This is a genomic window from Bernardetia sp. MNP-M8 (assembly GCF_037126285.1).
Taxonomy (GTDB): domain Bacteria; phylum Bacteroidota; class Bacteroidia; order Cytophagales; family Bernardetiaceae; genus Bernardetia.
On the sequence record NZ_CP147012.1, the window covers coordinates 2,879,727 to 2,995,069 of the forward strand.

The window sequence follows — 115,343 nt, forward strand, 5'->3', positions numbered from 1 at the left end:
TTGCTGGTTATGAAGGTGCTGGAATTATTCAACAATCAAATTCCAAGAAGTATAAAATAGGTCAGTGTGTAGCTTTTACAGATGTTCCTTTTGCCAATGCTGAATTTGTATCTGTTCCCGAAACTCATATTATTCCTCTTGATGAAGACATAGATTTTGAACTCGCTTCTTCTGTTTTATTGCAAGGACTAACTGCTCATTATTTAGCAATAGATAGTCATGAAGTGATGAAAAATGAAATTGTGCTTGTTCATGCAGCTTCTGGAGGAGTAGGACAAATTCTTACTCAAATTTGTAAAAATAAAGGAGCAATAGTTATTGGTCTAACAAGAAGCAAAGCTAAATTAGAAACTATTTTAGAACAAAAATCAGATTATGCTCTACTTCTTGATGATAATTGGAAAGAGTATGTTTTAGAAATTTGTAACAAAGTTAAAAATCAAAAAGGAGTAGATGTGGTTTATGATAGTGTTGGAAGTACATTAGAGGATAGTTTTGAAGTGACTAAAGAATGTGGACACGTAGTTTTTTATGGAATGAGTGGAGGCGACCCAAAACTTGTCGACCCTAGAATGTTGATGGACACAAGTAAAACCCTTACAGGAGGAGACCTTTGGAGTTATCTCAATTCGGAAGAACAAAGGCACAAAAGAGCAAAAGAATTGTTTGATTGGATTAAAGAAGATAAAATTAATATAAAACCTCCTGTAACCTTCAAACTCTCAGAAGGAAAACAAGCACATGATTTCTTAGAAAAGGGAAAAAGTGCAAGTAAAGTTTTATTAATTCCATAATAGTTTTTAGGAGAAATCTAGTTCAAGCAGTACTGCTTGAACTAGAAAATAATAGTTCTTAAAACAAATCTTTTCCAATATCCTTACGATAATATTTTCCTTCAAAAGTTACCAATTCGGCAGCGTGATTTGATGCTGCTAGAGCTTCCTTTGCTGTATCTGCAAGTGCTGTAAGAGCAATTACTCGTCCTCCATTAGTCATGGTTCGGCTATCGTCTTCTTTTGTTCCTGCATGGAAAGCAATTACATTTTTAGGAAGATTTCCATGTCCTTTAATTGTTTTTCCTGTTTGATAGTCTTCTGGGTAGCCACCCGAAACGAGCATAATTGTAGTGGCTGCTTTTTTAGAAATTTTGAGTGAATGATTAGCTAATTCTTTTTTGGCTGTGGCATCTAACAAAGCTAAAAAGTCGGATTCTATACGTGGAAGCACAACCTCTGTTTCTGGGTCGCCCATTCTGACGTTGTATTCCAAAACATACGATTTATTATCTACAACCATCAAACCAATAAAAATAAAACCACAATAGTCTATATTTTCATTTTGAAGACCTTGTAAAGTTGGTTTTATGATAGTTTCCTCAGCATTTTTGATAAACTCTTCTGTTACAAAAGGAACTGGCGATACTGCTCCCATTCCTCCCGTATTAAGTCCTGTATTTCCTTCTCCGATTTGTTTGTAATCTTTAGCTTCAGGAAGTAAAACATAATCTTTTCCGTCTGTCAAGACAAATAAAGAAACTTCTATTCCATCCAAAAACTCTTCAATTACTACTTTACTACTTGCTTCTCCAAATTTTTCATCTAAAAGCATTTCATCAAGTGTTTTTGTAGCTTCTTGATTTGTGTGAGCAATCACAACGCCTTTTCCTGCTGCCAGACCATCAGCTTTCAAAACTACAGGAAGAGATAATGTTTTTAAATATTCTTTTGCTTCTTGAATAGATTCTTTAGTAAAAGTTTCCGACTTAGCAGTTGGAATATTATTTTTATTCATAAAGTTTTTTGCAAAATCTTTACTTCCTTCTAGCTGTGCGCCCTGTTTGTTTGCTCCAATAATGCGAACATTACGAACTAGGTCACTATTTTTAAAGTAATCTACAATTCCTTTTACAAGTGGCTCTTCATTTCCTACTAGCACTAAATCAATATTACTTTCTTTACAAAAATTAGCCAAACGCTCAAAATCAGTAGGTTTAATGGCTACATTTGTTCCTACTCGTGCCGTCCCTGCATTTCCTGTAGCGATATAAAGATTATCACAAAGTGAGCTTTGGGCAATTTTCCAAGCAAAGGCGTGTTCTCTTCCTCCTGAACCAATAATTAAGATGTTCATAAAAAATGGATTTTGTAGTGTTTTCTTTTTATTTATTTGATTAAACAAAACTACAAAAAATAGCACTTATAACCTGCTAGAATGTGATTATAATTTCACTCCCATAATTGTAATATCATCACGCTGTTTTTGTTTGCCTTGATGGTGGTCTAAAATCTCTTCTAACTTTGTTTTCTGTTCTGAAAGAGGAAGAGTATGAAATTCTTCAAGCGAACTTTTGAGCTTTAAAGAACCTATTTTTTGTTGATTCCGTCCATTTTGATCTGCAAAACCATCAGTAGTAAGATAGATTTTATCCCCTTTTGTAAGAATGAATTTTTCTTCTTGAAATTCTACATCCACTCTTTCTTTTTTCTTTGTAATTCCTCCTACCGACATTTTATTGCCTTTTAGTTCTTCAAAAATATCATCTTTTATATAATACAAAGGACGCTTTGCACCTGAAAAAGTAATTTCAAATTGTTTCTTTCCAGTAGAATGATGAATAGAATCTACTTTTTTAATACTACACAGAGCGACATCCATTCCATCCATGTTATTGCTTTGTTTTTGCCTTAGAGCTTCTTGCAAACGCTCATCTAAACGTGCAATTATTTGTGCAGGTTTGGTAATAAGTTCTTTAGATACAATTTCATTCAGAAGCGCAAAACCAATAAGGGAAATAAAAGCCCCTGGAACGCCATGTCCTGTACAATCCAAAACAGCAATCAAAATAATCTCTTCTTTAGTAATTGGGTCATTGGTTTCATACACCCAATAAAAATCTCCACTTACAATATCACGAGGACGAAAAAGAACGAAAGATTCTTCAAAGTGTGTCTGAACACGCTGCTTCATTGGCAGAATCGCTTTCTGAATTGTTTTGGCATAACGAACACTATCTGTAAACTGCGTATTGGCTGATTTGAGTTGTGTGTTTTGCTTTTCTATATAATCTCGCTGTGAAATAATTTCTTCTTGTTGTTGGTGTAACTCTTCGTTTTGAACCAAAATCTCTTCTTGTTTCATCGAAATCTCTTTTGTTCTTTCTGTTACTTTCTGTTCTAATAGCTTATTCTGGTTTTCTAATATTCTAGCATTTTCTTTTTCTAAATTCTTCATTCTATATCCTAATCCTAGAGAAAAAGTCAGAATTTCTAAAATAACACCTACTTGTGCAACCAAATATACATCACCCAAGGTGTCACCAAATAGAGCTTTCAATACATTGGATAGAAAAGCTCCTCCCATAGCACATGCAGAGCCTAGTAAAAAATAGCGTACTAGTGTATCAGACCAATAATTTTTAGCCAAATAACCTATGAAAATCAAATTACAAAGCAGAATAATTCCATGGGCTGCTTTAGAGGTTTTGTCATAGAGATAACTATTTCCTAATCCATAATTGAGTATAATATAAGGAAGCAGCATTCCGATAGAAAAAATAATTCCAATAGAAAAAAAGCGTTTCCAAAATTTATTAAATACTTTTTTGGGAAGGAAAGTCAGAATAAAAGAGAAAAAGCCAACTGCTGTAATGGCAAGCCCAAACATTCTGAAAAGTAATGAAAAGTAAGGATTTTGAGCAGAAAAATAATCAACAAATAGTCCTGCATTTTGTGAGGTGAAAAGAGAAAACCCAAAGATATAGATAGCATAAGCTAAATAGACCTTTTCTCTACTAGATAAAAACAAAAAGAAGTTATAGAGCAAAATAATCCATAACATTCCTTGAAAAAAGAGTTGAAAATCAACTGTATTTCGTCGTTCTTTTACATAAATACGATTAAAGTTTTTTTCATTTAATACTTCTAATTGAGTAGAAATAGGATATTTCTGACTACTTATAATTTCTATATAAAAAGGCTGATTATAAACTGGAATCTTGATTGCGCTAATAGCTATACTTAAAGGAAGTTGTTTTTCAGATTGTGCAACTAAACTTCCTGTCAGAAATAGGTCTTGATTGTGATAGACTTTTATGGAATCTATATTTTTGTTGAAATCAATAAATTCTTTATTTGCATCTTTAATCGTAATTTTTAGCCAAATTCTGTCTTTATATTCTTTTTTATTTAGTTCTGATAATACAATTTCTTTAAAGCAATTTTGGTCTAATTGATTACTACTAAAAATAGAGTTATCTTCACAAACCTCAATAGAAAAACCTGTATCCAAATTTACAGTCTCATTTTGTGCAAAAATAGAGAGTAAAAATAAACTATTATAAAGAAAACAGGTAAACAAAACACTCAAAAATTGTTTTGTAGAAATTAGCGTAGGCAAAATAGAATAAATGGTTTGTTGTGATTGTGTTTTAGCGAACTGAATATACACATAATTTAAGAAAATACAATATGTAATTTATTGAAAGTTAAAGTTTTAAACCCAAAATTGTAATATCATCTCGTTGTTTTTGTTTTCCCTGATGTGTATCTAAAATTTGCTCAAACTTTTTTCTTTGTTCTGCAAAAGGAAGATTATGAAATTCTTTAAAACATGCTTTTAGTTTTGAAGATCCTATTTTTCTATTATTTTTGCCATTTTGGTCTATAAAACCATCAGAAGTGAGATAAATTTTATCATTTTTGGATAAAATGATAGTTTGTTCTTCAAAACTATATTTGTCTGTAATTTTCTTTTTGGTTACTCCTCCAATAGAAAGTTTGCTTCCCCGTATTTCATGTAATTCATTATTTTTGATAAAATGTATAGGACGTTTTGCACCAGCAAATTTGATTTCAAAATCAGCTAGTTTGTAAGAATTTGTTTTTTTAATGGCACATAAAGCGACATCCATTCCGTCTGAATTTTGCTTTTGTTTTTGTCGCAATGATTCTTGAATACGCTCATCTAATCGTTGCAAAATTTGAGCAGGAGAAGTAATATTTTCTTTGGCTACAATTTCATTTAATAAGGCAAAACCAATCAGAGAAATAAATGCTCCTGGAACGCCATGACCAGTACAATCCAACACAGCAATCAGAGTAGTTTCCTCACCAGTTTGTGTGTCTATAGTTTCATAAATCCAATAAAAATCTCCACTCACAATATCACGAGGACGAAAAAGAACAAACGAATCTTCAAAGTGATTTTGAAAGCGTTGTTTCATTGGCAAAATAGCCTTTTGGATTGTTTTGGCATAACGAATACTGTCTGTAAACTGCGTGTTGGTTGTTTTGAGTTGTTTATTTTGTGTATCTATATAATCTCGTTGTGAAATTATTTCTTCTTGCTGCTGGTGTAATTCTTCGTTTTGCACCAAAATTTCTTCTTTTTGTTTGCTTATTTCCATCGTTCGCTGATTTACTTTTTGCTCTAGCGTTCGATTTTGTTCTTCCAATATTCTAGCGTTTTCTTTTTCTAATTTTTTCATTCTATGTCCTAATCCCAATGAAAAAATCAAAATTTCCAAAATACCACCTACCTGTACAATTATGCTTACATTTTTTATTCCCAATGCTTGTAAAATATTAAATACAAATGCACTTACTACAAGAACTAGAGAAGCTAATAAATAATATTTTGTCATCGTATCTGACCATCTTTTGATAGCTAAATAAATGAAAAAACTAATTAGTCCTATCATCATTAAAGCATGGGCAATTTTGGAAAGTAGTGTATAGATTTTAAGGTTATTTGCTCCATACATCACACCAATATAAACGAAAGTCATTACAGAAACAAAAATAATAAAACCTTTAAAAAACTGTCTCCAAAAGCGACCAAAGACTTCTTTGGGTAAAAATTCTAATGTAAAATACGCATGTCCTAAGAAAGCACCAGCCAAGCCAAAAATGCGAGCTAGATTAGAAAAATAAGGATGATTTGGAATAATAAAATCAGAGAAAAAACCTGTGTTTTGAGCATTAAAAACCGAAAAACCAAAAATATAAATTGCATAAGCGATATACACTTTTTCTATAGTTGCTGCAAAAATAAACAGATTATAAAGCAAAATTATCCATAACATTCCCTGAAAAACAGCTTGAATAATAATATCTTTTTGTCTTGGATAAAATTGAGTTTTTTCAAATTCTTGTTTTGTCAATACATCAAATCCAGCAGTAAGAGGAAGTTGGCGACTGCTTATAAGTTCTATATAAAAATGTTGGTCATATTTGTAATAGTCAGGAATCTGAATAGTATTTATTTCGACACTTGTAAAAACCTGTTTTTCAGATTGTGCTACTAAGTTTCCAGAAAGAAAAACTGTATTTAATGATTTGAATTCAAATGTGTTTGGAAAGTAGGCTTTTATAGAATCAATTTTTTTATCAAAAACAATAAACTCTTTGTCTGTATTGGTCAGTTTAATTTTGAGTAAAATGCGTCTTTGATACTCTTCTTGATTGAGTGTATAGAGAGAAATAGGTTTAAAACAAGAATTATCTAAATTTGGGGAATAGCTCTTATCTTGACAAATTTCTAAAGAAAAGCCATTACTTAAATCCTGACTGTTTTGTGCAAGAGAAAAGTTGAAAAACAAACTATTAAGTAAAAAAAAGCTACACAGAACACTTAAAAAGTATTTTGGAAAAGTAGAAATTGACAAAATAAAAGAGTGATTTTTTGTATTTGTGTTTTCTTGTGATAGAAATATACAAAAAATGACAAACAAAAAAAGATTTATTTACCTAAAAAAGTAAATAAATCTTTTGTTAATTCTTAAAAATTCAAAATTTTGTTTCTTGTTTTCTGATTATAATGGTTGATAATAAGGACTTATCATGAAATAAACAATCACACCCGTAATGGCTACATACGTCCAGACAGGGAATGTCCATTTTACCATTTTTTTATGCTTTTCAATTTGTCCTGTCCAAGCAAAATAAATTGCCCACAAAACTAAAGGAACAACTACAATAGAAAGTAAAATATGAGTAATGAGTAAGAATAAATAAACGCCTCTTATTAGACCTTCTCCACCAAATTTTGTAGAAGGAACAGATGCATGATATAATACATACGAAACCAAAAATAAAGATGATAAAGTAAAAGCTGTCATCATAAGTCCTCTATGAACTTTGATATTTTTATTTTTGATAGCAAAAAAACCAGCAATCAAACAAAGAGAAGTAATAGAATTAAAGACAGCATTGATATGAGGTAAAATACGAGTATTAAAACCAAAATCAATTTTACTTTCATTATTCAGAGAAAGTAAAACAGCTACCAATAAAGGAACAACAACAGACAATATTCCAATTGTCCATTTCATTGTTGGGTTTGTAGTAGGTGGGTTATTTGAAGAAATAGTTGTATTCATTTTTTATAGTTAAATTAATTAATATCCGATTATTTCATCTCTACGAAACAGGACTATATTACTTCCCTGTTCAAAAGAAATAATTACTTCATTAAAATAGTTATCAAAAAGTTGGAGTAAGTCTTTATTACTTATATTGCCAAACTCTAAAACTAAAACTTTTGGAGGTGCACCATGAATTACATAATTATCTAAAAAATCAGAATCTTTTGTAATTATTGTTCTGTTTTCTTCTTTAGCAATTATTACAATAGTGTTATCATCTAATAAATGACCCTCTTCATAAAAAGTAGTGTGTGTTGTTTGATAGCCAATAGAAGTTATATAATGAGCTAATCTAGCAGGAAGTTGAGTATCAACAATAAATTTTATCATATAATTAATTTTTTTATAGTTTTACTACTTGCTAACATAGCTGCATAAAATAAACACGCTTGTATGTCTTCTTTTTCTATGAAAGAATAGTCTTCTAAAATTTCATCAAAAGACATTCCTCCTGCAAGTAATTCTAACATATTGGCTACTGTAAAACGCATATTTCTTATAGTAGGTCTTCCTTTGTGAACATTTGGATTTAGGGTAATTCGTTCTGATAAATTCATAGTATTTTAGTTTATTGTTTATCTTCTAATTGTAGCACTTGTATTTCGTGTATAAGTCTATCTACATCGACAAGTTCAGTTCCTTTATAGTAGCCTCTAATTTGCCCTTTTCTATCTACCAAAACAAAACGCTCTGAATGGTCAATATTGACATACGTATCTTTCTTTTCAGCAGGAAGAAAATAACTACATTTTGCTTGCTCAAAAATCTGCTCTTCTGTGCCTGTCAAGAAATACCATTTTGAATTATCTGCGTTATATTTCTCTGCATATTCTTTCAAAATTTCGGGTGTGTCATACGTTGGGTCAATGCTGTACGATACTATTTTTACGTCTTTATCATCTTTGAATGCTTCCTGTACACGTATCATTTCGGAAGCCATTTTCGGACAAATATTTTGAGTACAACGAGTAAGAATAAAATTAGCCACATAAATATTTCCTCTTAAATTTTCTTGAGTAATTGTTTCTCCAAGCTGATTGGTAAGAGAAAAAGGAATAGTTCGGTGTGTAGAATCTTCGAAGTTAGGCTGACAACCAGAAGACTCTATAAAAGTGGGATCAAATTCTGGTAAACGCAAACTATACATAATAGGAAGCGTTTTGTGCTTCGTTTCACCTGTCCAAAGAAAAGCAATGAATAAAGCAGGAAGAACTAAAATGACAAGTAAAATACCTAAGTTTTTATAATTTTTTTGTTCTGACATAACTGGTGGTTTTTGTATCACTCACGACTACATGAGTAATGATAGAGTTTTAGTTAAAATGATTTTTGTAATAACTAAATGAAGATTGTAAAAAAAGAAACTTAAATTATGTAGCTCTTGCTTGTATACAATCAAAATACTAATCTTTTGCAAAACAAAAATGTTTCTTATAGTTCTGCAAAAGACAGACGCTACAAGAAACATTTTTAATAATAGAACGTGATTATTTTGAATTACATAACTAAATCTGGAAAACGAATTCCAAAGATAGTTGTTCCTTCGATAAGCATTGCCAAAATGAGCCAACAAACAAAAATAGTAGGAGCTATAATAGCAAAAATAAGATATTTAGCTTCGTGCTTAAGGTGCATAAACTCAGCTACAATATAGCCAGCTTTTACGAGTGTAAGCAAAATAAAGACGACATTTCTATAAATACTTGGTTCGATAGTAAAAGCAATGACATATTCTATTGCTGTAACGATAGCCAAAATACCTGCTACCATCCAAATTTTCTTGATATTCTTAGCTCTTTGTTCTTTTGGGCTAAGTGATGAATCTACGTGAGCCATAATTTTATGTTTTTATAATTGATATAATGTAGAGCAGACTTTAGTCTGCTTATTACTGTAGAATAGATTTTAGTCTGTTCAGTATTTTTGTTTATACAAGATAGAAAAATGTAAATACAAATACCCAAACTAAATCTACAAAGTGCCAGTACAAACCTACTTTTTCTACCATTTCGTAGTGTCCTGTACGACGATAAACGCCCATTACTACATTATAAAAAATAAGAATATTAAGTATTACTCCAATAAGAACGTGAGTACCATGGAATCCTGTAATGAAGAAGAAGAAGTCTGCAAAAAGAGGTGGTCCATATTGGTTTTGAGTCAAACTAGCACCAAAATAAGTTCCTTCTACCAATTTATCTCCCATAAACATAACTGATCCGTGGATAAAGTGACTCCATTCCCAAGCCTGACAGCTAAGGAAAGCTACACCACCCAAAATAGTCCAAAGCATCCATTTCTCTACTTCTGCTTGTCTTTCATCTTCATTAAGGGCAGGACTATGACCAGCCTCAACAGCCAAAACCATAGTAACACTACTCATAATCAAAATAAATGTCATGATACCAACAAAAACAAGAGGAGCATCTACACCATGAAAAAGAGGCATTGAATTAAATACCTTCTCTGGAATAGGCCAATATTCTTGAGAGAAAACAAAATCACTTGCTTCTCCTTGAAAAGAAGGAAATGCAAAACGAGCTACTCCATACGAGATAAGAAAAGCTCCAAATGTAAAGACATCGGAAAGAAGGAAAAACCACATCATTAGTTTTCCGTAACTTGCCTTTAATGGTTCGTTTCCACCATCCCACATGCTGCGTACAGGCGCATTTATTTGGGGTTTAGTAGATTCTGCAATAACTTCTGCTGCCATTGTATAAGTTGTATATAGATTTTTGTAATAAGATTTTTTAATAAAATAAAAGCAAGACTATTTTTGTTTCAAAAAATGGATTAGATTTATATATTTTTCTAACTGTTGTCTTAGCTCTAATTTGATTTATTGTGTAAAATTAGCTAGAAAACTGCAAATTTCCTTATGTTAGAGAACTAAAATATAGATTTTTTTCTAATTTAGAAATGTTAAACGGTTTAAATTGCTGAAAGTCAGCTTGTTTTGATATTTTCCACTCTTCTTTTTATCAAAAAAAATCCTAGAAAAATATGCCTACTTCACAGATAAAGAAAATATATGCAAAAAATATTGCTCTTATTCGCTTTTTGTTTAGCCTTCTTGTAAATGCTTTTACTTTCTTCGGCATTATTGTTTGGAAGTGGAATTTTTTTACCATTATTTATCTCTACTGGTTTGAAGAAGTAATTCGTATTATTTTCAGGCTCATAGAAAATAGAATCAATTATACTAAAAACATAATTTCTAAAGCAGAATTAAAGGTCATAAATGGGATTACTAGAGCAATGCTTTTTCCTATGTTCGTTTATCTTGTTTTTATTATTGTAATTGTCGGAATTATTGCCTCCCCAAATAGCGATGCTACAATAGATAATCTATTTACAGTGTTTTTTAGAAACATAGAATTTAATCTCAACTTACTTTTAGCAGTAATTAGCGAAATAATAATCTTGTTTATTGTTTTTAGAAAATTAAATAAAAATAATTTTGAAAGACAAAGTCAAGAGGAGTTAGAAAAAGAATTTTTAAGAATGCAACAAGAAGAAGAATCTAAAGAGTATAAAAATCTATATCAAAAAGATATGCAACAGAATAAAAATCAACTCTTTTCTACTCAAATGATTGTTCTGCATTTGTCTATTATACTAGGCACATTTCTTTATTTTGCAGCTAATACAGACAAATTGCCTATTCAGATTAATCTAGGAGCAGCAGGAGAATTTGCCTTTGTTATTGTTTTTGCTGCTGTGCAGACAATAGCTGAGGTTTTGGCTTTTGCGAAGGGGAGAAAAAAATAAGTTTTAATTTGAGTTGGTATAGAAAAAGGTATGCTTTTTTCTAAGAAATCATTCAGTTATCGTAACTTTACCATTATTTTATCTAGGTTCAATAAATTAAGATTTAGAAAGAATAAAAAATCTATGTTTTTGTTAATTTTCAATTTATTTTAGTGGTAGTTTTTTATATTTGGATCAACCTATTATTTTTAAGTAAAAAAAAAGTCATTATGGTAATAGTTTGAAACAACCATAAACGGATTAACTCTCAATTTTTCTTATATGTTCGATATTTTATCAATACTGGTTCAAAAATAGCGTATATGCTTTCAACTTGTTATCTTAATTATAGCGTTTAAAGTTTCAAATCCTCAAACTATCTTATATTATGAAATATTCATTGCAGACTATTCAATTAAAAAAATATTTACTATTAGTATTTCTAACTCTAATAGTATCAATAAGCACAAATGCACAAACAAATACGATAGATTCACTAAAAAGTGTTTCACAGAAAGAACATAAAAAAATCTTGTTGTATTTCTCAGGATCTGATTGGTGTGGACCTTGCATAAAATTCAAAAAAAAATTTATTGAGCAACCCAAATTTATAGAGTTTTCAACTGAAAATTTATTGCTATTAAATGCTGATTTTCCTCGTAAAAAAGCAAATCAACTTAGCAAAGAAAAAATAAAAGAAAACGAAATGTTAGCTGAAAAATATAATCCAAAAGGACTATTTCCTTATGTTTTATTATTAGATGAGGAAGGAAGTGTAATTAAAAAGTGGGAGTCGCTTCCCAATGAATCATTAACTGAATTTATAGAAAATCTTAAAGACTGATGTTATATCGTCGTGCTACAAAATTAATGGGAAATGGTTTTGAAATCGCACTACAAAGCCAAGATAAAATATGGGCAAATACACAAATAGATGTCGCCATTGATGAAATTAAGCGAATAGAAAGGTTGCTTACAACATTTGCCGAAGATAGTATTACTAACCAAATCAATAATAACGCTGGTATAAAACCTATTCAAATACCTGATGAGGTGTTTCAATTAATAGCTCGTTGTCAAAGAATTTCTGATTTAACACAGGGTGCTTTTGATATTAGTTATGGTGGTTTTGACAAACGATTTTGGAATTTTGATCTTTCTATGAAAGAATTGCCATCGGTAGAAAATGCCAAACAAGCTGTTCGATTAATCAATTATCAGAATATCATTTTGGATAAAGAAAATCAAAGTGTTTTTCTTAAAAATAAAGGAATGCGAATTGGTTTTGGAGGTATAGGCAAAGGATATGCAGCCGAAAAAGCAAAACAGATTTTAAAAGCCAATGGTGTAGAAAGTGGATTTGTAAATGCTGCTGGCGACCTTACTACTTGGGGTTTTCAAGAAAATGGAAAACCATGGACAATTGGAATTGCTGACCCCAATCAAGGCAAAAAACTCTTTTCTTCATTGAATATAACCAATACTTCTGTGGCTACTTCTGGGAATTATGAAAAGTTTGTGATGATTAAAGGCAAACGTTACTCCCATACCATAGACCCCAAAACTGGTTTTCCCGTATCAGGAATCAAGAGTGTAACCATAATAACAGCAAATGCAGAATTAGCAGATGCTTTAGCAACGCCTATTACTGTAATGGGAATAAAAACAGGATTACATTTAATCAATCAAATGAAAGGTGTAGGTTGCCTTATTATTGACGATAACAACAAACTTTTTTTATCAAAAAACATAACTATTGACCCATGAAAAAAATGAGGAAAATGAAGAGATTTATGATTTTAGCAGTAGGTTTATTCTGCCTAGCAAGCTGTACGAGCGTAAAAGAATACCAAAAATCTAAAATTAATGATGCTGAAATGTCTTTGACAGCCAGACCATCAGAAAAAAACGAACAAAATTTTCAATTATATCGTGAAGGCGCATCAGGAGCTAATGGTGGAAAAACCAGTGGTGGTTGTGGATGCAATTAAACACACTTACTAACACACTTACTTATGTTAAAAAAGACATTATCAGTAGCTGCTTTATGCTTTATGTTAGCTTCTGAATCGCTCGTTGCTCAAAATACAGAAACAGACACTACAACGTATCAGTCTCGTAAATTGAAGCTTGAAGAAATAAATTTTGTTACAGGTTATTATCAACAAGATGGAAATAATGCTGCTGTAACAGGTGGAGTTGGCAATGAGCATCTAACAGATGTAGCTAATACATTCAATATTAGCTTATCCAAATATGATAAAAAACAACTCAAACATGCAGTAAATCTTGATTTTGGAATAGATGTATATACTTCTGCATCATCTGATCAAATAGACCCTAGCACCATTTCATCTGCTTCAAGTGGAGATGTTAGATTTTATCCTTCAATTAATTACACTATTTTGAATGAGAAAAAAAGGTATTCCTTTGGAGGTGGCTTATCCTATTCTGGAGAGTATGATTATACATCGTATGGTACAAATGTGCATTTTTCAAAATGGAGTAAAGACAATAATAAGGAATTATCATTAAAAGCCTCTGTATTTTTAGATCAATGGAAGGTTATTTTGCCTATTGAACTAAGATATTTAGGATATAATGAGGGAACAAGCCGTAATTCGTATAATTTTGGATTGATTTATTATAGGGTTATCAATAAAAATTTTCAAATGGCATTTTTAGCTGATTTTGCTTATCAAGAAGGATTATTGGGTACAAAATTTCATAGAGTATATTTTGATGATAACAGCGTAAAAACTGAAACTCTGCCAACTACTAGAACAAAAATTCCTTTAGGAATTAGAGCAAATTATTATTTAGGTGATAATATAGTTCTACGAGGTTTTTACAGATATTATTGGGATAACTGGGATATTAAATCCAATACAATGAGTTTAGAGTTAAGCTATAAAATCACACCTTTTATTTCTTTAGCTCCTTCTTATAGATTTTATAATCAGACAGAAACTAAATATTTTGCTCCTTATCAAAGTCATAATCCAACAGAAACATTTTATACAAGTGATTATGATTTATCTAAATTCAATAGTAATATGTACGGATTGAATTTAAGATTTTCTAATCTGCACGACAAAACATTTTTGAAAAGATTAAATGTCATAGAACTAAGGTATAGTTATTATGATCGCAACACGGCTTTAAAAGCCCATAGTATAACCTTATCTATAAATTATAAATAATTTATGATTCAAATGGGAAAATAAGGTTGTTTGATGATTTTTGTGGTAAGTTTAGTCTATAAATAGTAAAATACAAATACACGGCAGGGAAATACATATAAGTCACTCGCAAAATGCGTGTGATGGCTTGTGTTCAAACACAAATACAAAATATCTATACTCGCAAATCTTTTTCTTTTTGGAACATGATGACGAACAGTAGGCATAAACATAAAAAAACTGATGAAAACATATCCATCAGTCTTTTTCACTTTGAGTATTTGAAATATATAGACACACAATACCTATAAATTCAAAATCTCCCCCTTATTTATTTTTAATGTGTAACCTCTACTTTTAGATTAGGATAAAATTCGCCTAATTTTTCGAAGAAATATTCAGAAGTAATTTTTGCTTTTGCCATATCAACAGCATATCCTCCCTTAAACATTTGAGAAATGTCTGTATCTGTAAAACTACTGTTTACAATGCGATCAATAGCTTGTAGAATACTTTTGCCTTTATCTGATTCTATTACAATGTCATATACTTTTGGATGGTCTTGTCCAGAAAGGGCTGACATATTCAATCCCATTTCCTTTTTTGCTCCTGCAAATTTTATTTCTGCAGTTTGAAGTTTTTCTACATCAAATACAATATGTTCAGATAAATCACTATGTTTATCTGTATTGATAAAATGAAGTTCCTTACCACTCAATATGAAAAAAGCAGGTGTTTCTACTGTATTTGTGTTATTATAGGTAAGAGATTGTCTTATTGTATCTTTGATGGCAGTTTTGACAAAATCTCCCATATTTGATGGTAAGGTAGCAGAAGTACAAGCGTCGATGGGGTTTCCTTTCATCCATTCTTTTAGATAAGGAACTTGTCTATCAAGAAATTCTTGTGATACTTGCTTCTTGTCGTTTCGGAGTGCATCCATATCTATGTTTTTAGTTGCTTTTTTCTGTTGTTGGCTAAAGACATAGGCTATTACTCCTCCAATCAATAAGACTGGAATCATGTATAAAAGAGTACTAAACATAAGTTTTTTTACTGAGTTAGAAATGTGAGTTTATTTTTCTTCTTTTTCTTCGGATTTTGATAAAGCACTAAAAATGCCTATTCCAATAAGGACTACTAAAATAATTTTTCCTCCCAATTTTTTCCAAATACCTAAAGGATTTTCACCTAGTTCTAAGTTGTAAGTATTTTTGAGTCCCTCAAGATCCTCTTCAGAAACTTCATAATATACTGTTTCATCTTTATCACAGAGAACATATTTTCCATTTGTATTCCAAAAAGAAATAAATAAAAACCCATATTCTTCGTATAAATAACCTACTTCTAGGTAATAACCATCTTGTTTTAGAGCATCTTCATCAGGTAACTCCTCTACTACATCTATTGTCTCACATGGAAAACAAACAGGGATTGGTATTCTAGCTTTTGCTTGAGCATTAAGACTGGCAAAGAATATAAAAAACAAAATGAATAATAACTTTTTCATGAGCGTCAATTTTTAGTGTAGGTAATTTGGTAATGATTGCATGCTTGCTAAAGTAGTTAACTACTTAGTAGAGGCATTTTTTTTCATATAGGTTTTATATTCTTTTTCTGCTAACTCAATCATCGCATCAAACAAAATAGACTTTTGATCTAAAGTAGATAATTCTTCTTTTAAAGTTGTGTTTTGATTTCTAAGATTACGAATCTCTTGTTCTTGTTCTTGTAAGCGTTGTTCTACTGTTTTCATAGGATGTTTTAATTTGTAATTGTGAATAAAATTCTAACTTTTTTAGTATAGATAATTTGAAGATTATCGTACAAAACCTAACTACTAAGTAGGTCTGTACCACAATCAACATTACAAATGTAAATACATATAATCAATGGAAGAAGCTGTATTTAGTAGCTGTGTAATTATAGGAGGAAAATGTAAAGAACGAATTAGTATTCGTATTTTATAATTTTTCAGTAGGATATATAAATAGGAAAATACAAATCAATTTTGCTGAAAACCATCAATAATAGGGAGTTTCAGGCAGACCGTAGTTCCTTTTCCTTGCTCTGAAAAGATTTGATAATCTGTTGGTATCTTGTATTTTTTAGATAATATTTCTAAACGTTCTTTTGCAATCTCACCAGAAAGTGATTTATGTTTCTTTTTTGGATTTGTATGTATTCCTACTCCATTGTCAATAATTTCTATCTGTAACTGTTTGGTTGCTGTCAGTTCAGTTATTTTTATTTCTATATTCCATTCTTTTTCTCCATCAAAACCATGTAAAATACTATTTTCCACAAAAGGTTGAATAAGCATAGGAGGAATAAATAAAGCATCTATTTCAAGTTCATGAGGCACTTGAATTTGATATGTAAAGTAGTCTTCAAATCTGGCTTGTTGTAGGCTAAGGTAATTGTCCATTGTTTCAATTTCATCTTCTAAAGAAATCATTTCTTGTCGGCTCAACTCTAAATTACTTCGCAATAATCTACTAAAACGATTTAAGTAATCGATAGCTTTTTTAGGTTCTTGGAAACGAATCAGACTTTGCAGAGTAGAAAGAGTATTAAAAATAAAGTGAGGCTCCATTTGAGTACGCAAAAGTTTTTGCTCTAATATTACTTTTTCATATTCTTGTTGTAGTTTCCGACTCTTTTGACGATAATAAAGAATAGCTAAAATTGCCAGTATTATTAAAATCACTAAAATGGTGATAGCGAGAAAATATTTTGTTTTTTGTAATTCACTTTCTGTTATTTCTACACTTTGATTTAGATTTTTTATAGCTCTCTTGTTTTCTTCAAGTTGATACATTGTATGCATTTCCTCTTTTGCTTGTAGTTCAGCTTTTTGCTGTTTTTCTTCTGTCAGTTTTTGGAATTTTTTAGTAGCTTCATGGTATTTCTCCAAATTCTTTGTTTTGTAGTAATAATTCATCATTATTTCTTCGAACATCAAATAATGTGAAACATCTAAGTAAGTGGGAAACTCTTTTTCTATTTCGCTGAGTTTACTCATTATACTGTCAGTTTCGACCATTTTTTCTATATGTATTCTGTTTTGTAAGAGAGCACAATAAGATGTATACATATTGGGAGGAGTATTATACTTATCTTTTAATTCGTTTTGCAAAAGCTCTATGGATTTTTGACGATAGACTATAGCAGAATCAAATTGTTCATTTTGTTCGAAAAAGAGAGCCTTATTTGCATAATAAATTGCGTCGTATTCAGCCGAGGTTGAGTATTGCGCTATTTTTTCTAAATAATAGAAAATTGAATCATTATTTATTTTCTGAAAAATGCTAGTAGAAGAAAGTTCTATGTAAATCATAACTTTCAACCTATCATCTTCAGATAGAGAATCTATATAAACTGCTGCCTTTTTGGCTAGCTCATAAGAGCTTTCTTTAAGACCTATATGATGGTGGTTTTGTGCAGCATACAAATAGACACGAACTTTTCGTCTAACTGGAATACCAGAGGGACTAGCATCTACTATAGAAACAGCTTTATTAGAATAAAAAGATGACAGAAAATAATTACCTCTATGACCAGCATTAACAGCTAATCCATTATAAACTTGTGCTTTTACTTTTGCAAACCCTTCTACATTTTCTACTAAAATGAGAGCCTTTGTCATGTAAACATCTGAGCTGTCTAAATTTGAAGGATAGAAACTTAGTCCTATGCGAAAATTTATGATTGATTTGGCTACTGTATTAGAAGCATATCTATCCTTATTTAGCATGTTTTTCCAAAATAGTGTTTGATCATCTTGTTTAGATGCTTGTGGTACAACTTCATCTATTTCGTTGATGAGTTGTTGTGTAGAAGGTTCTTCTTGAGTTTCCGTACAAGAAGATAGTATAGCAAAAAGGCTGAATAAAGCGATAGTGAGATAGTTTTTCATAATCCATTCAAATGATTTAGTATGTATTCTTTTTAATTAGTTTTGCTGAAAACCATCAATGATTGGCAGTTTCAGACAGACAGTAGTTCCTTTTCCTTGCTCTGAAAAAATTTGATAGTCTGTAGGTATTTTATATTTTTTAGATAGAATTTCTAAACGTTCTTTTGCAATCTCACCAGAAAGTGATTTATGTTTCTTTTTTGGAGTTGTATGAATTCCTACTCCATTATCAATAATCTCTATCTGTAATTGTTTGGTTGCTACTAATTCCGTTATTTTTATTTCTATGTTCCATTCTCTTTCTCCATCAAAACCATGCAAAATACTGTTTTCCACAAAAGGCTGAATAAGCATAGGAGGAATAAACAAAGCATCTACTTCAAGTTCATGAGGCACTTGTATTTGATAAGTAAAGTAATCTTTGAATCTAGCTTGTTGTAGGCTAAGATAATTATGTATTGTTTCTACTTCATCTTCTAAAGAAATCATTTCTTTTCTGCTCAACTCTAAATTACTTCTTAACAATCTACTAAATAGGTTTAAATAATCGATAGCTTTTTGGGGTTCTTGGAATCGAATCAGACTTTGCAGCGTAGAAAGCGTATTAAAAATAAAGTGAGGTTCCATTTGTGTACGAAGCAGTTTTTGTTCTAATATTACTTTCTCATACCCTTGTTGGAGTTCACTTTTTTGAGCTTCTTCTTTTTCTTTTCGATATTGATTAATACGCATAGCCAAAGCAATAGAAAATAAAATAACTTCAGCCGCCGAACCAATGAAAATAAAGTTTTGAGTTATAAAATTAGAAGGTACGACACCATTAATTTGTAGCATCAATAATGCAATACCAGTTAAGTACCCTATCCAAGCAATACCATAAATTAATGCTTGTTTTTGTTTTTTAAAAATGAGTAAATAAAATCCTACCACAATTAGATAAAGACTAATTACTAAACTCACTACTTGAGATAAAGCAATTAAGATAACACTATCTATAAATAAGTCAAAAATTGCCATTATTAAAGATAATGAAGCAATAATTTTAAGAACCCAATAGTTTTTTATACTATTTTCTTTTAACTTCAAATATTGAGAAGAAAACTTTATAATAAAAAAAACAGCTAAACCCAATATAAATACCAAATAAGAGTTCAAACTAGGTTTATTAGGATACAAAAATATCTGTGCAAAACCTGTCAGCATTGCATACAATAATCCTACACAAATAATATAGCCTAAATAATATATATAGGCTTTATCTTTTACATTAAAGGCTAAAAAAAAGTTATACATAAAAAGAGCAAACAAAATCCCAAAGTAGAGTCCAAAGAAAAAATTAGAACTCGTTTGTTTTTTATCAATTTGTTTTTGGTCAGTCAAATAAATGGGAATCTCTAAAGGAAATTTACTACTAAGTCGTATATAAATTAACTCGCTTTCATTAATATCAAATAAAAACATTCGATTGTTATAAGCACGTTGGTCAAAAGGTAGATGTGAACCATAGCGTTTTTTGACAAATGTATTCTCTCTGCTATGATATATATCAAGTGTATCAATTAAGGGATTAGCAATTTCTAAAATTTTATTTTTAGCAGATATAGGTACTTTTATACGAACCCAAATAGCACTACTTGTATTAGAAAAATTTAGAACATTGTTTTGGGATTCTATAAATTTTACTTTATTTATTTCTTCAATCGTATGGTGGTGTAGAGAATCAACAAAATAAGAAATCTCTAACTTCTGTGCTTGGGAAGTAAATATAAAACCTATAAAAAAGAAAAGAAAAAATAATATATTTTTTAACATGTTTTTAAAAAAAAATAAAGCGAATAGTATCTTGTTCTATTTCGCTGAGTTTACGAACCAAGTAAAATAATAGCCAGATAATTTTTCATAATCCATTCAAATGATTTAGTATGTATTCTTTTTAATTAGTTTTGCTGAAAACCATCAATGATTGGCAGTTTCAGACAGACAGTAGTTCCTTTTCCTTGCTCTGAAAAAATTTGATAGTCTGTAGGTATTTTATATTTTTTAGATAGAATTTCTAAACGTTCTTTTGCAATATCACCAGAAAGTGATTTGTGTTTCTTTTTTGGAGTTGTATGAATTCCTACTCCATTATCAATAATCTCTATCTGTAATTGTTTGGTTGCTACTAATTCCGTTATTTTTATTTCTATGTTCCATTCTCTTTCTCCATCAAAACCATGCAAAATACTGTTTTCCACAAAAGGCTGAATAAGCATAGGAGGAATAAACAAAGCATCTACTTCAAGTTCATGAGGCACTTGTATTTGATAAGTAAAGTAATCTTTGAATCTAGCTTGTTGTAGGCTAAGGTAATTGTCTATTGTTTCTATTTCATCTTCTAACGAAATCATTTCTTTTCGACTCAACTCTAAATTACTTCTTAACAATCTACTAAATAGGTTTAAGTAATCGATAGCTTTTTGGGGTTCTTGGAATCGAATCAGACTTTGTAGTGTAGAAAGCGTATTAAAAATAAAGTGAGGTTCCATTTGTGTACGTAACAGTTTTTGTTCTAATATTACCTTCTCATACCCTTGTTGGAGTTCACTTTTTTGAGCTTCTTCTTTTTCTTTTCGATATTGATTAATACGCATAGCCAAAGCAATAGAAAACAAAATAACTTCAGCAGCCGAACCAATGAAAATAAAGTTTTGAGTTATAAAATTAGAAGGTACGACACCATTAATTTGTAGTATCAGTAATACAATTCCAGTTAAGTAACCTACCCAAGCAATACTATAAATCACTGCTTGTTTTTGTTTTTTGAAAATAAGTAAATAAAATCCTACTAAAATCAGATAAAGACTAATTACTAAACTCATTACTTGAGATAAAGTATTTAAGATAACACTATCTATAAATAAGTCAAAAATTGCCATTACTATACATACCATTCCAAGTACTTTAAGAACCCAGTAGTTTTTTATACTATTTTCTTTCAACTTCAAATAGTGAGAACAAAACTCAACCATAAAAAAAAGTGCTACACTTACTGCAAATACCAAATAAGAATTCAAATTAGGTTTATTAGGATACAAAAATACTTGTGCAAAACCTGTAAACATTGCATAAAAAAGTCCTATAAAAACAACATAACCTAAATAATAAATATATACTTTATCTCTTACATTAAACGCTAAAAAAAAGTTATACATAAAAAGAGCAAACAAAATCCCAAAGTAGAGTCCAAAGAAAAAATTAGAATTCGTTTGTTTTTTATCAATTTGTTTTTGGTCAGTCAATGAAATGGGAATCTCTAAAGGAAATTGACTACTAAATCGTATATAAATCAACTCACTTTCATCAACATCAAATAAAAACATTCGATTGTTATAAGCACGTTGGTCAAAAGGTAGATGTGAACCATAGCGTTTTTTGACAAATGTATTCTCTCTGCTATGATATATATCAAGTGTATCAATTAAGGGATTAGCAATTTCTATAATTTTATTTTTAGCAGATATAGGTAGTTTTATACGAACCCAAATAGCACTACTTGTATTAGCAAAATTTAAAAAATGAGTTGGAGATTCTATAAATTTTACTTTATTTATTTCTTCAATGGAATAATGATTTAGAGAATCAACAAAATAAGAAATCTCTAACTTCTGTGCTTTGGAAGGCACTATAAAACCTATAAAAAAGAAAAGAAAAAATAATATATTCTTTAGCATATTTTTTAAAAAATAAAATGAATAGTGTCTTGTTCCATTTCGCTGAGTTTACGAACCAAGTAAAATAATAGCCAGATAATTTTTCATAATCCATTCAAATGAGTTAGTGTTTTTTTTAACTATAAAATTAGTTTTGTTGAAAACCATCAATGATTGGCAGTTTCAGACAGACAGTAGTTCCTTTTCCTTGCTCTGAAAAAATTTGATAGTCTGTAGGTATTTTATATTTTTTAGATAGAATTTCTAAACGTTCTTTTGCAATCTCACCAGAAAGTGATTTGTGTTTCTTTTTTGGAGTTGTATGTATTCCTACTCCATTGTCAATAATTTCTATTTGTAACTGTTTGGTGGCTGTCAATTCAGTTATTTTTATATCTATATGCCATTCTTTTTCTCCATCAAACCCATGTAAAATACTATTTTCTACAAAAGGTTGAATAAGCATAGGAGGAATAAATAAAGCATCTATTTCAAGTTCATTTGGTACTTTAATTTGATACGTAAAATAATCTTCGAATCTAGCTTGTTGCAGATTAAGGTAGTTGTCTATTGTTTCAATTTCATCTTCTAAAGAAATCATTTCTTGTCGGCTCAACTCTAAATTACTTCTTAATAATCTACTAAATCGGTTTAAATAATTAATAGCTTTTTTGGGTTCTTGAAAGCGAATCAGACTTTGCAGAGTAGAAAGCGTATTAAAAATAAAGTGAGGCTCCATCTGTGTACGAAGTAGTTTTTGTTCTAATATGACTTTTTCATATTCTTGTTGTAGTTTCCGACTCTTTTGGCGATAATAAAGAATAGCTAAAATTGCCAGTATTATTAAAATCACTAAAATGGTGATAGCGAGAAAATATTTTGTTTTTTGTAATTGATTTTCTGTTGATTCTACACTTTGGTTTAGCTTCTTTATAGATCTCTTGTTTTCTTCAAGTTGATACATGGTTTGCATTTCTTCTTTTGCTTGTAGCTCAGCTTTTTTCTGTTTTTCCTCTGTCATTTCTAAAACTTTTTCAGCGAGTTCATAGTATTTATCAAAATCTTTAAATCGGTAATAATAACTCATCATGGATTTACTAAAAGTTATATGGTTTGAGTAAGATAAGTTAATAGAAGTATTTTGTTTCATTTCGCTGAGTATGCTAATTATACTATCAGCTTCATTTTTTTTCCCTCTTTTTATACTGTTCTCTAAGAAGAAACAATAAAACAGATACCTATTTGCAGGTATCATTACTTGATTTTTTAATTCTTTTTTTAAGTCATCCTGATTCATTTCTAAACCTGTCTGATAATAAATTTTAGCAGAATCCAGTTCTTCTTGTTGTGAAAAAAAATGTCCTTTATATATGTAGTAGAATTGCTTACTTTCTGACGATTGTGCAGACTGTGCTATTTTATTTAAATAATAGCGAAGTGAATCGCTATTTATTCTTTTTTGAAGCCCACTAACAAAAATCTGTGAATAAATTCTAAATCTCAAATCATTATTCCCTTCAGGAAGAGAATCAAGGTAGCTTTCAGCTTTTTTTGTTAAGTCATAAGTCCTTTCATAAAGACCTACCTTTATAGTGGACTGAGCATTATGTAAATAAATTTTAATTTTATCTTTAGCTGAAATAGTTGATATGGAGGGATTAGCATTTAGGATAGCCTCAGCTTTATGATAATAGTTAGAAGCAAGAAAAATTTGTCCCCTATTATCGGCTATAAGTCCCAAACCAGTATAAATATCTGTTTTCCTCTTTTCAAACCCTTCTACATCCTCAATAAGAACAAGAGCTTTTGTTGCATACATTTCTGTACTGTCAATATTTGAGCGACCAAAGCTCTCTGCTATGTAAGAGTATATATATGCTTTAACTACTTTATCAGAAGTATATTTATCTTTATTTAGCATGTCTTTCCAAAATAGTATCTTGTCTTCTTGTTCAGTAGGTTCTGTGCTTTCTATTTCTTTGACTAGTTGTTCTGTAGAAATATCTTCTTGAGTTTCTGAACAAGAAGATAGTATAGCAAAAAGACTGAGTAAAACGATAGTGAGATAGTTTTTCATAATCCATTCAAATGATTTAGTATGTGTTTTTTAAGTTAGTTTTGCTGAAAACCATCAATAATAGGGAGTTTCAGGCAGACAGTAGTTCCTTTTCCTTGCTCTGAAAAAATTTGATAGTCTGTAGGTATTTTATATTTTTTAGATAGAATTTCTAAACGCTCTTTGGCAATCTCACCAGAAAGTGATTTGTGATTTTTCTTTGAAACTGTATTTATTCCTACTCCATTGTCAATAATTTCTATCTGTAACTGTTTGGCTTCTGTTAATTCAGTTATTTTTATGTCTATGTGCCATTTTTGTTCTCCATCAAACCCATGTAAAATACTATTTTCAACAAACGGCTGAATCAGCATAGGAGGAATAAATAAAGCATCTACTTCCAGTCCATCAGGTACTTGAATTTGATACGTAAAGTAGTCTTCGAATCTCGCTTGTTGTAGACCAAGGTAGTTATCCATTGTTTCTATTTCATCCTCTAAAGAAATCATTTCTTGTCTACTTAATTCTAAATTACTTCGCAATAATCTGCTAAATCGGTTTAAGTAATCAATAGCTTTTTTAGGTTCTTGGAAACGAATCAGACTTTGCAGGGTGGAAAGAGTATTAAAAATAAAGTGAGGTTCCATCTGTGTACGAAGTAATTTTTGTTCTAATATTACCTTTTCATACTCCTGTTGTAGTTTCCGACTCTTTTGACGATAATAAAGAATAGCTAAAATGGCTAGTATTATCAAAATAGTCAATATTGTGATGGCGAGAAAATATTTTGTTTTTTGTAATTCATTTTCTGTTGCTTCTACACTTTGGTTTAGATTTTTTATAGATTTTTTGTTTTCTTCAAGTTGATACATCGTGTGCATTTCTTCTTTTGCCTGTATCTCAGCCTCTTTTTGCATTTGGTCTTTTAAATCTAGTACCTTTTCAGTAGCTTCATGATATTTATCAAAATTCCTAACTTGATAATAATAATTCATCATGGCTTCTGCAAAAAGCTGACGACTTGGAAGAGATAAGTAAAGAGAAGTATCTTTTTCCATTTCGCTAAGTTTACTGATTATACTATCAGCCTCACTTATTTTTCCTATTTTTATATTTATTTGCAAAAGATTACAATAGTTTATATATCGATTTTCAAATGTATCATATTCATTTTTTAATTTAAGCTTTAAGACTTTTTGAAAATAAATTCTAGCCGAATCAAACTGATTGTTGTGGACAAAAAAACGAGCTTTATTTCCATAATAAAATATATTGTGTTCATCCAAATTTGAGTTCTGTTCTATTTTTTCTAAATAATAACGAAGTGAATCTATATCTACTTTTTTTTTATAGCCATTAAAGGAAAGTTGGGCATATAATCTGAATATTAAATAATCATCTTTAGGAATAGAGTCCATATAGTTTGCAGCTTTTTTATTTAGTTCAAAAGCACTTTCCTGAAGCCCTATCTGTGTATTAGACTGTGCACTATGTAAATAAAATCGCATTTTATTCTTAGCTGAAATAGTTGAGATAGAAGGATTAGCATCTAGTATAGAAACAATTTTATGGTAGTAGAAAGAAGAGAGAAAAGTTTTACTTCTACGCTGAGCAATATTTCCTAAGCCATTATAAATAGCTGTTTTTTCTTTCTCAAAACCTTCTATATCCTCAATTAGAATAAGAGCTTTTGTTGTGTATATTTCTGCGCTATCTATGTTTATAGGAGCAAAACTCTTTCCTATTTGGTAATTTATGCTTGCTTTAGCTACATCATCAGAAGCATATCTATCTTGATTTAGCATATTTTTCCAAAATAGTGTTTGGTCATCTTGTTTAGCTGCTTGTGGTATAGCTGCATCTATTTCGTTGATGAGTTGTTGCGTAGAAGGTTCTTCTTGAGCTTCCGTACAAGCAGACAATACAGCAAAAAGACAAAGGAAAGCAATAGCAAAGTATTTTATCATAATCCATTCAAATTATTTAGTATGTATTCTTTTTAATTAGTTTTGCTGAAAACCATCAATAATAGGGAGTTTCAGGCAGACAGTAGTTCCTTTTCCTTGCTCTGAAAAAATTTGATAGTCTGTTGGTATCTTATATTTTTTAGATAGAATTTCTAAACGCTCTTTGGCAATCTCACCAGAAAGTGATTTGTGATTTTTCTTTGAAACTGTATTTATTCCTACTCCATTGTCAATAATTTCTATCTGTAACTGTTTGGCTTCTGTTAATTCAGTTATTTTTATTTCTATATGCCATTCTTTTTCTCCATCAAACCCATGTAAAATACTATTTTCAACAAACGGCTGAATCAGCATAGGAGGAATAAATAAAGCATCTACTTCCAGTCCATCAGGTAATTGAATTTGATACGTAAAGTAGTCTTCGAATCTCGCTTGTTGTAGACCAAGGTAGTTATCCATTGTTTCTATTTCATCCTCTAAAGAAATCATTTCTTGTCGGCTCAATTCTAAATTACTTCGTAATAATCTGCTAAATCGGTTTAAGTAATCAATAGCTTTTTTAGGTTCTTGGAAACGAATCAGACTTTGCAGGGTGGAAAGAGTATTAAAAATAAAGTGAGGTTCCATCTGTGTACGAAGTAATTTTTGTTCTAATATTACCTTTTCATATTCCTGTTGGAGTTTCCGACTCTTTTGACGATAATAAAGAATAGCTAAAATTGCTAGTATTATTAAAATAGCCAAGATGGTAATAGCGAGAAAATATTTTGTTTTTTGTAATTCGTTGTCTTTTATTTCTACACTTTGGTTTAGATTTTTTATAGATCTCTTGTTTTCTTCAAGTTGATACATGGTGTGCATTTCTTCTTTTGCTTGTAATTCTGCTTTTTGCTGTTTTTCTTCTGTCAGTTCTTTGAATTTTTTAGTAGCTTCATGGTATTTCTCCAAATTCTTTGCCTTGTAGTAATAATTCATCATTACTTCTTCGAAAAGTAAATGATCGGAGATATCTAAGTGAGTAGAAAACTCTTTTTCTATTTCGCTGAGTTTACTCATTATACTGTCAGTTTTATCCATTTTTCCTATATGTAGGGTGTTTTTTAAGAGTGCACAATAAGATGTATACCTATTGCCAGGAGTAGTATATTCATCTTTTAATTCGTTTTGCCAAATCTCTATGCACTTTTGACGATAGACTATAGCAGAATCAAATTGTTCATTTTGTTCGAAAAAGAGAGCCTTGTTTGCATAATAAATTGCGTCGTATTCAGCCGAGGTTGAGTATTGCGCTATTTTTTCTAAATAATAGAAAATTGAATCATTATCTATTTTCTTAAAAATGCTACTAGAAGAAAGTTGTATGTAGATCAAAACTTTCAACTCATCGTCTTCAGAAAGAGAATCTAGATAAGCTCCTGCTTTTTTGGCTAACTCATAAGAACTTTCTTTAAGACCTATATGATGGTAGTTTTGTGCAGCATACAAATAGACACGGACTTTTCGTCTAACTGGAATACCTATGGGATTAGCGTCTACTACAGAAACAGCTTTATTAGAATAAAAAGAGGACAGAAAAGACTTACCTTTGTAATAAGCATTAACAGCTAATCCATTATAAACTTGTGCTTTTACTTTTGCAAACCCTTCTACATCCTCAATTAGAATGAGAGCCTTTGTCATGTAAACATCTGAGCTGTCTAAATTTGAAGGAAAAAAAGTCAGTCCTATACGAAAATTTAGGCATGTTTTAGCTACATTATCAGAAGCATATCTATCTTGATTTAGCATATTTTTCCAAAATAGTGTTTGGTCATCTTGTTTAGCTGCTTGTGGTATAGCTGCATCTATCTCGTTGATGAGTTGTTGTGTAGAAGGTTCTTCTTGAGTTTCTGTACAAGAAGATAATAGAGCAAAAAGACAAAGGAAAGCAATAGCAAAGTATTTTATCATAATCCATTCAAATTATTTAGTATGTATTCTTTTCGTCTAACAGAAACAGAAATGTTTTTGCCGTTCTTTAATAGAATATAACCTGTTTTTAGATATTTATCAATGTGAAATTTATTAACCAAAAAAGACTGATGACACCTTAAAAAAAGCTCTTTTGGCAAAATTTCTTCATAAAATTTAAGAGTTTTAGAAGCTATAATAGTTTGATTATTTTGTAGGTAAATTTTGGTATAAGAAGAATCACTTTCACAATAAACAATGTCTTTCAAACTAACCATTTGGATAAAATCTACTGAGGAAATAGAAATCATATCTTCCAAAGTAAGTTTTTTTCGCTCATAAGTAGAATTTGTTATAGCCAATCTTTCATCAGCTGTTGGTAGTATTTTTTGTTCTAATCTTTCTATAGCTTTTTCAAATTCATCATCATTTATAGGCTTTAATAAATAATCAAAAGCACCATAACGAATAGCTTTTATGGTATGCTCTTCATAGGCAGTTATAAAGATAAATTTGAAATTTATATTAGGGAAATGATTCAGAATATCAAAGGAAGTTCCATCTGAAAGTTGAATATCTAATAAAGCTAAATCAGGCTTTAATCTTGGCAGCTCTTGAATTGCATCTTTTACTGTTGCACTACTTCCTATATACTCTAATGAAGGATGATTAGTAACATGCCATATTATTTCTTCTCTAACCATTGGTTCATCTTCTATTACGAACGTTCTTAGTTTATTCATAAACTGATATTGATTTTTTAGTATTTTAATATAAATAAGATGGCGAAAGATACTAAAATTTGATTGTTTTAGATTGTGAAATTTATTTCAAATAACTTAGGCAGAGTTTTTTAAGGAAAAAGATAATAGATTCTTCTACAAATTATAATTTCGTAATTTTAGCACGGTTTTTTAAGCAATACAATTATTATCTAATTTTTCTATTTAACAATTCCTATAATTTCAATGAAATTTTTAATCCCTATCATTCTAACAAGTCTTCTTAGTATTTCTTTTATAAGTAAAAATACAAATACGTTTCAAACAGATAAAAATGGACTTACAGTAAAAGAATTTATTTCTTTTTTTGAAAATCGTAATAATCCAGATGCAGTTGATAAAGAAATTGGTAAAAAAGAGTGGATTTATGTAAGCTCAGAAAAACATGGCACTACACAAGTTGATATGTGGATGTTTGAAATCTATTACCACGATGTACAGTATATTATGCAAAGTATTTTTTCTCCAGAAAAAGGATTGAAAACCAATCAACTTCAACTCCATTTTCAGCATCGTCAGCCGTATGAGGATTTTGTGGCGCAGTTTGTAGATTCTAATTTAGATCAAATTAAACAAGAAAAGAAAGGAAATATTTATATTACGCATTATGCAAACGATAAATATTTTGTTTATACAATCATTGATAGAAGTCAAAAAATGCCTTATCGTGTTACGATTGCAGAATTACCTTAACAAATTGTATCTTAGTAGCGTTTAACTAATATATTTGTAGCATACACTTTAGTATGATATATGTCAAATCAAAAAAATTATGACTGAATTTATATTTTTATCGATTTTTGTAGTCTTTATTATTCTATTTGTTATTTATTCTCGTACCAAAAAATTGAGAGATAATTTTAGACATAACATGGATGAAGAAGAAATAGTAATCGAACCACCAAGACCAAAAGCTAGACGTTCTTTAGAAGATACATTAAAAGCTCTTACACAGCGTTACGAACTTCCAAAAATAGAAGAAGAAGAGAATCCTGCTGAAAATCTATTACAAGAAGTAAGAGAACGACGAGCTAGAGAATTGGTAGAACGAAATAAAAGCTTGAAAGATATTCCTGAAAAAAAACCTATCATTCCACAACTTGGAAATCCTATTGTAGAAAGTCCAGAAACAAGACGTTTGAAAGAACAGCTATCACGAGGAACTAGACAAAATGATACAGGAAATCAAAACTATTATTCCATGAATAGCAATGAGGCACATTATAATAACTATAAAAACAAGCAGCAGAGTAGTGACAATAGATTTGGTGACCTGATGAGAAATCCTAATTCTGTCAAAGATGCTTTTATAGCTTCTGAAGTCTTTAAAACTAAATTTTGATAAATAAAATTTGTCGCTTGTAGAACTATAAGCGACATTTTTTCTATCTGTTTTTAACAAAGTAATACCGAAAAACTATTTTATAGATTAAGATTCGTAAATTTGTTTAGCAATCTTCTACTATCCTTTTATTTAAACTGTCTTTATTCAATTATTTTATTTATATAACTCAAATTGGTTTTGATAAATTTCCCTTTAAATTAAAAAAACGAATTTGATTTTGATTATGCAAAAGTCCCCTGTTTTTGTTTTTTGTTGGTTTATTTTTTTTATCTCTCTTTTTTTTGGAGAGAATGGAAAAATTATGGCTCAAAATTCATTCAAAAGCCAAAACTCAGCTTTTGAAATAAATAAGATAACAGATAAGAATAAAGTAGAATTTATTTTAGACAAAACATTAAGAGGGCATTCAGCAGGGGTACAAAATATTCGTTTTAGTCCTGATGGAAAATGGATTGCTTCTGCTAGTCTTGACCGAACCATTATTATTTGGGATGTCAAAACAGGTATTTTGAGACATCGTTTGCGCTCTCATTCAGCAAGTGTTTATGAAGTAACATTTAATAAAAAAGGCAATTTGTTGGCAAGTGCTTCCGAAGATGGAACGGTTTGTTTGTGGGATTCTCGGTATGGGAAACTATTAGGAACATATAAAAATAAGCCTTTATCTCTTACAAACGGACTTATTTTGCGTTCAGTTTCTTTTGTTGTTTTTTCTCCAAATAATAAATATTTATATTTTGGTGGTGATAATGGCTATATTATGCGTGTCCGAATTGATATTCCCAATCAAATTCCGATGCAAGTTTTTTCAATTAATTCTGAAAAAGACCTTCTTTCAAATACTATTACAGGGGGAACAATTGCCAGTACAGGCAAAGAACTCATTTTTAGCGTTGATCATTATGTATATGCTATTTCTCTTCAAAACCATCAACTAGTTCGTCGTTTTCATTATTCAAAATCAGATATTAATGATATTGTAATCGGTGCAAATAAAAATCAAATTACAGGTTGGGGATTTGATGGAACACTTATTACTTGGAATTATTTCTCTGCTAAAAAGCTAGATGTTTTTCAGGTTTCTCCAAAAGATAATTATAGTGCAGCTTCGTATAGTAAAAATGGAGAATATGTAGCAACAGGTGCAAACGGAACTGTTGCCAAAATTTGGGATGCACAGACAAAAGAAAACATAGCTGTGCTTTCAGAACATAAAAAAGTAGTACGAGTATGTCGTTTTAGTCCAATAGAAAACAAAGTAGCAACAGCTTCTTACGATGGAAGAATTTATATTTGGAAAGAAAAAACAGAAGAAGATGAGGCAGAAGAAGAAAAACAAAAACAACAAAAAATTTTGGCAAACGCTACCAAGATTGAGCAACAACAAAACAAAAATCAATTAAAAGAACAAATTGCAATAAGTACAAATCAAAAGACTGATGTAGTAAATGGAGCTTGTGATACTGTTTTTATTGATAGAATTGTAGAGAAAGTAGTTGAGAAACCTATTTATATAGAAGCCAAAGCAGGAGGTAAAAACAATAAGGATTTGAAGACTAATTTGGCAGAACTAGATAAAGAACAAAACTCAAGTCCAATTGTAAAGGAGAAGATAGTCTATATTCGGGATACTGTTTATATTAGAGATACAGTCTATCAGAAAGTCTATGTAAAAGTAGATTCTAAGGAGGTAATCAAAAATAATACAGAAAATAATAAAGACAAGGAAAATACAACAAATGCGCTTACTGCTAGTACAAAAAAAGAGATTATTCAAAATCCACTAGAAGAAATTGAAAGTAATGAAAATAAAGAAGAAGTAGGAAATAATGATAACGTGAACCAAGAAGAAGAGTCTGAATTTGACAAACAATTTGTAGTAGGCAAAACTCTAAATCTTCAAAATATTCAGTTTGAACAAGGAACGTCAAAGCTACTTTCTAAGGCGTATGAAGATTTAGAAAAATTACTATCAATGTTGAAAAAATACCCAAAAATGAAAATTTCTTTAGGAGGACATACAGACAATGTTGGTTTGCATACCGTTAATCTTCGTCTTTCAGGTGAGCGTGTCAGAACAGTTCAAAATTATTTAGTTGCAAATGGAATTTCTCGTACACGTATCCAAACACGAGCGTATGGAGGAAAATATCCAATTGCCAGCAATAGAGCAGAAGAAACACGAAAATTAAATCGAAGAGTAGAAGTTACTATACTTTCGAAATAAATTAAATCAAGTCTAGTATTTCAACATAAAAAGTCTTACCTTGTGTTCGTATATACTTTGTTAAGTGATTTTTTACATCAACAATTTCGCCTTAGTATCTAATAACCTAGAATTTTTATACTGCTCATTTATTTAATCAAACAAAAAACTATGAACAACAAAGCTAATTTTGTGTCGTTTTTCTTACTTCTGAGTGTTTTTTTAAGCCTTTCTTTAGCTTCTTGTGAGTGGAAAAATGAAGAAGAAGAATTTGGTGTTGTGGTCTGTGACACCTCACAGGTAACACTTTCAGGAAGAGTAAAACCTATATTACAGACCAATTGCTATGCATGTCATTCTAATGCTGCTGCATCATCTTTTGGAGCAGGAATAAACCTTGAAGATTATTCAGCTTTACAAGGTAGAGCGAATAGTCCTTCTTTTTTAGGTGCGATAAACCATGCTTCTGGATTTTCTCCAATGCCTAGAGGGGCTGAAAAACTATCAAGTTGTGATATTAGATTAATCGAAACTTGGATAGAAAATGGAGCAAAAAATGACTAATTTTTATAAAAAATCTTATAAATTGATTTACTTACAAATAATACTACTAAAAAAAATAAAATAATGAATAAAAATTATTTACTTCTGACTGTTTTTTTACTCCTATTTCTTACGTGTTTTTCTTCCCAATTTACATTAGCACAAGATGACTTAGATGCTCTTTTAGACGAACAAGAAAAAGAAAATCCTAAAACAGAATATACAACAGGTGCATACAAATCTACTCGTCTTATCAATCTTCATACTACTGAAAAAGTAGCTGCTGGGGCATTAGATTTTAGAATTTCGCATCGTTTTGGAACTTTAGATGGTGGAGGATATGAGTTTTTTGGTTTAGACCAAGCCACTTTACGATTAGGTTTTGAATACGGAATTAGCGACCGAATTATGATAGGAGTAGGTAGAAATTCTTTTCAGAAAACGTATGACGGACTTTTTAAAACAGACCTTCTAAGACAAAGTACAGGTGAAAAAAATATGCCTATTAGTATGACTTATGTAGGTACAGTAGCTATAAATACCTTGAAAGCAAATGCAGGACAAGACAAAACTTTTGCAAACCGTTTGACTTATACAAATCAAATTATTTTGAGTAAGAAGTTTAGTGAAGGATTTTCATTTTTGCTTGCGCCTTCTTGGGTACATCGTAATCTTGTTCCTACAGCAGAAGATAAAAACGATTTGTATGCCTTAGGATTGGGAGGAAGAATAAAATTGACAAGACGTACTTCTTTTAATGCTGAATATGTTTACAGAGTTCCAATTTCAAACTCACTACTTTTTGATGATAACCATAACTCTCTGTCTGTTGGTTTTGATATAGAAACAGGTGGACACGTTTTTCAATTACATTTGACAAATTCTCGTTCGATGATAGAAAAAGGATTTATTGCTGAAACTGGTGGCGACTGGTTAGATGGTGGCATACATTTTGGCTTTAATATTACTAGAGAGTTTGTTCTTAGAAAAAGCAAATTCAATTAAACTTATTTACTAAATCATTCCCTCTTTCAATTATGAAAATCTATCAATCATTATTTTTTGTTGCAATATTATTTGTTTTTCAAAGTGTTTCTTCTAGTGTCGTTGCACAGCGTTATACCTTGGAAGACAGTAAAGTTCATTTTTTTTCTAGCGCACCTATGGAAGACATAGAAGCTAATAACAAGGACTGTAAAGGAGTCATTGACACCAAGACAAATGCTTTTTCTTTCAGAATTCCTATTAAGTCATTTGTTTTTCCTTCTTCTTTAATGCAACAGCATTTTAATGAAAATTATATGGAGAGCGAAAAATATCCCAATGCAACTTTTAAAGGAAATATTGAAGGAAACTATGACCTCAAAACTGATGGAACGTATGATGTTGTAGCAGTTGGAGATTTAGAAATTCATGGCAAAAAACAAGCTCGTAAAATTCCTAGTCAGATAATTGTTAAGAATGGAAAGGCTTCTATCAAAAGTACATTTGATGTGAAATTAGAAGACCATGACGTCGAAATTCCATCTATTATGTTCAAAAAAATAGCTGAAACTATCAAGGTGGATATGAATTCGGATTTGAAATTATATGAATAAAATTAATTAGAAAACTTTATTCTATCCACAAACGTCTGTTTGGAGTATTATTTTTGCCCAAAGTAAGAATAGCATTTATTCCAAAAACAGGCGTTTGTTGGTTTAGGTTTCTTGTAGGTTTTAGTTCTTCACCATTCATCCCAAACTGAGCCAAAGCAATAAATTGTTTGGTATGAAGTCCTGCAAAAGCTCCCAAATATATGTTTTTATGAATAGGAAAAAACCACTCTGTTTGTATGCGTTGTTCTTGAAAAAAACGACGTTCTGAATTAGGATGTATTTTCTGAATTTCTTTAAAAAGCTCAAAAGACAATGTTCCGATGAGTTTTTTTTGTGAGTTATTTTTTGAAATACTAAAATATTTATTTGCTGCAAACTGAAAACGAAGCCTAGAAACAGGGTCATAAAAAGAATTGTTTGATAGAATTCTTTCAATAGCAACTTGTTGCCAAAAAGCCAAATCTATTTTTTTGATAGAAGAATAATGACGTAAATGTCCACGAAGTGTAGTTTTATTAACATTCAATTCACAATATCTAAAAGAAGCCCCTCCAATCCATTTTTGAGAAAGTAAACGTTCATAACTTATATAAACACTTTTCTGATAGAAGTAATCTACATCTGTCATTTCCATTGTAGAATGTTGTCCTAAAACTTGAATAAGAAAAATATTTTTTGTCCCAAAACTAGGATAAAAAAGTGTAGAATCTGAATCAATGGCTAAGTCATTTTTGCTTTTTAGACTAATTTGAGCATTCAAACCAAACCAAATATCATTTTCTAGTCGTACATTTTCTTTTGGATAATTCTGACTATATAAGTTTTGACATAAAAAAAAACTGATAGTCATGGAAATAACATACAATAGTGTTTTCATAATTTATCATTTACAACTCACCATTTTTAGAGTACATTCAAAGTTTGTTCCTTTATTTTCTCTAGTTCTTCTTTCATCTCAACGACAAAATGTTGCATATCAGCATCATTTGCTTTCGAACCGATTGTATTTATTTCTCTTCCCATTTCTTGAGCAATAAAATTTAGTTTTTTTCCACTTGTGTTTTCCTTATTTAATTCTTTCAAAAAATAATTAATATGCGTTTTCAAACGAACTTGTTCTTCTGCAATATCTAATTTTTCGGCATAATAGATAACTTCTTGCTCAAAACGATTTTTATCAAAATTATCAGAGTTTACAACACTTTCAATGTTTTTTTCTAATTTCTGACGGACTTTTTCCATTCTGCGAGGTTCAATTTTATTGATTTCTGCAAGTGAATTTTGAATAGAACTCAAACATTCCTCTATCTGATTCTGAAGCGATTTTCCTTCATCTTTTCTAAACTCATTACAATCTAAAAGAGCCTTTTCAATGGTTTGATAGATAGCTTTCCAATGTGATTCGATGGCTTCTTCGTTTGCTTTTTCTATAAAAACATTGTCTTGCATCATCGCAATTCTGAAAATATCATTGGTGGGTGCATTTAATTCTTTAGCCGATTTTATCATCGCTTCGTAATAACTACTTACAAGCTGCTGATTGACAACCAATTCAGAAAAATTATCAGCCTTCGAAACATAATTCAGATTAATATAAACTTTTCCTCTTTCTAATATTTTTTGTGCTAAATTTTTCACTTCAATTTCTTTATCTGCAAACAGTTTTGGAAGGCGAAGACTACAATCTAAGTATTTCGAATTGACCGTTTTTATTTCTGTATTAATAGTATATTCTTCGTTTTCTAGGTTGCTACTTCCGTAACCTGTCATTGATTTTAACATAGTCTGCTTATTACTTATAAATTGAATTTTGTTTTTTTGAAGTGATAAAGATAAGAAAGTTTGATTGAATTTAGTGATTATCTGTTTCAAATTCCTTCTTTTATACAGTTGATTTTAGCTTATTATCTTGGAGACCAATAAAGACAATAATTATACTTAAACAGTGTCTGTAATGATGCAACCCTTCTTTTTTTCTTCTGTCTTTGAATAGAAATAAGTGAGAGTATTTTTGTGCATAACATAAAAAAACAGTCAATAAAACATGACATTAAAGAAACACCTTATAGTATCATTCTTACTATTTAGCATTCTAATTTCTTGCAAAGCATCAGATGAAGAGAATGTACATCAAAAAATAGAACACCAGACAAATGAAATCTTTGATTCTTTAGTAAAAATAAGAAGAGATTTTCATGAATATCCTGAATTGGCTGGAAATGAAAAAAGAACTTCTAAAATTGTTGCAGAATATTTATCCAATTTAGGACTAGAAGTAAAAACAGGTTTTGCAGGTCATGGTGTCATTGGAATTTTAAGAGGTGGAAAAGAAGGGAAAAATATCGCTTGGCGAGCTGATATGGATGCTCTACCAAATGATATGTTAGATGGAGTACCCTATAAGTCAAAAATTGAGGGAGTACAACATGGTTGTGGACATGATGTTCACATGGCAATCGGACTTGGAATAGCTGAAGTATTAGCTAAAAATAAAGAATCGATTAAAGGTACACTATATTTCATATTTCAACCAGAAGAGGAAACGTTTGTAGGAGCAAAAAATATAGTTGATAATAGTCTATTCTCAGAAATGAATCTTGATGAGATATATGCTTTGCATGTTACTGCGTTGCCTGTTGGTCAAATAATGGTTAAACCCAACGAATTATATGCTTATCAAAAAAGAATAAAGATGAAATTCAATAATAAATTTTCAAAAGAAGATGCAGAAATTCTTTATAAGGAAATAAGAAATAAAACTATGCGAAAAAAGGATGGATCAAGTCCTTGGGAAATCCCAAAAGCTTTCGACTCTGAAATTGGACTAGTCAATCCTAATACTATTTTTAAAGATTATCTTTTTATGGAAGAAAATTTCATGATTGATTCAGATGATGAAAGCCTTGACATACAAGCTTATCTTTATGAAACAAACCAGTCAAATCTACAGAACATACTACCAAAAATAGAGGAAATAATTGAAAACTCTATCTACAAAGATAAATTTATTTCTGTGTCATATATTCAAGAAAATCCAACAGTATTAAATGATGAAAAATTGACAAATAATGCTGTAAATACTCTTACCAAAATTTATGGAGAAAATGCTATTGTGATGGATTATGGTCAAATTCCATATTTCAATGATGATTTTTATTACTATCAAAAAGAAATATCAGGAGTTTATTTCTTATTAGGTGGCTCAAACGCTGAAAAAGGAATCACTGCTATGAATCATGCACCGAATTTTAGAGTGGATGAAGAGTGTATTAGAATTGCTGTAAAATCTTTTTCATCTTTGATTTTGGAAAGAAGTAATAGCAAATAAAGCATATAGTACTCTCTGCCGTTGTTGGTCTTTAGTTTTCGGTTTGCCATTACGATGACCAATGACAGCAAGATTTTTCACTTCAATTTCTTTATCTGCAAACAGTTTTGGAAGGCGAAGACTATAATCTAAATATTTCGAATTGACCGTTTTTATTTCTGTATTAATAGTATATTCTTCATTTTCTAGTTTGCTACTTCCATAGCCTGTCATTGATTTTAACATAATCTTCTGTTTGCTTATTGATTATAAATTGAATTTTGTTTTTTTGAAGTGATAAAGATAAGGAATTTTTGATTTCTATAAATCATATAAATTAACCTCAAAAAAAACTTTTCTACAAAAAAGTTGGTTTGACCATAGTTTTCAGAGGTTAATATGATTTTCTATAAATTTTCTCTTTTTGAATCCATTCTTTATATCTTTCATTAAAATATTTTGGGTCTTTTTCAATCTTCCATAAGTAATGTTCAATATTAAAATCAAATGGACGAATACACTGTTGAACACCTACAACATAAGCTATTGGTATTGTTTTGATAGATCCTGCAATTAATATGGCTATTTCACCTCTTTTTAAATATCTATTGTTAGCTAAGGAATAAACGCTAGAAGTTACTGTATCTGCAAAGGAAAATTGTAGATAAGGAAGTACTTTTTCTCCTTTATCTATAATTTGTTTTCCTTGAGAGGTATGAAAAATTAAACTTGAAGCTATTTTTTGTTTTGCTAATAACTTTATAATTCGTTTTATTTCAAAATCTTCTTGAGTCATTTGTTGTATTAATGGTTGTGAATCAAATTTAATTTTCTCATTATTTAAATTGCTCAACATTTCTCTATCTTTATTATCAAATTTAGTTTCATCACTTTGAGTACAAGAAAATAGAGCCATTAAAAAAAGTATAATATAGTTTTTTTTCATTGAGTTTATTAATTTTGGTTTTATATGTATGATGCCTAATCATAGAAATATACATAAATTGAAATCAAATTTTGTCTGTCATTGTTGGGCGTTGTCTTTAGCGAAGCGATGACTACGACCTATCATTTTATCAAATCTTAGATTTGCAGGTCAAGTAGGTGTTTTTGTAATTACTTTATCACATAAATCTGAAGATTTATATAAATGATAGGTAATCTTGCAATATACAACAAGGAAAATAACTTCATTATCTTTAGAAATTGAACAAGTTTAAATAGCTTCCTAATTCAAAAAAAGTGGATTCAAAAAAAATAAAAATGTTAGGAGAAAAAAGTGAATACCATCATCTCCCTATGTTTGATGGATTGGAACTATTAAATGCCAAATATCACACATTGGATTTTCCTTTTCATACACATGAAACATTTAATATTGCATTAATTTTAAATACAACATTTAATACTAAACTTTCTGATAAGTTTTTAAAAGCACCTATTGGAACATTATCTATTACTAATCCAAAAGAAGTTCATGCAACTCCTTGTGATCAAGATTTAGGCAATTCATTTTTTACTTATTATGTTTCGCCAGAAGTCATTAAAGAATTGAATGGAGGACAGTTCACTTTTTTTGAAGATCGAATTATATATGATCAAAATATATTCAATGAATTATATTTCTTATCAAATAATTTATATAATAAAACTGTTGATTTTGAAAAAAGATTAGGAATAATACTCAGAAATTTAGTGTTAAAATATGCAGCAGTCAGACCAATTAGTTATAATAGTAGTAAATTTTTTCAAAATTTTATTAACGAGACATCATTTGAGAACTTTTCCCTAGAAAAAACAGCTTTACAATTTGGTATTGATAAGTACAAGTTTATTCGTTTGTTCAAACAAGAAACTGGATTAACTCCTAATAATTTTGCTATTATGCAAAAAATTGAACAGAGTAAAGGTATGCTTAAAACAGGCAAACCAATATTAGATGTTGCCATTGATTGTGGGTTTTATGATACATCACATTTTTATAAAAATTTTAAAAGGTTTGTAGGTGTAAATCCCATAAGTTTTCAGAATACTTTGTTTATTGACTAGTGCAATATTTTACAATAGATACCCCTTTTAAATTCCTAGTTTTGTTTAATTATTTAATAACTAAACAAATATAAAAATGAACAGAATAAAAATTTATCTATTTATCTTATTTGCATTTATTACTACCATCACAAAGGCTCAAGAAGTGATTCCTTTTACTTTAGGAGAGGATAATCGAATATACATAAAGGTTTCACTTAATGGATCAGACTCATTAGATTTTGTATATGATTTGGGGGCTAATTGTGTTGTTATTAATAAAAGCAAAATTGAGGAAAGTAATATCCAAATCAAGTTTGATAGTTTGACGGAAAATGTTGGAGGTCACGGCACTTCACAAGAAATGATGAGTTTCAAAAACACAGTTTCAATAGGAAAAATTACACAACAAGATGTACAAGTAGTGGGTATTGATTATCCAAAAGAAGAAAAATTAGATGGTATAATTGGATGGAATTTTTTCAAAGATAAAATGATACGTATCAACTATGAAAACAATGAATTAGTCTTATATGATAATAATTATTTGGTTTCAGATAGTTATACTAAACATAAAATAAAGTTTGTTAATGGATTGCCATTTATAAAATTTACTCTTTTTGAAGGAAACAAAAAAAAAAAGATTTTGGGAATGATAGATACAGGATATAATGGAACTATATCTATTTATTATACTTCAGTTTATGAAAATAAGTTGAAAGATAAATATCAAATAATTGGAGAAGCCACAAGTACAGGTTCGGATGGAAATATTTCTAAATCAGACCTAGTTTTACCTTTGAAAGTAAGTTTAGGTGATTTTGAGATTTATAATATGCCTATAATACTTGAGACTACAGAGTCTGTATCGCCTTATGAAGCTTTATTAGGAGGAGAAATTTTGAAAAGATTTCATATTGTTCTGGACTTCAAAAAAAATGTAATATATCTACAACCTAACATTAAAATAAATAGTAGTTTTAATTAGAAGAGTAGAAATAAGTGAGAGTACCATATAATTTATCCCAGTTGAGCTTAGAATAAATCGTAGTTAGTATTGGTGTATTGACTACGATTTATCAGTAAGACAACTTTTAAGTCAGTATAGCTTAATCTTCAGATTTGCGAGTATAGACATCTAGTTGAAATTCCATATTTTACTCATACTCATTACTCTCAAAAACCTTATTTTCTTTTCTATAAAAAAACATATCCATTTGCCAAAGCATATCATCTTTTTTTCTTCTCATGATATCCACCAAATCAGCAGGGTAAAAGCCTTTGTTATCCAAATATTGACACAATTCATAAAAACGAAGGCTATTCTGTGAGTTATCTTCATCATTTTTGACAATCTGAAAATTATATACTTCAATTATTAATAAATCAGCTTTTTCTAATGTCTTGGTCGCTCCTTCTAAAATTGGAATCTCAAAACCGTGTGTATCTAATTTTATACAAAAAGGAGGTTGTAATTTATGCTTTTCTACTTGCAAATCTATCGTCGTAACAGGAACAGTAATACAGTTTTTCTCTAGTTTTTCTTTAGAAGCCAACCCTGCATGAAGGTCAGAAGCATCAAAATAAATTTCTCCCTCAGCATCTCCAGCTGCAGCCATACAAATTGAAATGTTTGGATTTTTTAATTGAAAATGCTCTAAATCCTTACGGTGTCCTTCTTGCGCCTCAACAAGCAAATAGTGTGAGTTTGGAAAGAATTGCATGGCTAGTTCTGTCCATCTTCCATCAGATGCTCCTACATCTATAAAACTTTTTGGCGAAGTATGTTTTGAACTGCGTTCTAATCCACCAATCATAGTAAGTGAATTTCGGTCTATTTTATCAATATGATACCCTAATTTATTGATAAAAGATTTGATAGAGCGTACTAATTTCTGTTTCAAGATTGGTTTTATTATTTTTATAGATGGAAATGAATATGCAAAATTAGGAAACCCTTTTTCAAACTCAAAACAGAAATAACGTTTGTTTATTTAAGGTTATTGATTTTTGAGAAAAGAAATTACACAGAAATTATAAAATTTATGGTTTAGTAGTGGATTTTTACCATTATTTTAAGCAACTTTGTCTGTTGAGAAGTTTATTAACTTCAAGATAAAGATATTTGCTTTCTATATCATTCATTTTTCTGCTTTTACTTTTTTGAATACTTATAAAGAAAATATAATTTTTACTCTAAAAACTCCTTATAGAACACTCTTTTTAAAACACAAGTTTTCAAAACGTTTCTTGACGATTTTGTATTCTATGGTTTTTATAATGAGTTGTTTTGCTTTGCAGAGTATATTTTCTACTTCGTATGCACAAAGCAATATGTCTTTTGAGCATATCACTATTGATGAAGGACTTTCTCAAAATACACCTAATATTTTCTTTCAAGATTCTCGTGGCTTGCTTTGGATAGGCACACAGGATGGACTTAATATGTACGATGGAATAAAATTTCATCATTATAAAAGAGCTGTCGATGATGTAAATTCTATTTCGGATAATCTTATTCTTTGTATTACAGAAGATAAAAAAGGAAATATATGGATAGGAACTGAAGGTGGCTTGAATGTTTTTGATTTTTCCAAACAGCATTTTACTAGATACAGAAACAATCCAATTGATGAGACCAGTATTATCAGCAATACTATTCGTTCGCTTCACTGCGATAAAAATGGAGAAATTTGGGCAGGAACAGATGAAGGGCTAGTTCATTTTATGGAAGATTCCAAAACTTTCGAAGTTTTTAGAGAAAAGAATCTTGATGAGTGTATTGTTCGTTGTTTTTTAGAAGATAAAAATGGAACATTATGGGTAGGAACCAATGCAGGTTTAGCGGCCTTTGATAGAAAAACAAAACAATTTGAAAAACGAGGATTTAAGAGAGATGCTATCAATGGGATAGTAATAGATAATACAGGTAATATTTGGGCAGGTGGAGCATCAGGACTCTTTAAGAGAACTTTCTTAACTTCAAATTATATAGATGTCGTTCAAAATAGATATTTAACTATTAACAATGTTTTTTTGGATAGTAGAGGATTGCTTTGGCTCATGACAAACGATGGTTTGCAGTATCTAAAACCTTGGCAGAGTTCTCCTCGTCTACGTGTTATTCGTTCTCGTAATACAGACCCTTCTAGTCTTTCTTCGAATGATATTTTGGCTATGTTTGAAGATCAAGCAGGTATTTTTTGGATTGGTACAAATGGCTATGGCATCAACAAGTTTGACAAAAATAGAATAAAGTTTGATACCTATACAGTATCTCGGACGGGGTTGAGCGATAATACAGTACGTAGTGTTTTAGAAGACCATCATGGTATTCTTTGGATAGGAACAATACAAGGACTAAATAAATATAAAGAAGGAATGGAGCAGGTTTCTGTTATAGGAATTATGGCTAGAAAAGGAATTTATGCTTTATATGAAGATAATAAAAATCAAGTTTGGGTAGGAACAGTTGAAGACGGACTTTATGTATTTGATAATAATCAGTCTAGTTTGGGAGCAAATTTTAAAAAACGATTTACTACAAAAACTACAAAAGGACTTTTAAGTAATTCTATTCGTGCAATTTATCAAGATAAAGCTGGAACAGTTTGGATAGGAACAGATAAAGGAGGTCTTTCAAGATATGATGAAAAAACAAACTCATTTAAAGCCTTTGTTAATGAACCAAATGTTCCAAGTTCTTTGTCCAACAATAGAGTAAGAGGTATTTATGAAGATTCAGAAGGTACTTTATGGGTAAGTACTTATGGTGGTGGACTCAATAAATTTGATTCAAAAAATGAGATTTTTTCTGCCTATAAGAGTGATGTAAATGATAAATATAGTATCAGTACAAACCGAGTATATCCTGTTTATGAAGATGACAGAAATCATTTTTGGGTCTTGACCTATGGTGGAGGACTAAATTCTTTAGACAGAAAAAGTGGGAAGTTTAGACATTTTACAGAAGAGGACGGACTTCCAAACAATGTATTATATGGAGTCTTAGAAGACTCTAAAAAGAATTTATGGTTTAGTACAAATAGAGGAATTAGTAAATTTACACCTTCAGATACTACTTTTGTTAATTTTGGGGTAGAAGATGGATTACAAGCTAATGAGTTTAATTCAGGTGCTTATGCAAAAGGGAAATCTGGAATGATGTATTTTGGTGGAATCAATGGACTTAATTATTTTCATCCTGACAGTATACAAGGAAATAGTTATGTCGCACCTATTTTATTTACTGACTTTCAAGTCAATAATAAGAAAGTAGAAATTGGAGATAGTAGTATTATTCAAAATCATATTTCTCTTGTAGAAAAAATACAGCTTAATTATAATCAAAACTCTTTTTCCTTTTTCTTTGCTTCTTTACATTACTCTTTTCCTCAAAGAAATAAATACAAATATAAGTTAGAAGGATTTGATGCTGATTGGATAGAGTCTGATAGAGGAGAAGCACAGTATACTAATTTAGATGCAGGTAATTATACTTTTTTGGTAAAAGGCTCTAACTCAGATGGAGTGTGGAATGAAAAACCTATTTCTGTTGAAATTTCTATCACAGCAGCTTGGTATAATAAAATTGAAGCAAAAATTGCTCTTGGAGTAATTATTCTTTTAATTCTCTATTTAATTTATAGATGGAGAATATGGCGAGTAGAACAAAAGAAAAGACAGCTAGAAGAAAAAATTGCATTACGTACTCAAGAACTTACTAAAGAAAAAGAAAAAGTAGAAGAGCAAAATACACTAATAGAATCAGCTAATAAAAAAATAACAGATTCCATTCGCTATGCACAACGTATTCAAGATGCTATTATCCCTTCAGAAGAAGAAATGGTAGATGCTTTCACAGAACATTTTGTGCTTTTTCAACCTCGTGATATTGTAAGTGGAGATTTTTATTGGGCTTGGAAAAAGAATGGTACAAGTCAGTTTGCTGTTGTAGATTGTACAGGTCATGGTGTTCCAGGGGCAATTATGTCTGTTGTTGGCTTTGCTATGCTTGAACAGACCACAAAAGTCAAACAAATCAATGAACCAGCCAAAATTCTAACTGAAATGAATTCAGGAATTGTAGATTGGTTGAAGCAAAATGAAGGAAATGTTTTGCACGAAACAGGAAAAATGTGGAAAAGCCGTGATGGGATGGATATGTCAATGATTAGCTTAGATAAAGCAAATCGTAAAATAGTATTTTCAGGTGCAAAAAACTCTTTATTTTATACTGAAAATGGAAAAATCAAAGAAGTAAAGGGAGATAGATTTTCTATTGGTGGAACTCTGCTCAAACAAAAACAAAAAACATTTACAGACAAATATATCAGCCTTCAGAAAAATGACATGGTTTATCTTACTACTGATGGATTTTTGGATCAGTTTGGGGGAGAGGATAGTAAAAAATTCTCTAAGAAACGTTTCATAGGCTTATTAGATAAAATACAACACCTACCTCTTCAAGAACAGCAAAAGAAGCTACAAGAAAGCTTTGTACATTGGCAAGGACTGCAACGCCAAATTGATGATGTACTTGTAATTGGGATACGAATGTAAATAGCACTTCTACGTTAGTGTTTTAATATAATAGGTCAACAAATATACTAGTAATCCTTTCTATATAAAGCGTATTAATAGTTTGATAAACAGTGAATTACACAATTTAAATACCTCTTTGATAGTTATTTTTATAAAATTCTGTGAAAATCATTTTGTCTTAATATAAATTTTGACTTAATTGCGTTCAGAAAAATTACCTTTTGTTAAAGAATATAAGAGAGTATCTTGAAGAAAAAAGCATATTTTAAATAAAAATAAATTATTTTAATTGTTTTTTATTTAAAATTTCTTATCTTAGTAGTCCCTTCAGTTCTAAAATAACAATACAGCTATTTTTCCTGCTTAATTTATGATAATTAGTTATTATAACTCATTTTAGATTTATCAGATATTAGAGATAAATTCAAATGTTTTATTTAGATAACTATCAAAATAAATATACCCTCCGAAAATTAATTTTTAAATTTTTCATTAACAAATAATCAATTTACTCATGAAGAGAAAATTATTACTTAGTATAATGTTGATGTTCTTGCTTGTTAGTTCAGCATGGGCACAACGAACAATTACAGGTACTGTAACTTCTGAAGAAGGATCATTACCAGGTGCTACAATTCAAATCAAAGGAACAACACAAGGTACACAAACTGACATGGAAGGAAAGTATACTCTTACTGTTCCAGAAGGAAGTGATGTACTTGTATTTAGTTTTGTAGGCTTTACTGCCAAAGAAGAAACAATTGGTAACCGTACAGTTATTGATGTTGTTTTGACAGAAGGTGATGCACTTAGTGAAGTAGTAGTAACTGCTTATGGAACTCAAAAAAGAGAAGCTCTAACAGGATCAATTTCTGAAGTTAGTGCAAAACAAGTTTCTGACCTTCCAAGTGGAAACGTACTTCAAGGACTTAATGGTAAAGTTGCTGGTGTTCAAATTATTCAACAAAGTGGACAACCAGGTAGTTCTCCAACAATTCGTTTTAGAGGAATTGGCTCAATTAATGCTTCATCAGATCCTCTTTATGTAGTAGATGGAGTTCCTTTTTATGGAGATATAAATACTATCAATAACCAAGATATTGAAAGTATTGTATTCCTTAAAGATGCTTCTGCTGCTGCTCTTTACGGAAGTAGAGGTGCAAATGGTGTAATTATCCTTACTACTAAAAAAGGAAAGAATAATAAAGTACGTGTTACTTTTGACACTCGTATAGGTATTTCTACTAGAGGTATTGCAGATTATAATGTAATCACAGACCCAGCTAAATATTATGAAGCTCGTTTTCAAGCAATTCGTAATGATTTAATTTTAGCAGGAGAAAGTGCTGCAGATGCTTCTTCACAAGCTTCTGAATTTCTTATTACAGACACTGATGGTGTATTAGGTTATCCATTGGGTTATAATGTATATGATGTGGCTGATAATCAAGTAATTGACCCTACTACTGGAAAGTTAAACTCTAGTGCTAATTTACTATACCAAGAAGATTGGTCTGATGAATTATTCCAAACTAATAGTACATATTTACAATCTTATGTGTCGTTAGCTGGTGGTAGTGATGCTACTGATTATTATGTTTCATTAGGATATGATGATAATATCGGATATATCATCAACTCTGGTTTTGAGCGTTATACAGGTAAAATGAGAGTAAATACAAAAGTTAATAAATATATTGACTTAGGTGCAAATATCAATTACTCTTATACTTCACAACGCAATGTAGATGGAGACGGAACAACTGCTTTTAGTAATCCTATTAGTTTTGCTCGTAATATTGCTCCTATTTACCCAGTATATGCTTATGTAGATGGGCAACAAGTAAAAGACGCTAACGGAAATCCTTTGTATGATGATGGTACAGGTAGAGTTACAGGAGTTGCTCGTCCGTATGCATCATTACAGAATCCAGTAGCTACTGCACAACTAGATGTAAATCGCAATAACAATAACAATGTTTTTGGTACTACATATGCTAAAGTAAATTTCACAGACTACTTAAACTTTACTTATAATGTTGCTGTTGATTTGAGAGATAGAGCTATCACAGAATTTGATACGCCTCAATATGGTGATGCAGCAGGTGATGTGAATGGTCGTTTGAATGAGTATGCTATTCGTAATCTCAATGTTACGCAACAACAAATACTTAATTTTGACAAGTCTTTTGACTTACACAACATAACAGCACTTTTAGGACACGAGTATAACTCTCTTAATTTCCGTTATTTACAAACTCATAAAACTAATTTCCTTTTACCAGAAGAGCCTATTATGGACTTTGGTGCAAATATTCAAGGTGTAAATGGTTTTGAGCAAGATTATAACGTAGAAGGTTATTTTGCTAGAGTAATGTATGATTATAATGAGCGTTATTATTTCAATGCAAGTTTCAGAAGAGATGGTTCTTCTGTTTTTGCTCCTGAAAATCGTTGGGGTAACTTCTATGGACTAGGTGCTGCTTGGAGACTTTCTCAAGAAGAGTTTTTGGCAGGTGTAACTTGGTTGAATGAGCTTAAATTAAAAACAAGTTATGGAGAGCAAGGAAATGATAACCTTCTTTATCCAAGTGATACAAGAAAAAGTGGCTACTATGCTAACAGAAATTTCTATCCATATAGAGATCAGTTCCAAGTTGTTCCAAGTGATGGAGCATTATCTGTTCAGTTGGCTTTCTTAGGAAATAAAAATATTTCTTGGGAAGTAAACAGAAATTTTAATGTTGGCTTTGACTTAGCTGCTTTCAAAAATCGCTTAAATGTAAATGTAGAATATTTTACTCGTACTGTGTCTGATATGCTTTTTGATACACCACTTCCTTTATCTACAGGAAATCCATCTTTTCCAGAAAATGTTGGTGATATGGTAAACAGAGGTATTGAACTATCTATGAGTGGAGATGTATTGAAGACCAAAGATTTTTCTTTAGGAATTTCTGTAAATGCAACACATTTTCAAAATGAAATCACTCGTCTTCCTCAAGAATTTATTGATGATAGTCAGTTCCGTTTAGAGGAAGGACGTTCTAGATATGAATATTTCTTGAGAGCATATGCTGGATATAATCCTGAGAATGGTAACACAATGTGGTACAAAGATGTTCTTGGTGATGATGGAGAGCCAACTGGTGAACGTGAAACGACAGAATTATATGCTGAAGCAACAGAATACTTTACAGGAGAAGATGCTATTCCAGATGTATATGGTGGTTTTGCATTTGATTTTAGATATAAATCATTTGATTTGGGTCTAAATTTTGCTTATCAAATAGGTGGAAAAGGTTATGATGGAGTATACTGGGGACTTTATGATATGACTTCTTTAGCTGGTCGTAATATTGTTGATGAAGCATATGGTAATACTTGGACTCCAGAGAATACAACGGCTGAATACCCTAGATTAAGTGCAAGTTCAGCTCCTAATAACTACTCACCTTCTGACTTATATTTAGTAGATGCAAGTTATTTGAGTTTGCAAAATGTTAGTTTAGGCTATACTTTTGATAAATCAATTACTAATAAGCTAAAGGTAGCTTCTTTAAGAGTATTTGCACTTGCTAATAATGTAGGGATTCTTTCAGCTAGACAAGGATATGATCCTAGACTAAGTCTTACAGGTACAAGTTCTAATGAGTTTAGTATCATGAGAACAATGACCTTTGGTTTGAATGTGCAATTTTAAATGTTCAACTTTAAACTTTAATTAAATTATGAAAAAGTGGATAACACTAGCAATTCTGGCAGTAGGTTTTACTAGCTGTGCAGAAGATGCTTTAGACACAGAAAATAAAGAATTCGTAGCTCAAGAACAATTACAAGCTTTAGCAGCGAATCCAGAATCATTACTTACTTATACAAATTCTGTTGAGGATGGTACTAATTCTTTTCTTAGACAATATAAAACATATCAAGGTACAACAAGCTCATCTCACGATGATTATGGACAAAAATCCATTGAGTTCGGTCTTGATTTAATGTCTGAGAATACGCCAATGCTCGTAAATCAATGGGCAAGTGGGTATTATACATATACAGGTAGAGTACAAGAAAGCAGAATAACTACTAAAGTATGGAATTTTTACTATACAGTAATTAGAGATGCTAATCTTATTTTGGCTACTACACCTGCTGATATTGAATCACAAGAACTTCGTTATACTAGAGGTAGATTATTAGCTTTAAGAGGTTTTTCTTATTTCAATCTTATTCGTTTGTATGCTGATGGTGAAAAAGGTATTCCTTTGAGAACTTTAGAAGCTAATCAAGATGAAAGAGTAGCAACTTCAGTAATTGTGGCTCAAGCAAAAGCTGACTTAGAAGAGGCATATGACCTTTTGGGTGGTTTTGCTAGAACATCTAAAGTTCAAATAGATCAAAATGTAGTAGCAGGTATTTTAGCTAGATACTATCTAGAATATGGGAATTATGCTCAAGCAGCCACTATGGCTAGACAAGCATATAACTCAGCTGCTCCTGACACAGAAGCAACCTTGTTAGATGGTTTTGATGAGATTACAAGTCCTTCTTGGATTTGGGGTGCAGAAATTACAGCTATTACTTCTGGTATTTATGCTTCTTTCTTCTCTCAAGTAGGTACGCTTAATCCAGGTTATGCAGGACTATTGGGACACTATAAAGCTATAGACAAGCGTCTTTATGATAAACTTTCACCAACAGATATACGTACACAAAACTGGTTTGCAGAGCCAGGTAATGCAGATTATCCTGCCTATGTAAACTTTAAGTTTGTGGATGCAACTTTCTTTGAAGGTGATTATGTATTTATGCGTACAGCAGAAATGTTACTTATTGAAGCAGAAGCAAAAGCTCTTAATGGAGATAATGCGGGTGCACAAGCAGTATTATCTGAGTTTATGGCAGTAAGAGATCCTCAATATACTGCTTCTAGTAATGTAAATAACAGTGTATTGGATATGATTCGTACTCAAAGAGGAATTGAACTTTGGGGTGAAGGTTTTGCATTCTATGATATGAAACGTTGGAACAATGCTTTAGTACGTGATTATCCAGGTAGTAACCACCCTGCATTTGGTAAGAATTTAAACTATCCAGCTAACTCACCTAAATTCCAATTACAAATTCCTATAGCTGAGCTTAATGCAAATCCGTCTATTAACGCTGCTGATCAAAATGCTCAATAAAAATAAGTAAAACTTATTTGTTTGATCAATAGAAGCATTTTAGGACAAAAAGTAGATCAAAAAACTACTAAGAATTCACTTTCTTAGTAGTTTTTTTAGTTATATACAAGCCGTTTTTTTTTGTGTCTTAAACTCTGTTATTTCCTATGTAGAATATAAAAGCGACGATATAAGGTAATATATATTTCGTCGTTATTAGTTTTTGCAATGGTAAAAGATTCATTCCTTTTACCATTTTTTATTAAAAATATATTATAAAAAATTAATTCCTTTCTAACTTTCTGTAGTTCTTTTATCTCTTTATAAAATTGTGTTGTCAAGCGTTTGGGTTGCTTATTATTGAATGTAGAAACAAAACTATACTCCCAATAATATTTCGCATTTGGGAATGCTCTTGCCGAAGAAATATTATACAAATAATTCTCATTATTTATTTTGACTGAATCCTTTGTAAACTGTATGAGTAAAGTGTCTATTTGATATTTTGAGTATCCACTTGTATCAATTTGATTAGACTTGTTAGCATACCAAGTTCCATATATTTCTTTTAAGGTTGTATCAGAGGTAGTCCACTTTACACAGTAATTGCATCCTAAAGGTAGGTTTATATTAAAATCAATAGGAGGGTACTCAAATACTTTCAAGAAAAGTTCTATAATATATTTTGCTCTGTGTGCATAAGCATTTTCCATCTTCAACCAAACTACTCTATTCGAATCAACAAAAATATGATTTGGTTTCTTATTTATACCAAAATCACTAACAAATTCTATTGTCATTAGCTCATTGAAATAATCTGTCGCTTCTTCTTCTGTATCAAAAACATACACACTAAAAGGAACAAGTTGCTTATGAAAATACTCAACATTATTTTCATTGATTATTGTATCAGTGTTGATATTAAATTTGTAGTCTTTTCTTCCCCAACCAAATGTTTGGAAATATGAGTTGATAGAATCGCCATATTCTTTCAACTTTTCATAGCGATAAGGATTTATTTCTTGCTTTGCCACAGTATCATTAACTAAAACAGTATCAATAATTGCATTAGTTTTCTTAGATATTTTTTCTACATTTCCACCGTTTTCTACTCTTGTATTACAAGAAAACAAACAAATTAGCCATAACAGCAAAAATGTAGATTTAAACTTAATCTTGCCGTTGTCGGTGTCCCACCGACAACTATCAATCATTGAAATGTGCCTTAGGAAAACACCCTCTAAAACCTTTTGAATCTAATGTTTTGGCAAAGTCTCCTGCTTGTGTAGCATTCATATCTCCTACTGAAACTCTAAAAAGACGTTGCGAACGGTCCTCTGTCCAACTGACACGAATATAAACTTCATCAAAACCTGCTTCCATTGCATCTTTTCCTTTTTGTACAGCATTTTTCAAGTCTCTATAACTTCCAATCTGTACACCAAAATCTTCTGGGTATTTTTCTGTTCCCCAAATACTATAAATTCTAGGAAGATATTTATTTTTCTTTTGGGCTTTCTTGATATTAACTTTTCTGCGTGGTTTTCTTTTGCCTTTTTGTGTTTCCGAACCTTGTGGAGAAAGTGTTTCGCCATCTGCACCTGCACGTAAAAGACGAATTTCTATATCTACTACACCATCACGAACCATATCTAACTTTTTAGCTGTAGCATAAGAAAGATCAATGATTCTACCAGGTTTGAAAGGACCTCGGTCGTTTACTCGTACGATAGCTGTTTTACCATTGTTTTTGTTGGTCACTTCTACCAAACTATTAAATAATATTTTCTTGTGGGCTGCTGTTGCATCATACATATTGTATTTTTCGCCACTTGCTGTAGGTCTGCCGTGAAATTTTGTTCCGTAATAAGAGGCTTTTCCGTTTTGTGTATAACCTAGTTTCTGATAATCGTATTCGTTTGTTCCACTCAATTGCAATAATGCAAAAGGCACAACAGCACAGTAAAAAATGTGTTTTAACTTCATAAAAACAGTAAGGAGATGGAATTTTGGATAGAATATTTTTGCTAAAAAAGAATAAATTAAGTCTATGAATCACTTATATTCTATTTTAGGAGGAATTAGTTATGCTAATTAGTGATTTTTAAAGAAATTTGCAATTTTAAAACGCTTATTTTTGTATTCTATTTCATACAAATTGGCTAAAAGTGCTACATTTTATAAAAAACCTCATTTTTAGCCCATTCATCAATCAATATTTCACTATAATTAACACTATCTAATTCATGAAAAATCCTAAAACGACAAAATTAGACTCTAAACTACTTCAATTTTTACGTATTCTTGGTGTGGTAGAAGGAATTTCTTTTCTAGTTATTCTTTTCGTTACAATGCCTCTCAAATATATTTGGGAAATGAGAGAACCTAATCAGATTGTTGGGATGGCACATGGAGTTTTATTTATTGCTTACTGTGTTTTAGTTGTAATTGTAGGTTATAGATTCAAATGGAAACTACTTACCATTTTTTGGGCGTTGTTGGCTTCTGTTCTTCCTTTTGGAACTTTTGTAGCTGATGCTAAGATTTTTAAGGAAGAGCAAGAAGGTGATATTTTGCCATTAGATAAAAACTAATTATAAAAAACTTTATGGCTTATCAATTAGACTTAGAAAGAGGATTTTTACACCTAAATTTATCCTATCAAGATGATACAGAATTCATTGAAGAACACGACGAAATTTTTGATAAAATTCAAGGCTTAGATACTATTAGCTTATCTAAATTTGAAATAAGAATAAACGAAGTAGATAATGCAATAAAAAATGTAAAGGATATTCTGTTTCTCTTATTAGTTAATATTTTATCAGAAATAGAAACAATCTCAAAAAACAAATTTCCTGCTACTGTTTTTTGGTACTACAAAACTGAAGAAGAATTAGAAATGGGTAACGAAATAAATGATGTTCTTGATGAAAATGTAGAATTTGAATTTATAAAAGTAACCTAAACTTTTCTCTAAAAAACGTAACTTTCAAAATATTCTACAAATCCCCTCTACACCCTCAAAAATCATGAAATATACAGTCTTATTGCTTTTATTATTTGTCTTTGCGTGTCAGTCCTCTGACCAAAAAAACGAAGAAAAAAACGAAACTACTTCTGAAATTACAGAAACAACCTTTACTATTTCACAATGGAAATCCTACGATGAATCTGAAGAAATTGCTCAAAATGCTGCTCACGAATCATCACGAATGCAGTACAAACTCATTCAATCTAAAATTTTAGATAAAAATGATATTTGGAAAAACGTAGCTCCTCAAATCAGTAATTTTTCAGAAGAAGAATATCAAAAACTAAAACCTTTGATTTTGGAACAAAATATTCCAACTATTCAAAATCATATTAAAGAAGGTAATTTAAGTTATGAAAAACTGGTGCAATGGTATTTGTACAGAATTGTAAAATACGAAAACGATAGAGAAACTTCTCTTCACACTATTATTTCTATCAATCCAAATGCAGTAGAGGAAGCTAAAGAAAAAGATAAATCAAAAGACAATCAGAACCATGCTATTTTTGGAATGCCTATCTTACTAAAAGATAATATCAATTTTGATAAGCTACCAACAACAGCAGGAGCAGAAGCACTCAAAAATAATATGACTTCAAATGCTTTTATAGTAGAGCGCATACAAGAAAAAGGAGGAATTATTTTAGGAAAGGTCAATCTAAGCGAATGGGCAAATTATTTACATGATAATGGACCTAATGGGTATAGTGCAATCGGTGGACAAACGCTAAATCCTTATGGAAGAAAACAGTTTGATACAGGTGGTTCTAGTGCAGGAAGTGGAACATCAGTAGCTGCAAATTACGCCGTTGCAGCAGTTGGAACAGAAACGGCAGGTTCTATTTTGTCACCAGCTAGTTCAAATAGTGTTGTTGGTTTGAAGCCTACTATAGGTCTTTTGAGTAGAAGTGGAATCGTTCCTATTTCTAGTATGCTAGACACACCAGGTCCAATGACAAAAAATATAACTGATAATGCCATTTTATTATCTGCAATGACAGGCGAAGATGCAAAAGATAGCGTAACAAAAGTACAAACAGCACAAACAAAATACAATCAAAACTTAGAAATAGATTTGAAAGAAATGCGTTTTGGTGCAAACAAAGCATTTATGGAGGATTCTCTTTATCTTTCTATGATTGAAAAAGTAAAATCTTTGGGAGCAGAGGTAGTAGAGTTTTCGTTTGATGAGATGAATTTTGATGATTTTCTGCAACTTTTAAATGCTGATATGAAGCGAGATTTGCCTTCTTATTTTCAAAATTATACAGGAAATTCTATTTCGTTTACTTCGGCAAAAGATATTGTAGCATATAATCTTCAAGATACTTTGGTTCGTATTCCGTATGCACAAGCTCGTTTTGATGGAATTGTGGCAGACAAAACTTCTGATGAAGAATTAGAAAAATTGAAAGTTAGTATGAATACAGAAGCAGTCAATCTTTTTGAAAAACCAATAAAAAAATTAAATCTTGATTGTATTTTGTCTATCAATAACTGGAATGCTGCTGAAGCTGCACTCGCAAAATATCCTTGTTTGACTCTTCCAATGGGTTACAGAGCTACTGGAGAGCCTACTGGAATTACGCTCATTTCTCGTCCTTTCGAAGAGCATAAATTACTGCAAATTGGCTTTGTAATCGAAAAGGCTACAAAAAGTAGAAAGCTACCTAAAGGATATAATTGATTAGGGCAACCTATAAAGTTATTTCTCTTTCAGGACTAGACATAATTTTGTAGTTTTAGATAAACAAACACACAACACAAAAAATAAATAGTAAAACAATGGCAACAGAAAAAAGTAGTATTTTTGATATGATAGGTCCTATCATGATTGGCCCTTCTAGTTCACATACAGCAGGTGTGGTTCGTCTTGGTCTTGCAGCTATCGATATTTTGGGAGCTATTCCAGAAGAAGCCGAAATTATTTTTTATAATTCTTTTGCTCGTACTTACGAAGGTCATGGAAGCGATAGGGCTGTTATTGCAGGACTTTTAGGTTTTGCAACTGATGATATTCGTATCAAAACTTCTTTTGATGAAGCTAAAAAAAATGGATTGAAATACAATTTTCGTTCTGTAGGAAATGCCTCTACTTTTCATCCTAATTCTATTCGTTTCAAACTTAAAAAGGGAGAGCGAAATGTAGAAATACTAGGAATAAGCAGAGGAGGAGGCTTAATAGAAATTGAAGAAGTAAATGGCTACAATGCAGGATTTACGACAGGACTTTTTACACTTCTTATATTTGCAGAAGATAAAACAGGAAGTATCGCATTTATTTCAAATATTCTTGCTAATGATGAATGTAATATTGCTACAATGAACGTTAGTAGAAAAGGAAAACGAGGAATTGCCTGCTTAGTGATTGAAATTGACTCAGAAATTCGTCCTTTATCATTAGAATATTTACGAAGTTTGCATTGGGTAAAAGAAGTCATTTATATGCTTCCTATAGAATAAATTTAAGCTAATTATAAAATTACTAATGAAATTTGAGTTCTGTATTCTATCAAAAAAACAAAGTCAATATTCTATATTGATACTATTTTCTGTATTGACTTTGTTTCTAAGCTTTAATCTTAGTTCTTGTAAAAATAGTAATGAAAATACAGCACCTGAAATTTTGCCCTTTGATGAAGCTATTGAACATCAAATTTCCTTTTTAGAAGTTCCTATTACTTTTCAAGTAGCACAAATTGAGCAAAAAATAAATGAAGCTATTAAAGGAACGCTCTATGCCGACCAAAGTTTTGAGGATAAAAAAAGTGATGGCATTAAAATTAGAATCAAAAAGGTAGAAAATATAAAAATTTCTGTTAATAGTAATTTTATGTATTATTCTGTGCCTATTCATGTGTGGGTAGAAAAAAGAATAATCAAAACTAAACTTTTTGGAAAAAAAATAGAGAAAAGCAAAGCAATAGATTTTTCATTACGACTAAAATTTCATTCAGAAATAAATCTCAATAAAGATTGGAAGCTAGATACAAAAACAAGATATACAGGGATTGAATGGATAAAAAAACCAACATTTAAGGTATTAGGAGTTAATTTTGACTTAGCAGGACTTTTAGAAAGTCAATTGCTACAGAAGAAGTCAGAACTAGAAAAAGTGATTGATAAAGCCTCATCAAACTTAAAAGTAATAGAAAAAGAGGTTAGTAAAATTTGGACAAAAATTCAAGAGCCAATCTTAGTAGAAAAAAAAGTAACAAATGGAACATGGCTTTTGGCAGAACCTATACAAATAGAAGCTAGTAAAATAGAAGGAAAAAATAAACAATTGTTTATCACTACTCGTCTAAAAACACTTTTACGAACTGTCGTCACCAAAAAAAAAGGAGAAAAACCAAAAGTAATCTTCAAAAAGTTACCTCTATTAAAGCAAAATAATTCTCTGTCTCATAACAATAATGACTTTGAATTGCATCTAAAAGGTGAGCTTCCTTATAAAGCTGTTAATGATTTATTAGATAAAAAAATAAAAGATACCATTTTAGTTATTCCAAATACAGATTATAAAATCAAAATTAAAGATGCTGAAATTTTTGGAAGTGGAAAAAAGCTATTTATGAAACTTACTGTAAAAGGTGATATAAATAGCACTATTTATTTGAATGCAATACCTCGTTTTGACTCGTTGAATAATTCACTTCATTTTGATAACTTTGATTATGATTTGCAGAGTGAAGAATATTTATTGTCGGCTGCAGACTGGATGCTCAAAACAACTGTCAAAGAAGAACTACAAAAATTACTTATTTTGCCAATGGATAATTATGTAAAACAATTACCTGATATTATTCAAACAGCACTCTCAAAAGGCAAAACGGGAAAAACAGCTTTGTTTGACTTACGAGACTTTGATCTTTCACCTCGCTTTATTCAGATTGATAAAGACCACGTTCGTATCTATGTGAAAGCAACTGGTAAAGTAGGTATCGAAATTATCAAACTCTGATTTTTAATGGTAAGTTGTAAGTAATAAATTATAAATAAAATTCTGAATCATACCTAAAAAATGAAAAAACTATTTGCTCTACTCATCTTATTATTGATTTATTTTCCTGCCTACTCACAATTTACAGGAGGTTCTGGAGGAGGTGCAGACAAAGCACAAATCAGAACAAGAACTATTCTATCCGTAGAAAATGAACAAGAAAAGATATTTTTTGAACAAATAAAAGTGACTTCTCAATCTAATTCTTTTTCAATAAAATGGAATGATAAAGTTAAACTACAACAGATAGAAATAATTGATATTTTAGGACGAGTACAAAAGACAGTTTCTATTTCAGAATTTCAAAAAGCTGTTTCTTTTTCTTTTGATGGAACAAATAAAGCAAAAGGGATTTATTTTGTTCGTTTTAGAGATGGTGAGGGTAGGTTTTTTAGTAAGAAGATTGTATTTTAATATTCTAACTTAATAAGCACAAATTCGTACAGTTATCAAAAAAAATCTTGATAAGAAACACCAAATATAAATAACTTACTCCGTCGAATCAAATAAGAAAAACAGAAAAACTGTCATTCAAAATAAAAAACAAAAGCCTAACTGTCTGATTTTAAGAAGCATAATTTTAGTTCTATCCTTCAATCTGTCACTTTGTCATTTTTTTTGTCATTCTTTTTGTTAAACTTCTATTTTTTGAGGTTGGTATATCTATTGTAAAATACTTGACATACAATTTAAAACAGAGTAATGAATCAAATAAAAATTCAAAACTCTTATTTTAAAAATTAAGGAATATCACTCCATTTTTTAATATATACTTAAATCACTAAATAGAAATTGATTTTGACTTGAGCTACTGAACAGACTAAAGTCTATTCTACAAATTCAATCAAAATACAGAAAAAAACTAAAAGATATGGGAAAAATTATTGGAATCGACTTAGGAACAACCAACTCATGTGTCTCTGTAATGGAAGGCAATGAGCCAGTAGTAATCACAAATAGTGAAGGAAAACGCACGACACCTTCAATTGTAGCTTTTTTAGATAATGGCGAGCGTAAAGTAGGAGATTCTGCAAAACGTCAGGCTATTACAAATCCAGAAAAAACGATTGCTTCTATCAAGCGTTTTATGGGAGACAGCTTTTCTCAAGTAGAAAAGGAAATGAAATATGTTGCTTACAAAGTAGTAAAAGGAGCAAACAATACGCCTCGTGTTAAGATAGACGAACGTGAATATACACCACAAGAAATTTCGGCTATGATTCTTCAAAAAATGAAGGCTACAGCAGAAGATTATTTGGGTACAACGGTTTCAGAAGCAGTAATTACTGTTCCTGCTTACTTCAACGATGCACAGCGTCAAGCGACAAAAGAAGCTGGAGAAATTGCAGGTTTGAAAGTTCGTCGTATCATTAACGAACCAACAGCAGCAGCTTTAGCTTACGGTCTTGATAAAAAAGAAAAAGACATGACTGTTGCAGTTTTTGACTTAGGTGGTGGTACTTTTGATATTTCTATCTTAGAATTAGGTGATGGCGTTTTTGAAGTAAAATCAACAAACGGAGATACTCACTTGGGTGGAGATGATTTTGACCAAGTTATTATCGGTTGGTTAGCAGACCAATTCCAAAACGATTATAATGTAGATTTGCGTAAAGATCCAATGGCTTTACAACGTTTGAAAGAAGCAGCAGAACGTGCAAAAATTGAACTTTCTAGCTCAACTCAAACAGAAATCAACTTGCCTTATATTATGCCGATTGACGGTGTTCCAAAACACTTGGTTACAACACTTTCAAGAGCTAAATTTGAGCAATTGACTGACGAATTAGTAAAAAGAACATTAGAGCCTTGTAAAGAAGCATTGAAAGATGCAGGTCTTTCAGCATCAGATATTGATGATGTAATCTTAGTAGGTGGTTCTACTCGTATCCCAAGAATCCAAGAAGAAGTAGAAAAATTCTTTGGCAAAAAACCATCAAAAGGAGTAAATCCTGACGAAGTAGTAGCATTAGGTGCAGCTATTCAAGGTGGTGTTTTGACAGGAGAAGTAAAAGACGTTTTATTATTAGACGTAACTCCTCTTTCTTTAGGAATCGAAACTATGGGTGGTGTAATGACAAAATTGATAGAGTCAAACACAACTATTCCTACTCGTAAATCACAAGTATTCTCTACGGCAGCAGATAATCAGCCGTCAGTAGAAATCCACGTTTTACAAGGAGAGCGTGCAATGGCAAAAGATAACAAAACGATTGGTCGTTTCCACTTAGATGGTATTCCACCAGCACCTCGTGGTATTCCACAAGTTGAGGTTACTTTTGATATTGATGCAAATGGTTTATTAAACGTATCTGCGAAAGATATGGCTAGTGGAAAAGAGCAAAAAATCCGTATTGAAGCTTCTTCTGGTCTTACAGATGCAGAAATCGAAAAAATGCGTCAAGAAGCTGCTGCAAATGCCAGCGAAGATCAAGCAGCAAAAGAAAACATTGAAACAATCAATAAGGCTGATTCAATGGTTTTCCAAACTGAGAAACAACTTAAAGAATACGGAGAGAAACTTTCTGAAGCCAACAAAACAGCTATCGAATCAGCATTGAAAGATTTACGCACTTCTCACGCAGAGAAAGATGTAGAGAAAATCAAAGTTGCTTTAGAAACATTGGAAGGTGCATGGGGTGCAGCTTCTCAAGAAATGTATGCTAATGCTGGTGGAAACCCAGAAGATCCAATGGGTGGTGCAGCAGGTCAGCAAACTGACGCTTCACAAGAGCCTTCTTCAGCAAATGCAGAAGACGTAACAGATGTAGATTATGAAGAAGTAGATTCTGAAAAGAAATAATCTGATAATCTCTTCAATTATATAGAAATTAACTCCTCTAAAGTTCTTTTGAATTTTAGAGGAGTTTTTGTTTATAAATTTAGCTTCTTCCAACTTTTTATCGAAATGACTCATTTTAGTTTAGCTGAGAAGCATGTTGTTCTCAAAACTGCATACAATATTCTATTAGAAAACTATGGTAAAATCAAACCTAATAATAAGAAATATATGGAAAGTAGTATGCCAATAAATCTAATCAAATCGATACTTTAGTTAAACATTGTTGCAACAATCAGTTTGCTCTAAATACACTTTTTGATTTTTATATAGGCAAAAAAGCTATCAAAATCACAAATTTTGATCTAAAATGAATTATAAAATGCTAGTTTTTTCAAATACTGCGTTTCCAATTTTTCAGTCAATGTAACAATACCCTTTAGTTATATAATACGTAAACTCGGTATTATATTCTTGCTTTTATGTCCCTGTCAGACACTTCATAGTGTCAGACAGCTATGTTGGACTAAATTGTCTGACACCTTGAAAGTGTACTGACAAGATAATTCGCAAATCAGCTAATAAAGAAGCATAGACTGACAAATACATAAATTCTAATACCGAGTTCACGTTATATAATTTACAAAGGATTATTTTTTTTAACTTTGAGAGTCCTTTCAGAAGGTTGTAAATAGTTGGGAAAATAGGTTCATTTGTACCCAAACTATTGTCAGAGTTATTTTGGATTACCAAAAACTACTGACAAAGTTTTTATGAACATGCCCTGAATGACTCTTTTACCATTGCCAAAACGAATAACAACGAAATATATATTACTTTATATCGTCGCTTTTATATTCTACATAGGAAATAACAGAGTTTGAGACATAAAAAAACGGCTTGTAGTAAAACAAGCCGTTTTTATTTGAATCCAAAAATACTCTTATTTCAATTTATCCTTCTTATTTGGATTTTCTTTTTTCGTATCAACAGTTGGCTTTCCTTTGGCTTGTGCTTGTTGCTCTTGGGCTTGTGCCATTGCATCTTGCATACGTTGCATAAAAGAAGAACCTTTTTTACCACTTTTCTTTTTCTCGTCTCTGCGTGTTTCTAGTTGCGCTCTAATTTTTTCTTCATTTACAAAGAACTTACGAATAACTAGAGTTTGTGTAAGTGTAACAAGGTTTGAAGTCACATAATAAAGTGTCAGACCAGCAGGGAAAGAATTTAAGACAAACATAAACATAATAGGCATTCCGTACATCATCACTTTTGGATTGATAGGAGAATTTGCCATTGAAGTTTGTTGTGTACTTACACTTGTTACCAAAATCTGTGAAGCAGTCATCATCAAAGTAAACAAACTGACATGATTTCCATAAAAAGGAATAGTAAATGGTAAATTCAAGATTGAATCATACGTAGAGAGGTCACTTGCCCACAGAAATGCTTCATTACGAAGTTGAATCGCACTAGGAAAGAACGTAAATAACGCAAAGATAATCGGCATCTGTAATACCATCGGCAAACATCCACTCAATGGATTGACACCAAACTCACTATTGAGTTTCATTGTTTCCTGTGATTGTTTGGCTTGGTCGTCTGGATACTTTTCTTTAATCTTCTGGATTTCTGGTTGCAAAACTTTTGTTCTAGCTTGTGCTACATACGATTTGTAAGTAAGAGGAGCTAAAACCATTTTGATAAGAAATACCATTACAATAATCAGAATTCCGTAATTAGAAATGAATTTTTCTAAAACATTAAATAATGGAATAATAACATACAAACTTATCGGCTGCAAAACTGCCCAACCTAAATACGTATTTTCTTGGAAACCTTCTGTAACAGCTTTATTAATATCGTGCTTGTTAGGACCAAAATAAAAACGAGCATTTGCATCAGCAGTAAGCGAAGAAATAGGAATAGAAGTTTCTACTTTTAGTGTTTTAATAGTAGAAGAATCCATTTCATTGACAGCAGCAGAACCAATAGTCAATTCATCAAACTGTTTGTCAGTAATAAGAGCAGCATTGAAAAAACGTTGTTTCATAGAAAACCAAGAAACTGAATTTTCTAATTTTTCATCTTGTTTATCTGTACTTCCTTTACTCAAATAATCAAAATCGTCTTCAATAGTATAATAATTGACAGTAGTTTCTCTTCTATCTAATTCAATATTTTGGTCAGTGCGTTTGATAGCGTCTGTCCAAGAAAGTTGTAAAGACTGAGTAGCTGCATCAGTTTTGATAGCATAAAATAACTCAAAGCCATCTTTAGGCAATGTATAAGTGATTTCTAAAGGCTTTCCATCAACTGTACCAGCAAAAGTAACCTTATCTTTTGCAGCATTCTGAACAGTAAAACCGAGTTTATCAATTCTGACACTTCCAGAAGAAGTAGGTATCGAAAGTTCGATTTGACTATTTTGCTCATCTACCAAAATCAATGGTTTTCCATCGAAAGTTTCGTAGTTTTTGAGTTCTACATTCAAAATTTCTGCTCCTAACGAAGACAAAGCCACTTTGATATTATCATTTTCCAAAACAATTTCTTTTGCACTTGCAATCAAGGCTTTTGTAGCAGAGTCTAATTCTACTGATTGTTCTGTCTGCGTGTTTGTTTTGGCTGCAACAGCTTCTTGTGCTATTCTGATGCTGTCTTGTATTTGTTCTGTTCTCTGTTTTTGAGCTTGTTGTTCATCTTTGCTAGGGCTAAAAAAGAACATATACGCAATAAGCAAAGCTGACATCAAGACGAGTCCGATGGTTTGATTTTTATCCATTTATACTAAAGTAAATTAATTTTCGATTTTTCTTATCAAGAATAGGTTTTTTATAAAACAAACCTTTATCCTTTGTTTGGAATAATTCAAAAAACTGCCAAGTAGTCCGAAAAATTCTTTTTATTTATTTTTCAACCGTCAACGAAGTTCAAATGAAACGTCGTTGAGGTAAAAAACTATTCTACCACTTCTTCCAAACGCTTTTGAAGAGCAGCTTTAATAAATCCTACAAAAAGAGGATGAGGGCTAAGAGCCGTACTTTTTAGTTCTGGATGAAACTGAACACCTACAAAATACGGGTGTTCAGTTTGTTTCATTTCTACAATTTCTACTAAATTTGATTCAGGGTTTATTCCTGTTGGAAGAAGTCCTGCCTTTTCGTAATCCTTCAAAAAAGTATTGTTGAATTCGTAACGGTGACGATGACGTTCATGAATCAAATCTTTTCCATTATAAACCTGTGAAGCCAATGAGTTCTTTTTGAGCTGACAAGGATATGCACCCAAACGCATTGTTCCTCCTTTTGTAGTAATATTTTTTTGTTCTGCCATTAAATCTATGACAGGGAAATTAGTATTTGGATTCATTTCTGCCGAATGTGCGCCTTCTAATTTTAAGACATTTCTAGCAAATTCTACCACAGCAACTTGCATTCCTAAGCAAATTCCGAAAAACGGAATTTTATTTTCTCTTGCATATTTGACAGCCAAAACTTTCCCTTCTATTCCTCTATCTCCAAAACCAGGGGCAACCAAAATGCCGTCCATGTTTTCTAAATATTTTTTTACATCATCATCAGAATCCAAATCTTCTGAAGAAACCCATTTTAGTTTTACTTTTGTTTCAGTTTCTGCACCTGCATGTATGAATGATTCGACAATAGATTTATAAGCATCAGGTAATTCTACATATTTTCCAACTAAAGCAATTTTTACTTCGTCAGTCGGATTTTTTAGCTTTCCTAAGAAGTGTTTCCATTCTTCCAAGTTTGGTGTACTATCTGTTGGTAAGCCTAATTTATCTAAAACAATATCGTCTAAATGTTCTTTTCTCATCAAAAGAGGAACATCATAAATTGTATCTGCATCAATCGATTCGATGACTGATTTTATATTTACATTACAAAACTGTGAGATTTTTCTACGAATGTCATCAGGCAAAGAATGTTCGGTACGACACACCAAAACATCAGGCTGAACACCTTGTTCAGAAAGCATTTTGACAGAATGTTGAGTAGGTTTTGTTTTCAGTTCTTTTGCTGCACTTAAATAAGGCACTAAGGTAAGGTGAATAACTAATGAGTTTTGGTCACCCAATTCCCAACGAGCTTGACGAACAGCTTCCACAAAAGGTAATGACTCAATATCGCCAACACAACCACCAATTTCAGTAATTATAATATCATACTTTCCAGTTTCTCCCAAAAAGTAAAAATTACGTTTTATTTCATCAGTAATATGAGGAATTACTTGAACAGTTTTTCCTAAAAAGTCGCCTTTTCGTTCTTTATTAATGACTGTATTATAAATTCTTCCTGTCGTTACATTGTTTGCTTGTGAAGTGCTGACATTCAAAAAACGCTCATAATGTCCTAAATCCAAATCGGTTTCTGCACCATCATCAGTTACATAACATTCACCATGTTCATACGGATTGAGTGTACCTGGGTCGATGTTGAGATAAGGATCAAATTTTTGAATGGTAACAGAAAATCCTCTTGATTGCAAAAGTTTGGCTAGTGAAGCCGAAACAATGCCTTTGCCTAAGGAAGAAGCAACACCACCTGTAACAAAAATATATTTTGTTTTACGTGGAGAAGAAGAAGTGGAAGTATTTTTTGAAGTTTCTTTATTGGAATTTTTAGTCGTACTCATAGCAGTTTGCAAACAGGTGTTTTTTTTGATGCCACAAAATTACGAAAAAAACGATTAATTCAATTACGAATTACGAAATAAGTATTCGGCACAGCTAATTAAAAATTACGATAAATGGAATAAAGGTTAGTTTAGGAATGTTTATTTTTTTGTAATCTATATTTTTTAGTTCTCAATTCTCAAACCTACTGTTTGTATTCCTTCTAATGAATCTTTACGCATCATCTGTTCTAATTCTATTTTGTAGATTCCTTTTTCAGAAAAATCAAAGTTTTGTTCTAGTTGAAATTCTCTGCTATAAATAGTACCAAATCCTTCACCTAGTGGTTTTCCTGTTGTACAGTCGAAGAGTGTATCTAATTTCATTCCTTCAGTAATTAAACTTCCTTTAGGTGAAAAAATTTTATAACGAACATAGCTATTACAATAATCGTAATCTGTATTATAGCGTAAATGATAAAAAACAGAGTGTTTTTGAGAATCATCTATTTCTACTTCAAAAGATTGATGGTTATCTTTTTGCCAAACTCCATTCTCTAATTCTTTGTGATTTTCATACAAACCATTATCTCCACACGAAACAAGAGTAAAAAATAATGATACAATGAAGATAGAAAGAAAGAGATTTTTATAAAATTGCATAGTGGTAGATTAAAGGATTGCCTTTGACTAAATAAGAAAAAGGGAATTTGTTTTTGGTAAATAAACGCAATTAGATATTACTTATTTCTTAGCTTTTTGATAAAAAATGTTATTTCAAAAATAAATGCTAATCATAAGATGAAGCTACCCAAAGTTCTATTGTTTGTCCTACAACTATTCTAGTTGCTGCTGATGGTTTTTGTGAGATAATTGTACCAGCTTCTTTTCCCTCTGCTTTTTGGTCGTGGATTTCAACTACAATCCCATTTCCTTCTAATTCTAGCTTTACATCTTCACCATATTGCCCTATATAATTTCCCATTTTAAAATCATCATTAACACTTCCACTAGCAATAAAAAGTGTAACTTCAGTTCCTTGTGGAATATAAACTCCTTTTTCCAAATCAGCTTTTGTATATTCTTTTCCATCGACAGCTATCTTCAATACTACATTTCTAGCACTATTGGTAACATATTCTGGCTTACCCATTTTTAACTTCACATTTTTGAGTTGTGTATGTGCGCTTGTATAAGGAAAGTCTATAATTTGAGGAATACGTGTTTTTGGAGGTGTTTCTGAATTAATAGTCAGATAAATCTTTCTATTAATCTTTACAGTAGAGTTTTTTGCTGGGTTTTGTTGCAAAACGGTCAGAGGTGGATAATCTGGATTGTAAGATGTATCTGCAATTTCATAACGCAAATCACGTTTTTCTAAAAAAGATGTGACTTCTTCTATTTTCATTTTGTTCAAATCAGGTACTGTTATCGTTGTATCATGATTTGTAGTGCTTGGTAAATACATATAAAAGAAAGCATACAAAATAAAAGCCACCAAAGTTGCCATTAAACCTAAATGAATAAGTAATGTAGAATAATGATTGCGAGTAAGATAATAATGCACTTTATGCTTTATTTCCTTGAAGTCTATATTATTTATACGGTCTTTAAACGAATTTGTATCCATCTTGTAATTAGCAAAACTTAGCAGAACATAATTAGGTAAGACACAAAAATACAATATTCTATCATATTCTTTGCTTTATTCTGTATTTAAGTAGAAAAAAAATAAAATTTTAGTCGTCTAAACTATTCTTTTTCCATTATTTTTTTCTTGATATTCTCTTGTAGAATCAAACTGACTGTTTTGTATTCCTCTAAAATTATATTTAGTTTATCTTGTACTCTTTCAAAAACAAATTGCATAACTGATTTGATTAGACTTTCTGAAAGCTGAATAGAAGTAGCAGCTTCTTGCAATGTCTTTGTGTCTAAACTCTCTATAAATTCTTCCGTTATTTCATCTAACCTTTTTTCTGCGACTCTTTCAATTTGCTTTGTCATTCGCATAAAGTGCATAGACTCTTCTAGTGATTGTGTTTTTTGATTCTTAACAATCCAGTCCATTTGTGCATCTAATAATTTCATTTTGAGCTTATGTGATTCTGCATCCATGTGATTTCTCAAATGTATCATTACCCCCATTAAACCTTTATTAGTTAAAAATTTTGCTAGTGCCTTTTCTACTTCTTTATCTAAATAATCTGCAAAAACAGCTTGAAATTTGTCTTCAAAATTATTTTCTACTATCTCTTTTACAATAGTTTCAAAGTTAGCACTTAATTCTAAATCTTGAAGTTCTTGCTCTTGATCATAAATAAGATCATATTCAGCTTCTTTTAATTTTTCTAAAAACTCAGTCAATTCAAGCCATTTTACAAAATCAGTTTTATTACTCTCAAATAATCTTAGTTCAACTTGTTTTAAGTCTTGTAAAGCCTTGAATTTTTCACTATTTATTTTATCTTGAATTTGTTTTTTTGATGGACTCATGATTTTCTAAATTAAATTTTGACAGAAAAAAAGCCAATTATTAGGATAATAAATGGCTTTCTTAAAATTGTAAAGTTATATTTTTTAATTTCCTGCTTGTGCATTGTTTGGATTTTCAGTTGCTTTTGGTTCTAAATAAACCTGTGAAAAATCTCTGTACTGCATTGGATTGTTAGGAAAGTTTTTAACGTAAGGTTGTAATAAACGATAACCTTCATCATACCATAAAACGATAATTGGAGCATCTCTCATGGCTACATTTTCAGCTTGAGCAAAAAACTTAATTGCTTCCTCTTCATTGGCTGCATTCATTGCTTTATCATAAAGTGCATCAAATTCTGGATTTTGATAACGAGATAAGTTTGGATAAGAAACTGTTCCAACTGTGCTAGGAACATCTTTTCCATAAAACATACGAATAAATGCTTCTGGACTAGGAAAATCTGCAATCCAAGAAAGTTTGATAAGTTGGAAATCTCCTGTCATCATTTTGTCAGTAGATTGAGCCATCGGAACAATGTTAAGTTCTACATCAACACCCAAAACATCTTTTAAATCTTTTTTGATTTCTACAGCTACATTTGTATTTCTATCACCTTCGGCGTTAAGTTCTAATGTGATTTTAGGAAAATCTTTGGCATTTCTATAACCTGCTTTATTGAAATAATAACGAGCAGAATCTGGGTTATAGGAGTATCCATACACATCATCTGGATATCCTTTATCTTTGAAAGAAGGTGGTGTAATTCCGTGATGACCTGCTTCATACGCCTCTCCTCCTAATACATATTCAAAAATTTCGTCTTTATTAATAGCAAAAGAAAAAGCACGACGTACATCTGCATTTTTAAAGATTTTATCATCTGTCATAAATGTCAAAATCTGTGTTTGCATTTCTGGTTCGTGTTCCAATTCAAAAGGTAAAGAGCCGTCAGCACGTTGGTATTCATCTATGATATCTATAATATAATCTGTTGGAAGACGATACACCATATCTAGTTTATTCTTACGGAACTCAAAAAGTTCTGTTTTCTTGTCTTTAATAAAATAAACTTTTACAGCATCAAGATAAGGCAAACGATTTCCAGCTTCATCTATTCCATGGTAATTGTCATTTCTTTTCAAGATAACCGAAACATCTTCTTCTACGTCTGCCAAAACAAAAGCACCTGTTCCAACAGCTTTTCCACCCATATCTACACCATATTTTTCGTAAGCTTCTTTTGCAAAAATATAGGCTTCTGGGCGAGCTAAATAATTGAGAAATAAAGCATTTGGTTTTTCAAGTGTAATTTGAACTGTGTGAGTATCAAGCACTTTTATACCTTCTATCTCATTAGTTGGTTTTGCTCCACTTGCTGTTGCATTGTAGTAAGTTGTTGCTCCTTTTATTACTCCCCCAATAACGTGAAACCCTTGATTGTCACGACTCTGTGTAGCTAGACGAGTTAAACAATATTTTACATCCTCAGCAGTAAATTCTCTTCCTTTTCCAGATGTGAAAGCTGCATCATCATGAAAATACACTCCTTTTTTCAAACGAATTGTATATACCAAACGGTCTTCACTAAGTTCATAGCTTTCTGCAAGTCCGTTAGCTACCTTTAGTGTTTTCGGATCTAATTTAAAAAGTCCTTCATAAACTTGTGAAGCAATTCGGTACGAATAAACATCCACAATATTTAGAGGAAATAATGTTCTGAAGTATTCTGTTTCGTTTACATTAAATACTCCTCCATAAAAACGTCCTCCTTTTGCTTCTCTGACATTTCCAGCTTCTGTAGAGCTAGAATTATCACAAGAAGTAAGTGATAAACAAGAAAAAAGAGCGAAAAGTAAAAATAGAGAATAAAATTTAGTAGGTATTTGCTTCATACGAATGTGCCTTAAGTAACATTGAAGATGAGAAAGTCTGAATGATATATAATTAGATTTCAATTTTGATTGAGTGTAAGTTGAAGATTTTTTAAGTTAAGAGTAAGACTTAATTTTTCCTAAATTTAGAAATTAAAAATCCTTTAAAAAAACAATTTGTAGAAATAATTTAGTAAATCAAAAAACTTTGCTCATAAATTATGTAAATATAGTGATTTTTGTCTTGTATTGTCAAACTAATTGGCTTAGTGGTTATTACTGGATTGTATCTTCAAATCTATAATGCTAAAGAAAGCAAAACAGGACAGTGATCTGAATGCACAACTTCTGAAAGAATTTGACAATTTGTCATATATTCTGAAAAAGGTTGTGATACAAAATGATAATCTATACGCCAACCCAAATTTTTTGCTCTACAATTATTGCGATATGTCCACCACGAATAGTTGTGAGGTTCTTTATTGAAATTTCTAAACGCATCAATCATACCCTTTTCTTCATAATCGTCTAACCATTTTCTTTCTTCAGGCAAAAAACCAGATGATTTCTTGTTAGCTTTTGGATTATGAATATCAATTTCTTTATGACAAATATTATAATCTCCACAAACAATAATGTTTTGTTGTTCTTGTCTAACGTTTTCCAAATACTCATCAAATTCTGCTAACCATTTGTACTTATATTCTTGACGGTGTGTTCCTGAAGAACCTGATGGAATATAAACATTTATTAGCGAAAAAGAAACTCCATTTACTTCAAAATTAGCTTTCAAAACTCTTCCTTCGTCATCAGACTGTTGCATAGATGAGCCTTTTTGTACTGAAACAGGTTTTATTTTAGTTAGAATAGCTGTTCCACTATATCCTTTTTTTTGTGCAGAAAACCAATATGATTCATATCCTAAAGATTCAAAAAGAGCTTTGTCTACTAATTGTTCATCAATTTTAATTTCTTGTAAACACACAATATCAGCATCAATTTCTTTTAGCCATTCAGCAAAGTCTTTTTTTAAAGCTGCCCTAATTCCATTGACGTTATAAGTAATAATTTTCATGTAGATATAATATAATTTGCTTGTGTTTTTCACTTAATAACACTAAAGTAATAAAACTATTGGAAATTCTGTTTTTTTATAAAAAAACTCTCTTTCAAATAACATTTCTTTTTATCTGCAATGAATCAATTTGGGTTTTTAATAGTTCTCAATGAGCTTTTTCATTGCTTTTTATTGTGTACAAATAAATAATTATGTACAACGATAAATTTTTCAAGTCAAAAAAAATAAATTTTCTATAGCTCCTACTCATTATTTTATAGACGTTTTTATTTTTTTATCGTATTAAATAGGCAGTTCACATAAAAATCATCCTAATTAATTGTATTGAATTAAACTTTGGTAAACTATTGGATATAGTATAAATAACATGCTTATATTTTTTGATTAACAACGTAGTGTCTGTATCTTTGTAGTCAGTAAAAATAAATTGCAATTGCAACATCTTGTTTACTAAAGAGTTATATAGTTGAGATTATTCCTAAATCTGTTTTGGTTAAGAAAAACTATAATTCAACACATTAATATACAATCTATATCTATATTTCAATTAGGCTTACAACTTTGTATTTGTTCCTTATTCGTCATTTTTTATACATGAAAAATACTATTTTTTTAATTATTTTGCTGTTTAGTATATTTCCTTTGTTGTCAGCTCAATTAGCAGCCCAACATTCTGGAGGTGGACTAGAGGAATATGTACAAGCAGAAACATTTAGAGCCAAACGACAGTATACAACAGCCATTTCATTGTATGACAAAGCTATTGCCAAAGACCCAAGTAATTATAAATATTTTGTACAGCAAGGTAAATGTTATTATTTGCTCAAAAGAGTAGACAATGCAATTGATTGTTTGGAAAAAGCAACCCAATTAAAAGAAGACCATGTAGAGTCTTATATCGCTCTTTCAAAGCTATATGGCTATAAAGGAAATATGTCAAAAGTAATAGTTTATTTGGGAAAAGCAGCACAGTTTGAAGATAATACACAGCGTCGTTTGTCGTATCGTTTACATATTTTGAAATTATTGTATTCTCAAGAAGAAGTTGTAGGTTTTCCTGTTCATTTGCAGGATGCTCGTTCGATTGCTCCCCAAAACTCACACGTTTGGTATTTTTCAGCTTGGTATCATAATCAAGAAAAAGAATATGCACAGGCTATTTCAGATGCAGAAGCTGGATTGAAATTATTGAGTGATTCTAAAGATGCTCCTCGTTTTTATTTTCAATTGGGTTATGCGCTACATGAAATTGGAGAGTATGAAAAGGCAAAAGATGCTCTAGCAAAGGCAAATGTAGGTTCTTTCAAAGAGAAAGTTTTCAAGATGATGCCCAATTATCAATATAGATTAGCACAAGCATATCACACTATTTTTGAATATAAAACGGCAAAAGAATATGTTCATCAGGCTCTAAAACAAGACCCAAATTATGCACAAGCTAATGAACTAGGAGGACAATTAGCAGTAGAAGAAATTAATCATACAACAGTTATAGAAAGACTGAAAGTTGCAGTCGGACATGCAAAGGATTATGATACAAAGGCTCGTTCTTATTCAGAATTGGCTCTTTTACAGTTTCAGAATGAGGATTATCAGGAAGCTATCCATTCTTCAGATTCTTGTTTAGCTATTCAACCTTTGCGTTATGATGTTCGTTTTTTGCGTGCAGTTTCACTTTTTCATTCAGGAAATACAGATGAAGCCATTACAGAAATGAGACAGCTTTCTCATTTGAGTAACATTCCTCCAACACTACAAGCCCAATTTACCTTTGCAACAGGTGTAATGTATCGAAAAATAGGAAAAAATGATTTTGCTATTCAATATTTTAAGAATGTAAAACATGGAGATTTTAGATACGCAGCACAAGAAGAGATGAAGAAATTGAATGCTGTTTAGTTGTGAGAAAATGTCGCTCATAAGATACCAAAAACGAATTATAATTTCATACAAAGAGGAATTTGAATGCTTCAAATTCCTCTTTGTACTAATTCTAAATTCTAAAATTCTACCTTCTAAAATCTAAATTTGTATTTTTATATATCCCATTCGTTGTTGATATGTGTAATTCCGTGGTGTGCTGTCATATCGAATTGACAAGGCACAATAGAAACATACCCATTATTTATTGCCCACTCATCGGTATCATCGCCTTTGTCTGGATTTACAAAATCTCCTGCGAGCCATAAATATTCTCTACCATAAGGATCTGTTCGTAAATCAAATTTTTCTTGCCAACGTGCGTGTGCTTGTCTGCAAATTTTTGTTCCTTTTATATCGTTTTCTTCTTTAGTTTCTTTATCAAAGCGTGGAGGAAAATTGACGTTCAAGGCTACATTTTTAGGAAGTCCATTTTTAAGTGTTTGCTCTGCAATTTTTAATAAATGAGGACGAATATGAGAAAAATCAGCATTTTCTCCATAATCACACAATGAAAAACCAATTGAGGGAAGTCCTTCAATAGCTCCCTCAATAGCTGCTGACATCGTTCCAGAGTATAAAATACTAATTGAGGTATTACTGCCATGATTAATTCCACTCACTACCAAATCAGGTGTTCTGTTTTGGAACAAATGAAATTTGGCAAGTTTGACACAATCAGCAGGCGTACCAGAACATTCATAGGCTTCGACATTCAAATCTTTAAAAACATCAGATTTTCTAACTTTCAAAGGCATGTGAATTGTAATAGCATGTCCCATTCCAGACTGTGGACTATCAGGAGCAACTACAATTACTTCTCCTAAGAGAGTCATCATTTCTACTAACTCTCGTATTCCCTTTGCTGTAATTCCATCATCATTCGAAACTAAAATCAATGGTTTTTGATTTGTAGCTATTGATTTATCGTTTTTCATAATCTATTCCTCTTAATTTTTTTGTTTAGCTGATAAAGTAAAGGTAGGAATTTTTGATTGTATAATAAACCTTATCGTGGTTTGTATTAAGATAGTTTAGACTTCCATTCTGAACATCAAACAAATTATTTTATAAAATTCAACAGTCTGGAAGACTGTTATACAAAAATAAGTGTGATAACCTTTATTGAAAGTTTAGAAAATATTCGAATTGTATAAAATAAATTATGCTTCTTTTATAAACCTCACAAGCTGCCTAGCTTGATTCAGAAACTGAGCATCTTCTGAAAGTGATGCAATTTTGTTTTCAGTTTGTTTAACTAGTGCTTGATGATTGGATTGTGTTTGAACGTTCAGAGTTTCAAAATTCTGACGAATTTGTCGCATAGATTCTCTAAGTTCTTGCATTTCATTTTCTTTGCGAGTTACCCAAGAGTTTGAATTTTCTATATCTAGTTTTTCAGTCAGTGCTGCCACTTCATATTTTAATTGCTCCAAATCAGAAGTAACCTTATTTATGTCTTCTCTAGGATATTTTATGCGTTGGCTCATATTCGAAAGACGGTACGAAATATACTCATACATCCTGACAGAAGGGCGAAGCACCGTCAGGGCAAGTGCAAAACCAGCTCCCACATAACCCACAACACTAACACCTGTTTTTGCTAAAATATAAAGACCAATAGCTGATAAAATATGCAGAAGTATAGCAACAAAAAGGTATATTTTTGATATTTTTTGAGCATACTCAATATCAATATTTTCAACTGAAATTCCTGTCTTTTCCGATTCTTTTACATCTGACAAAATTTCTTTTGCTTTAAAGTGCATATTCCAAGGAACAGTAGTGATAAGTAAAAGCCACCAAAAAATACCTACTCCGATTGCCCAATCCATAAAATCGCCTGTCGGAATTTGAAGCCATTTTAAAACTCCAAAAACAATTAAAACTAAAAAAGTTATGCCTACTAAAGATGAGCCAAGGTCTGATGATGATTTTTTCATGAGTATAAAATAAAGTTAAATTTAAAATAAGTAAACTGTCAAGATACTTTTAAAGTGTCAGATAGTTATCAGAGTAAAATAATAATTTTTCATAAATGTATTTTTATTATCATTCTTTCGAGCAACAATTTTTTTTACTCAAAATCTTTCAAAACTCGTTCAGTTTTGGCATTTTTGATTCGGTTAATAATTTTGTCACTTTCGTGGTCGTCTCTAATAGTTTTTGAGAGTGTGAAGGCAGAACCAACTGTAAAGAACATACCCATTAATAAAAATCCTTTTATCCACCAATCGGCTGGAAGATATGCAATTCCTGCGCTTGTGCCTACAAAGGCAAATAAAAATGAAATCCAAGTTTGGATTCTCCAAGCAGAAGTGTTTTTTTGATGTAATTCTGTATTGTCCATAATAAAGTTTAATTTAGAAGTATATTTTTGTGATATAATAGACTTAACGCAAACCTAGAATCTACGTTGAGCAACAAAAATAAAAAACTGACTTTATTAAAAATACGATGATTTTGTTAAGTGTCCTGTAAATTAATTTTAACAAGCTTTTTATTACCTATTTTAAAATAAAACCGACTTTATGAAACAGCTTTTTTTATCGAAAATAATTTTTAAGTTAGTAACCTTTTTACTATTTCTATCAGTTTATTCCTATTCTATTCTATTAAAAGCACAGCAAACTCAAGAACAAACTACAAATCAAAATCAGGTGTTGCCTCCCAAAAAAACGGCTATTTCGTTTGTTCCTACTTATATTTTTCGTTCTACATTACAAATCGGAATTCAACGTTTTAATAAATATCAAGACCGAAGTTTTGTTTTGTATGGAGGACTTACAGGACTAAGTAATGAATATCTGAAAGAAAGTGGATATAATTTGGAAGCTCAATATCGTTTTTATGTAAAGCGTTTTAAAGTTCGTACAAACTCAAACAATAAATCTTATCAACAAGGAATTTATGTGGGTATTTGGGCAAGAGCAGAGCAGTTTGAACAAAATTATGACTATAAAGATATTTCTTACTTTGATGATACAGGAAAAGAAAACTTTCTTACTTATAAAGGAATTCAAAATACAGAGGCTTTAAGTGGAGGAATTCAGTTTGGTTTTCAACAAACCTTTGCTCAATATTTTTTTGTTGATTTATATGTTGGAGCAGGATACAGAGGTGTAAATACAGAAATACAAACAGAAATTCAGAATACAGAAAAAATTCAACACAGTGATATTATCCGTTGGCACAATGGTATTTTTGATAGAGGTTATCAAGGTGTTTTGCCGAGAGCTGGTTTTGGTTTGGGTGTAGTTTTTTAGTAGTAATATTTAACAATTGTAGCAAACAGTTTACTAATTGTTTGAGTTTAGGTTGTAATAAAAATGATAATTGTCAGAATACTTTAAAGTGTGCGACAATTTACTAAGACAAATAAAAAAATCCATGAAAAATACGCTAGTTTGGCTTCGCAACGATTTACGATTAAATGATAATCCAGTTTTAAAAAAGGCTTTTGATACTAAAGAAGCTACAACTAATGTAATTCTAGTTTATATTTTTGATGAAACTAATTTTGAAAAAACAAAACTTAGTTTACCTAAAACAGGAGTTTTTAGAACTAATTTTTTACTAGAATCTGTACAAGACTTAAAGAAACAACTTCAAAGTTATGGTTCTGATTTATTTGTTTACAAAGGAAAGACAGAAGATATTTTATCAAATCTTGCCCAAAAATTAGAAATAGAAACTATTTTTAGTTCGAAAGAAATAACTTATGAAGAAATAAATTTGGAAAACAAAGTAAAACAAGTGTTGTCAAAAACGAATACAAGATTAGATTTAACTTTTCAACAAACTCTTTTCAGTTTTGAAGAATTACCATTCGAATTAGATAATTTGCCAAATATTTTTACAGAATTTAGAAAGCAGATAGAAAAATCTTCAATTGTTTCAAAACCCATTACTATTCCTAAAGAGTTAGAAAATTTAAAAGATAAAAGTGAATTTTTTTCTGAATTAGAATCTACACAACTTCCTACTTTACAAGATTTTGGTTTCTCAGAAGTAGAAATAAAATCGTTACATCATCCAAAAGCAGTTCTGAGATTTGAAGGAGGAGAAACAGCAGCTTTACAACGATTAAATTATTATCTTTTTGAATCTAATTTACTTCAAACCTATAAAGAAACACGAAATGGACTTTTAGGAGGTGATTATTCTTCCAAATTTTCAGCTTGGCTTTCCAATGGTTCTATTTCTCCAAAAATGATTTGGGCAGAAGTAGAACGCTATGAAAATGAAATAACTAGCAATGAATCTACATATTGGATAAAATTTGAACTTCTATGGAGAGAATATTTTAAATTTATTGCAGCCAAATATGGCAATAAAATTTTTCTTTTAGAAGGCATGAAAGATGATGAAAATCTAGAACGTATTTATGGAAAAGATAGAGAAACATTAGAAAAGCATTTTGAAAATGACCCATCTAAAAAGTTATTTGATAAATGGAAAACAGCCAAAACAGGAATTCCTTTTATTGACGCAAATATGAAAGAACTCAATGAAACAGGTTTTATGTCTAATAGAGGAAGGCAAAATGTAGCTTCTTTTTTAGTAAAAGATTTGAAGCTAGATTGGCGTTGGGGAGCTTCTTATTTTGAAACAAAATTGATAGATTACGATGTTACAAGTAACTGGGCAAACTGGGCATATATTGCTGGCGTAGGAAATGACCCAAGAGAAAACCGTTATTTTAATATCATCAAACAAGCTAGAGATTATGATGAAAATGCTGAATTTGTAAATTATTGGTTGCCACAGCTTAGCGATGTTCCTACTAATTTGGTTCATACACTTTACAAACTCACACCCAAAGAACTAGAAAAATATGAGATTTCTTTAGGTGGAAATTATCCATATCCTTTAGTAAAACTTTAAAATAGAAAAAATTTTGTTAGTAGTTTTTTGACAATAGTTTGTAATGAAAATACTTATTTATTTGAAATAAAGAGTTATGAAATTAATCTGTTCAATTCTGTTTCTACTACTATTTTTTTCTCAAAATGCTTTTCTCAAGATTATTCTAAAATGTTTGCAAATGAAAAAGCTAAAGTTATAATTTATGGAGATTTGTATCCTTACTCTTTGCTTTTGAAAAGTCGGACAACACTATCATAAAAAAAGCCTATTCCGTTTTGGAATAGGCTTTTTCATGAAAATCTAGGTTATAAAATTAGGATTTATTTCATAATCGTAATTTTTTGTTGATAGACTCCTTTTTCAGTTTGCACTTGAACAATATAAACGCCACTAGAAACTCCATTCAGTTCGATGTTTTGTTTTGAACCATTATTCAAATCTGAAAGTGATTGTGTAAGAATAACCTTTCCTGTTAAGTCAACAACAGTTAAGTTAGCCTTTTGTGCCTGAATTGCTTTAAATTCTACTGTAAAGCTACCATTAGATGGATTTGGGAAAAGAGAAATTGCAGAACGTTTGTCTGTTTCATCTTGTCCTAAGACGATAGAAGGAGTTAAGTAAACAATATTTGAATAAGCTCCTAGTTCATAATTGTTTCCTCCTTGGTTTACATAAATAGGACGAACACGGAAAGAATACTTTCTGCCATTTAATAAATCTACTCTTGCAAAAGTATTTGGAGTAATGCTAGCAAGTATAGTTGGTTCTTCATCACCTATTCCCATATAGACTTCAAATTCTAAAAAGTCCATACCTTCTGGTACATCTGTCCATTCTAAGTCTACATATGAATAACCTGCTTGTCCTGTCAGAACTGGAACATATTCTGGAATAGGGTCTTCATTACACTTCAATACGAATGATTCTACACTACTACAAGTAGTTCCATTGTTTAAAGTCGCAGTAACTGTGAGTGTGTAAGTACCACTTCTATTTACTAAAACAGAAGCTGTAGTTGAAATTTCATACTGTGTATTAGCTCCTGAATACATCCAAGAGTAAGTTAAGTGATTATCATTTTGATTACTAATCTGAGCTGTCAGTTGGTTAGATGTACACTCTACATCAATTCTATCTGCAATAGGAATAATAAGAGGTTTGTAATTATAAGTAACTTTCAAATCATTACTCACTGTTGTACAACCTAAAGATGTGTTATCAGTTGCTTTAACTCTATATGTACGAGTTTGAAGAGTTGTTGCATTTGGCTCATTTATAGAAACTGAAAATAGTGGGCTGTTAGAGGTAGCTATTGATGTTCCATTTTCGAATAATTCATAGGTCATATTACCACTATGAGTAGCATCTGAAGCATTAATATTAAATTGGAAAACATTTTCACAATACTCTAAATCTTGACCTAAATTGACTACCAAATTAGGTTTGAAAGTAACCTCAACTTCATCAGCTTGTGTACAACCTGTACCACGAGAATCAGTAACTTCTGCACGATAGGTTCTTGTTTGAGCTACACCAGCTTGAGAAGCAAAAGAAACATCTAAAGTAGCATTTGTTGCTCCATTAATAGCCACTCCATTTCTAAACCATTGGTAAGAAATAGTACTGCCATGAGAAGCATCAGCAGCATTAAGTGTAACTGTGCCAAAAGCATCACATGCTATAATATCTGCCCCTAAACTTATAATTGGGTCTGGAACAAAGGTAACATCAATTTCATCAGCTTGACTACAACCTGTTGGAGAAGAATCTGTTACTATTACTCTGTAAGTATTTGTAACAGGGTTACCACCTGTAGAAGTAAAGTTTACATTTAGAGTTGAGTTTGTTGCTCCATTAATAGCTACTCCATTTTCAAACCATTGATATGTAAAACCTGCTCCTTGAGAAGGGTCAGAAGCATTAAGTATAATTTCACCTGCTGCGTCACAACGAGAAATATCATCCCCTAAATCAAGATCAAATTCACCTGCTCGTATAGTAAGTATTATCTCATCTTGTACATTACAACCAAATGCACTATTGGAAGCCTCTACTCTATAGTTTTGAGTAAAAGTAGTTGAGGCAAATTGTGCTGGAACAGTATAATTTCTATTTGTAGCACCTGTAATAGCTGTACCATTTAAAAACCACTGATAAGACCAAGAAGATGAGTTAGGAGTAACACCTGCTGTAAGAGTTGTTGTTTCTCCTGCACATATAGAATAATCGTCAGGCAGTTGTAGTGAACAAGGATTGGTTACAATTGAACAAGTTGTACTAGCGGTACTACCTGCAAGCTGAACTAAAGTATGAGTAGTTTCTGTATCGCCATATCTACTAATCATAAATACATAATATTCATTTGGGTTTACATTAGTTAAGGTAACAGTTTCATTAGATGTAAAACTAAAACTACAATCAGTAGGTGCACCTAAATCAGCACCACATACATCAGGTCGTGTAAAAGGTCCCCAAACAGCATAATCATAGTCTGCATCAAGATTTCCAATCATTTGAAAGCTAAGTGTAGAGTTAGTAGGAGCTGATGGATCTACCTGCAAATAATACCAAGCTGAATTTCTTTCAGAAGCACCTAAACAACCAAAATCAACACCTGTGATAATCTCATTAACAGCACCACGAGCTGTACCAGAAGAAAATGTAAGAGTTGTTGTTAAATCTACACATAAAGGACGTTTGAATTCACAGTCTGCAAAGCCACAAAGAGGAATTTCTATAGGCACTATCTGAGTTGTACCTGAGCCATTTACTTCTCCAGATGCAATTAAACTACTTTCACAAAGAGAGGAATTACCTGCTGCATATAAAATCCAAGTAGCATCACCAGTAGAAGCAGAAATACCATCTCCAAAATTATCTGTGAAGGTAACAGAAACATCATCTCCTATAGTTTGACAACCTAAATCTAACATAATAACGTTTTCTTCTGGTAAAGTACCTACTGCTCCTGAAGCTACTACAGTTCCTCCTATGCTTATAGAATATGAATTTTCTGTATCACTAAATGAGTCAGTATAAATAGACATATATAAAGGTACTTGATTTGTCCCACATGTTGGTTTAAGTTGTAGTCCACCTGCAGGAGTTAAAATACCTCCATCTCCAACCACAAGACTTGATAATAATGGAATGCCTCCATAAGACATTCTCCAAGAAGGACTGTTATAATTTCCATCAGGTTCAATACCATCTCCAGAGTTATCTAAAATTTCTACTTCTACTATGTCAGTAGGAGCATGACATCCTACATAGAGATTATAATCAGTACCTGTTTCGTCAGGAAGACTTCCTACTGCACCACTTGCGACAACTGCTCCATTTATTTTGATAGAATAGCTGTTTTCAGTATCTGAAAAACTATCAGGATATAGCTTTATAATTAGACGTTCATTTGTGCCTGAACAAGAAAGAGGTAATCCTCCAGTAGGAGTGAGTAAACCACCAGATTCTATGACATCACCAGACAAAATCACTACTCCTTCATACTGAATGTTAAAATCAGGAGAATCTTCATCAGAACCGTTAAGTGATATGTCACTTATTCCATCGTCGTCATTGTCATTGACTGTTACTTCTACCATGGAATTATTTGCATGGCAACCAATATAAAGTTCTACCACCTGTTGATTTGCTAGGCTTCCTATAGCACCTGTTGCTACTGTTACTCCATCAACTTTTACTGTGTAATCATTATCTACACTACTTTGTCTATCTGTATAAAGGACTACTTTTAGTTCTCCTTGCCCAACAGGACATTGAGCAAAAGTATTAGTATAAAATAAGAATAAATTTAGGATTGAGGTTATTCCTATTAAGAATATATTTTTCATTATGGTTATTTTTTTTTACTAGCTGATTGAATTAAAGGGGATTATTTGATAATTAATGACTTGAAATGTTCTTGAGCTGCTTCATCATTTGTGAAGTTTTGCTTCATTGTAACTATCTGACTTTTGATATTGGCTACTTTAGAGCGAACAAAAGCTAATGTAAAAGTACTTTGTAGATTATTTTTTACCACTAAATACATTGTGTTTGTGCCAACTTTAGAGAATGAAATCTCTTTTGGATTAAAAGAAGAGAGGGATTCATTTAATAGTTGTGCAAAATAATGTCTTTCATAAAGAGGTATATCATCTTGTCCGATTAAGAAAAATAGTTTATCATTTTTTTCTCCCTTAAAATATACCTTTTCAGGATTGGAATAATTGATCTGTGCATTTGCTGAATATGAAATAGCAAATGTAATTAGAAGCAGAAATAGTAATTTTCTCATTTTATAAAAAATTAAATTAAAAATTAAAACAATATACAGACTAAACACACTATCCTTATTAGTGAATATTTGGTTAGATTTTTTTTTACCTAAACTAGTAAAGTTAAGCAGGGTTTTCTCATAAAAAAATAAAACCCTGTTGAGTGTTAAAGGCTACTGTCTAAAATTAAACATGCTATGTTTAAACATAATAACCTTATAAAACAATGCAGAAACAACCATTGAGGATTTTTATAAGAAAATCCTGTAAAGTTAAAGATGATATAAATCTCCAATAATCTATTTAATTTGCATTCTGTGATAATATATAGTTTGCTTTGAACAGATTTGTTAATAGAATATATGTCAAAGTATTATTATTTCAGAATTTTAGTAATGCATTTAGTTTGGCAAATATATGATTTTTTCCTTTTAAACCATATTATTTATGTAAATAACAATGTACAAACAAAAAAGCCTTTTTATTATATTAATATATAATAAAAAGGCTTTTAAAAAATTAGCTAATACTTTTTATGATCGCTCAAATGTATATCTATAAGTTGTAGTTTGTTTACCTGGTTTAGATACTTCCCACTCCCAAGTCATGGTGTTTCCACTAAGAGTTACCAAACGTACAGAAGTTGAGCCATCAAAAACTAAGAAGCCACCACTAGCTTCATAAGTACCACTTAGTTTTGAAGGAACAGGATTAGACATTGGATTAGTGATAACATATGAATTACTAGAATTTAAAGAAACAGTAAATCCTTGAAAAGATGATTGTTCTGCTACCTCAGTTCCATAATTGGCTTTAGTAAGTGTCCAACTACCAACGAAAGCTCCATCAGTAACTCCATTTGGATCTGATGTGAGTGAAGAACAAGATGTAAATGCTCCTACGCTTATTAATAAGATGAAAGAGGCGAGTATACGCACATAATTAAATTTCATATAAATTTCGTGTTTTAAAGATGATTTTTGATAAATGATACAATCAATTTGATTATATCAAAAATTAGGATGAGTATTTTATAATAGAATTGCTCATACTTTTAAAAGCTATAAGCAATTCTATTTTTATTCAAATATTAGCGTACAACACTGATTTTTTGTTGATAAGTACCTTGAGCAGTTTCTACAAGAATAATATACATACCAGAAGCTACATTGCCTAAGTTAATAGAGCTTTGAGAAGCATTCAAAGTAGTAGTATAAACTCTTTGTCCAGAAATGCTTGTTACACTAATAGTAGCAGAAGCAGAGCCATCTTGTAACTTAATATTGAATTCTCCACTATTTGGATTAGGGAAAAATGCAAATCCTGCTTTATTTTTATCATCTTCTCCTAATACAACAGAAGGTCTCACTGTTACTACATTAGAATAAGGACTATATTTACCATCAGTGTAAACAGCACGCACCTTAAAGTTAACATTTTGACCATTCATAAGACCAATTGCTCCATAAGAAGTTGTTGGACTAAATCCAAACAAGAAGTAAGTACCACCTTGTCCTGGATCTCCATATACTTCATACTCACGGATAGGACGAGCTCCAGTAGCTGTCCAGTTTAAGTTAGCTGAGTTATAACCAGCAGAAGCGGTCAAATTAATAGATACTTCATCAGAACAAGAAACAGATACAGTAACAAGATTACTCTCACAACCAGTAGTTCCTACAGCTCTTACAGAGAATGTTTTAGGTCCTGTTTGTGGTAATGCTAAAGGATCAACTTCATAAGAAAGTCCAGTAGCAACTGCGTTATTATCTTTATCATACCAAGTAAATGTAAGATCACTTAGCAAGGTATTACTAGATTCTACATTTAAAGTAACTGGTTCACAAGAAAATACTGATGTTCCTTCTGTAACAGATATAATAGGAGTTTCCTTCACTACGTTCACTACAACTGTTGATTGACAGCCTGTAACACTAGTAGCTCTTACTCTATAAGTTTGAGTTTCTAGAGATGGTATTGTAAATGTTTGACCAGTTCCCACAACAGTATTATTAGCATTGAGCCATTCAAAGGTAAGATCGCTTAATGAGAAATTACTAGAAGCTACACTCAAAGTAGTTACTTCACAAGAATTAACTGTAGTTCCTTCTACAACAGAAATAATTGGAACATTCTTAACAACATCTACAGTAGGTTGATTTGATTCACAACCAGTAGTTGATACAGCTTTTACAGAATAAGTTTCTGTATCTAAAGAAGTCAAAGTAAAAGTAGGACCTGTAGCAACAGCATTGTTGTTTGAGTCATACCAAGTTACTGTAAGGTCAGATAATGCAAAGTTAGTTGAACTAATACTTAACGTATTTATATCACAAGAAGAAATTGAACTGCCTTCTACGATAGAAATTACTGGCGTGTTTTTGATTACATTTACAGTAGGTTGATTTGATTCACAACCAGCAGCTGATACAGCTTTAACAGAATATGTCTCTGTATCTAAAGAAGTCAGTGTAAAAGTAGGTCCAGTAGCAACAGCATTGTTGTTTGAGTCATACCAAGTAACTGTAAGATCATTTAATCCAATGTTAGTTGAACTTATACTCAACGTATTTACATTACAAGAAAAAATAGATGCTCCTTCTACTATAGATATTTCAGGTATTACTTTTGTGTCTTTATAAATAAATAAGTCAGAACTCTTATTACCTACAAATGCTTCATAATTTCCATCTTGATCTATATCAACAACTGTAACATCATAATCAGTATCTGCATTATCATCAATTCCAAAACTATTTCCAGCATCTACAAAGTTAGGTGCTGTACTAGTGCCAGTATTGAGATAAAATGATATAGCAGCATCATCTCCATAAGCAAGATCTAGATCACCATCATTATCAATATCTACCTCGCCAAAACTTGCTCCTGCAGCAATTCCACTAAGACCAAATGGATTAGTTACTGCTGCTGCATAGGCAGGTGCTGTTGAAGTACCTGTGTTTTCAAAATAAAGAGCTCCAGCTACGCCACGACCTACTAAAATATCTTGATCACCATCACCATCGATATCCATAAATTCAGGAGCACGTAAGCTACCTCCTGCTCCAGTCAAACCAAATGGACTTACTACAGGGGCTGCAAAGTTAAAGGTAGTTGCATTGCCTATATTTTCAAAGTAAGTGAGGTTAGTACCTGCAAAACCACCTACCAAAATATCTATATCACCATCACCATCTAAATCTGCTACAGTAGGATGAACCTCAAATCCACCTACAGTTAGAATAGATACAGGAGCTGCAAAACTAGCACCAGGAGTAGAGGTAGCAATGTTTTCTATGAAAAGCACATCTCCACCATCATTTCCCAAAATTATATCAATGTCTCCATCACCATCCATATCGGCATAGTCTAGTGCATTGTAACCATCAGCTAGAGTTGCTATATCAAAAGGAAAATTACTATATTTAGGCTCAGTAGGTGTACCATAATTTTCATGATAGATATAATCTCCAAATTCTTCTCCTGAAATTAAGTCAAAATCTCCATCATTGTCTACATCTGCAAACGAAACAGAACTCCAAGTGGTGTTACCACCTCCTATGAAGAAAGGATTAACTTGATTTGATGCAAAAGAAGGAGCAGTTGCTGAACCTGTATTTTCATAATAAGTGAAATTACCATAATAATCTCCCATCATTACATCAGAATCACCATCATTATCTAAATCTGCAAAATTTAGTCTAGTTACATAGCCTATGTTATCAAAACCAAATTGATTAGCAGGAGTTCCAGCCACAAAAGTAGGAGCAGTTGCTGAACCTGTATTTTCAAAGAAAAAAATGTTAGTATCTAAAAGATCTCCTATAAACATATCTTGGTCACCATCACCATCAATATCCACAAAAGAAGGTGCTGTAAAGTTGCCAATTCCAGCTGTTGTGATACCAAAAGGGTTAGCTATAGCAGCTGCATAGTTAGGAGCTGTCGCACTCCCTGTATTTTCTTGATAAAGAATACCACTGTTAAAAGTACCAATAAAAACGTCTAAATCACCATCATTGTCAATATCCACAAAAGAAGGAGTAAAATTACTACCTGCAAAGTTGGCTATTAAATCTGCACCACTTAACCCATTAGGAGCAAGTACAGGTGCTGCCCAGTTTGGAGCAGTAGTAGTTCCTGTATTTTCAAAAAGACGAAAATCATCTGAAGCAGGAATTCCTCCACTACCAGAAATAATATCTATATCCCCATCTCCATCAAAATCTACAAATACAGGAGCGGTTCTATAAGGAGTATTAGTAAGACCTTGAGGATTAGTTAAAGCCCCTCTGCTTTCTATCTGTTCAAATGCAGGAGGACAGTCAATAGCTTGAGCTTGAGCGTCATTAGCTGAAAATACTGCTGAAGAAACACTAGCTATTGCTACTACTTTAATAGCATTGCGTTTCCAAGATAGGGAAAGTTGATGAGCATTGAAGCCATTAATATAATCTGAACAGTATTCTGAAACAGATTTTTTATTGATCGTATCGTTTATTTTTTTCATATCAAATAATATGGAAAGTTGTTTAATTTTTTAATAAAATAAATCTATTTATTATTCTCCAAGTTGATTTACAACAAGCGCAAAAAGACGCTCTATGTTTTGAAGATATAAAGTATATTGTGCTGAAGTAAGATTCATTTTCATTCTGTTACTATGAAAATCTTTTCTTTCTTCTGTAATTCGATTTACTTTACTTAAAATAGTTTCTTGTTCTTGAGTAGAAAGAGTACTTGTTCCTGCCATAATAGCTAAATAATCACCATTAGAATCTCGCTTTGCTACAAGCTTCTCGTTCTTTCTATAATAAACACGATTTGTTATTTTTACCATTGCCTGCTGTTCAGCAGTAAGAGATAATAGCGTATTCATTTCGCTGGTTAAAAGATCTGCTTTCTCTTCTGGAGTTTGTGCAAATGCAACAAAACCGATAAAAAGGAACAGAAATGTTAAAATAATTTTCTTCATACTAGATATGATTTAAAGTTAGGGTTAAATAAATTATACATTTTGTGTAAGTTACCACAAATATATAAATTCTTTTTAAAAAAAATGAAAATTTAGGTTTTATATTTGATTGATATATAGGCGTTTTTACTTTTTTGTAGTATATGATTTTGATTATTATAATGCTTTATAAGATACCTTCTGTTCAGTAAAATTAATGAGGTAAGGTTTTAAAAAATGCTCTACAAATCTAAACATAGTCTTATGATCTTGTGGTATTTGCCAAATGCCATATTTATAGCCTTCCTCTAAAACTAAACTAATGGCTTTTTTACATAGTTGTAACAACAAACTTCTTTTTTGAAGACCTAAAATTTTAAAATCAACAAAAGAACCTGTAAATTCTATTGTATCTGCTTTGATTTTGTGGGTAATAATCCATCCAACTATTTCATTGTTATAGCGTAAAATAACACTTGTGTCTAGGCTTACTAAATGAGGAGACTGAAACGGTGATACAATGTCAGGATACCAGTCTTGTGTGTTTTTCTTTTCTTGAATGATTTTCTTTTCTTCATTGGTTACATCTTTCCACATTCCAATTTCCATAGTAGATGGAAGAGGAGGAAGATTCTTGAGCCAAGGGGCTTTACTGATAGAATCATTGGAAGCTTTACAAAGACTAAGCTTGGCTATTGGTTTTTCCCATTTTTGTTTTGCTAGTATAGCTTCTATAGTATCTTTTTGAGTCCAGTCTGATACATAATCCATTATAATACCTTGCAACTTTACTTTTCTAATTATTTTTTCAGCTTTTATAAGAAGTTCTTTACCAATGCCCATACTACGATAAGGAGGGATTACATACCAACTTAATATTCTACCTACTTTATTAGGCATTGCTTCAACCACAATACAGCCTACTTTGTGCTGACCATTATGAGCTATCAACATCATCAAAGGTTCATTTACTTTCCTTGCCTTAGCTAATTGATCTAGTTTAGGAAAAGTCAATTGTCCAAATTGTGTAATTATTTGCTCCAAAGAAACATTTACACTAGCTTGATATTTTATAGCTTCTTTAGAAGTAGCAGCCATATCAGGATTTGTATGTTGTGTTGGGCGTTTTGGAAGTGGCTGAGATGGTTTCGTTTCAGAGTGGTTAATGCTATATACTGATTTTTTAGGTTTTTCAATGCTAGTAAGAGCTTTAAAATCTACTTTATTATCATCTTCTTCAATGGCAATGAAACGAGCAATATCATCAGTTTGTAAATCTATTGCAGAAGGACGTTTTGTATTGGGTAAAACTTGTACGTCATAAAGCTCAACTATTTCTCCTTCTGACTCTAAACTATGGATTATTTCTCCTGTATTTATATCTACTACAAAAACACCACACTTTGGCTCTGCTTTTCTTTTTTCTAATAGTTCTTCTAATGGCAGCCCTGCAAAAGTTCGTTCGTGTCTTGGTTTAGAAAGCCCAATGAGAGCGTAGTTTTTATAAAATGCTAATCCACGCAAAAATCCATCAAGCCATGTAATGGGAACAAATTTACCGTTTTCTACATATCCAAACTCTCCTCTACCTGCATTCAATACCCACAATTTATCTTGATAATAGCGAGGAGAATGAGGCATTGAAAGTCCTTCTGCTAGAATTGCATTAGTTTGCATATCCATAACAACACCTCCATTGTGCCTGTGTTCTCTCCAAGCATCAAGTCTATCTGTCTGACTGACCATAGTTACATAGCGAGGACTACCATCACGCATTGCCATTCCGTTGAGATGACAACGGTCTTCAGAAATCATTTTAGTAATAAAAGGAGGTGTCCAAAGAGGTTTGAAGTTATATTTTTCGCTTACTTGTGCAATACAATTATAACGAGTATTCACAAAAACAATATCTCCATTTTTATTCCTAGAAATATCATGGGCATCTAAATCTCCAGTAGTGAAAGCCTGACGAGGAATATATACTTTATCTGCTTCTTTATGAATTTGTCTTTCTGCAAGAGCATTCTCAAAACGCCAAAGTAAAAAACGAGTACTTAAAAAAAATGAATTTTCAGATTCTACATGCAAACCCATCGCTCTTTCAAAAGAACGCTCTGAAACAAATAAGTGTTTTGTGGTATCTCGCCCTATCAAAAAAAGTTTATTTGTTTGATATGTCGAAACAGCTAAACTAATTTCTTCTGTTTTAAGCCATTCCAAAAAATCAGAATTATAATGAAAAACAGTATTTGATTCTGTTTGATGGGATAGTGTAGTAGTTGCGATAGTATTTGATGTTTGCATTTATATATAAATACGATTACTTAGAAATAGATGATAAAAAATATCAATTTCTATGAAATAAGATGTAGAAACGGTGGAGTTAATTAATAGTGTTAATTAATCTCATTTAATAATCCTGAAAATTACGTATTAATCATTGTTTTGCCAAATTTTGCCCAAAAAAAATACAGTCAAATGTAGTATTCAACTGTATTTTTTAATTTATCCAAAATAAAATTATAAAGAAGCTTTGTCATCTTCTGACTGACGATAACGGTAAAATAATTTTCCTTCCATAAGTTCGTCTGTTGCTAAAGAAGTTGATTTTGGCATGCGTTCATATTGGCGAGAAACTTCAATTTGTTCTTTGTTTTCAAAAATCTCTTCCAAAGAATCTGTTCCTACATTAAATTCCGATATTTTTTGATTTAGCTCTTCTTTTGTCTCTGTTGAAATTTGACGAGAACGTTTAGAAATTACAGAAATAGATTCGTAAAGATTACCTGTGGCTGCAATGATGGCTTGTACATCACGAGTATGAAGGTTAGCAGTCTGAACACGACGAGGATTGAATTTTTTAGCTGACATATTTATATAAATTGATTTGTTTTTATTGTAGTATAACTTTTAAAAAAGAAAAAAGCAACTTGATTTTTTATAATTCTATAACTTATTCAGATTCTCCAGCAGAGCCTTCAGAAGTAGTTATTTTTTTAGGATCTTTCTTGTCTTTTTCTTTTGTATCAATAACTTCTCCTTTTTCTATGTTTTTAAGAGCTTTTTCTATGTTTTCATAGATATTTTCAGCATCTTTTACAAAAGGACTTTGTGGGTAACGGTCTATCAAATAAAAGTAGTACGTTTTAGAAATCTCATAACGCTCTTTTTGTTTGCTATAAATACTGTTTTTTGATAAATCATATTCAGACTTGAGACGTAAAAAAGCAGCTTCTGCAAGTTGGGGAGCATCAGGAAATTCTTTTTGAAAGTTTTCTAATGCAATTACAGCAGCTTTATAACGACCTAAATTATAGAATAATTCTGCATTTTCGAAGGCTTTAAGTTCTAATTTTGCTCTTAGTTCGTCCAAATGATTACTTGCTCTTTTGGCATAATCAGTTTCAGGATAGGTATTGATTACATCTTGAAAGGCCTGAATGGCTTCTTTTGAACTTTCTTGGTCTAAATGTACTCTCGGAGAATCTTTATACAATGAAAAAGCATTCATAAAATAAGCCTCTGGAGCATTCGGGCTTCTACGATATGTAAAGTAAAAATTTTTGAAATAATAAGCAGACAAAAGATACTGCTTTTGATAAAAATGGCAATAGGCATATTTGAATTGAATGTCTTCTGCTCGTGGGTCGCCTTTTACTATCGGAACTACATCTTCCCAAAGTAATCCTGCACGATAATAATCGCCTTCTTCGTAGTATTTTTGAGCTACTTTGTCACGTTCACGCCAGTTTGGATCTGACATTGCCTTTGTGAATTTACTACAAGAACTAAAAAAAACTGTAACTAATAAAGTACAGATTAAAAGAAATAAAAGATTTATGTTTTTCATTTGAATGAATTTCGTGTTACTGTTTGGATAATACGTTTTGAGAATTAGATTGATTTTATTTTTCTTATTCAAGATTTAATTCTATCATAGAATTCGTGATAGTATCTACATCATAAATTTCTTTAGCTGTTTTTTCAATAAAGGCAATACAAAAATCATATTCCTTTGTTGAATTAATACTCATCTTACAACTATAATTACCTTCTTTTTGAGGTTCTGTCCAGCCTAAATCAATTATTTTTTTCTGTAAACTCAAATTTAATTGTTTTGTAGAAGATAAATAATGGTTAGAAACGGCTTCTAGTAATAAATGACTTGAATAATATTCTCCAGCGACTTGAATATAATACTCTCCTAAATTAATAATTAGGAAGTTTTGTTTTCCTCCTTCTTCTATCAATCGTTTGAGTGAATCGTGGAGTGCATTTTTCATAAAATAGACACTTTTAAAAAATTGATAATTAGATGATTATAGAATAATCTATAATTCTGTTACAATATATTTTTTTCAATCTGCAAAGATACAATAATATAATTTGATTTTCAATTTCTGAATTGTCTACCAATTACTTAACAAATTATTTCTTTCATTTTTTGTCTTAAAAATGAATAATTTGCAAGAAATAAAGCACTGTAAAGGCAATACCTAAAAGAATAATACCGACAGTAAAACCAATAAAAAAAGTCGAAACTGAAAAAGGAGGTTTGTTTTGAGCTTCTAATTCTTCAATGACTCGTTGTCTTTCAGCTATTTGTTCTTCCAAAACTTCTGCCTGTCTTAATCTTTGTATGCTATCTTCTTCTCGGTCACTAATTTCTGTACGTAAAGCTTCAATGGTTTGCTGCGTACTTTCAGTCATTGTTTTGAGTTGAGTAAGATATTCTTCTCCCCAAAGTCCATTTCGCCAACGTCTGTAAGCCAATTTTTCAGATTTATCAGCCGTAAAAACAACCTTCAAAAAGGCGATTAAGATGATAATAAAAAAAAGACTTGCAATACCCACAAAGGAAGCAAGCAAAGTATCATCCATCAATCGCTCCCAAAATAAATTCAAATTCTCCATAGAATCAGTTACCAGTTTTTTCAATTATCAGTCATCAGTTACCAGTTATCAGTTAAAGACCAATACAAGTAGTTGAAAAGACAAGATAATTAAGTTCATAATAATTTGTATTTTTTCTATCCCATTTCCTAATTCCTGCCTCCCAAAATTACACAAAAAAAGGAAGTAGCCAAACCACCAAAACAATAACAATTGAACCAAAAAAGCCAAAATAAGAAACATATTTCAAACTATCATCCAAACTCTTAAAGCCACTCAAACTAAGTCCAAGAGCAATCAATCCAGAAATAGTAAATAATAAAAGCACACGAGTATGATGAAGTGCATCACCAAATGCTGCCATGCTACTAGACACTTGTTTGAGTTGATAAAGAACATAAAACATAGAGATTACCAAACCAGCACTAATATAAGGAGAGTATCTTTTCATTGGAGTAATTTTGCTCAATTTAATTATAAAATTACTCAAATATAAGGTTTTCTATCCATTTTATTGCGTTTTGTTTGTCTTTAAAAATTTGGATATTACTATTTAATAGTATTTTTTAGAAAATCAACTCGTAGTTCAGTTGTACTATTTTTTTTTAATAAACAAAAAAAGTCATGAAAATCTGAAAACTAAATCACAAAAAAATAAGAATACAGACAAATCAATTTTAGAAGTCCAAAAGAGTTATGTAATTTTGTAGATTAATAGAAAAAATGAACATCAAAGTTTGCTTTATAGGCAAAACTCAAGTGAAAATTCAGAAAAAACAGGAAATAGTATTTCCTCAAAAAATAAATTATGTCAAATATTGTAGCTATTGTAGGACGACCAAATGTCGGTAAATCTACTCTTTTTAATCGTTTAGTTGAAGAACGCAAAGCTATTATGCACGATGATAGTGGTGTTACTAGAGATAGACATTACGGGCAAAGCGAATGGAACGGTAAATTTTTTACAGTCATCGATACAGGTGGTTATGTTGTCGGTTCAGAAGATGTGTTTGAAAAAGCAATACGTGAACAAGTAGAAATTGCGATGGAAGAAGCCAGCGTAATTTTGTTTATGGTCGATACCCATGTCGGAATTAGTCCTCTTGATGAAGAATTTGTAAAAGTATTAAGACGCTCTAAAAAGCCTCTTTATTTAGTAGCCAATAAAGTAGAAAGTTTCGAACATAGAACAAGTGCATCCGAATTTTATAATTTAGGAATAGGCGAACTATATTGTGTTTCTTCTCAAACAGGAACAGGAACAGGCGATTTACTAGATGAAGTAGTCAAGAACTTTGAAGAAGTAGGAGAGGAAGATCCAAATGCAGGGTTGCCAAAAATTGCTATTTTAGGTCGCCCAAATGTAGGTAAATCTTCATTTTTAAATATCCTTTTAGGAGAAGAGCGAACAATCGTTTCAGATATTTCGGGAACAACTAGGGATTCGATTGATACACATTACAAAGCTTATGGAAAAGAATTTATCTTGACTGATACAGCAGGAATGCGTAGAAAAGCAAGAGTAAAAGAAAATATCGAATTTTATTCGGTAATGCGTTCCTTGAAGGCTTTAGATGATTGTGATGTTTGTATTATTATGATTGATGCAACTCAAAAACTAGAATCACAAGATTTGACATTGATACGCTTAGCTATTGATAGACATAAAGGAGTCGTTTTGATTGCCAACAAATGGGATTTGGTAGAAAAAGATTCCAAAACAGCTCATGAATATACATTAGAAATGCAGCAAAGATTGGGTTCGGCTGCTTGGGTTCCAATTATTTTTACTTCTATGCTAACAAAACAACGAGTTTTTCAGAGTATAGAAAAAGCAATTGAAGTATATGAATCAAGAAGCACCAAAATTTCTACTTCAAAACTCAATAATGTATTATTGCCAGATATTAAAAGAACACCACCACCTGTTCACCGTGGAAAAAATATCAATATAAAATATATTACACAACTTACAGGAAGTGCGCCTTTGTTTGCTTTCTTTACTAATTATCCTCAACATGTACACGAGTCGTACAAGCGATTTTTAGAAAACAAAATTCGTGAACATTTCGGATTTGAAGGTGTGCCGATTCGTATTATTTTTAAGGAGAAATAGTATTAGAATTACGAATTACGAATTACGAATTACGAATTACGAATTACGAATTTTATTTTTTTGATACTGGTTTTGAATTCTGATTTTATTATCCTGTATTTATCATATCAATCATAAAAATCACTTGCAAATCCTATCTACAAGTTATTTAGAATTTTAAAAACATAAACCAAACACATGAGCCAACAAAACCCATATAACGGACAAACTCCAAACGAAGTCTTAGACCGAAAAAATGCAGAAGCAATGCTCGGTGGTGGACAAAATCGTATTGATGCACAACACAAACGAGGAAAACTTACTGCAAGAGAACGCATAGAATTACTCTTAGATGAAGGTTCTTTTGAAGAAATTGGACGTTTTGTAATGCACAGAGCTAAAGATTTTGGACTAGACAAAGAACATTATTTAGGTGATAGTGTCGTCACTGGTTATGGAACTGTAAGTGGTCGTTTGATTTATGTGTTTTCACAAGATTTTACTGTTTTTGGTGGTTCGCTTTCAGAAGTACATGCTGAAAAGGTCTGTAAACTAATGGATTTGGCAATGAAAAATGGTGCGCCTATTATTGGTCTTAATGATTCGGGTGGTGCAAGAATTCAAGAAGGTGTCGTTTCTTTAGCTGGTTATGCAGATATTTTTTATAGAAATACAAGAGCATCAGGCGTAATTCCTCAACTTTCTGCCATTATGGGACCTTGTGCTGGTGGGGCTGTTTATTCTCCTGCTATTACAGATTTTATTATGATGGTCGAAAATACTTCATATATGTTTGTAACAGGACCAAATGTTGTCAAAACGGTTACACACGAAGAAGTTACAGCCGAAGAATTGGGAGGAGCAAGTACGCACAGTACGAAAAGTGGTGTAGCTCATTTTTCTTGTGCCAATGAAGTGCAGTGTATCGAAGATTTGAAAAAACTTATCTCTTACATTCCTCAAAACTGTGAAGAAATTGCGCCAGTTTATCCTTATGAAGCAAAAGATGACGAACTTCGTCCAGTTTTGAATACTATTGTTCCAGAAGATGCCAATAAACCGTATGATATGCGTGAAGTTATTGAAGGAACAATCGATGAAGATAGCTTTTTAGAAGTGCATAAAAATTATGCTGAAAATATCTTAGTTGGTTTTGGTAGAATTGGTGGACGTAGTATCGGAATTGTAGGAAACCAACCTTCAAATTTAGCTGGTTGTTTGACGATTGACGCAAGTAAAAAAGCAGCTCGTTTTGTTCGTTTTTGTGATGCTTTTAATATTCCATTGCTTGTTTTTGTAGATGTACCTGGGTTTTTACCTGGAACTGATCAAGAATGGAATGGTGTAATTAATGACGGTGCAAAACTCTTGTATGCTTTTAGTGAAGCAACTGTTCCACGTATTACGGTCATTACTCGCAAGGCTTACGGAGGTGCGTATGATGTAATGAACTCAAAACATATTGGCGCAGATATGAATTATGCTTATCCAAATGCAGAGATTGCTGTAATGGGAGCAAAAGGAGCAGCCGAAATTATCTTCAAAAACGAAATTAAAGCCTCTGAGAACCCTGCTGAAAAGCTAAAAGAAAAAGAAGACGAGTACAACCGAAAATTTGCTAATCCGTATCGTGCAGCGCATAGAGGTTATATCGATGAAGTGATTTTGCCAGAACAAACACGTCAAAAATTACTTCGTGCCTTCAAAATGCTAGAAAATAAAGTAGATTCTTTGCCAAGGAAAAAGCATGGTAATTTGCCTTTGTAAGAGTTTTATGACTTCATGAAATTTATGTAAAAACTTAACAATCTATTTTGTTAAGTTTTTTTTGTGTAAAATATATCCTAATTTAAAGCCTTTTAAAAGACATAAAGAATAATTTAGAGTAAGTTCATACAACCATCAATGATATTTATAAAAATGCCTCAACTCCACAATAAAAGTTCTCACCAACTAAAAGAAATAGAAGATAATTCTATTGATGCTCTAATTACTGACCCTCCGTATGGTATTTCTTATCAAAAAAATGATTGGGATAAGAGTTTACCAAACAAAAAAGTATGGAAAAATAGCTTTAAAAAGATGAAATTTGGCAGTTTCGGGTTAGTTTTTAGTTCGGTTCGGCTTATGCACAGACTTATGGTAGATTTGGAAGATAGTGGTTTTTTGATAAAAGATGTTTTATTTTGGTCGTATCTCAATGGAATGCCAAAAAGTAGAAATGTCGGACTTTCAATAGATAAAGAATTAGGAGTAGAAAGTAAAAAAGTAGGAGAGTATAAATATGTACAAGGTTATAAAAAAGAAGGTGCAGAAAGTTATAAAACAGATAAAAATCACAAATTATCCCCAAACTCTGAAATAGGAAAAAAATATGATGGAACTGGCTTAGGACTCAAACCTGCCTATGAACCTATTATTTTGATTCAAAAACCAATTGAAGAAGGATTAAAAGTAGCTCAAAATGTTATAAAATACGGAACAGGAGCTTTAAACTTTGAAGAAACTAGAATTCCATATCAAAAAAATGAAGGCAAAGTAGGACATAATCCTCATGAAAAAGGAAGAGTACCTGCAAATATTATCCGAACAGATGCTTTTGAAGATGGATATGATAAGTTTTTTTTAGTACCTAAAGTAAGACAAAAGAAAGATGATTTTAATTCTCACCCTACTTTGAAACCTGTCGAACTGATGCAACATCTAGTAAAACTAATAACATTTGAAAACCAAATTGTTTTAGACCCTTTTATGGGAAGTGGCTCTACTGGGGTAGCTTGCAAAGAGTTGAACAGAGAGTTTGTAGGTTATGAATTGGATAAAGGTTATTTCAAAATAGCAAAGAAAAGAATAGATGAGAGTTTAAAAAACAAATGATTCTATGTAATTTTAATTATGCTAACACCTTTATTATTTTGTTCCAATAGATGATGCAATATCTTAATAATAAAAAAAGCCTAATTTTTTCCAATTACCAAAAATATTCCATACATTTAAGATATGAAAATCAAAATAGTTACATATCTTTTTTTGTTTTTATTTCCTGTTCTAATTTCTTCCTGCTCTACTCAATCTACCTATTGCAATGAGCGTTTTGAGTATTGTTTGGACTACCCTGCTGTTTTTGAACCCTTTGGAAGTTCGAAGAGTAACGATGGACAAATTTTTTACATCGATGGTGGCAAAATAGAACTCCTAGTATGGGGAAGTGTAAATGGGCAAAACAGAACTTTAGAGCAAGAAAAACAATATATTTCTCAAAATAGAAAAGTAGAGTATCAAACCATTAATTCTAATTTTTTTGTGATTTCTGGATTTGAGAATGGTAAAGTATATTATTTGCGAACTGAAAAAACAGGTACTGGCTTTCGGTCTTTTGAAATTCGTTATCCAAAAGAAGAGAAAGAAACGTATGATAAATTTGTAGAAAAAATTAGTTTTCAAGAAAAATAAAAAATCGTGTGACTGCAACGTCTCAACGATGATCAAAATTTAAAATAATCCTAAATCTATAAACCAACTAATTCCTATGAGCCCAAGAGATAAACCTCTTTTTCGTTGGGATTCGTATCCACTTGTACGTCCTGTTTTGGCATTGATTATTGGTATTTTGGTAGGAGAATATTCTCAAATTGGGTTAGCATTTTCATTAGGAATTTTTACTGCTTTTGTAGTCGCTTATTTTGGACTTCATTTTTTTGTAAAAGCAACTTCAAAAACTCGTTTTTCTTGGCTTCATTTACTAACTTTAGTAGGTGTTTTTGTAGGGCTTGGAATGAGTTTAGTAGCTAATATAAATCCAAAAGAACGTCCTTTACATATCAAAAATATTTCTCAAAACAATCAAAATACAGTTTTAGCATATCAAGGAAAAGTTGTTTCAGAGATTCAAGAGCGTGAAAAATCATATAAATTTGAGTTTGAAATAGAAAAAATTCGCACTGAAAAAGCGTGGCAGCTTGCAGAAGGAAAAGTTTTGGTGTATCTGAAAAAGAATCAGTTTCTAAATGACACAAATTTTGCAAACCATGTAGATAAAACGTATAATTTTGGAGATGAACTATTGATAAAAGGGTTTCCTATTCTGACAAATCCACCAGAAAATCCATCGTCATTTGATTATCAAAAATATTTAAAGTACCATTATATTTGGCATCAAGATTTTATCAATTCGTATGAAATTGTCTTAGTAAACAATCAAAATAATTCTGAAACTCAAAGTAACTTAACTCTTTTACAACAGTTTCGTAAAAAAGCGATTGATTTTCGTATGTATTCGGATAGTGTTTTGAAAAAAATGATACCTTCAAAGCAAAGTTATGGAGTAGCAAGTGCTCTGTTTTTAGGAATTAGAGATGGAATTGATAATGAAGTACAAAATGCTTATCGTTCTGCTGGAGCAACTCACGTTTTAGCTGTTTCTGGTCTGCATGTAGGTATTTTGAGTGCTATGATTGCCTTTTTACTAGGGTTTTTGAGAAAGCATAATAAACTTAAATATCTATATTTATTTTTTGTTTTAGGTGTTCTGTTTAGTTATTCTTTTCTTACTGGACTTTCACCTTCTGTGCTTCGTGCGTCAGTAATGTTTGCTATTATTCAAATCGGACTTACTTTTAGTAGACGTACAAATATTTATAATAATTTAGCTTTTTCTGCTTTTTTATTGCTTATTTTTAGTCCTTATATGATTTTTGAAGTAGGCTTTCAACTTTCTTATTTGGCTGTTTTAGGAATTGTACTTATCCAACCTAAAATAGTCAGAGTTTGGAAACCTTCTAGCTGGTTTATTAAAAAAGGATGGGAGTTGCTGACAGTTTCTTTAGCTGCCCAACTTATTACTTTCCCCATTTGTCTATATTATTTCCATCAATTTCCTTCTTATTTTTGGTTGTCTGGTTTTGTAGTAATTCCTGCTGCTATGGTTATTTTGGGGTTTGCAATAGCTATAATTTTGTTTAGTTTTTTCAGTATGACAGTAAGCTCTTTTCTAGGAATGATTTTATCTTGGATTATATATGCTGTCAATTATTTAGTTTTTGGAATAGAAAAATTACCCTTTTCAGTTTTAGAAAATATCAGGATTAGTTTTATGGAAAGTATGCTTTTGTATGCCTTAATGATAACTGTGTATTGTTTTTTTGTTTTACCAAGAAGGATTTTCTTTTACTTCTCTTTGCTGTGTAGTCTGTTGTTTTGTGGAATAAATTTATACAAAAATATAGATGCAGAAAATCAAAAACGATTGGTTTTTTATCAGATAAGAAAAGGTTTTTCTTTGTCTTTACAAGAAGGAAGGAGAAGTGTTACACTTTTAGATTCGGCTAGTTTTTACAATGAAGAAGCTCAAAGTTATTGGCTTACTGGAGATTTACTTTCAAATGGAAAAACTGAAAATAAACGTATCAATTTGGATTCAATTTATACTGAAGAACCAAATACTGAAATAGTACAAATCCGTGATTGGAATGGAGGAAAAATTATCCTTTGGAATAATAAAACTATTCTATTATGGAATAAAAGGCTAGAAAAAGATACTAAATTTCTGCCAAAATTAGATAATATTGAAATAGTTTGGATAAGTAATAATCCAATTTATACACTGGCAGACCTCAAAGATATCAAAACGAAATATATAGTTTTTGATGATACAAATTACAGTTCAAGAATAAAACTACTTTCTAATGAAGCAAAAGTCAATAAAATTCCGACTGTAATTTTGAAAAATGGTGCTTTTCAGAAAGAGTATTAAATTTTAACCATCGTTACTCTAACCGTAAACGAGGCTTTGACACCTAAACGACAGCTTCACATCTCATTTAGAGTTATTTACGAACATATTTCTTAAAAAAACTATTAATCTTCATTTGAAGGACACCAAAAAAAGCCTCTTTAAATATCCCTGAAGACATTTTTGAAGTTCCTTTGGTTCGGTCTGTAAAAATAATAGGAACTTCTCCCACTCTAAAACTGTATTTCCAAGCAGTAAATTTCATTTCTATCTGAAAAGCATAACCGACAAATTTTATGGTATCCAAATTTATGGTTTCCAAAACCTCTCTACGATAACATTTGAAACCTGCCGTCGCATCATGAATCGGCATTCCTGTAACTATTCTGACATAAATACTGGCAAAATAAGACATCAAAACTCTGCTCATAGGCCAGTTTACTACATTTACACCTTGCACATAACGAGAACCAATCGCTACATCATTTCTAATTCCTTCTTCATTTTCAGTTGCACAAGAAGTATAAAGACGAATCAAGTCCTTTGGGTTATGAGAAAAATCAGCATCCATCTCAAAAATAAACTGATATTCATTTTTTAAAGCCCATTTGAAGCCATGAATATAAGCTGTTCCTAAGCCTAGTTTTCCTTTTCGCTCTTCAATATGAAGAGAATTAATAAATTCTTTTTGAAGTTCTTTAACTTTCAAAGCTGTTCCATCTGGCGAGCCGTCGTCAATAATGAGGACGTGAAATGGAAGTTCCAACGAAAATACAGCACGAATAATAGCTTCGATGTTTTCGATTTCGTTGTAGGTCGGTATAATTACAATGCGTTCTTTCACAGTCCAAAAATACGTACAATTATTTTACTCGCAATAGAGCATAGATAAATTTTGAGAAGTTTTAGGAATTTAGAGAGTCATTTTGTGAAATTTCTCTCTCTTTATATCTTATTACCCCTTTTGGTAAATTATCTAATAATTTTTCGGCTGCTAATTCATCTCTTTTTTGTTGTCGTTTTTCTATATAATTTTTGAAAAGCCAAAATTTACTCCAATCTTGCATCATGGAAAGCAAAATAAGGAGAGAACTAAACAAAGTAACTTCCCAAATAAAAACGATTGTGTTCATGATGATTGTGAATAGACTTGATAATGTGTAAAATTTTCTCTTAGATTGTTTCTTAATTTACAAAAAAATGTACTGATAAAAAATTATGATTAATAACTTCTCTGATTCAAGTAAAGAAAATCTACCTTCTTATACCAAGTCTCAACTTGCTTTACGAAATGGACAAGATCGTCCTGAGATTTGGTGTGCTTACAAGAACTTGATTTATGATGTTTCTGACTCTAGACTTTGGGTAAAAGGAAAGCATTATCAGCATTGGGCAGGACAAGACCTCACATCAGAACTTCAAAATGATGCTCCTCACAATGAAAATGTTTTTGATAAATTTGAAGTAGTAGGAATATTGAGAGTAATTTGATAAATAAGGGGAATTTATTAATTAAAAGATACTCTCAATACGATTCAAAATATATCACATGAAAATTTTAGCTAAATCTTTCTCTATATTACTCAATTTAGTTAAAACTTGTGTATCATCAGGTGTATTATTATTATACTCAGTCGGACGTATGCCATTCAGAAAAAGACGTGATTCAATTACCTTTTGAATTAGCTCATCTTCTTTTGCATAGGTACTAATGAGTTTATCAATGAAGTTACGAATACTTCCTTGATTTGGATTATTAGCAGACTGCTTTTGTATAGAATTCATAATGGTATAAATAAAAAAGGGGACTTTTTGGATTAATTATAATATTGAAGCAGGTTTATTAGTTGGTTGATATTAAATAGAAACTAATATCAAATTAATAATTTTTGTTTTATTTTAACAAACGATAGGCATTTTAAAAAAGTTACATTTGAAATAAGGAACATACAATTTATCATAATCACTCCAAAAAAAGCTCCAATATTAAATATAAAATCTAATTTTTCATGAAAAAAACACTAAAAGTGCTTATTGCTGACACATTACATGACTCCTTTAACTTTCACTTTTCAAATAATAAAATAGAATATATCTATGCTTGTGACTGGAAAGATAGTGATATTATAAATCAAATACAAAATTTTGATGGATTAATCCTAAGAAGTAGATTTGCTATTGATGAAGACTTCTTAAAGCACACTAAAGAGTTACTTTTTATTGCTCGTGTAGGTTCAGGTACAGATGGAATAGACAAAAAAATACTCATTCAAAAGAATATCAAACTGCTTACAGCTCCTGAAGGAAATCGAAATGCAGTTACCGAACATACATTAGGTTTAATATTCTCGGTATTGAATAATTTTAAGAAATCACAAAGTAATATTGCTAATTTTGAATGGAAAAGGGAAGAAAACAGGGGAGTAGAATTAGCAGGAAAAACAGTCGGAATAATAGGTTATGGAAATGTAGGAAGATTGCTTTCTCAAAAATTACATGCTCTAGGTTGCGAAGTTTTAGCTTATGATAAAAGAAATAAAAAACAGGATAGTTTTGTAAGGCTTGTTACTTTAGAAGAATTACAAGAAAAAGCGCAAATTGTATCAATTCATATTCCCTTAGATGATGATATAAATGGAGAAAATAAAAATTTTCATTTTGTAGATGCTACTTTTTTTAAAAACTTCAAAAATGCCATTTTTTTCTTTAATACTTCAAGAGGAGAAGTTGTAGATACAAATTCGCTTTTGAAATATCTAGAAAATGGAAAAATAAAAGGTGCAGGTTTAGACGTTCTTGAAAATGAAAAATTAAAAACATTTACCACCTTACAAAAACAACAGCTTGAGCAGCTTATTGCTATGCAAAATGTAATTCTGACTCCTCATGTGGCAGGCTGGACTTTCGAATCTTATGAAAATCTCAATAAAGTTTTAGGACAAAAAATAAATGATTTTGTAGAAGAATATTTTCAAAAACTTTAAAAATCTTCAAAAAAGGTAATTTTTTCTTCTCTTTTTCTAAATTACAATAATTTAATCCAAAGAATATATACTAGTTGATAAACTTTTCCTATTTTCGTGTCTTGAAAAGAAATTTCTAATAAAAAAGGTTATTCAGTCTATTTATCAAACTGTATTTACTGATAACTGATTACTGGTAACTGATAACTGTAAAAATATGGGTTTTAATCGTCTTAATACTATTGTAGGTTGGCTAATCTTTTTGATTGCTACTACTGTTTACATACTCACTCTTGAAAACACAGCTAGTTTTTGGGATTGTGGAGAATTTATTGCTGTTTCATACAAACTAATGGCTCCTCACCCACCTGGTGCGCCTTTCTTCTTATTGGTAGGGCGTATTTTTTCTTTATTTGCCTTTGGAGATGTTTTGGAAGTAGCATATTGGATAAATATGCTTTCTGCTCTATGTAGTAGTTTTTCTATTTTGTTTTTGTTTTGGACAATAACTATGCTTGCTCGTCGTATTGTACGACCTACTTTACAGAAAGTAATGGATGCAAAAACTGAAACAGACCTTAAAAAAGGCTTAGATGCACAAGAAAATGATTATACACTTGCCGAGAAAATAATGATTTTGGGAAGTGGTGCTATTGGTGCTTTGGCTTATACTTTTTCAGATTCATTTTGGTTTTCGGCAGCAGAGGCTGAGGTGTATGGAATGTCATCTTTTTTTACTGCAATTGTAGTTTGGGCAATTTTCAAATGGGAACGCATAGATGATGAGAGAGATTCTAATCGTTGGCTTATTTTTATTGCTTATTTGGTAGGGCTTTCTATTGGTGTTCACCTTCTTAACTTACTTGCTTTGCCTGCATTGGCTTATGTTTATTATTTCAAAAAATATAAAACTGAAAGTACATTGGGTTGGATTATGACATTCTTGGCAGGAACAGGAATTGTTGTTTTGATTACTTATGGTGTAATCCCTGGATTGCCTTCTATAGCAGCCAAGTTTGAAGTTGCCTTTGTAAATACTTTTGGTTTACCATTTGGTTCAGGGGCTTTGTTTTTTACAATTGCTTTTATAGCTGCTCTTGTTTGGGGAATTTTTTATTCTATTAAAAAGCAAAATGTACCATTAAATACTGCTCTTTTGTCATTTGCTTTTATAATGATAGGTTATAGTACGTATTCACTTATCGTAATTCGTTCGAACGCAGATACACCAATTAATGAAAATAGTCCGAAAGATGTAATGACCTTTGTTTCATATTTGAAAAGAGAACAGTATGGAGATCGTCCACTTGTATATGGAAGAACATTTGCTTCTGAACGCACAGGACAGGATATAGGAGCTGCTATGTATCGTAAAGGGGAAGAAAAGTATGAAGTTTTTGACCATAAGTTTGAAGTTACTTATGATAATAAAGGCAATATGCTTATGCCTCGTATTTACAGTCAGAGTGGTAATCACCCAGAACTCTACAAACAATGGCTCAAATTAGCAGATGGAGAAAGACCAAATTTTGCTGATAATATAAACTTCTTGTTTACTTATCAATTCGGACATATGTACTTCCGATACTTTATGTGGAATTTTGCAGGAAGACAAAGCGATGACAAAGAAGCAGGATGGCTTGCTCCTTTTGAAGATTTAGGAAAAGAATTACCAGTAGATTTAGCTACCAACAAAGCAAGAGATAATTTTTATATGTTACCTCTTATTTTGGGAATACTAGGCTTTATTTTCCAAGCTAGTAAAGACCAAAAAGGTTGGTGGATTACCTTCCTGATTTTCTTTATTATGGGAATAGGTCTTGTGCTTTATCTCAATTCTCCTCCTGTCGAACCTCGTGAACGAGATTATGTATATGTAGGATCATTTTATGCCTTTTCTGTTTGGATAGGTTTGGGAATGCTTGCCATAGCTAATTTCTTGAAAAAACATATTTCTGGAATGGCAGCTTCTAGTGTTGCACTAGTTATAGCACTTGTAGTGCCTACTATTATGGGCGCAAAAGGTTGGGATAACCACAATCGTACAGGGCGTTATTTATCAGTTGATCAAGCTAGAAATACACTTGCAGCTTGTGAACCAAATGCTATTTTATTTACTGGTGGAGATAATGACACTTTCCCACTTTGGTATGTACAAGATGTGGAAGGATTCCGTACTGATGTTAGGGTAGCTGTTTTGAGTTATTTTTCAACAGATTGGTATGCTGACCAAATGACAACTCAAGTAAATGATTCTCCTCCTCTTCCAATTTCTTTAGAAAGAGAAGATTATGTTCAGGGAAAAAATGATTATATCGTTTATGTTGGAAATAGAGATGGTTCAGAAGACAAAAACATCAATTCACCTGTTAATTTGGAAACGTATATTGAGCTTCTTAAAAAAGAAGACCCTCGTGTAATGGTTCAGTTGCAAGATGGAAGTAGCACAGGAAAGCTTCTTTCTAAAAAGTTTGCTTTAGCTATCAATAAACAAGATGTTTTATCAAAAGGATTTATCCCTAAAGGAAAAGAAAATCGTGTTGTTGATATAATGGAATTTGATATTAAAGGAAATAATATTTACAAAAATGACCTTTTGTTATTAGATTTAATTGCAACCAATAAATGGGAACGTCCTATTTATTTCAACCAAACTTCTGCTAATACGATTAATTTCAATTTGAGAGAATATCTTCAAATGGATGGAATGGTGTATCGTTTGATGCCAATTGCTGCACAAAACAATGGCGATTTGGGAGAAGTAAATTTTGAAGAAATGAAAAAGGCTGTTGATGAATTCCAGTTTAGAGGAATGCAAACAGAAGGATATTACGATGACGAATACAAGAAGTTTGGAGCGCAATTCCGTCAGGTTTATTTCCGTTTAGCGCAGGAGTATTTTGAGCGTGGTGATAAGGAAAAAGCGATTGAAACACTAGATAAAGCCTTCGAACAGTTGCCAGTTATGAATGTTCCTTACAGTTATTATGAGCCTTATTTTGTTCAGTTGTATCACTTAGCAGAAGCAGATGATAAAGCTTTGGCTCTTGCAGAAGATATTTCTAGTCGTGCTATGGGAAATCTGAATTTTGTCTATAAAAACAATTTGAATCAATTTAATTATAGTGATATAATTCAGCGTAGTAGTATTCAAATGCGTGTTTTGATGTCAGTTTACAGACAACTTGATGCCATGACAACACAAGAAATTCAGCGTTTGGAAGCTAAAAAGTCAATGATGCAAGAAGAAAATAAAGTAATAGTTGATGATGATGGAAATCAAGTACAAATAGAGTTTTCTGATAGTGACCAAGCTCGTTTGGATAGTTTGAAAAAACGTCAGAAGATATTTACCGATGCTATTCAAAAATATAGTGCAGCAGGTGGAATGCAGTAGAAAAATTTATATTAGGATATTCTATTTTTTTGGTAGTGTAGTAAAATTGACCACACTACCATTTATCTTTTTTATATTGCTCATATATTTATGAAATAATAGAAAAATAAAAATTTCTTTAAGTTCATCAACCTCTTATTTATTACCATGTTTGCCATAAAATTGAATCAGAGTTTTTATTTAAAAGTAGGAATTCTAAGCGTTTATCTATTTTCTAGGATCTATCTACATTTCATAGGAGTTGGGTTTGATTATCATTCTTTTTTGTGGTTTCCTCATGTTTTAAATGTTGATTCTTTAGAGAATAATCTCTTAGAATCATTAACTTATATTCATCACCAACCTCCTCTTTATAATCTAATTATAGGTGTCTTCCTCAAAGTAAGTAGTGGACATACTCATTTATTTGGAGTTTTGATGCATTTATTTCATCTATCACTAGGTATTTTAACCTGTGTCACTATTTTTGAAATTGCTAACTTATTAAATATAAACAGAATTATTTCTTTTGTAGGTATCTGTATATTTATGATTTTACCTGATTTTATTATTTATGAGAAATTTTTGTTTTATGATTTTATTGTTTTAGCTGCGATTTCACAGTTTATATATTGGTACATAAAATTTCTCAAAACATCAAAAATAAAACATTTAGTATTTTCCTTGCTAGTTGCTACATTTTTGATAGGTGTGAGAAGTGCCTTCCATATAGTTTGGATCATTGGTTTGATTAGTTTATTATTTATAACTAAGCGATATTCATTCAAACATTATTATGTAGCTGTTTTGCTTTTACTTTTACCATTTTCATTTTTCTTGAAAAATAAAATCATTTATGATACTTTGGGTACTTCTAGTTTTATGTGGACAAATATTTCAAAGTATTATGTATATAATTCTTCTGTAAATTTTGATGTAATAGAAGATTCTTCTACTAGAAAATGGATTAGCGAAGGGAAAATATATGATAGGGCAGATACATACAAAATAGGGAATACAAATCTCGCTCAACAAGGTCGTTTAAACTATCCAAAAATTGCTACTCTGCACAACTTAGAAAATAATTATAATATAAACTCAAACCATATTGCATTTCTTAGAATTAATCAATTTTATAAAAAGGCTATATTGCAATTGATAGATAAGTACCCAACTATTTATTTGGAAGGAATTGAAAACGGAATAACTAGCTTTTTTGCTCCTACTACAGAATTTATAGGTTTTCATAATAATGGAAATATCAATAAAATGAATAACTATTATGCAAACTATAAGTATTTAATAGGAGTGCGTGAGTCATATGTGAATAAGAATTTAGTTGATAACAGATATTCACTTAAAAACTCTTGGAAAACAACCTCTTTATTAGCTGTATTGATCTATATATCTACCTTTTTGATTTCTATCATCTATCTAGCAAGTGGAAAAAATATATTTATAAAAAAAGTTTTTCTCTTTGTGCTGTATAATGTAACTTATATTTTCTTAACAAGTGTTATGTTTGAGATAGGAGAAAATATGCGTCAAAGATATTACTCTGATATATTTATTTTTATGTTTGTATTATTACTACTAGATTATGGCTATAAAAGGTATATTAGATTTACTAAGAGTTAAGCAATGGATAAAAAATTTATTATTATTTGCTCCTTTATTTTTCTCAGGGAAATTTTTTGATATTTTTTTGATACAACAAGTTTGTATAGGATTTTTTATTTTTAGTATTACTTCGTCTTGTGTTTATATTCTTAACGATATAAAGGATATAGAAAAAGATAAAATGCACTATCGCAAAAAAAAACGCCCTCTGCCTTCTGGTATTTTATCTCTACAAACAGCTTGGGTTATTTTTGGTGTATTGACAAGTTTCTTAATAGTATCATTTTTTTTCTTACCTATATATTTTGTATTTTTATGTGTATTGTATCTTACAAACAACATTTTATATACACTTTGGTTAAAAAATATTGCAATTATTGATGTTTCTATGATTGCAATAGGTTTTGTAATTCGCCTATTTGCTGGTGGATTAATGGTAGCTGTTAGTCCTAGTAATTGGTTAGTATTAATAATATATTTAGTAGCATTACTTTTAGGATTTGCAAAAAGAAGAGAAGATGTATTAATCAAAGAAAACTCAGGAGAAGTTTTGAGAGGATCTATTAGCAACTATTCTATCTCTTTTATAGATGCTGTTTTGAGTTTTTTGAGTGGAGTCATTTCGCTTTTATATATACTATATACCATCGAAGCTACTACTTTTGCAGGGAAATATAAAGAATATTTATATCTAACCTCTTTCTTCTTAGTTATAGGTATTCTTCGTTATCTGCAACTTGTCTTTACTTCTGAAGAAAGTGACCCCACTACTTTACTTTACAAAGATGCCATACTTAAAATTATTGTTAGTTTATGGCTTATTAGTATAACATTTCTTATTTATGGATAAAGAAAAGATAATTGCATTTTTTGACTTTGATGGAACAATAACAAAGAGAGATACCTTTGTGCCTTTCTTAGTATATCAAAATGGACTTTTAATATTTATTTTTAAATTGATTTCTTTATTTTTTTATATTATAGCATTTTATGCGAAAATTATATCTAATGAAAAATTAAAGGAAAGGTTTATAAAAAAATTTATAGCAGGATATTCAGTACAAGAAATAAATGATTTAGTAGAAAGATTTATAGAGCAAAAAATAGACAGTATGTGTAGAAAAGAAGCATTAGTGTGTTTGGAATGGCATAAAGCAAACAGACATAAAATAGTTATTGTATCTGCATCTCCTTCTTATTTTATAGAGAAATGGGCTACTAAATTGGATTTTGATTCAGTTAGTACAGAACTGGAAATAGTAAATTATAATTATACAGGTAAATTAAAATCTAAAAATTGTTATGGTAAGGAAAAAGTAAAGCGTATCTTAGAAAGATATGACATAAAAAAGTATGATGAAATTTATGCTTATGGGGATACGAAAGGCGATCTTCCAATGCTTAAGTTAGCTACTAAAGCATATTATAAACCATTTAGATAAATTTTCTCAAAAAAGCGAAGGCATATCATTTTTTGTTTCTGTTTCAATTTTCTTTGGAGGCACTATGTTTTTATATCCTTTTTCTTTCAGTTTTTGAATCAGAAAAACAGCCATTTCTGCCGTTTTGATATTTTCTGGTTGATGTAACCAAAAATGAAATTCTTTTAAGCCTTCTTTTATCCAATTATCCATTCTTTCTACCCAATCTTCCATACGTTGATAGTCTGTTTTGTCTAAAGAATTTCCCACCAAACGCAAAACCATGGTGTCAGAAGTCAGTCGCATGTGCATTACATCACGCCTTCCCGAAACATCAGTCATGAGAGCAGTAAAATTATAGCGACGCATAACCGAAAAAACTTCTCTTACAGCTTCTCTAGTTTCTTGGTTGGGATAATCAAACCAATCTTTATGACGAAATTCGATAGCAAGACGAGTATCAGCAGGGAAATTTTCTAAATAATTAATTAAAACTCCTGCTTTCTGTGGTGAAAAATGAGGGGGGAGCTGTAAAAAGCAAATGCCTAATCTATCTCCAAAAAGCGCAACTCTATCACAAAAGACATTTGTCAAGTCTTCACAATCTACAAGTTGTTTATGATGACTAATTCCTTTATATATTTTGGGGCAAAATAAAAATCCTTTAGGAGTCATCTCTTTCCATTTCAAAATACGCTCTTCAGGTGGAATTTGATAATGAGTAACATTGAGTTCGATAGAATCAAACTGACGTGAATAATGATATAAAAAATCAGTGGGTTTTGCTTTTTGGGGATACCAAATTCCTTTCCATTCAGGTGTTCCCCAAACAGGTGCAGCAATACGAATAATAGGTTTTGGTGTTGGTTCTAATTTTGATAAGAATGCCTCCGTTTCTGGATGGTTATCTAGCAATGTAAAATCTATATTATTTATATTTTGTAATTTTCCAAATTCCATAATTGAATGATTTCTTGTATGTGTTACTGTCGTAAGGCGAATAGATAATCAAATTAAATTATACCACACGCTGATTTAAGTTCTGGTTTGTTTATAAAATATTGCATTTTATTAAATTTGACGTGGTTTCATCTAAAATAAATTAATTTTGTGGTATTTAAGTTTTAAAAAAAGGTGTATTATTGTTATATTGTTTGGTGTGATTAATTTGATATAATCTTTATTTGTATTTTATCAAGATTTTTTGTTTGAAATAATTTCTATATTCTTTCAAACTTAACTCCCCAAATAATTTATTGTTTTTCATTGTTTTCCTTATTATGCACCCTTTTTTTTTCCATAAGAATGCCCTTAAAAATCTCTACACTCTTTTTTGTTTTATTATTTCTACTACCTAATTTTTTAGTTGGTCAAGATATTACTATATCTTACAATTCAACGGAAAAAACAATTAGTATTGCTGATAAATTGACCTATTTGGAAGACACTACAAGTCAGCTCATTTCAAATCCAAATCACATTTTAGATTTCAAAACTAACTTTATCAAAAATGAAGGAGAGGTTCTGAATTTTGCTAATACTCAATCTGCATTTTGGTTTCGTATTGAAATAGAGCGAAAAGTAGATGAAAAGATATACCTTGAAATTAATAATCCTATGTTGGATTCAGTTATATTTTTTGAAAAAATAGATAATAAACTACAACAATTAGGTGTGTCAGGAGCTTCATTTGCCTTTCAAAAAAGAGAAATACAATATACAGAGCCTAACTTTTTATTACCACTGAATGAAGGAGAAAAGAAAGTATTTTATCTCTACATAAAAAGTAATTTTCCTACCCAAACTACTTTATCTATTGGTACAGCAAAGAAAATTCTTGAAGCACAACATCCTTTTGATATTGCAATTGGTGTTTATATTGGAATTATGCTTGTGATGGGACTTTACAATTTATTTGTGTTTTTTTCTGTTCGTGACAAACTCTATTTATATTATGTAATTTATGTTTTTGGAATTTGTCTAACTTATACGATGTTCAAAGGATATTCTTTTGAGTTTTTGTGGTCTGCTTCTGAAAAAATCAATTTTTATATTCCTGTTATTTCTTCATTTGTAGTATTTTTTATGCTTCTTTTTGCAAGAAGTTTTTTAGAACTACACAAAAATTATCCTAAATTAGACAAAGGTATATTTGTATTACTATTTATGACAATAGTAAGTATGATTATTGGCGTATTAGGCGTATATGGTGTAAGTGCAATAATTGGACAATTAGCTGTTATTTTGATGGCTATTTACTTATTAGTAATCACCATTTATCTTCTAATCAAAGGATATAAACCTGCCCGTTTTTTCTTATTTGCCTGGTCTATTTATCTTGTAGGCTTGATTATATTTATTTTACAACTTAACGCAGCTATTCCTCATACTTGGTTTACTAATAATGCTGTTCTTTTTGGATCAGCTTCAGAAGTAATTTTGTTATCTTTTGCATTAGCAGACAGAATCAATGTTTATAAAAGACAAAAAGATACAGCTCAAAAACAGATTTTAGAAAAAACTATCGAAAATGAAAATTTGATAAAAGAACAAAATAAAGTATTAGAAATAAAAGTAAAAGAAGCTACAGAAGACTTACGTATTTCGAACGAAGAGCTAAATTCTACCAATGAAGAATTAAATGCAATGCTTGAAACAGTACAATCTCAAAATCAAGTTATTGAGAAAAGCTCAAGAGAGATTCTTACAATGAATGATGAGTTGAATGCTACAAATGAAGAACTTAGTTCAACAAACGAAGAATTAAACTCTACCAATGAGGAATTGGTTGCGACAGTAGAAACAGTAAAAAGACAAAATAAAATTATTGAAGAGTCAAATAGAAATATTACAGATAGTTTGCGTTATGCTCAAACGATTCAAGATGCTATTTTGCCTTTTCAAGAACGAATGGATAATCATTTGAGAGAATACTTTACTTTTTATCGTCCAAAAGATATTGTAAGTGGAGATTTTTATTGGCTTACAGACTTGAAAGGGAAGGTATATTTAGCAGTCGCAGATTGTACAGGTCATGGTGTGCCAGGTGCATTTATGTCTATGATTGGTTCGGCTGCTCTTGATGCGCTTGTTGATAGAAATGAATTAGAAGATTCAGATAGAATTTTGGAAGAGCTTCATCTGACTATTCAAAAAGCCTTAAAACAAAAAAATAGTACCAATGATGATGGAATGGATGTCGGACTTTGTATTATGGAATATTTAGAAGATGAAAGATGTAAAATTCTTTTTTCAGGTGCAAAACGTCCTTTGTATTACTTCAAAAAAACAACTCAACAACTACACGAAATAAGAGGAACTAGACAAAGTATAGGAGGCTATTCAAAGAAAGAAAGAATACAATTTGAAGTAAACGAAATAATCTTAGAAAAAGGAGATGTTTTTTATTTGTGTAGTGACGGATATGCAGACCAAAATGACTCAGATGATAAGAAATTTGGTTCTCATAGTCTTAAAAAGTTGCTTCAAGAAATAGCTTCACTTTCTATGAGGGAACAAGGAGTAATAGTAAAACAAAAGTTTGAAGAACATCAAGGAAATGAACCTCAACGTGATGATATTGCTATAATTGGAGTGAAAATAGTGTAATTGAAAATTAGTTTTATTTTTCTTGTAAAATGGAAATAAAATTATCAATTAATACACAGCAAGTTATTTTGAGTTAATTATCACATCATTAAGTAAATGGGCAAAATAAAGCCTTGCCATTGTCGGTATCTTACCGACGACATAATAGATAATAAAGAATATTATAGTTGTGCTTTGCTTTATTCTGTAACTAAGAGAAAATTTATCTATTTTTTAGAAATTGTACTATTTCAAAAGGATATTTTGTTATAAGGAGGTTTTATGAAATATCTACTATCATAAGGCAATGTTTTAAAAAACTTAAATATTTTAGGTTTTTTGTCAAATAACTATGTTTTTCTTAAAAAAAAATAATACATTTATACTATCGCTGAAAAAAACAGACATATTTATAGCGTCTTCATGAAAAAATGTTTTTAAATATTATATAAAAAAATATTTTTTATGAAATAAATATGTGCTACTTATTACAATTAACAATCATTTACACTTCAATTTTGATGAATACGAAAAATACATACTCAAAGTTACGGATTGTTTTGTGTTTGCTTGCTCTTGGTATATTTACTACCACAGGACTTTGGCTATTTCAAAAGCTAAATGCAGATACTGAGCAAGTCATGACTTATCAGTTCGATGAGAACACAAATCCTGAATTCTTAAAGGGAAAAGAAAAACTGGCTTACTATCAATACTTATCTGAAAAATATGCTGGATGGACAAAGAAGGATCTTAAAAAAATAGATAAAAGGTATCGTCCTGATTTAGCTGGACTTCAAGATCGTGCACGTACTGCTGATCCAAGTACAGGAGAGGTTGCTGTGGATGCTCGTATAAAAGCGAATGAACAGACAGATATTAGAGTTGCTGATGCTATCAATCAACGACGTATCGACAATGTCAATTGGGTAGAGCGTGGACCTAATAATGTTGGTGGACGTACTCGTGCAATTATGTATGATCCAAATGATGTTACAGGCAAAAAAGTATGGGCTGGTGGCGTTGGTGGTGGTCTTTGGTACACTAACGATATCACTGTAACAAATCCTACGTGGGTTGCTGTAAATAATTTTTGGGAAAATATTGCAATCTCTACTATTGCTTATGATCCTTCTAATACACAAATTTTCTATGTAGGAACTGGTGAAGGCTGGCTTAATGGTGGTGCACAATTTGGAGCAGGTATCTGGAAAACTACTGATGGAGGTACTACTTGGAATCGTTTAGCATCTTCTACATTAGCTGTAAATGCTGAGTTTGCTTATATACAAAAAATTGTTGTTACACCCACAGGTACAGTTTTATTAACTTGTCGTAATGGAGGAAATGGAGGAGTTTATTCATCTGTTAATGGAGGAACTGATTGGGTTGAAGTTTTGAATGCTGAAGGTGGAGCTGATTTAGAAGTGGCAGCAAATGGAGATGTGTATGCTAGTATTAACTTTCTAACTCAATTTGCAGGATTTAGTACAGGACAAATCCACAAATCTATTACGGATGGAGCAACTTGGACTAATGTTACGCCTGCTTCTATTCCAGCTAATAGTGGTAGAATAGAATTAGCCTCAGCACCTACAAATTCTCAGATAGTTTATGCAGTTGCAAGTGATGGAAGTAATATTGCCTTTTTTAAGAAAACAATAAATGGAGGAACAACTTGGACGGATGTAACTGTACCAAAGTATCTTGAACAAGGAACATGTGCACCAGGAACACAAGATTTTACTCGTGGACAAGCTTGGTATGATTTAATATTAAAAGTGAATCCAACTAATGCAGATCATGTAGTTGTTGGTGGTATTGATGTACACCGTAGTACAGATGGAGGAGCTACTTGGACTGGTATTTCTTATTGGACAGGTGGTTGTGGAGAATATGTTCACGCAGATATACATGAATTCGCTTACAAGCCAGGTAGTGCTGATGAAATGCTTGTAGGTAGTGATGGAGGAATTTCTCGTACTGCAAATGTAACTGCACCAACTCCTAATTTTGCTGATAAAAATTCAGGATATAATGTTACTCAGTTTTATGCTGTAGCTATGGATCCTGCGAATCTTTCAGCTAATTTCTTAGCTGGAGCTCAAGATAATGGAACTCAACGTTTCACTATTTTAGGTACAAATCCTACTACTGAAGCAACAGGTGGTGATGGAGCATTTTGTTTTATTGACCAAGACAATTCTAACATTCAAATTAGTTCTTATGTATATAATAACTATCGTATCTCTACTAATGGTGGAAATACTTTTACACCAGTAGCAACTTCAAATGATGGTTCTTTTATCAATCCAACTGACTATGATGATGCTACAAATTTATTGTATTCTTATAGAGCTGCTAATGGAGGCTTATATAGATGGGCAATTCCTGCTGGAACAAAGACAAGTATAACAGTTTCTAATGCTACAGGCAATACTACACATTTAAAAGCATCTCCTTACTCTCCTGCTGGTACCACAACTCTTTATGTTGGTACAAGCACAGGTAGAGTCGTGAGAGTAGAAAATGCTCATACAGGAACTTCATTTACAGGTACTAACATAGCAGCAGCTGCTATGCAAGGCGCAGTTTCAGTTTCTTCTATTGAATTCGGTGCTAGTGAAAATGAGATTATAGTTACTTATTCTAACTATGGTAATACAGTACAAAATGTATGGTATACAACTGATGGTGGAACTACTTGGACAAGCAAAGATAATGGACACGGATTACCTAATATGCCAGTACGTTGGGCTATGTTTAATCCTAATGATACTAGACAAGTATTAATTGCTACTGAAACAGGTGTTTGGAGTACTGAAGATATTACTGCTGCTCCTGCTGCGGATTTTTGGGAGCCTACTAGCACAGGACTTGCAAATACTCGTTGTGATATGCTTCAAATTCGTAGCTCAGATAATTTAGTCGCAGTAGCTACTCATGGTAGAGGTTTATTTACAACAAATGCATTCTCTCCAGCTGCTGCTCTCTTTGGCATAGATAAAAAAATTACTTATGCAGGTACAAATGTTCTTTTTACAGATTATTCTGCTAAAGCAACAAGTTGGAGTTGGGATTTTGGAGCTGGAGCAACTCCAGCTACAGCAACTACAGTAGGACCTCATAATGTAACTTATAGTACAGGAGGAGTAAAAACAATTACCCTTACTATAAATGGAGGAGGAAGTGCTGAATTAACAATGTCTAAAACTGTTACTGTAATTCCAAATCGTAATGTACCTTATACATTAGCTGATGGAGGAAATTTTGAAGTAAATACGAGTGACTTTGCTC

Annotated in this window: 92 protein-coding genes (2 of these 92 cut by a window edge); 41 read left to right on the forward strand and 51 right to left on the reverse strand. The window is 31.2% G+C overall.

Going from position 1 to position 115,343, the window contains the following annotated elements; genetic code table 11:
- Positions 1 to 794 carry the 3' portion of a quinone oxidoreductase gene (locus V9L04_RS11850; RefSeq protein ID WP_338790020.1) on the forward strand. The gene continues 190 nt to the left of window position 1, outside the view, so 794 of the gene's 984 nt are visible here — the last part of the coding sequence; the start codon falls outside the window, past its left edge; the stop codon is at positions 792 to 794.
- Between the two features lie 58 nt (positions 795 to 852).
- Here the strand turns inward: V9L04_RS11850 and purD are convergent, their stop codons facing one another.
- The 9 genes from purD to V9L04_RS11895 form a co-directional block, all read right to left on the reverse strand.
- Positions 853 to 2,130, reverse strand: coding sequence for a phosphoribosylamine--glycine ligase (gene purD / locus V9L04_RS11855; protein ID WP_338790021.1), 1,278 nt, complete (start codon positions 2,128 to 2,130; stop codon positions 853 to 855).
- Positions 2,131 to 2,217: 87 nt separating this feature from the next.
- The gene (locus V9L04_RS11860) at positions 2,218 to 4,395 is read right to left on the reverse strand and encodes a 7TM diverse intracellular signaling domain-containing protein (RefSeq protein ID WP_338790022.1); all 2,178 of its coding nucleotides are present in this window, start codon (positions 4,393 to 4,395) and stop codon (positions 2,218 to 2,220) included.
- Between the two features lie 88 nt (positions 4,396 to 4,483).
- Entirely contained in the window at positions 4,484 to 6,664 is a 2,181-nt protein-coding gene (locus tag V9L04_RS11865) for a 7TM diverse intracellular signaling domain-containing protein (RefSeq protein WP_338790023.1), read from the reverse strand.
- Positions 6,665 to 6,811: 147 nt separating this feature from the next.
- Positions 6,812 to 7,378 (reverse strand): DUF420 domain-containing protein, encoded by a 567-nt coding sequence (locus V9L04_RS11870; RefSeq protein ID WP_338790024.1) that lies wholly within the window; start codon positions 7,376 to 7,378, stop codon positions 6,812 to 6,814.
- 18 nt (positions 7,379 to 7,396) lie between these two features.
- Complete coding sequence (locus tag V9L04_RS11875; RefSeq protein WP_338790025.1) at positions 7,397 to 7,753, reverse strand: DUF5615 family PIN-like protein; 357 nt, start codon at positions 7,751 to 7,753, stop codon at positions 7,397 to 7,399.
- Positions 7,750 to 7,980 (reverse strand): DUF433 domain-containing protein, encoded by a 231-nt coding sequence (locus V9L04_RS11880; RefSeq protein ID WP_338790026.1) that lies wholly within the window; start codon positions 7,978 to 7,980, stop codon positions 7,750 to 7,752. The genes V9L04_RS11875 and V9L04_RS11880 overlap by 4 nt, the downstream gene beginning before the upstream one ends.
- Positions 7,981 to 7,991: 11 nt before the next feature.
- Complete coding sequence (locus V9L04_RS11885; RefSeq protein ID WP_338790027.1) at positions 7,992 to 8,687, reverse strand: SCO family protein; 696 nt, start codon at positions 8,685 to 8,687, stop codon at positions 7,992 to 7,994.
- 233 nt (positions 8,688 to 8,920) lie between these two features.
- The gene (locus V9L04_RS11890) at positions 8,921 to 9,259 is read right to left on the reverse strand and encodes a cytochrome C oxidase subunit IV family protein (RefSeq protein ID WP_338790028.1); all 339 of its coding nucleotides are present in this window, start codon (positions 9,257 to 9,259) and stop codon (positions 8,921 to 8,923) included.
- A gap of 91 nt (positions 9,260 to 9,350) precedes the next feature.
- Positions 9,351 to 10,139: a cytochrome c oxidase subunit 3 gene (locus V9L04_RS11895; RefSeq protein ID WP_338790029.1), complete on the reverse strand. Its 789-nt coding sequence runs from the start codon at positions 10,137 to 10,139 to the stop codon at positions 9,351 to 9,353.
- 290 nt (positions 10,140 to 10,429) lie between these two features.
- Between V9L04_RS11895 and V9L04_RS11900 the strand changes: the two genes are divergently transcribed.
- The 5 genes from V9L04_RS11900 (at position 10,430) to V9L04_RS11920 (ending at position 14,379) form a co-directional block, all read left to right on the forward strand.
- Positions 10,430 to 11,197: a DUF6498-containing protein gene (locus tag V9L04_RS11900; protein ID WP_338790030.1), complete on the forward strand. Its 768-nt coding sequence runs from the start codon at positions 10,430 to 10,432 to the stop codon at positions 11,195 to 11,197.
- Positions 11,198 to 11,564: 367 nt separating this feature from the next.
- Positions 11,565 to 12,020: a thioredoxin family protein gene (locus V9L04_RS11905; RefSeq protein ID WP_338790031.1), complete on the forward strand. Its 456-nt coding sequence runs from the start codon at positions 11,565 to 11,567 to the stop codon at positions 12,018 to 12,020.
- The gene (locus tag V9L04_RS11910) at positions 12,020 to 12,943 is read left to right on the forward strand and encodes an FAD:protein FMN transferase (RefSeq protein WP_338790032.1); all 924 of its coding nucleotides are present in this window, start codon (positions 12,020 to 12,022) and stop codon (positions 12,941 to 12,943) included. Before V9L04_RS11905 ends, V9L04_RS11910 begins: the two co-directional genes overlap by 1 nt.
- Positions 12,944 to 12,957: 14 nt before the next feature.
- On the forward strand, positions 12,958 to 13,167 hold the full coding sequence (locus tag V9L04_RS11915) for a DUF4266 domain-containing protein (RefSeq protein WP_338790033.1): 210 nt from the start codon (positions 12,958 to 12,960) through the stop codon (positions 13,165 to 13,167).
- Between the two features lie 24 nt (positions 13,168 to 13,191).
- On the forward strand, positions 13,192 to 14,379 hold the full coding sequence (locus V9L04_RS11920; protein ID WP_338790034.1) for a DUF3570 domain-containing protein: 1,188 nt from the start codon (positions 13,192 to 13,194) through the stop codon (positions 14,377 to 14,379).
- A 316-nt stretch (positions 14,380 to 14,695) separates the two neighbouring features.
- On the opposite strand, the gene V9L04_RS11925 is transcribed toward V9L04_RS11920, so the two are convergent.
- The 10 genes from V9L04_RS11925 to V9L04_RS11970 form a co-directional block, all read right to left on the reverse strand.
- The gene (locus V9L04_RS11925) at positions 14,696 to 15,403 is read right to left on the reverse strand and encodes a hypothetical protein (protein WP_338790035.1); all 708 of its coding nucleotides are present in this window, start codon (positions 15,401 to 15,403) and stop codon (positions 14,696 to 14,698) included.
- 30 nt (positions 15,404 to 15,433) lie between these two features.
- Positions 15,434 to 15,868, reverse strand: a complete 435-nt coding sequence (locus V9L04_RS11930) for a hypothetical protein (protein WP_338790036.1) — start codon at positions 15,866 to 15,868, stop codon at positions 15,434 to 15,436.
- Positions 15,869 to 15,928: 60 nt separating this feature from the next.
- Positions 15,929 to 16,114 carry a hypothetical protein gene (locus tag V9L04_RS11935; protein WP_338790037.1) on the reverse strand — a complete coding sequence of 62 codons (186 nt, stop codon included), beginning with the start codon at positions 16,112 to 16,114 and terminating at the stop codon, positions 15,929 to 15,931.
- A gap of 249 nt (positions 16,115 to 16,363) precedes the next feature.
- On the reverse strand, positions 16,364 to 18,277 hold the full coding sequence (locus V9L04_RS11940) for a histidine kinase (RefSeq protein ID WP_338790038.1): 1,914 nt from the start codon (positions 18,275 to 18,277) through the stop codon (positions 16,364 to 16,366).
- Positions 18,278 to 18,313: 36 nt separating this feature from the next.
- The gene (locus V9L04_RS11945) at positions 18,314 to 20,089 is read right to left on the reverse strand and encodes a 7TM diverse intracellular signaling domain-containing protein (protein ID WP_338790039.1); all 1,776 of its coding nucleotides are present in this window, start codon (positions 20,087 to 20,089) and stop codon (positions 18,314 to 18,316) included.
- Between the two features lie 125 nt (positions 20,090 to 20,214).
- Positions 20,215 to 21,990, reverse strand: a complete 1,776-nt coding sequence (locus V9L04_RS11950) for a 7TM diverse intracellular signaling domain-containing protein (RefSeq protein ID WP_338790040.1) — start codon at positions 21,988 to 21,990, stop codon at positions 20,215 to 20,217.
- A gap of 127 nt (positions 21,991 to 22,117) precedes the next feature.
- Complete coding sequence (locus V9L04_RS11955; RefSeq protein WP_338790041.1) at positions 22,118 to 24,046, reverse strand: histidine kinase; 1,929 nt, start codon at positions 24,044 to 24,046, stop codon at positions 22,118 to 22,120.
- Positions 24,047 to 24,081: 35 nt separating this feature from the next.
- Complete coding sequence (locus tag V9L04_RS11960) at positions 24,082 to 25,992, reverse strand: histidine kinase (protein WP_338790042.1); 1,911 nt, start codon at positions 25,990 to 25,992, stop codon at positions 24,082 to 24,084.
- A 36-nt stretch (positions 25,993 to 26,028) separates the two neighbouring features.
- Complete coding sequence (locus V9L04_RS11965; protein WP_338790043.1) at positions 26,029 to 27,942, reverse strand: histidine kinase; 1,914 nt, start codon at positions 27,940 to 27,942, stop codon at positions 26,029 to 26,031.
- Positions 27,939 to 28,685, reverse strand: coding sequence for a LytTR family transcriptional regulator DNA-binding domain-containing protein (locus V9L04_RS11970; protein ID WP_338790044.1), 747 nt, complete (start codon positions 28,683 to 28,685; stop codon positions 27,939 to 27,941). The genes V9L04_RS11965 and V9L04_RS11970 overlap by 4 nt, the downstream gene beginning before the upstream one ends.
- A 225-nt stretch (positions 28,686 to 28,910) precedes the next feature.
- On the opposite strand from V9L04_RS11970, the gene V9L04_RS11975 reads away from it, so the two are divergent.
- The 6 genes from V9L04_RS11975 (at position 28,911) to V9L04_RS12000 (ending at position 34,416) form a co-directional block, all read left to right on the forward strand.
- Positions 28,911 to 29,417, forward strand: coding sequence for a hypothetical protein (locus V9L04_RS11975; protein WP_338790045.1), 507 nt, complete (start codon positions 28,911 to 28,913; stop codon positions 29,415 to 29,417).
- A 79-nt stretch (positions 29,418 to 29,496) separates the two neighbouring features.
- The gene (locus tag V9L04_RS11980) at positions 29,497 to 30,066 is read left to right on the forward strand and encodes a hypothetical protein (protein ID WP_338790046.1); all 570 of its coding nucleotides are present in this window, start codon (positions 29,497 to 29,499) and stop codon (positions 30,064 to 30,066) included.
- A 226-nt stretch (positions 30,067 to 30,292) separates the two neighbouring features.
- Positions 30,293 to 32,296, forward strand: a complete 2,004-nt coding sequence (locus V9L04_RS11985) for an OmpA family protein (protein ID WP_338790047.1) — start codon at positions 30,293 to 30,295, stop codon at positions 32,294 to 32,296.
- A 150-nt stretch (positions 32,297 to 32,446) separates the two neighbouring features.
- Positions 32,447 to 32,839: a hypothetical protein gene (locus V9L04_RS11990; RefSeq protein WP_338790048.1), complete on the forward strand. Its 393-nt coding sequence runs from the start codon at positions 32,447 to 32,449 to the stop codon at positions 32,837 to 32,839.
- Positions 32,840 to 32,902: 63 nt separating this feature from the next.
- Positions 32,903 to 33,823: a DUF5777 family beta-barrel protein gene (locus V9L04_RS11995; RefSeq protein WP_338790049.1), complete on the forward strand. Its 921-nt coding sequence runs from the start codon at positions 32,903 to 32,905 to the stop codon at positions 33,821 to 33,823.
- A 32-nt stretch (positions 33,824 to 33,855) separates the two neighbouring features.
- Positions 33,856 to 34,416 (forward strand): YceI family protein, encoded by a 561-nt coding sequence (locus tag V9L04_RS12000; RefSeq protein WP_338790050.1) that lies wholly within the window; start codon positions 33,856 to 33,858, stop codon positions 34,414 to 34,416.
- A 16-nt stretch (positions 34,417 to 34,432) separates the two neighbouring features.
- On the opposite strand, the gene V9L04_RS12005 is transcribed toward V9L04_RS12000, so the two are convergent.
- Entirely contained in the window at positions 34,433 to 35,293 is an 861-nt protein-coding gene (locus tag V9L04_RS12005) for a hypothetical protein (protein WP_338790051.1), read from the reverse strand.
- 26 nt (positions 35,294 to 35,319) lie between these two features.
- The gene (locus tag V9L04_RS12010) at positions 35,320 to 36,198 is read right to left on the reverse strand and encodes a YicC/YloC family endoribonuclease (RefSeq protein WP_338790052.1); all 879 of its coding nucleotides are present in this window, start codon (positions 36,196 to 36,198) and stop codon (positions 35,320 to 35,322) included.
- 262 nt (positions 36,199 to 36,460) lie between these two features.
- Between V9L04_RS12010 and V9L04_RS12015 the strand changes: the two genes are divergently transcribed.
- Positions 36,461 to 37,744 carry an amidohydrolase gene (locus V9L04_RS12015; RefSeq protein WP_338790053.1) on the forward strand — a complete coding sequence of 428 codons (1,284 nt, stop codon included), beginning with the start codon at positions 36,461 to 36,463 and terminating at the stop codon, positions 37,742 to 37,744.
- On the opposite strand, the gene V9L04_RS12020 is transcribed toward V9L04_RS12015, so the two are convergent.
- Both V9L04_RS12020 and V9L04_RS12025 read right to left on the reverse strand, forming a co-directional pair.
- Positions 37,709 to 37,969: a YicC/YloC family endoribonuclease gene (locus tag V9L04_RS12020; RefSeq protein WP_338790054.1), complete on the reverse strand. Its 261-nt coding sequence runs from the start codon at positions 37,967 to 37,969 to the stop codon at positions 37,709 to 37,711. The genes V9L04_RS12015 and V9L04_RS12020 overlap by 36 nt on opposite strands.
- Positions 37,970 to 38,117: 148 nt before the next feature.
- Positions 38,118 to 38,669 carry a hypothetical protein gene (locus tag V9L04_RS12025; RefSeq protein ID WP_338790055.1) on the reverse strand — a complete coding sequence of 184 codons (552 nt, stop codon included), beginning with the start codon at positions 38,667 to 38,669 and terminating at the stop codon, positions 38,118 to 38,120.
- A 317-nt stretch (positions 38,670 to 38,986) separates the two neighbouring features.
- Between V9L04_RS12025 and V9L04_RS12030 the strand changes: the two genes are divergently transcribed.
- Positions 38,987 to 39,772, forward strand: coding sequence for an AraC family transcriptional regulator (locus tag V9L04_RS12030; RefSeq protein WP_338790056.1), 786 nt, complete (start codon positions 38,987 to 38,989; stop codon positions 39,770 to 39,772).
- Between the two features lie 76 nt (positions 39,773 to 39,848).
- Entirely contained in the window at positions 39,849 to 40,739 is an 891-nt protein-coding gene (locus V9L04_RS12035) for an aspartyl protease family protein (protein ID WP_338790057.1), read from the forward strand.
- 169 nt (positions 40,740 to 40,908) lie between these two features.
- On the opposite strand, the gene V9L04_RS12040 is transcribed toward V9L04_RS12035, so the two are convergent.
- Positions 40,909 to 41,655, reverse strand: coding sequence for an FkbM family methyltransferase (locus V9L04_RS12040; RefSeq protein ID WP_338790058.1), 747 nt, complete (start codon positions 41,653 to 41,655; stop codon positions 40,909 to 40,911).
- Between the two features lie 376 nt (positions 41,656 to 42,031).
- Here V9L04_RS12040 and V9L04_RS12045 point away from each other — a divergent pair, with 376 nt between their 5' ends.
- From V9L04_RS12045 to V9L04_RS12055, 3 genes are all read left to right on the forward strand, one after another.
- Positions 42,032 to 45,313 (forward strand): two-component regulator propeller domain-containing protein, encoded by a 3,282-nt coding sequence (locus V9L04_RS12045; protein ID WP_338790059.1) that lies wholly within the window; start codon positions 42,032 to 42,034, stop codon positions 45,311 to 45,313.
- Between the two features lie 496 nt (positions 45,314 to 45,809).
- Positions 45,810 to 48,998 (forward strand): TonB-dependent receptor, encoded by a 3,189-nt coding sequence (locus V9L04_RS12050; protein WP_338790060.1) that lies wholly within the window; start codon positions 45,810 to 45,812, stop codon positions 48,996 to 48,998.
- A gap of 28 nt (positions 48,999 to 49,026) precedes the next feature.
- Complete coding sequence (locus tag V9L04_RS12055) at positions 49,027 to 50,478, forward strand: RagB/SusD family nutrient uptake outer membrane protein (protein ID WP_338790061.1); 1,452 nt, start codon at positions 49,027 to 49,029, stop codon at positions 50,476 to 50,478.
- Positions 50,479 to 50,615: 137 nt separating this feature from the next.
- Here the strand turns inward: V9L04_RS12055 and V9L04_RS12060 are convergent, their stop codons facing one another.
- Both V9L04_RS12060 and V9L04_RS12065 read right to left on the reverse strand, forming a co-directional pair.
- Positions 50,616 to 51,611, reverse strand: a complete 996-nt coding sequence (locus tag V9L04_RS12060; protein ID WP_338790062.1) for a hypothetical protein — start codon at positions 51,609 to 51,611, stop codon at positions 50,616 to 50,618.
- A gap of 52 nt (positions 51,612 to 51,663) precedes the next feature.
- Complete coding sequence (locus V9L04_RS12065; protein ID WP_338790063.1) at positions 51,664 to 52,443, reverse strand: septal ring lytic transglycosylase RlpA family protein; 780 nt, start codon at positions 52,441 to 52,443, stop codon at positions 51,664 to 51,666.
- Positions 52,444 to 52,703: 260 nt separating this feature from the next.
- On the opposite strand from V9L04_RS12065, the gene V9L04_RS12070 reads away from it, so the two are divergent.
- The 7 genes from V9L04_RS12070 (at position 52,704) to dnaK (ending at position 60,297) form a co-directional block, all read left to right on the forward strand.
- Positions 52,704 to 53,051, forward strand: coding sequence for a DUF3817 domain-containing protein (locus V9L04_RS12070; protein ID WP_338790064.1), 348 nt, complete (start codon positions 52,704 to 52,706; stop codon positions 53,049 to 53,051).
- Between the two features lie 14 nt (positions 53,052 to 53,065).
- Positions 53,066 to 53,425 carry a hypothetical protein gene (locus V9L04_RS12075; RefSeq protein ID WP_338790065.1) on the forward strand — a complete coding sequence of 120 codons (360 nt, stop codon included), beginning with the start codon at positions 53,066 to 53,068 and terminating at the stop codon, positions 53,423 to 53,425.
- A gap of 64 nt (positions 53,426 to 53,489) precedes the next feature.
- Positions 53,490 to 55,178, forward strand: coding sequence for an amidase family protein (locus tag V9L04_RS12080; protein ID WP_338790066.1), 1,689 nt, complete (start codon positions 53,490 to 53,492; stop codon positions 55,176 to 55,178).
- 98 nt (positions 55,179 to 55,276) lie between these two features.
- Positions 55,277 to 55,954 carry an L-serine ammonia-lyase, iron-sulfur-dependent subunit beta gene (gene sdaAB / locus V9L04_RS12085; protein WP_338790067.1) on the forward strand — a complete coding sequence of 226 codons (678 nt, stop codon included), beginning with the start codon at positions 55,277 to 55,279 and terminating at the stop codon, positions 55,952 to 55,954.
- A gap of 100 nt (positions 55,955 to 56,054) precedes the next feature.
- Positions 56,055 to 57,455 carry a DUF4403 family protein gene (locus V9L04_RS12090; protein WP_338790068.1) on the forward strand — a complete coding sequence of 467 codons (1,401 nt, stop codon included), beginning with the start codon at positions 56,055 to 56,057 and terminating at the stop codon, positions 57,453 to 57,455.
- Between the two features lie 60 nt (positions 57,456 to 57,515).
- On the forward strand, positions 57,516 to 57,908 hold the full coding sequence (locus V9L04_RS12095; RefSeq protein WP_338790069.1) for a T9SS type A sorting domain-containing protein: 393 nt from the start codon (positions 57,516 to 57,518) through the stop codon (positions 57,906 to 57,908).
- A gap of 457 nt (positions 57,909 to 58,365) precedes the next feature.
- Positions 58,366 to 60,297, forward strand: a complete 1,932-nt coding sequence (gene dnaK, locus V9L04_RS12100; protein WP_338790070.1) for a molecular chaperone DnaK — start codon at positions 58,366 to 58,368, stop codon at positions 60,295 to 60,297.
- 919 nt (positions 60,298 to 61,216) lie between these two features.
- On the opposite strand, the gene yidC is transcribed toward dnaK, so the two are convergent.
- The 7 genes from yidC to V9L04_RS12135 form a co-directional block, all read right to left on the reverse strand.
- Entirely contained in the window at positions 61,217 to 63,058 is a 1,842-nt protein-coding gene (gene yidC, locus V9L04_RS12105; protein ID WP_338790071.1) for a membrane protein insertase YidC, read from the reverse strand.
- A gap of 176 nt (positions 63,059 to 63,234) precedes the next feature.
- Complete coding sequence (locus tag V9L04_RS12110) at positions 63,235 to 64,932, reverse strand: CTP synthase (RefSeq protein ID WP_338790072.1); 1,698 nt, start codon at positions 64,930 to 64,932, stop codon at positions 63,235 to 63,237.
- 165 nt (positions 64,933 to 65,097) lie between these two features.
- Entirely contained in the window at positions 65,098 to 65,574 is a 477-nt protein-coding gene (locus V9L04_RS12115) for a gliding motility lipoprotein GldH (protein WP_338790073.1), read from the reverse strand.
- Between the two features lie 127 nt (positions 65,575 to 65,701).
- Complete coding sequence (locus V9L04_RS12120) at positions 65,702 to 66,541, reverse strand: PASTA domain-containing protein (RefSeq protein ID WP_338790074.1); 840 nt, start codon at positions 66,539 to 66,541, stop codon at positions 65,702 to 65,704.
- 122 nt (positions 66,542 to 66,663) lie between these two features.
- Positions 66,664 to 67,407 carry a hypothetical protein gene (locus tag V9L04_RS12125; protein ID WP_338790075.1) on the reverse strand — a complete coding sequence of 248 codons (744 nt, stop codon included), beginning with the start codon at positions 67,405 to 67,407 and terminating at the stop codon, positions 66,664 to 66,666.
- 84 nt (positions 67,408 to 67,491) lie between these two features.
- Positions 67,492 to 69,282, reverse strand: a complete 1,791-nt coding sequence (locus tag V9L04_RS12130) for an ABC transporter substrate-binding protein (RefSeq protein ID WP_338790076.1) — start codon at positions 69,280 to 69,282, stop codon at positions 67,492 to 67,494.
- A gap of 277 nt (positions 69,283 to 69,559) precedes the next feature.
- The gene (locus V9L04_RS12135) at positions 69,560 to 70,336 is read right to left on the reverse strand and encodes an exodeoxyribonuclease III (RefSeq protein WP_338790077.1); all 777 of its coding nucleotides are present in this window, start codon (positions 70,334 to 70,336) and stop codon (positions 69,560 to 69,562) included.
- A gap of 597 nt (positions 70,337 to 70,933) precedes the next feature.
- Here V9L04_RS12135 and V9L04_RS12140 point away from each other — a divergent pair.
- The gene (locus V9L04_RS12140; protein WP_338790078.1) at positions 70,934 to 72,238 is read left to right on the forward strand and encodes a tetratricopeptide repeat protein; all 1,305 of its coding nucleotides are present in this window, start codon (positions 70,934 to 70,936) and stop codon (positions 72,236 to 72,238) included.
- A gap of 137 nt (positions 72,239 to 72,375) precedes the next feature.
- Here the strand turns inward: V9L04_RS12140 and surE are convergent, their stop codons facing one another.
- The 3 genes from surE to V9L04_RS12155 form a co-directional block, all read right to left on the reverse strand.
- Positions 72,376 to 73,197 (reverse strand): 5'/3'-nucleotidase SurE, encoded by an 822-nt coding sequence (surE, locus tag V9L04_RS12145; RefSeq protein ID WP_338790079.1) that lies wholly within the window; start codon positions 73,195 to 73,197, stop codon positions 72,376 to 72,378.
- Between the two features lie 225 nt (positions 73,198 to 73,422).
- Positions 73,423 to 74,202 carry a hypothetical protein gene (locus V9L04_RS12150; protein WP_338790080.1) on the reverse strand — a complete coding sequence of 260 codons (780 nt, stop codon included), beginning with the start codon at positions 74,200 to 74,202 and terminating at the stop codon, positions 73,423 to 73,425.
- A 134-nt stretch (positions 74,203 to 74,336) separates the two neighbouring features.
- Positions 74,337 to 74,609, reverse strand: a complete 273-nt coding sequence (locus tag V9L04_RS12155; protein WP_338790081.1) for a YiaA/YiaB family inner membrane protein — start codon at positions 74,607 to 74,609, stop codon at positions 74,337 to 74,339.
- Between the two features lie 181 nt (positions 74,610 to 74,790).
- On the opposite strand from V9L04_RS12155, the gene V9L04_RS12160 reads away from it, so the two are divergent.
- Both V9L04_RS12160 and V9L04_RS12165 read left to right on the forward strand, forming a co-directional pair.
- Positions 74,791 to 75,525 carry a hypothetical protein gene (locus V9L04_RS12160; RefSeq protein ID WP_338790082.1) on the forward strand — a complete coding sequence of 245 codons (735 nt, stop codon included), beginning with the start codon at positions 74,791 to 74,793 and terminating at the stop codon, positions 75,523 to 75,525.
- A 124-nt stretch (positions 75,526 to 75,649) separates the two neighbouring features.
- Positions 75,650 to 77,146 (forward strand): DASH family cryptochrome, encoded by a 1,497-nt coding sequence (locus tag V9L04_RS12165; protein WP_338790083.1) that lies wholly within the window; start codon positions 75,650 to 75,652, stop codon positions 77,144 to 77,146.
- A gap of 302 nt (positions 77,147 to 77,448) precedes the next feature.
- On the opposite strand, the gene V9L04_RS12170 is transcribed toward V9L04_RS12165, so the two are convergent.
- The 11 genes from V9L04_RS12170 to V9L04_RS12220 all read right to left on the reverse strand — a co-directional run bounded on the left by V9L04_RS12170 (position 77,449) and on the right by V9L04_RS12220 (position 91,703).
- Positions 77,449 to 80,979 carry a T9SS type A sorting domain-containing protein gene (locus tag V9L04_RS12170; protein WP_338790084.1) on the reverse strand — a complete coding sequence of 1,177 codons (3,531 nt, stop codon included), beginning with the start codon at positions 80,977 to 80,979 and terminating at the stop codon, positions 77,449 to 77,451.
- 41 nt (positions 80,980 to 81,020) lie between these two features.
- Positions 81,021 to 81,425, reverse strand: a complete 405-nt coding sequence (locus V9L04_RS12175; RefSeq protein WP_338790085.1) for a hypothetical protein — start codon at positions 81,423 to 81,425, stop codon at positions 81,021 to 81,023.
- 513 nt (positions 81,426 to 81,938) lie between these two features.
- Positions 81,939 to 82,358, reverse strand: coding sequence for a lipocalin family protein (locus V9L04_RS12180; RefSeq protein ID WP_338790086.1), 420 nt, complete (start codon positions 82,356 to 82,358; stop codon positions 81,939 to 81,941).
- Between the two features lie 137 nt (positions 82,359 to 82,495).
- The gene (locus V9L04_RS12185; RefSeq protein WP_338790087.1) at positions 82,496 to 85,915 is read right to left on the reverse strand and encodes an FG-GAP-like repeat-containing protein; all 3,420 of its coding nucleotides are present in this window, start codon (positions 85,913 to 85,915) and stop codon (positions 82,496 to 82,498) included.
- Positions 85,916 to 85,966: 51 nt separating this feature from the next.
- Positions 85,967 to 86,380: a hypothetical protein gene (locus V9L04_RS12190; RefSeq protein WP_338790088.1), complete on the reverse strand. Its 414-nt coding sequence runs from the start codon at positions 86,378 to 86,380 to the stop codon at positions 85,967 to 85,969.
- A gap of 156 nt (positions 86,381 to 86,536) precedes the next feature.
- Positions 86,537 to 88,663 (reverse strand): TIGR03032 family protein, encoded by a 2,127-nt coding sequence (locus V9L04_RS12195; protein WP_338790089.1) that lies wholly within the window; start codon positions 88,661 to 88,663, stop codon positions 86,537 to 86,539.
- A gap of 216 nt (positions 88,664 to 88,879) precedes the next feature.
- Entirely contained in the window at positions 88,880 to 89,230 is a 351-nt protein-coding gene (locus V9L04_RS12200; protein ID WP_338790090.1) for a DNA-directed RNA polymerase subunit omega, read from the reverse strand.
- 82 nt (positions 89,231 to 89,312) lie between these two features.
- On the reverse strand, positions 89,313 to 90,209 hold the full coding sequence (bamD, locus tag V9L04_RS12205; protein ID WP_338790091.1) for an outer membrane protein assembly factor BamD: 897 nt from the start codon (positions 90,207 to 90,209) through the stop codon (positions 89,313 to 89,315).
- 64 nt (positions 90,210 to 90,273) lie between these two features.
- The gene (locus tag V9L04_RS12210; protein WP_338790092.1) at positions 90,274 to 90,642 is read right to left on the reverse strand and encodes a hypothetical protein; all 369 of its coding nucleotides are present in this window, start codon (positions 90,640 to 90,642) and stop codon (positions 90,274 to 90,276) included.
- Positions 90,643 to 90,808: 166 nt separating this feature from the next.
- Positions 90,809 to 91,273 (reverse strand): hypothetical protein, encoded by a 465-nt coding sequence (locus V9L04_RS12215; RefSeq protein WP_338790093.1) that lies wholly within the window; start codon positions 91,271 to 91,273, stop codon positions 90,809 to 90,811.
- Positions 91,274 to 91,421: 148 nt separating this feature from the next.
- Positions 91,422 to 91,703: a hypothetical protein gene (locus V9L04_RS12220; RefSeq protein ID WP_338790094.1), complete on the reverse strand. Its 282-nt coding sequence runs from the start codon at positions 91,701 to 91,703 to the stop codon at positions 91,422 to 91,424.
- Between the two features lie 357 nt (positions 91,704 to 92,060).
- On the opposite strand from V9L04_RS12220, the gene der reads away from it, so the two are divergent.
- The 5 genes from der (at position 92,061) to V9L04_RS12245 (ending at position 99,099) form a co-directional block, all read left to right on the forward strand.
- Positions 92,061 to 93,368: a ribosome biogenesis GTPase Der gene (gene der / locus V9L04_RS12225; RefSeq protein WP_338790095.1), complete on the forward strand. Its 1,308-nt coding sequence runs from the start codon at positions 92,061 to 92,063 to the stop codon at positions 93,366 to 93,368.
- Positions 93,369 to 93,545: 177 nt separating this feature from the next.
- Positions 93,546 to 95,114 carry an acyl-CoA carboxylase subunit beta gene (locus V9L04_RS12230; protein ID WP_338790096.1) on the forward strand — a complete coding sequence of 523 codons (1,569 nt, stop codon included), beginning with the start codon at positions 93,546 to 93,548 and terminating at the stop codon, positions 95,112 to 95,114.
- 153 nt (positions 95,115 to 95,267) lie between these two features.
- Positions 95,268 to 96,224, forward strand: coding sequence for a site-specific DNA-methyltransferase (locus V9L04_RS12235; RefSeq protein WP_338790097.1), 957 nt, complete (start codon positions 95,268 to 95,270; stop codon positions 96,222 to 96,224).
- Positions 96,225 to 96,347: 123 nt separating this feature from the next.
- Positions 96,348 to 96,800, forward strand: coding sequence for a hypothetical protein (locus V9L04_RS12240; protein ID WP_338790098.1), 453 nt, complete (start codon positions 96,348 to 96,350; stop codon positions 96,798 to 96,800).
- A gap of 76 nt (positions 96,801 to 96,876) precedes the next feature.
- Positions 96,877 to 99,099 carry a ComEC/Rec2 family competence protein gene (locus tag V9L04_RS12245; protein WP_338790099.1) on the forward strand — a complete coding sequence of 741 codons (2,223 nt, stop codon included), beginning with the start codon at positions 96,877 to 96,879 and terminating at the stop codon, positions 99,097 to 99,099.
- Between the two features lie 73 nt (positions 99,100 to 99,172).
- Here the strand turns inward: V9L04_RS12245 and V9L04_RS12250 are convergent, their stop codons facing one another.
- Both V9L04_RS12250 and V9L04_RS12255 read right to left on the reverse strand, forming a co-directional pair.
- Positions 99,173 to 99,922: a polyprenol monophosphomannose synthase gene (locus tag V9L04_RS12250; RefSeq protein ID WP_338790100.1), complete on the reverse strand. Its 750-nt coding sequence runs from the start codon at positions 99,920 to 99,922 to the stop codon at positions 99,173 to 99,175.
- A 61-nt stretch (positions 99,923 to 99,983) separates the two neighbouring features.
- Entirely contained in the window at positions 99,984 to 100,211 is a 228-nt protein-coding gene (locus tag V9L04_RS12255; RefSeq protein ID WP_338790101.1) for a hypothetical protein, read from the reverse strand.
- Between the two features lie 85 nt (positions 100,212 to 100,296).
- On the opposite strand from V9L04_RS12255, the gene V9L04_RS12260 reads away from it, so the two are divergent.
- Positions 100,297 to 100,569, forward strand: a complete 273-nt coding sequence (locus V9L04_RS12260) for a cytochrome b5 domain-containing protein (protein ID WP_338790102.1) — start codon at positions 100,297 to 100,299, stop codon at positions 100,567 to 100,569.
- Between the two features lie 54 nt (positions 100,570 to 100,623).
- On the opposite strand, the gene V9L04_RS12265 is transcribed toward V9L04_RS12260, so the two are convergent.
- Positions 100,624 to 100,863, reverse strand: a complete 240-nt coding sequence (locus tag V9L04_RS12265) for a hypothetical protein (protein ID WP_338790103.1) — start codon at positions 100,861 to 100,863, stop codon at positions 100,624 to 100,626.
- A gap of 224 nt (positions 100,864 to 101,087) precedes the next feature.
- Here V9L04_RS12265 and V9L04_RS12270 point away from each other — a divergent pair, with 224 nt between their 5' ends.
- The 5 genes from V9L04_RS12270 (at position 101,088) to V9L04_RS12290 (ending at position 108,479) form a co-directional block, all read left to right on the forward strand.
- Complete coding sequence (locus V9L04_RS12270; RefSeq protein ID WP_338790104.1) at positions 101,088 to 102,062, forward strand: NAD(P)-dependent oxidoreductase; 975 nt, start codon at positions 101,088 to 101,090, stop codon at positions 102,060 to 102,062.
- A gap of 196 nt (positions 102,063 to 102,258) precedes the next feature.
- The gene (locus tag V9L04_RS12275) at positions 102,259 to 105,438 is read left to right on the forward strand and encodes a DUF2723 domain-containing protein (protein ID WP_338790105.1); all 3,180 of its coding nucleotides are present in this window, start codon (positions 102,259 to 102,261) and stop codon (positions 105,436 to 105,438) included.
- Positions 105,439 to 105,585: 147 nt separating this feature from the next.
- On the forward strand, positions 105,586 to 107,055 hold the full coding sequence (locus V9L04_RS12280; RefSeq protein WP_338790106.1) for a hypothetical protein: 1,470 nt from the start codon (positions 105,586 to 105,588) through the stop codon (positions 107,053 to 107,055).
- The gene (locus V9L04_RS12285; protein ID WP_338790107.1) at positions 107,018 to 107,887 is read left to right on the forward strand and encodes a UbiA prenyltransferase family protein; all 870 of its coding nucleotides are present in this window, start codon (positions 107,018 to 107,020) and stop codon (positions 107,885 to 107,887) included. The genes V9L04_RS12280 and V9L04_RS12285 overlap by 38 nt, the downstream gene beginning before the upstream one ends.
- Entirely contained in the window at positions 107,880 to 108,479 is a 600-nt protein-coding gene (locus tag V9L04_RS12290; protein WP_338790108.1) for an HAD family hydrolase, read from the forward strand. The genes V9L04_RS12285 and V9L04_RS12290 overlap by 8 nt, the downstream gene beginning before the upstream one ends.
- A gap of 6 nt (positions 108,480 to 108,485) precedes the next feature.
- Here the strand turns inward: V9L04_RS12290 and V9L04_RS12295 are convergent, their stop codons facing one another.
- Complete coding sequence (locus tag V9L04_RS12295; protein WP_338790109.1) at positions 108,486 to 109,418, reverse strand: DUF72 domain-containing protein; 933 nt, start codon at positions 109,416 to 109,418, stop codon at positions 108,486 to 108,488.
- Positions 109,419 to 109,763: 345 nt separating this feature from the next.
- On the opposite strand from V9L04_RS12295, the gene V9L04_RS12300 reads away from it, so the two are divergent.
- Both V9L04_RS12300 and V9L04_RS12305 read left to right on the forward strand, forming a co-directional pair.
- On the forward strand, positions 109,764 to 112,067 hold the full coding sequence (locus V9L04_RS12300) for a 7TM diverse intracellular signaling domain-containing protein (protein WP_338790110.1): 2,304 nt from the start codon (positions 109,764 to 109,766) through the stop codon (positions 112,065 to 112,067).
- A gap of 500 nt (positions 112,068 to 112,567) precedes the next feature.
- A protein-coding gene (locus V9L04_RS12305; RefSeq protein WP_338790111.1) for a T9SS type A sorting domain-containing protein crosses the window boundary here: on the forward strand, positions 112,568 to 115,343 show its start. 3,146 nt of this gene lie beyond the right edge of the window; only the first 2,776 of its 5,922 coding nucleotides appear in the window; the start codon lies at positions 112,568 to 112,570; the stop codon falls past the right edge of the window.

Bases quoted from the DNA above. Each gene is read 5' to 3' on its own strand.
- V9L04_RS11910 (WP_338790032.1), top strand. From the start codon at position 12,020: ATGTTATATCGTCGTGCTACAAAATTAATGGGAAATGGTTTTGAAATC.
- yidC (WP_338790071.1), bottom strand. From the start codon at position 63,058: ATGGATAAAAATCAAACCATCGGACTCGTCTTGATGTCAGCTTTGCTT.
- V9L04_RS12200 (WP_338790090.1), bottom strand. From the start codon at position 89,230: ATGTCAGCTAAAAAATTCAATCCTCGTCGTGTTCAGACTGCTAACCTT.
- V9L04_RS11985 (WP_338790047.1), top strand. From the start codon at position 30,293: ATGCAAAAGTCCCCTGTTTTTGTTTTTTGTTGGTTTATTTTTTTTATC.
- V9L04_RS12275 (WP_338790105.1), top strand. From the start codon at position 102,259: ATGGGTTTTAATCGTCTTAATACTATTGTAGGTTGGCTAATCTTTTTG.
- V9L04_RS11950 (WP_338790040.1), bottom strand. From the start codon at position 21,990: ATGCTAAAGAATATATTATTTTTTCTTTTCTTTTTTATAGGTTTTATA.
- V9L04_RS11965 (WP_338790043.1), bottom strand. From the start codon at position 27,942: ATGATAAAATACTTTGCTATTGCTTTCCTTTGTCTTTTTGCTCTATTA.
- V9L04_RS12215 (WP_338790093.1), bottom strand. From the start codon at position 91,273: ATGGAGAATTTGAATTTATTTTGGGAGCGATTGATGGATGATACTTTG.
- V9L04_RS12150 (WP_338790080.1), bottom strand. From the start codon at position 74,202: ATGAAAAAATCATCATCAGACCTTGGCTCATCTTTAGTAGGCATAACT.
- V9L04_RS12160 (WP_338790082.1), top strand. From the start codon at position 74,791: ATGAAACAGCTTTTTTTATCGAAAATAATTTTTAAGTTAGTAACCTTT.
- V9L04_RS11940 (WP_338790038.1), bottom strand. From the start codon at position 18,277: ATGAAAAACTATCTCACTATCGCTTTATTCAGCCTTTTTGCTATACTA.
- der (WP_338790095.1), top strand. From the start codon at position 92,061: ATGTCAAATATTGTAGCTATTGTAGGACGACCAAATGTCGGTAAATCT.
- bamD (WP_338790091.1), bottom strand. From the start codon at position 90,209: ATGAAAAACATAAATCTTTTATTTCTTTTAATCTGTACTTTATTAGTT.
- V9L04_RS12210 (WP_338790092.1), bottom strand. From the start codon at position 90,642: ATGAAAAATGCACTCCACGATTCACTCAAACGATTGATAGAAGAAGGA.
- V9L04_RS11975 (WP_338790045.1), top strand. From the start codon at position 28,911: ATGAAATTTTTAATCCCTATCATTCTAACAAGTCTTCTTAGTATTTCT.
- V9L04_RS12300 (WP_338790110.1), top strand. From the start codon at position 109,764: ATGCCCTTAAAAATCTCTACACTCTTTTTTGTTTTATTATTTCTACTA.
- V9L04_RS12110 (WP_338790072.1), bottom strand. From the start codon at position 64,932: ATGAGTACGACTAAAAATTCCAATAAAGAAACTTCAAAAAATACTTCC.
- V9L04_RS12065 (WP_338790063.1), bottom strand. From the start codon at position 52,443: ATGAAGTTAAAACACATTTTTTACTGTGCTGTTGTGCCTTTTGCATTA.
- V9L04_RS12165 (WP_338790083.1), top strand. From the start codon at position 75,650: ATGAAAAATACGCTAGTTTGGCTTCGCAACGATTTACGATTAAATGAT.
- V9L04_RS12095 (WP_338790069.1), top strand. From the start codon at position 57,516: ATGAAAAAACTATTTGCTCTACTCATCTTATTATTGATTTATTTTCCT.
- V9L04_RS11995 (WP_338790049.1), top strand. From the start codon at position 32,903: ATGAATAAAAATTATTTACTTCTGACTGTTTTTTTACTCCTATTTCTT.
- V9L04_RS12175 (WP_338790085.1), bottom strand. From the start codon at position 81,425: ATGAGAAAATTACTATTTCTGCTTCTAATTACATTTGCTATTTCATAT.
- V9L04_RS11915 (WP_338790033.1), top strand. From the start codon at position 12,958: ATGAAGAGATTTATGATTTTAGCAGTAGGTTTATTCTGCCTAGCAAGC.
- V9L04_RS12180 (WP_338790086.1), bottom strand. From the start codon at position 82,358: ATGAAATTTAATTATGTGCGTATACTCGCCTCTTTCATCTTATTAATA.
- surE (WP_338790079.1), bottom strand. From the start codon at position 73,197: ATGAAAAACGATAAATCAATAGCTACAAATCAAAAACCATTGATTTTA.
- V9L04_RS12080 (WP_338790066.1), top strand. From the start codon at position 53,490: ATGAAATATACAGTCTTATTGCTTTTATTATTTGTCTTTGCGTGTCAG.
- V9L04_RS12120 (WP_338790074.1), bottom strand. From the start codon at position 66,541: ATGGATACAAATTCGTTTAAAGACCGTATAAATAATATAGACTTCAAG.
- V9L04_RS11955 (WP_338790041.1), bottom strand. From the start codon at position 24,046: ATGAAAAACTATCTCACTATCGTTTTACTCAGTCTTTTTGCTATACTA.
- V9L04_RS12035 (WP_338790057.1), top strand. From the start codon at position 39,849: ATGAACAGAATAAAAATTTATCTATTTATCTTATTTGCATTTATTACT.
- V9L04_RS12170 (WP_338790084.1), bottom strand. From the start codon at position 80,979: ATGAAAAATATATTCTTAATAGGAATAACCTCAATCCTAAATTTATTC.
- V9L04_RS12295 (WP_338790109.1), bottom strand. From the start codon at position 109,418: ATGGAATTTGGAAAATTACAAAATATAAATAATATAGATTTTACATTG.
- V9L04_RS11875 (WP_338790025.1), bottom strand. From the start codon at position 7,753: ATGATAAAATTTATTGTTGATACTCAACTTCCTGCTAGATTAGCTCAT.
- V9L04_RS11960 (WP_338790042.1), bottom strand. From the start codon at position 25,992: ATGATAAAATACTTTGCTATTGCTTTCCTTTGTCTTTTTGCTGTATTG.
- V9L04_RS12155 (WP_338790081.1), bottom strand. From the start codon at position 74,609: ATGGACAATACAGAATTACATCAAAAAAACACTTCTGCTTGGAGAATC.
- sdaAB (WP_338790067.1), top strand. From the start codon at position 55,277: ATGGCAACAGAAAAAAGTAGTATTTTTGATATGATAGGTCCTATCATG.
- V9L04_RS12220 (WP_338790094.1), bottom strand. From the start codon at position 91,703: ATGAAAAGATACTCTCCTTATATTAGTGCTGGTTTGGTAATCTCTATG.
- V9L04_RS11885 (WP_338790027.1), bottom strand. From the start codon at position 8,687: ATGTCAGAACAAAAAAATTATAAAAACTTAGGTATTTTACTTGTCATT.
- V9L04_RS11905 (WP_338790031.1), top strand. From the start codon at position 11,565: ATGAAATATTCATTGCAGACTATTCAATTAAAAAAATATTTACTATTA.
- V9L04_RS12020 (WP_338790054.1), bottom strand. From the start codon at position 37,969: ATGTTAAAATCAATGACAGGCTATGGAAGTAGCAAACTAGAAAATGAA.
- purD (WP_338790021.1), bottom strand. From the start codon at position 2,130: ATGAACATCTTAATTATTGGTTCAGGAGGAAGAGAACACGCCTTTGCT.
- V9L04_RS12045 (WP_338790059.1), top strand. From the start codon at position 42,032: ATGAGTTGTTTTGCTTTGCAGAGTATATTTTCTACTTCGTATGCACAA.
- V9L04_RS11925 (WP_338790035.1), bottom strand. From the start codon at position 15,403: ATGTTTAGTACTCTTTTATACATGATTCCAGTCTTATTGATTGGAGGA.
- V9L04_RS11890 (WP_338790028.1), bottom strand. From the start codon at position 9,259: ATGGCTCACGTAGATTCATCACTTAGCCCAAAAGAACAAAGAGCTAAG.
- V9L04_RS12130 (WP_338790076.1), bottom strand. From the start codon at position 69,282: ATGAAGCAAATACCTACTAAATTTTATTCTCTATTTTTACTTTTCGCT.
- V9L04_RS12190 (WP_338790088.1), bottom strand. From the start codon at position 86,380: ATGAAGAAAATTATTTTAACATTTCTGTTCCTTTTTATCGGTTTTGTT.
- V9L04_RS12025 (WP_338790055.1), bottom strand. From the start codon at position 38,669: ATGAAAAAAAACTATATTATACTTTTTTTAATGGCTCTATTTTCTTGT.
- V9L04_RS12005 (WP_338790051.1), bottom strand. From the start codon at position 35,293: ATGAAAACACTATTGTATGTTATTTCCATGACTATCAGTTTTTTTTTA.
- V9L04_RS12010 (WP_338790052.1), bottom strand. From the start codon at position 36,198: ATGTTAAAATCAATGACAGGTTACGGAAGTAGCAACCTAGAAAACGAA.
- V9L04_RS11870 (WP_338790024.1), bottom strand. From the start codon at position 7,378: ATGAATACAACTATTTCTTCAAATAACCCACCTACTACAAACCCAACA.
- V9L04_RS12055 (WP_338790061.1), top strand. From the start codon at position 49,027: ATGAAAAAGTGGATAACACTAGCAATTCTGGCAGTAGGTTTTACTAGC.
- V9L04_RS12255 (WP_338790101.1), bottom strand. From the start codon at position 100,211: ATGAACACAATCGTTTTTATTTGGGAAGTTACTTTGTTTAGTTCTCTC.
- V9L04_RS11930 (WP_338790036.1), bottom strand. From the start codon at position 15,868: ATGAAAAAGTTATTATTCATTTTGTTTTTTATATTCTTTGCCAGTCTT.
- V9L04_RS12115 (WP_338790073.1), bottom strand. From the start codon at position 65,574: ATGCAATTTTATAAAAATCTCTTTCTTTCTATCTTCATTGTATCATTA.
- V9L04_RS11980 (WP_338790046.1), top strand. From the start codon at position 29,497: ATGACTGAATTTATATTTTTATCGATTTTTGTAGTCTTTATTATTCTA.
- V9L04_RS11970 (WP_338790044.1), bottom strand. From the start codon at position 28,685: ATGAATAAACTAAGAACGTTCGTAATAGAAGATGAACCAATGGTTAGA.
- V9L04_RS11900 (WP_338790030.1), top strand. From the start codon at position 10,430: ATGCCTACTTCACAGATAAAGAAAATATATGCAAAAAATATTGCTCTT.
- V9L04_RS12240 (WP_338790098.1), top strand. From the start codon at position 96,348: ATGAAAATCAAAATAGTTACATATCTTTTTTTGTTTTTATTTCCTGTT.
- V9L04_RS12265 (WP_338790103.1), bottom strand. From the start codon at position 100,863: ATGAATTCTATACAAAAGCAGTCTGCTAATAATCCAAATCAAGGAAGT.
- V9L04_RS11895 (WP_338790029.1), bottom strand. From the start codon at position 10,139: ATGGCAGCAGAAGTTATTGCAGAATCTACTAAACCCCAAATAAATGCG.
- V9L04_RS12280 (WP_338790106.1), top strand. From the start codon at position 105,586: ATGTTTGCCATAAAATTGAATCAGAGTTTTTATTTAAAAGTAGGAATT.
- V9L04_RS11990 (WP_338790048.1), top strand. From the start codon at position 32,447: ATGAACAACAAAGCTAATTTTGTGTCGTTTTTCTTACTTCTGAGTGTT.
- V9L04_RS12030 (WP_338790056.1), top strand. From the start codon at position 38,987: ATGTTAGGAGAAAAAAGTGAATACCATCATCTCCCTATGTTTGATGGA.
- V9L04_RS12185 (WP_338790087.1), bottom strand. From the start codon at position 85,915: ATGAAAAAAATAAACGATACGATCAATAAAAAATCTGTTTCAGAATAC.
- V9L04_RS12075 (WP_338790065.1), top strand. From the start codon at position 53,066: ATGGCTTATCAATTAGACTTAGAAAGAGGATTTTTACACCTAAATTTA.
- V9L04_RS11880 (WP_338790026.1), bottom strand. From the start codon at position 7,980: ATGAATTTATCAGAACGAATTACCCTAAATCCAAATGTTCACAAAGGA.
- V9L04_RS12140 (WP_338790078.1), top strand. From the start codon at position 70,934: ATGAAAAATACTATTTTTTTAATTATTTTGCTGTTTAGTATATTTCCT.
- V9L04_RS11920 (WP_338790034.1), top strand. From the start codon at position 13,192: ATGTTAAAAAAGACATTATCAGTAGCTGCTTTATGCTTTATGTTAGCT.
- V9L04_RS12245 (WP_338790099.1), top strand. From the start codon at position 96,877: ATGAGCCCAAGAGATAAACCTCTTTTTCGTTGGGATTCGTATCCACTT.
- V9L04_RS12050 (WP_338790060.1), top strand. From the start codon at position 45,810: ATGAAGAGAAAATTATTACTTAGTATAATGTTGATGTTCTTGCTTGTT.
- V9L04_RS11935 (WP_338790037.1), bottom strand. From the start codon at position 16,114: ATGAAAACAGTAGAACAACGCTTACAAGAACAAGAACAAGAGATTCGT.
- V9L04_RS12135 (WP_338790077.1), bottom strand. From the start codon at position 70,336: ATGAAAATTATTACTTATAACGTCAATGGAATTAGGGCAGCTTTAAAA.
- V9L04_RS12000 (WP_338790050.1), top strand. From the start codon at position 33,856: ATGAAAATCTATCAATCATTATTTTTTGTTGCAATATTATTTGTTTTT.
- V9L04_RS12260 (WP_338790102.1), top strand. From the start codon at position 100,297: ATGATTAATAACTTCTCTGATTCAAGTAAAGAAAATCTACCTTCTTAT.
- V9L04_RS12270 (WP_338790104.1), top strand. From the start codon at position 101,088: ATGAAAAAAACACTAAAAGTGCTTATTGCTGACACATTACATGACTCC.
- dnaK (WP_338790070.1), top strand. From the start codon at position 58,366: ATGGGAAAAATTATTGGAATCGACTTAGGAACAACCAACTCATGTGTC.
- V9L04_RS12195 (WP_338790089.1), bottom strand. From the start codon at position 88,663: ATGCAAACATCAAATACTATCGCAACTACTACACTATCCCATCAAACA.
- V9L04_RS12070 (WP_338790064.1), top strand. From the start codon at position 52,704: ATGAAAAATCCTAAAACGACAAAATTAGACTCTAAACTACTTCAATTT.
- V9L04_RS12290 (WP_338790108.1), top strand. From the start codon at position 107,880: ATGGATAAAGAAAAGATAATTGCATTTTTTGACTTTGATGGAACAATA.
- V9L04_RS12125 (WP_338790075.1), bottom strand. From the start codon at position 67,407: ATGAGTCCATCAAAAAAACAAATTCAAGATAAAATAAATAGTGAAAAA.
- V9L04_RS12015 (WP_338790053.1), top strand. From the start codon at position 36,461: ATGACATTAAAGAAACACCTTATAGTATCATTCTTACTATTTAGCATT.
- V9L04_RS12235 (WP_338790097.1), top strand. From the start codon at position 95,268: ATGCCTCAACTCCACAATAAAAGTTCTCACCAACTAAAAGAAATAGAA.
- V9L04_RS11945 (WP_338790039.1), bottom strand. From the start codon at position 20,089: ATGTTAAAAAATATATTATTTTTTCTTTTCTTTTTTATAGGTTTTATA.
- V9L04_RS12230 (WP_338790096.1), top strand. From the start codon at position 93,546: ATGAGCCAACAAAACCCATATAACGGACAAACTCCAAACGAAGTCTTA.
- V9L04_RS12285 (WP_338790107.1), top strand. From the start codon at position 107,018: ATGGCTATAAAAGGTATATTAGATTTACTAAGAGTTAAGCAATGGATA.